Source organism: Allobosea sp. GW822-FHT03F07, assembly GCF_058801345.1.
On the sequence record NZ_JBXAND010000005.1, the window covers coordinates 1 to 115,343 of the forward strand.

Genomic DNA, 115,343 nt, shown 5'->3' on the forward strand with positions numbered 1-115,343 from the left:
ATAGCCTTAAACCAAGATGAGCCAGAGCCTCCGTTCCTGAGAAACGAAAACGGTCTCAAATCATCTGACGACGGACAGCCCGCCGACGTCTACTTCGGCCGCGGGCAGGCCATCCTCACCGAACGCGAAAGGATCAAACGCCAGACTATCCAACAGAGACGCTTGCAGCATCAGCTGCAGGCCGCATAGCCTTAAACCAAGATGAGCCAGAGCCTCCGTTCCTGAGAAACGAAAACGGTCTCAAATCATCTGACGACGGACATATGGCTCCGCTCGGCGGTCTCTACCAAGCTGCACCCGCCCAGCTATTGATAATTATCTCCAATCATCAGATCGCGAACAATATATTGGACCAGCATTCTGACAGCGACTAGCCCTGTCCCTGCCTAAGGACTGGATGGGTTCAATACCAATGAGATTCAGAACACCCAAAGTTGCCAACAAGCCCGTGGAAAGTGTGGCGACAGATGCCAGGACTGGCGCAGGCGTGATCGACATTCTGAATACTGGAATGCTCACATGCGATTCGGGTGTCACGGAGTCGCCGCGGACAAATGCTGTAAGCAATAAGGCCACCCTACTCTCTCAAGGCTTCCCGATCATCTCGCAGCACGGCGGCCTTCTCACGAAGAGCGACGCTCCTTTCCGGACCCTGTTCAATATGGTCCCAACCATAATCTGGACTGCGGCTCCCGACGGAACAATCACCTTCGTTAACGAACAGTGGTACCGCTTCTGCGGCATCGCGACTGAACAGAATACCAGCAGTTGGCCCGAACGGACTGTTCATGCCGACGACCGGGGCCCCTGCATGGAAGCGTGGATCTCGGCGACGCGAAGCGGCGGCGATTACGAAACCGAGATTCGCATCCGTCGCCATGACGGTGAATATCGCTGGTTCCTTACCCGGGCCATTGCGGTTCGGAATGACGAAGGCACCATAACGGCTTGGTTTGGGACGACTACCGATATCCATGACCGCAAGCTCGCCGAAGAAGCCCTGCGTGCCAGCGAGGCGCGCTTCCGCACCATAGTCGAAACGGCTAACGAGGGCATCTGGCTGATTGGCGCGGATGCGCGGACGCAGTTCGTGAATGCACGGATGGCGGCCATGCTGGGGTGCACCCCGGCCGAGATGATCGGGCGTCCGGCGCTGGAGTTCACCTTCCCCGAAGACGAGCCGAACCACCGCGAGCGGGTCGGCCGCAATCTGGCCGGCGGGTTTGAGCAGTTCGAGATCCGCTTTCGGCATAGGGACGGCGCGGCTATTCCCGTCCTGGCCGCCACGAGCGCCCTGCGTGACGAGTTGGGACAGGTCTCGGGTGCGTTGGGCATGTTCTCCGACATGACAGAAAAGAAGCGGCTGGAGGAGCAGCAGGCCCTGCTCATGCGCGAACTCCAGCACCGGGTGAAGAACACCCTGAGCACGGTGCAAGCCTTGGTGAACTCCACAGCCCGCAACGCGACATCGCTTCAGAACTTCAGGAGTTCCTTGACCCATAGGATCATATCCCTTGCAAAGACCCACACACTCTTGTTGGACAACGAAATGGCGGGCGTGCAACTGCGGGATATTCTGCGCAGTGAACTCGAGCCTTACGACGATCAGACCGGCACACGCGTCATCCTGACGGGGCCGAACCTGGACGTGCCTTCCCACCTTACTCTGGCTGTCGGGATGGCAGTACATGAACTGACGACGAACGCGGCGAAATATGGTGCGCTATCCAGTCCGCGAGGATGCGTTCATGTCAAATGGAGCTTGCCTGCCGCGAACGTCGAGGAAAGTCGAATCCGGTTCGAATGGTTGGAACAAGGTGGCCCTCCCGTGACCGTGCCGGACCGCAAGGGCTTTGGAACAACGCTGCTGGAGCGCGTGCTGAGTCGGCAGCTTGGTGGTGACGTTGAGATGGTATTTGCGCCGAAGGGGCTCCGGGTGCGGGTTGAGACGGCCTTGGCGGGTGCGGCACGGTCGTGATCGCCTGCACTCCGGGGCAATCCTCCCGAAGTAGGCCCAGCTCGAGCACTTGCTCGGCGTGGCCTCAGCGTTCTCGGACATACAGGCCGGATGAAGCTCTTTGCTCCATCCAGCATCATGACGCAGGCATCACGGCTGAATCGATCGGCACTCTTCAGAAAGGTGATCTCGGCTTAGTCGTCGATACCTCGGCTAGCTTAGACCTAGATTCCAAGCATCTTTTTGCTTCCGGAAGTCTGTGGGCCCGCCCCGTGCGCGACGCAATCCCTCGGTCGGGCGTGCCGAAATCTCTGAGCAGAAACCCATTGATATGTTTCTGATATTATAGGTCTTCTAACAATATATTGGACCCTGGACAACGCGGCACCTATCTCTCCCCAAGATGATGCCCATGACCATCAGCCCACACTGGCCCGAAACAGGCCGTTGAACTGGCGGCGCAAGAAAGTCCGATTGGCCAGAGCCATCATCGACGCCTCCAAGCTTTACACGCAAGCCGGGATATTCACCTGCGACTTCGACTTCACTTCGACCTCCGCCCAAAAGGCTGATCCGATTATTGCGCCACGCGCCCGGCCAGCTTGCCGGGGCGCGATGATCTGACACTTGTCCGATGGGGTTGAGGCAATGCCAGCAGAAGGACCAAGCCATGCGTCAAGTGCAAAACATTTCCCCAGTCGGCCGGTACGCTGCGCTCGGCTGCGTCATCGGGACGGGCGCGCTCGCCTTCCTTCCCGCTCCGCAACTCGCCAGCTTGACCCCGATCCTGACCTTGGCCGCGGCCTTCGGTTTGGTGTCCGTGCTGGGCCTCTCCCAGTTGCTCCAGGCCAAGCGCGCCCTCCAGCCCTGCCGCTTTTCCTACAGGCGAGCGAGGTTGAACTGCGCAGAGACGTCCCCGCCTCGAACTCTTCAAGATGCGAGATTTCAAGCCCACTCGCAGCGGGAGATCGCCTGAGAAAGGCAAATGGCACTGGTGCCAAAGCGCCATCCAGATAAGGAAAATAGGAAGTACGCAATGATGCGAAGAATTCTACCAAGCTTGCTCATGAGCGCGCTCGGCGTTCTCGCGGGATCGGCCACGGTGCAAACCGCGCACGCCCAGCAACCGCCTCCATCGATCAGGCCGGCGCTCAGTCAGGACGTCGGGACCGCCCTCTCGGCCTTGAACAAGACGCTCTCGGCACCGGAGCTATCGTTTATGGCCCGAACCGCCCGAGTTTACTTGGACGAATCCGGACAACCGCTTCACATCTTCCATACCATGAACGTCGTCGTGCGCCGTCCGGACAAGCTCAAAATCCAGGTGACCGGCGATGACGGCTCCAATGATCTGTTCTACGACGGCAAGTCGGTTACCCTCTTCTCGCCTGATCGCAAGGTGTACTCGATGATGTACGCCCCGGGGGGCATCCCGGCAGCTCTGACCGAGGTGCTCGACAAGCTCAACATCGATTTTCCGCTGGTCAACTTCTTTGGCGTGTCGCCGGACCAATCGCTCCTGCGCAACCCTGTCGCTGGCTGGCAAGTCGGGACGGCCACAATCGACGGCATCGAGTGCCGGCATCTGTTCCTTCATCTGGGGGCAGGCACCGAACTGGAATTGTGGGTCGAGAATAATAAAGCGGCCATTCCGCGTCGTTTGATCGTCACCTACCGATTGCTCCCCGGTCAGCCGAGGTTCGTCGCCGAATTCACGAACTGGGACCGGCAGGTTCATTCCCCGGACGCCGTGTTCGACTTCCAGCCGCCCGCCGATGCGAAACCGATCGAGTTGACGCCGGCCTCTGCCCCGGGACAGCAAAGGAAGCAGTGATGAGGCATTTGATACGGATTTTCGCGGGCCTTCTCGCCGTCACCGCAGCAGCCTCGGATGGGGCCGTTGCCCAACCCGCTCTGCCCCACTTGCCGGGTCCGCCATCGGGTGCCTTCCCGCGCCCGCCATCGGGTGGTCCACCGATGATGGGTCGCCACCTTGGCCCACCGAGCGGCGGCGCAATCCACGGCCGTGTCGGATCGCGAAACGTGGTGGCGCCCGTTCGTGGCGGAAACGTCGCCGCGCACGGCCGTGTGGGCTCGGGGAACGTGGTCGGCTCCGGCAACGTCACGGTCAACCGCGGCGGCAATGCCTATGCCGGCGCGTTTTATGGCGGCCGATCCGGATCCTATGCTGGTCGGTACGGATCCTATGGGAGCGGATACTACAATCGTCACTGGGCCTATGCGGCGGGTGCCGCTACCGGCACCGCTGTCGGAGCGGCCGCAGCCTCCAGCGGGAACGGATATTACAGTAACGGAAGCGGATACTACAGCAGTGGAAACAGCTACTACAGCAACGATGGCGGGTATTCGAGTAGTGGCGGCCGATCCTCTGGTGGAAGCACCAGATCGGCCAACGCTCGTCAGCGCTCGTCGTCCGCGAGTGATAACTGTCGCTGAAGTATGGCAGGCGGCAGTACCCCGACCTGGTCGAGACCATCTGCTGCGTCCCGGCTTGTTGGCGATTTTGCTGCGCTGAGCGCGAACTCCTGTCAGCTTTGACTGGGACGGCGCTGTTAACCCCGAGGTTCGTGCCCTGCGTCCGCCAAGGCACGAACCGGTCTCCTCGACCGCCCCTCTCCCGAGACGTTGAATCAGGGCCGAGTAATTATGAACGATACGACCAAATCCCAGCCGCCGCTGTATCGGACCGATGCCCGGACGCGCAAGAATATCCCGCCGCTCCCCCATTCGGTCCAAGAGCATCTCGGCTGCGAACTTCGGGCGGAATACTTCCAGCGAGGAGACAGGCCCAAATACCTCGGCGACACGGCTCTGCCGCTCGAGTTCGATTTCCACCTCTACCGTCTGGAGGAGTCGGAGCGGGCCTCCAGGCTGGCTCGGATTCAAGAACAGGGCGTGCTCGCTGTGGCGAATGCCCTCTCAGACCTGATCCAACAGGGAATGTAGGTTGAGCGCCTGGAGCTGGCCTTGATCGGGAAGACGGCCTAGTGCGCGCTCAGAACCAAGAAAACCGGTTCGGGTTCGCCTTGCTCTCCCGCGCGAACCAGGCAGCCGCCTTTGACGGGATATCGCGCTCCTGGAGCAGGCGCTGGTTTTCACGGCGAAGGCGGATCAGCTCTTCGCGCTCGGCCGTCGCTGCGCCTGCCGGTATCGCGATCAGCCTGACGGACCCAGTTCGCGATGGATTGCGCGGTCGGCTCGACTTCCCGCGACAGCTCTTCAGGCGCTCGCCCCGATCGAACCAGCTCGACCATTTGCCGCCGGAACTCCGGCGGATAAGTGAGTGATGATGGGCAGGCGCAAGCTCCAGTCGGACGAATCGGCCGAAGTCGCAGATATGCGGAGGGCACAGCGTATTGGTCCCGCTCGCGGCTGCGGTTCGGCAAATGGCCTTGCCCCCCGCCGGCTAGGAGCGCCCGCTGGAAGAAGTCAGAGTCGCTGCCGACGTGATCGCAGGTGCCACATTGTGATTGAGCACCGAAGCGCGACCCCGTCTCCAATGTTGTCTAAACCATTCAAGCTACGAGGTTATCTTCCTCGCCAGAAGGGTCACAACCGGCGCCGATCGCGACCGCTGTGAGCACAAAAATTATTCATTCGAATCAATTAGTTAAAGGCATGGCTCGCGGGGTCAACGTTGGGCGCCTACTCACATTCTGGCTGCATTTCATCCGACCAGGCTGGGTCGTCGATAGCTTCGAGTTCGGCAGAGCCGGCTATCGCGATGACAAGTGCTATCGGTTATGCAGTTGGTGCAATCTTCGCAGTCATCTGGGCCAGCCTGCATCGCTAATCTCATTGACACGCTGCGTATCAAGCTGACCCCGCCTGAGCCGCCTTCACGCTGAAAGCCATCTGGTTGATCATCGGCTGGCTGAGAGCAGCCTTGCTGGGCTGCAAGTACGGCTTCATTTTAACGGCGAGCGTTGGTCGGCGCGGCATCCGCAGGAATTCCGAAGCCCAAGCCATGGAGTCAGGCTGAAGCTCGTCGCCGCGAGATCGCCGGTTGTCGAAGCACTCGATTGCGGCCACCTTGACCTTATCTCATGGCCGGGATCGCCACCGCGACACCGATGGAGTTCATGCGATGAGCTGACAGGCGCTTCTACGGACCTTGATCGCGACGAAGATGAGGATCGACGGACGGCTCGTCGCCGGCTCGGTTATGTTCGGAGTCGGTTGGGGCCTGGCAGGGTTCTGCCCCGGCCCGGCCGTCTCGGCACTGTCGCTGGGATCGGTGCCAGTCTTCCTTTTCGTCGTGGCGATGGCAACCGGGATGATCCTGCACGACCGTATCATCGCTCCGCGGCCGCCGGCCGGGCATTGAGGTCGGGATAAAAAGTGTCCTCAATTGCGCTTCTCGAAGAGGGTTCATGCCTGAGATCGCTATCCATCTGACCCTGCTCGCAGTCGCGTTCACTGGCACCATCGCGGGGCTCGTCGTCAGCTATCTCGATTGGACGGTGTCAGGAAATCTCATCTGGAGCGCGGCCACCATTCCCGTCGCCGCGGCGCTCACCATTTCGATCCTCCGTGACCTGTTGATCGGACGCGTCGGGGTGGACGCCATTGCGCTCGTGGCCATGGTCGCGTCCATCGCCATGGGGGAGCCCCTGGCGGGAACCGTGGTCGCCATGATGTATTCTGGCGGGAACCTGTTGGAGGATTACGCGCGGGGCAAGGCGGAGCGGGAACTCCGTTCGCTACGGGATCGCAGCCCGCGGATCGCCCATCGTCGGGAAGCGAATGGGCTTGTCGATATCGCCGCGGAGGAGGTCCGTCCCGGAGACGAGCTCCTGGTTCGCGCCGGCGAATTGCTGCCTGTCGATGGCGTACTGCTCGATGCACGGGCCAAGCTAGACGAGTCCGCCGTGACCGGCGAACCTCTGCCTGAAACCAGATCGAAGGGCGACCTGCTGCGCAGCGGCACCGTGAATGCGGGCGAAGCCGTTCGCTACCGCGCCGCCGCGGCCGCGAACGAGAGCACTTACGCCGGCATCGTCCGGATGGTTGAAGCGGCGCAAACCGCGAAAGCCCCCTTCATCCGCATGGCCGACCGCTTTGCCCTGCTCCTGCTGCCGGCAACCCTGCTCGTCGCCGGGCTGGCCTGGTGGCTGTCCGGGGATCCGATCCGAGCCCTCGCCGTCCTGGTAGTCGCCACCCCCTGCCCGCTCATCCTGGCAGCTCCGGTCGCCTTCATCGGTGGGGTCTCGCGAGCGGCGCGTTCAGGCATTCTGATCAAGGGCAGCTCCGCCATCGAAGCGCTCGGGCGCACCCGCACGGCGATCTTCGACAAGACGGGAACCTTGACCGAGGGCGGCGCGCGGCTGGTCGCGCTGCACACCGCTCCCGATGTCGAGGCGGACGAGATCCTGCGGCTCGTGGCTTCGCTTGAGCAAGCCTCCCATCATGTGCTGGCCGAGACGCTCGTCGGGCTTGCACACCGAAAGGGGCTTCCTCTCTCGCACCCTTCCGATGTCCGCGAATATCGGGGCTCGGGCCTTGATGGGACCGTGGACGGCCGTCGGCTCCGGGCTGGCTCTCGAAGCCTCGTGCTTGGAGAGGCTCCGCTTCCGGGCTGGATTCCATCACAGGAAGAATGGCACGAATCCCCCGGTGCTCTCAGAATTTTCGTGACCGTCGAGGGAAAGGCTGTCGCTCTGCTGACCATGGCGGATGCCATCCGTCCCGACGCTTCCCAGACACTGAGGCGTCTGCGCGATATCGGCGTCGACCGCGTTCTCATGGTAACGGGCGACGATGCCGAGACGGCCGCCGCGGTCGCGGCTCAGCTTTCCATCGACGAGGTTCGGGCGAATTGCAGCCCTGCCGAGAAGGTCACTGCCATCATGGCTGAAAGGGATCGGCAAGCCACGATGATGGTGGGCGACGGCCTCAATGACGCCCCTGCCCTCGCGGCGGCCGATATCGGCATGGCGATGGGCGCAAGAGGCGCGACGGCTTCGTCGGAGGCGGCAGATGTCGTGATCCTCGTCGACAAGGTCGAACGGGTGGCGGAAGCTGTCGCGATCGCGCAAAGGACCCACGAGATCGCCCGGCAGAGCATCGTCGTGGGCCTTGGCTTGTCCGGCATCGCCATGGTTTTCGCCGCCTTCGGTTTGATCCCTCCCGTGGCCGGGGCCCTTCTTCAGGAGGGCATCGATATCGCGGTCATTCTCAACGCGTTGCGAACGCTTGCAGGGCCGAAAGAATGGCGCTTCCGGCTCGCTTGGAAGCGGCGCCAGTTCGCCCATGATCGCAGGCCCTGAGCAGCTCGCTCTCCCATCATTTCGTTTTTGATTTCTCTCAAAGTAACCGACCGAGATCCGTGCTTGGTTCACGCCATCGGTCCGGTAGGCCGTGCGTCAGGTCCCGGGCTTCGATCGAGCGGCACGATCTTCGCGGCTCTACCGCACCGCTCGCCATCGTCTCACAGGAGGCCATCATGGCAGAAGCAGCAACCAAGCTTCCGATCAAGAGTGAAACCCGTGCGCCTTCGCCCCGCCGAACCGAGCCGGCGGGCCTGGAAGGTTTCTGGAGCGAGATGGAGAGGCTGTTCGACACTTTCGGCTTTCGCTCCGGCCGACGTCCGTTCGCGAGCACGCCTTCCTTCGACCTATCCCTGCCGCGCTTCGAGCGTTGGGGGAGCGTCCCTGCGGTCGACGTGTCCAAGACGGACAAGCTCTACGAGATCACGGCCGAGCTTCCGGGCATGGCCCTGGCTGACGTCCAGGTCAAACTATCCGAAGGCGTTCTGACGATCAGCGGCGAGAAGAAGAGCGAGAAGGAGCGCAAGGACGAGGACGCCTATGTCTCCGAGCGCCGCTACGGTTCCTTCGTCCGCTCGTTTCGCCTGCCTGACGACATCGCCGCCGACAAGATCGAAGCGAACTTCGCCAACGGCATCCTGACCATCAACGTGCCGAGACAGGCAAAGGCTCAGCCGGAGGAAGAGGTCATCCCCGTCAAGGCGGCCTGACGCCGTCGGCAGTGCGCGGCAAGCGATCGCATTCCCCACGTTGGGTCCCGGCGCTTGCCGCAATGAGGGGCAATCGGGGGAGCGGCTGCCTGATCAATCTAGAATGCCAATGATGTATGTCGTAACGCTCCATCTTGCGCGAACGCCCGTGGATCCGGACGGACACCCAGGCTGCGGATACGAGATTCACGCACCGCTGGACACGAAACTTCATCTTGATCCCAAAGCTTGGCTGCGAAACCGCGACAAGTGCCGTGTTCGACGCTTCTGGGTTGGTGAAGCCGATCGAAACGGCTTGCTGGTGCATCGGGCCGGCTGATCGGACGGTGCAACTTGGTGCATCGACTACGACGATGCCAGCACTGCCGACGACGAACCCGGGTTCCGGTTCGACGGCCGTCGCTTCGGAGCGGGCGACTATATTTCGATCAGAAATGCCGAGGATGGGGTTCTGTTGCCCTTCCGAGTTGCATCGATGAAGCTGAAATCAACCCGCCTGCGGGTGAAGCAGCGGAACTTTCGTTCCTCCTCCGCGCTGAACCGCCGTTCGGCGTGATCCTCGCACTCGAAGGCTCCGCGATGAGTTCGAACATTCGCAACTTCGCCAGCATCATGGTTTGCGTGGGACTGTCGAGCGGCGCCGAAAACCGTGTGGAGCTGGCTACCTCGCTCGCATCCCGTTTCGGCAGCCGCCTGATCGGCGTTGCCGCCGAGGAGGCAGCGATCCCCTATCTCGAAGACGGTTTGGGTACCGCGCGTCCGATCCTAGTCGAGAATGCCCGAAACGCCGCCATGGAAGACCTCGCGCAAGCAGAGACGAACTTCCGACGTGGTGCCGGCTCGCTGCCGGACATCGAGTGGCGCTGGAGTATTGAAGAGCCCAACTCGTTCATCGCCAGCCAGGCACGCGCCGCGGATCTCGTGGTCGTAGCAAGGTCGTCTTTGGGAACTTCCCAACGGCTCATGACGATCGATCCCGGCGACGCAGTCTTGCGATTGGGCCGCCCCGTGCTTGTCGTCCCGCACGACGGCCGGGAGATACTAGCCCGGAGTGTCACAGTAGCCTGGAAGGATACAAGGGAAGCGCGGCGCGCGGTGCTCGATGCGCTGCCATTTCTCCAACGCGCCGAAACCGTGACGGTGCTTTCCGTTGACGGGGAAGCAAGTACGGCGGGCACGGAGGATGTCTGCGCGCACCTGGAGCGCCACGGCATTGCCAGTCGGCCCCTGGCACGCGCATCGCTGTCGGGTTCCCGCGCCGATGCCATCGTGGATGCTGCGCTTGAGGAAGGTAGCGATCTGATCGTGTCGGGCGCCTACGGGCACAACCGGATGCGAGAATGGGTTTTCGGAGGCGTTACTGGCGATCTTCTCGCCCGTTCACCAATAGCCTGCTTAATGTCGCACTGAAACCTAAACAAATTCTAAGTTAATAAAACAATAATGGCTTTTCAAGCACCTAAAGATTGATAATCGCTAATTTGAAATTGCCTCTAAACGCTAGAATACAAACGTACCCAAACACAGGAGGTTGCCATGGGTGATTTGTCTCTTCGCGAAAACGTCCTGAACGAGCTTGAATTCGAGCCCAGCGTCAATGCGGCCCATATCCGGCGTCGCCGCCGAGAACGGTGTCGTGACCCTATCCGGCCATGTCGGCAGCTACGCCGAGAAGCTGATGGCCGAGCGCGTCGTCCAGCGCGTGAAAGGCGTCCGCGCGATCGCGCAGGAAATCGAGGTCCGCTGGCCTTCCGATCAGAAGACGAACGATGACGAGATCGCGCAGCGGGCGCTCAAGATCATCGAATGGGACACCACCATTCCCAAAGGCAAAGTCCAACTCAAGGTGCAGAAGGGCTGGGTCACCCTGACCGGCGAGGTCCCCTGGTACTTCCAGAGCAGCGCCGCAGAAACCGCCATTCGGAAGCTGTCGGGCGTAACCGGCATCACCAATAACATTACCATCAAGCCCGCCGTCCAGGCCGGCGACATCAAGCACCGGATCGAGGACGCTTTGAAGCGCAATGCGGAACTCGAGGCGAACCAGATCCGCGTGCTCGTATCGGGCGGCCGGGTGACCCTCGAGGGCAAGGTGAGCGCCTGGCACGAACGTGTGCTCGCCGAACGAGCGGCCTGGGCCGCTCCCGGGGTCGCGATTGTCGAGGACCGTCTAGCAGTGGCCTGAGAACTTCCCGAGAGAATCAGACCGGCCGCGATCCGCGTCTCGGTCGGTCCCTCCAGACAATCTCGAAGGCTGACTCATGTCGAGGATCGATTATGCTTGCGACACGACTGGCGAAGCCGGAAGAGCAGAGCATTCGAAGAACCCATTCCGCTCTGATCCCGGCATACCTCATGCGCGACGATGGAAGCGTGATCAGGATTTGGCCTAGCGGGCAGATCGAGCGGATCGGCGCGCAGCCCGGCAACTGTGATTGCCGCTTTCCCGAAAACGAGAAATCGGGCCTTGGCGATAAGAGATTGCCCGACTGAGTTGGAGTTCGGCGGCATCCACGGACGCAACTTCATCCCGCGTTCAAGGTCTTGATTCCGGCGCCGCGCTTCCATGTAGCGCTCCCCTGCCGATTTGAAACAGAGAAATCGTGTGGCGTGCGAGGTCAACAATGTCGAATATGGTCGACCCTCAATCCGATTGTGACCAATGCAACACCCTGCTTCTCAGCGCTTATTTCTGCGCCACGGGCAAATCAATGCTCGATAATCACTTACGAAAATCAATAGAACACGCGTTGACGACGCTGCTTAAGGCAAAGGATAAAAAAACCGCATCAAATATTATCCTTTTTTGTCGCAGATCTGCAAATAGGCAGATCACCGATCGATAGGACGAAGCGTTTCATCGAGTAGCCGTTTCTCGAGACGCTCGATGAGTTCTGCTTGCGTCGCCAGGATGCGCAACCGCGCCTCGGGAAGCGAGAACCAGGCCGCTCGGTCGATCTCGGGAAATCGGTGAATCCGTCCGCTGCCGCGCGGCCATTCCAGCTCAACCTCGCTGCCGCAACGAATCCGCTCCGTGTCCAGGTCGCCCTCGATGGCAAAGGCTTCGACGATCTTTCCGGACCTTTGTCGAATACATCCCAGCGGAGCGAGAGACCCCTCGAGCACGGTTCCCAGCTCTTCGGCGAACTCCCGCCGCGCCGCATCTTCGGCGGACTCCTCCGGACATGGCTCGCCCTTCGGGATGGACCAGGCGCCGAAATCCTTGCGCCGCCAGAACGGGCCACCCGGATGGACGAGGAGAACCTGGGTTCCTTCCTCCGCAACGCGATACATGAGAATCCCGGCACTGGACGCAGCCATCGAAAAGATTCCCGTCGCCTCCGGAATTTGCGTTGCATCAAAGACCGGAAGACGATCCCGGAGGAATCTTTCCATTGCCACCATTCAGGCGACCGAGACAATTCAGGAGGTTCACATGCCTACGACGAAGCCTGTCTCCAACTCTCTCGCTCCGGACCAGATCGGCCCCACCGCCATGGTCGACGAAGGCATGCAGATTGTCAAAGCGCAGCTCGCCACGGCAACCGTGCTGCCGCAGAAAATCTGGGAGACCCAGTTCGCGATCACCTCGGAAATCCTGGCCTTCATGGGCCGCCGCATGCAAGCCCAAGCGGAGTTCTGCGCCAAGCTCGGCCGCTGCAAGGAGATCGGCCAGGCGGTCGACGCCCAGCAGGATTTCGCCAAGGGCGTCGGCGGCGCCTATGCCGACGAGGCCGAGAAATTGTCGACGCTCGCGCGGAAGAATATGGATGCCTGGACCGGCGTCGGCGCACAATACGTGTCGGGCTGGACTGGCAACCACAAGGCTGCAGCTTAAGTCTCAATTCGGAAGCCTGTCTGAGTCGAGATTCAACCATTCGGCTCAGGCAGCTATCCTGTTGATCTTGCCACCGCCAATGCATCTTCGGCGATGCCAGCTTCCTCGTCGGTCGGGATCACTAAAGCCGCGACACGTGAATTGACCCGTTGATCCGGGTTGCGTTGGCCCCATTCGCGGCCTCGCCGAGCTCGAGATCCAACCATTTCAATCGCCTCGCCACGGCGGCGCGGATTGGCGGCTGATGCTCGCCGATTCCGGCCGTGAAGACGATCGCGTCGAGACCACCAAGCGTCGCCGCAAGCCGACCGACCTCCCCCGCCATGCGAAAGCAGAAAAGGTCGAGAGCCTCGTGTGCCTCGGGCCTTTCGAGGAGATTGCGGCTTCGGGGCTGATTCCGGAAACGCCGAGCAAGCCACTGCGGCGGTAGAGCAGATCTTCCAACCGACCGACATCGTAACCCTCGGCGAGCAGATGCAGCAGGACGCCGGGGTCGATCGCTCCGCACCGGGTTGCCATCGGAATGCCGTCGAGCGCCGAGAAGCCCATCGACGTATCGCGACTGATGCCGCCTTCCAGTCCGCAGAGGCTGGCGCCGCTGCCGAGATGCGCGACCACCACGCGGCCCTTCGCGATCACCGGCTCACTGCGCGCCAGCTCGCCGGCGATGAAGCGATAGGAGAGGCCGTGGAAGCCGTAGCGCTTGATGCCCTGATCGTGCATCGCGCGGGGAATGGCGAAGCGGCGCGCGACATCGGCATTGGTTCGGTGAAATGCCGTATCGAAGGATGCCGTCTGCGGCAGTTCCAACCGTAGCTTGCGGATCGCACGGATCAGCCCGAGCCTCTGCGGCTGATGGAGCGGCGCCAGAGGAACAAGCGCCTCAAGTGCCCTCATGACAGCGTCGTCGACGCGGACGGGACCGTCGAAGCTCTCGCCGCCATGGACGATGCGATGGCCCATCGCGACGACGTTGCCGAGGTCGAAATGCCAGGAAAGCCGCCGGAAGGCCTCGCTCAGAACGATGTCGAGCGCAGCGCCAGGGTTCGCTTCGAGAGCGATATCGAAGGTGTCGGGCCCTTCGATCAGCCGGAAGCGCAAGGGCGGTTCGCGGAAATCGATCACCCCCTTGCCGATCCGCTTCGGTCCAGCCTAGGTCAGCGCGAACAGCCCGATCTTCACCGTCGAGGAGCCGGCATTGAAGGTGACGAGAAGCCGCTCGCTCATGCCGGCACCGTAAGGGATTGGCGATGGGCGGCGACGAGCTTTGCCAGCGCCGCCGAGGCGATGCGGGTCTTCAGGGAATCAGCCCGACTCGTCAGGATGATCGGCACGCGCGCGCCAAGCACAAGTCCTGCCGCATCGGCATTGGCGAAATAGATCAGTTGCTTGGCCAGCATGTTGCCTGCCTCCAGATCCGGTACGAGAAGGATGTCGGCTTGGCCTGCGACCGGAGAGGCGATCCCCTTGGTCCGGGCCGCCTCCGGGCTGATCGCGTTGTCGAAGGCGAGCGGACCGTCGACCTTGGCTCCGGTGATCTGGCCGCGCGCCGCCATCACGGTGAGCGCGGCGGCATCGAGCGTCGAGGGCATCCGGTCGCTGACGGTCTCGACGGCGGCGAGCACCGCTACCAGCGGCTCTTCCAGGCCGAGCACATGCAGCATGTCGATCGCGTTCTGGCAGATGTCGCGCTTCTGCATCAGCGTCGGCTGGATGTTGACCGCGGCGTCCGTCACGATCAGCGGCTTGGGATAGGCCGGCAGGCTCATCGCATAGACATGGCTGATGCGCCGTTCGGTCGTGAGACCCGAGCCCGGGGCGACGACGGCGCCGAGCAGTTCGTCCGTGTGGAGACTGCCCTTCACGAGGGTCGCGACCCGGCCCGCCACGGCGAGCTCGACGGCACGTGCGGCGGCGGCATGGCTATGCGGAGCGGGCTCGATTGCGATCCCGTCGAGCGCGACACCTGCCTTCTCCGCGGCAACCTGGATCTTCGCCTCCGGGCCAACGAGAACCGGCTGCAACAGCCCCTCGTCACGGACTTCGATCGCGGCCAGGATGGCTTCCGGCGAGCAGGGATGGACGATCGCGGCGCTCAACGGCGGCAGGGCACGGGCTTGCGCCATGATGCTGTCGTAGCGATCGGAATGCTTCAGCGTGACCTCGGGAAGGCGCAGGCGCGGCCGGGTCACGCGTTGGCCGGGTGCCATCACCGTCGCCGTGCCGGACAAAACCGGTTCGCCGCGCTGGTTGGAGCAAGCCGTATCCAGCACGACGGCTCGCTTCGACGCCTCCTTGCTTCGGACCGTGACGGTCGCCGTAATGGTATCGCCGGGCGTGACCGGCTTCAGGAAGCGCAGATCCTGCCCGAGATAGATCGTACCCGGTCCGGGCAGCTTCGTGCCGAGCACCGCCGAGACCAGCGCCGCGGTCCACATGCCGTACGCCACGACATGCCCGATCGGATCACCCGCAGCGAAGGCTGCATCCAGATGGGCGGGGTTGGCATCCCCCGAGACGGCAGCGAACAGCTCGATGTCGTCAGGCCGGACGATGCGGACGGCGGACGCGCTTTCGCCGATCGCGATCTCGTCGAAGGTCCGGTTGGCGAGGAGCTCCTGATCCACGGCTCACCTTTGCAGCACATAGGTTCCCGGTGCATCGCAGAGCGGTTCTCGTCCGCTTCCAGCGTCACCGAACTCGGGTGGCACGACCTGCTCGGGTGACGATAAGCCCTCGAGCCATTCCGTCCAGGCCTCCCACCACGAGCCTTCGCGGGGTCGGGCAGCGGCGGACCATTCGTCGGGACCGAGACAGATGTCGCCATGCTTCTTCGCGAGCATCCGATACCGGCGCCCGGGATGACCGGGCTTGCTGACGATCCCCGCATTGTGCCCGCCGCTCGTCAGCACGAAGGTCAAGTCGGCATCGATCAGCAGGTGCAGCTTGTGGACTGAACGCCACGGCGCGACATGGTCGCGCTCGGTCGCGACCGCGAAGGTCGGCGTGCGGATATTCTGGAGCGCTGCCGGTCGGCCCTCCACCATGAAACGGCCGCTCGCCAGGTCGTTGTCGAGATAGAGGCCGCGCAGGTATTCCGCCTGCATGCGATAGGGCATGCGCGTGGAATCCGCATTCCAGGCCATCAGATCGAACATCGGGGAGCGTTCGCCCATCAGATAGTCGTGCACCAGTCGCGACCAGACCAGATCGTTCGAGCGCAGGAGCTGAAAGGCCGCGGCCATCTGGTCGGCCGACAGGTAGCCGCGGTTCCACATCATGCTGTCGAGGAAACGCAGCTCGCTCGTATCGATGAACAGCGCGAGCTCGCCCGGCTCGCTGAAATCGGTCTGGGCCGCGAGGAAGGTCAGCGAGGCCAGCCGCCCATCGTCGTCGCGCACCATCGCCGCGGCTGCGATCGCCAGCAGCGTCCCGCCTAGACAGTATCCGGCAGCGTGAACTTTCCGGCCGGGCATGATGGTCGTGATCGCGTCGAGCGCAGCCATCACGCCACTGCGGCGGTAATCATCGAGGGCGAGCTCCCGGTCGTCGGCATCGGGGTTTCGCCAGGAGATGCAGAAGACCGTGTAGCCTGCGCCAACGAGGTAGCGCACCAGCGAATTCTCCGGCGACAGGTCGAGGATGTAGTACTTCATGATCCAGGCGGGCACGATCAGGATCGGCTCGGCATGGACGGTCGTTGTCGACGGCGCGTATTGGATCAGCTCGATCAGGTGGTTGCGGAAGACGACCTTACCCGGCGTCGCCGCCACGTCCCGACCGACGACGAAGCGCTCCGCGCCAACGGGAGGCCGCCCGGCAAGCTGCCTTTGGATATCCTCGGCCCAGTTCTTCCAGCCCTCGATGAGATTCGCGCCTCCGGTCTGGCGGGTGCGTTCGATCACCTCCGGATTGGTCAGCGGGTTGTTGGACGGAGAGAAGACGTCGAGAACCTGCCGGGTGATGAAGGAAACCACCTCTTCATGGTGGCGCTCGAGGCCCGGCACCTCATGCGTGACATTGTGCCACCATTGCTGATTGAGCAGGAAGGCCTGCGCCATGAAGCTGAAGGGCCGCCTTCCCCATTCGGGGGCGGTGAAGCGATGATCGCCGGGCAACGGCCGAATGCAGGGATCGACATCGGTCTGGAAAAGACCCGATAGGGCGTGTCCTGCCAGACGAGCTCCCTTGCGCATCGCCTTGCTCGCGAGTTCGTATTGCTTGCCGGGCGCGGCTGTCAGGTGGATAGCCCAGTCGAGATAGGCCAGCGTCAAGGCCATCGGTGAGAAGCCGCCGGTGAATTTCGCCGTTGCAGCTTCGCGCATCCGATCGATCGCCGAGAACGCCTCTTCGCCGAGCGTCTCCTCCCTGCAAGGTTGCTGCCGCTTGGACTTCCGGGCCAAGCCGGTTCGGGACGAGGAATGCATGGCGTTCTTCCTTCGAAGCTCCCACCAAGATGCGCTGCGAATGCCGGGCGTTCCTTGAGCTTGGTCAAAGCCGATGCGCCCTCATCTCCGGTAGGTTCCTCAGCGCGCAGAGCGGGAGAATCCCATGAAGGCGATGGTTCTGAACGCCGCGGGCAGCCCGCTCATCGAGGAGACACGCCCCGATCCCGCACCTGCCCCGGGAGAGCTGCGGATCAGGGTCGAGGCCTGTGCGATCTGCCGCACGGATCTGCACGTCATCGATGGCGAACTACCTGATCTGCAATACCCGCGCGTTCCCGGCCACGAGGTCGTCGGTCGGGTCGACCTTATCGGAACGGATGTTGCGCCCGAACTGCTCGCCCGGCGCGTCGGCCTCGGCTGGCTGGGGCATACATGTGGGCATTGCCCCTACTGCCGCAGCCTGCGCGAGAACCTGTGCGATACTCCTGAATTCACCGGATATACGCGCGACGGCGGCTTCGCCACTCACGTGATTGCCGAAGCGGCCTATGTCTTCCCTCTCGACGAATTCCCCGATCCCGTCGCCGCCGCACCCTTGATGTGCGCAGGGTTGATCGGATGGCGCAGCCTGCGCAGCGCCTGCGCAGCGCGGCGGGTCGGCCTCTACGGCTTCGGCGCCGCCGCTCACATCCTCGCCCAGATCTGTCGCTGGCAGGGGCGCGAGGTCTATGCCTTTACCCGCCCGGGCGATGAGGCGGCCCAGGCCCATGCCCTATCGCTCGGTGCTTGCTGGGCGGGTAGTTCCGAGGAAAAGCCACCGGTGCCACTCGACGCCGCGCTGATCTTCGCCCCCTTCGGTACATTGATCCCGCTGGCCCTGAGCGCAGTCGCGAAGGGCGGGCGCGTCGTCTGCGGCGGCATCCATATGAGCGACATTCCCAGCTTCGGCTACGACCTGCTCTGGCACGAACGCGAATTGGTCTCGATCGCCAACCTCACGCGAGCCGACGGCCATGAATTCCTGTCCGTCGCCCGACAGGCGGGCATCGCGACGAAAACCACGGTCTATCGGCTGGAACAGGCAAACGAGGCACTGTCCGACCTGCGCGCCGGTCGGTTGCAGGGAGCGGCGGTCCTGGTCCCATGAAGCTTTCGCAACTCATAGCATCGATAGCGGAGCCCCCGCGCCAAGACACCGAGGGATTGATCCTCCCCTCCTCGTTCCTGCGCTTCATCCTCTGGTCGGGAGGCTGGCATCAAGCGGCCGTCTGCGTCCTGTCGGTTGCGGTCTTCCTACTCAATGCGTCTCCGATTGAAACGCAAAGGCGGATTATCGACACGGCCGTCCACGCCGGCTCGCTCACCACGATTCTGACGCTCGTCGCCGTTCAATTCGCCATCCTATTGGCATTCGGACTGGCGAAGCTGGTCATGAACGTCTATCGCGCCTGGCTGGGCGAATGCGCCACCCGGGATCTGCGTCTCGTGGTCACGAGGCGGCTCGAAGGATTGAGTGCCGAGGATAGCGCTCTCGGCAGCGGAACCGGACTGGCGATGATCCTCGCCGAGGCGGACGATATCGGCGCCTTCGTAGGTTCAAGCCTGAGCCTGCCGATCGTCGAAGTCGGCTTTCTGGTAAGCGTCTTCGTCTACCTCGCCGTACTCGACATCAAGATGATGTTCGTCAGCATTCTCATTTTGACACCGCAGTTCGTGTTCGTGCCGCACGGTATCGAGGCGACGGCAACCGTGCTCAATACGGAGACGTCGCCGACAGATGCCCTCCTCTCCGAGGCTAGGCGGATTTCGGCGGACCTGATCGTCATCGGAGCCTATGGCCATTCACGCTTCAGGGAATGGGTGCTCGGCGGCGTGACCGCGGATCTGATCGACAGCTCCCCCGTACCGCTTTTTCTCGCTCATTAGCGTCGCGAGGCGGTTGCCTCGGGCGAGTTCCCCAACGGGCCAACCGCCTTGCTCAACTACTGCCTTGCAGTCGGAGAGCCGTTCATGGTTGCGACCGAGCAAGAACAGGGTCCGGGAAAAAGTGAACTAGCCGTTCGCGTCCGAGATCTCGAAGTCGTCTTCGGCACCAAGGCGGTGTTGGATCACCTCGATCTAGACATCATGCGCGGCGAAATTCTCGGCGTCATCGGAGCTTCCGGCTCCGGCAAGTCCGTCCTGGCGCGAACGATCCTCGGCCTTCTCCCCAAGCGAAGCGGCGTCATCGAGATCTTCGGCAGAGATCTCGATGACCTTCGGCAAAATGAGCGCAGAGCCCTCGAACAGCGCTGCGGCGTGATGTTCCAGCAGGGCGCCCTGTTCTCGTCCTTGACGATCGCGGAGAACATCCAACTCCCGATGCGCGAGCTTCTGCATCTGTCGCCGAGCCTGCTGACCGAAATGACGCTGCTGAAGATCGAGATGGTCGGACTGCCGCTCGATGCGGCACAAAAATACCCGGCCGAACTGTCGGGCGGCATGACCAAGCGAGCCGCCTTGGCCCGGGCGTTAGCCCTCGATCCGGACATTCTGTTTCTCGACGAGCCGACATCGGGGCTCGATCCAATCGCTGCCGACGCCTTCGACCAGCTTCTGCTGACCCTCAAGGCTAGTCTGGGCTTGACGGTGATGATGATCACCCATGATCTGAGCAGCCTGCACGCGACCTGCGACAGGATCGCGGCCATCGCGCGAGGCAAGGTTGTCGCCGTCGGAACGCTGGCGGACCTGTTGGACCACCAAGACCCCTGGCTCAAGGAATACTTCGCAGGTGAGCGTGGTCGTACTATTTTTGCGGATCAGTTGATGGCTTAAATGCCCGATTGACGTCAGTGGCGGTCCGCTTCGACAGCTCGTCCGCTTCCGAGGCCCGTTTAAGTCTCTTCCTCGTCCACGACATGGCGAAGCAGTTTGTTGTGCTGAAACTTGCCGGAGGCAAGGCTTGCTCGGGCTCCCCTTAAGCTACCGCATTCGTCCAAGGGCCAGACTTGCCTCCACGCCGCAGCGCAAACGGATTCACGCGAAGATCACCTTTCGGAAGCGGGCAAGCGCGACAGCGAAATAGGCCGCGCCGATCGCGCCGATCTTGGCGATCTCGGGCCAGACCACGTCGATCCCGGCGCCACGATAGAGTACGCCTTGTGAAAAGGCGACGAAATGCGGCGTCGGCGAGAAGGTCCGCATGAGCCATTGCAGCCACATCGGCATGCTTTCCATCGGGGTCGTCGCGCCGGACAGCAATTGAGTGACTACGAAGACCGGGATGGCGAGCAGGCCGAACTGGCCCATCGTCGTTGCCAGCGTGCCGAGCAGGACGCCGAGCGCCGCCACCGCGAAGGCATAGACCGCCGTGCCCAGCACGAAGAGCAGGAGCGAGCCGGCGATCGGCACGCCGAGCGCCCATTCGACGACGAAGACGAGCGAGGCCACCGCCGCGGCCAGGATGACCAGCGCATTCGCCGTCATTTTGGCGAGCATGATCTCGACCGGCGTGACCGGCATCACCAGCAGGTGCTCGACAGTGCCCTGCTCGCGCTCGCGGATCAACGCCGCGCCGGTCAGGATGATGGTCAGCAGGGTGACGTTGTTCAGCACCTGCATCACCGAGCTGAACCAGCCGGAATCGAGATTGGGGTTGAAGCGCGCCCGCACCACCAGACTGATCGGCAAGGGCGTCGTGGTCTCGCGCCCGGCCTGCCGGTTGGCGATCTCCTGGGCGATGATCTGCTGGATATAGACCGCGCCGTTGCCGGCCTGGGTCATCGCCGTCGCATCGATATTGAGCTGCAAGGCCGTCTGCCGCCCGGCCAGCAGGTCCGCTTGGAACCGGGGCGGGACTTCCAGCACAAAGACGAGGCGGCCGGAATTCATCTCGGCGTCGATCTCGCCGGCCGCCATGCGCTTCGACAGCTTGAACAGGGGCGGGCCGAAGGCGCCGAGCAGGCTGCGCGAGAACTCCGACTGGTCCTCGTCGACGATGCCGATGGTGAGGTCGCGCGCCTCCAGCTTTACGCCGTTGGCGACCGTGTAAACCGCGACGGTGAAGGTGTAGGCGACCAGCACCAGCATGATCGGATCGGCCCGCAGGCTGCGCAGCTCCTTAACGACGAGGCGCAGGATGTTCTGGAGATGGATCAGGAGCGGGGCCATCTCAGGCTTCCTGCTTGCGCAGCGCCAGTTGCGCGACGACGAGGAAGAGCAGGAAGAACCCGGCCAGTGCCAGCAGATTGGGCCAGAGCTCGGCCGCGCCCAGCCCCTTGGTGAAGACGCCGACGCTAACGGGTTGGTACCAGGCGGGCGGCAGGCTCATGCCGATGATCCGGCCGCCCCCCGAGAGCGAGGCAACCGGCACCATCAAGCCGGAGAAATTCACCGCCGGGATGATCGACAGGATCGCCGTGGCGAAGACCGCGGCGACCTGCGTGCGCGTGAAGCTGGAGATAAGCTGGCCGAAGCCGGTCGTCGCCGAGACATAGAGCAGGGTCGCGAGCCCCAGCACCCAAGCCGAGCCCTTTATCGGCACCGCGAAGACGATCAGCGCGATCACGACCAGCATGACGAAGCTGCCCATGGCGATGGCGATATAGGGCAGTTGCTTGCCGAACAGGAATTCGAAGCGGCTGATCGGCGTCGAGCGGAAATTGGCGATCGAGCCGGTTTCCTTCTCGCGGACCACGCCGATCGCCGACATGATCGCCGGGATCAGGATCAGCATCAGCATGATCACGCTCGGCACCATCGCATTGGCGCTCTTGAAGTCCTGATTATAGCGGAAGCGGGTCTCGATCGTGACCAGAACCGGCGCATGGCTCGATGCTGCATGGGCAGCGGTGAAGTCCCGCGTATATTGCGCGGCCAAACCCGTGACGTAGCCGCGCGTCGTCTCCGCCCGGAATGGCATGGCGCCGTCGAGCCAGACGGAGAGTTCGGGTGTCCGCGCTGCCATCAGGTCGCGGCCGAAAGAGGGCGGGATCTCGATCGCGAGCTGGAGTTCGCCGCTGCGCAGACGCCGGTCGAGCTCCTCGGCCGATCGGATCGGGGCCCGCTCGGAGAAATAGCGCGAACTGGAGAAGGCCTCGACCAGTTGCCGGCTCTCCATCGAGTTGTCCTGGTCGAAGGCCGCGAATTTCAGGTTCTCGACGTCGAAGGAGATCCCGAAGCCGAAGGCCAGCATCAGCAGCACCGGCCCGAGAAAGGCGAAGCTCAGCCGGATCGGGTCGCGCAGCAGCTCCATCGTCTCCCGCCGGGCACAGGCCCAGAGTCGGCGCGGATCGAAAAGGAGCGCCGCCGGCGCGGGCCGGAGAGCGGCGGGGGGCACGGCGCCCTGCTCCACCGGTGCATCCTCGATACCGGCGGCCTCCTTGAGATAGGCGACGAAGGCCTCTTCCAGCGTGTCGGCGCCGCGTTGCTCCACCAGCTCCTGCGGCGTGCCGACCGCGAGCACCTTGCCGGCATGCATGAAGGAGATGCGGTCGCAGCGCTCCGCCTCGTTCATGAAATGGGTCGAGAGGAAGATCGTAACGCCGTCGTCGCGCGACAGGTCGATCAGCGTGCGCCAGAAGGCGTCCCGTGCGATCGGGTCGACGCCCGAGGTTGGCTCGTCCAGGATCAGCGTCGTCGGGCGGTGCAGCACCGCGACGGCGAGTTGCAGGCGTTGGCGGATGCCCAGTGGCAGGCCGTCGGGCCGCTCGTCGGCGACAGCCGCAAGATCGAAGCGGGTCAGCAGCTCGGCGATCCGGCCGGGAATCTCGGCCGGCTGCAGGTGGTAGAGCTCGGCATGCAGCACGAGGTTCTGGCGCACCGTCAGCTCGCTATAGAGCGAGAAGGCCTGCGACATATAGCCGACATGACGCCGCGTCTCCATGTCGTCGGCTGCGAGCGGCTGGCCGAAGAGTTTGGCCGTGCCTTCGCTCGCCGGCAGCAGGCCGGTCAGCATCTTCATCGTCGTCGACTTGCCGCAGCCATTGGAGCCGAGGAAGCCGAAGATCTCGCCACGGCCGATGCGGAAGCTGACATGGTCGACCGCGACGAAATTGCCGAAGCGCCGCGTCAGCCCCTGGGCCTCGATCGCAGGCGCGGCGTCGTCGCTGATCGTCCGCGGCCGCAGCACCACCTCCTGATGCTGCGCGCGCTTGGCTTCCGGCAGCAGCGCGACGAAGGCGGCTTCAAGCGTCGGTTGCCCGGCCTTGTGGCGCAGCTCGGCCGGCGTGCCGGTCGCGATCGCCTTGCCGTCGTCCATGGCGACGAGCCAGTCGAAACGCTCGGCCTCCTCCATATAGGCGGTGGCGACGATGACGCTCATGCCGGGGCGGCGGGTGCGGATCGTGTCGATCAGGTCCCAGAACTGGCCGCGCGAGAGCGGGTCGACGCCTGTGGTCGGCTCGTCGAGGATCAGTAAATCAGGATCGTGGATCAGCGCGCAGCAGAGCGAGAGTTTCTGCTTCATGCCACCGGAGAGCTTGGCGGCCGGCCGGCCCTCGAAGGGGTCGAGCCCCGTCGCCTTGAGAAGCTCGTCGATGCGGCTGCGGCGCTCGGCGGCATCCTGCCCGAACAGTCTCGCGTGGAAATCGATGTTCTCGAAGACCGAGAGCGTCGGATAGAGGTTCCGTCCCAGCCCCTGCGGCATATAGGCGATACGCCCGCGCCGGGCCGCGCGCTCGGTTGTATCGCTCAGATCGCCGCCGAGTGCATGGACGCTGCCCCGCTGGATCTTGCGCACGCCGGCGACGAGCGCGAGCAGGGTCGATTTGCCGACGCCGTCCGGCCCGATCACGCCGATCATCCGGCCGGAGGGGATGTCGAGCGTCAGCGCGTCGAGAGCGGTCACCCTGCCGTAGCGATGCGTCACGCCGGAGAGGCTGGCGGCCGGGCCGTTCTCCGTCATGGCAGCTTCACGGCGAGCGAGTCGGGCCATTTTGCGCTGGGCGAGGTCCGCACGAAGCCGAGCCCGCGCACGCCGGTCTTCACCTGCCGATGGTACTTCGCGAGCAGTTTCGGATCGACCTGAAGCTTGGCGCGGAAGACCAGCTTCTCGCGCTCTTCGGCGGTCTCGACGGCCTTGGGCGTGAACTGCGCGTCGGAGGCAACAAAGCTCACCGTTGCCGGAACCACATATTGCGGCACGGGATCGAGGATGATGCGCGCCTCGTCGCCGAGCGCGAGCTGCCCGGCCTGCGCCGCCGGCAGGTAGATCGTCATGTAGACATCCGACAGGTCGAGGATTGTGACGACGCGGGTGCCGGCCGCGACCACCTCGCCGGTTCGGGCAAGCTGGTATTGCACGCGCCCGCTGCGCGGCGCGAGCAGAACGAGATCGACCAAGATGGCCTTGATCTGCTCGGCGTCGGCCTCGGAGGCGTGGATCGCGAACTGGGCCTGGTCGCGCTGCGCCTCGGCGGCGCGCAGTGCAGCGTCGGCCGCGGCGGACTTGGCCGAGCGCTGGTCGTCTACCTGCTTGCTGAGGTAGCCCTTCGCGACCAACTCCTTGCCGCGCTCGGCATCGGTCCGGGCGAGAATCTGGTCACTCCTGCGCTGGGCGATCAGGGCCTCGGCTTCGGCCAGCGCCTGACGGGCTCGCAGCACCTGCGCCTGAGCGGCGCGTAGCTGCGCCTCGTATTCCGGCGAGGAGATCCGGGCGATGACCTGGCCGGCGGTGACCTCGTCGCCTTCCTTGACCGTCAGATCGGCCAGCCGGCCTGCATATTTCGACGAGACGTCGACCTGCGTCGCCTCGAGGCGGCCATTGGTCTTGACGATGCCCTCAGGCATCGTGTCGCCCCGCAGCCGCTCGATGAGTGCCCTGATGCGGGATTGGGCCTGCGCCACGGGCGTCGACAGGAGAAGTGCAGCGAAAAGAGCCGTTGTAGCAAAAACACAAGGACGCATCTCAACTCTCCGCTGCAGGCAGGCGATACAAGCTCACGGACCATCTCCTTAGCATGCGGCAACCGGCCACCCCGGCCTCGCCGGCCTCGCCGAAGGAAGCTGGTTTAAGAAACCATATACTGCGCAGGAGCTGGCCCCACACCTGCGCGTGCTGCTCGACTGAAGTTTCGACAAGGTACGACAGCCCCCTCATGTCTTCACGGCGCGCGTCCCTGACCGCGCGCATGCCGGACTGAGCCAACCGCCGCAGCGCCAGCCTGTAAGCTGATCGCCGCAAGAGCGGCCGCGGCGACAATGTCGATATTCTCCTGTGCCGAGATCCTCGTCCATTCGGTCGCAGCCCCATGCCGGGCAATCTGGGCCATCACGACACTGGGGGTGGCGTCGGAAGGATCACCGCGACGCTCCATTACCCGTCGCACGAGCGCATCTTTCGGCGCTTCAAGCCAAAGGCCGCAGAATGGCACGCCGGTGCGCCGAGCCACCTCCCCGATCCGCTCGCGTTCGATCCGGCGGTCGAACACGGCGTCGGCGACGGCGGCATGGCTCTGCGACAACGTCACTTCGGCAGCCTGCATCATGGCGGCATAGGTTCGGGTTGAGACATCCGCGCCATAAGCATCGAGCGGTAATCGGGTCTCCGCAGGAACACCATAAAGCTTCTTCCTGATCCGATCGGTCGCGGCTATGCGGGCGCCCGGGGGCGGGCCCAGCAGTGGTGCAAGCTTCGCCGCAAGCGTCGATTTCCCCGAACCCGAATAGCCGCCGATAGCGACCAGGACAGGAGGTTTGCACCTTAGGAGGCGGCGGCAAAGGTCGAGATAGCTTCTCGCCTCGGTCAAGCGGTCGGACACGGACCTCCCACTATCGACCGCAACGACATGAGCCCGAACTGCGGCTCTCACCGCCATGAAGAACGGAAGCAACCGGACTCCCCGCTCGTCGTCGACCGCGTCGAGGTAGCGGTTGAAGAGGAGGTTGGCGAGTACTTCAAGATTCCGGTGCCAGAGGTCCATGAGCACGAAGGCGAGATCATAGAGAACATCCACGGTCGCCAGGTCCTCATCGAACTCGAGGCAATCGAAGAGCAACGGATTGCCTTTGAACAGGCAGATGTTGCGCAGGTGCAGGTCGCCATGCCCGCGGCGGACCTTTCCCTCGCGGGCTCTCTGGTCGAGCAAGACCGTATGACGCCCGAGCGCTTCCCGACAGCCGGTGATGATGGGTTCGATTTCGCTGCGCGAGAGAATATCCGCATCCGCGAATGCTCGCTCATTGATCGCGAGCACGCGTGCCATCCGCTCGGCCCCCTCGCGATCCGACGAGACGGGGGCGGCGCGATGGAATCGAGCAATCGCACCGGCGAGCTCAGCGATGTCGGGCGCGGTCAAACGCTCCCGCTGCGCCATTCGATCGAACAGGAAGGTGTCGTCGAAGCGTTCCATTTCCAGGACGGCATCAACCAGTTCGCCCTGGCCGTTCAGAGCGAGCTCGCCATTTCGTTCCCGCGTAATTCGATGGACCGCGTGGTAGAGACCTGGAGCCGTCCGACGGTTCAGCATCAGCTCCCGCTCGCACATCGCCAACCGCCGTTCCGGCGTCGACAGATCGACATAGGCCAACTTGACGGCGCGTTTCAGCTTGAGGGCACGGGATCCGATCAGCAGCACGATCGAGATGTGGGTGGAGACCAATTCGACCCACTCGGCGCCACCGCCAAAAGCGTCGCATGAGCCGAGGAAGCAGATCGTTTCATTCTGGCTGTCCGTCGGCATGACGTGTCTCCGGTCGAAGAACCACTGTCGCCCCTCCCGGCGAAATCACCTTGATGCTCATCAAGCTCGGCGGCCAGGGTTCTCGAAATTGGAGCAGTACCGACGCTTCGCGAGGACTCGTCTCGGGAGCTGGGCGTCATCCTTGACGATAATCAAGGACAGCCGCTGGCGTTGCGATCAAGGAGCACGGCGTCTATTGAGTCAGGGTCGAAGGGAAATGCCCGGTAGTTCAATTCCTTTTCCGATTTTGACCCTTGGAACATGCCGCAATCGATGAGGATGTGAGCCTCGTCCGTCCGAAGCGAGAAGCAGGAACCGGTGACCGCGTGAGCCGCTCCGTGAAAACAGAGACGGATTCCGGTTTCCTGCCGACTTTCGACCTCCGTCATTGTCGATCTCCGAAAAGAGCAGCAGCCCTTGGGCCGAATGACGCCTTCGCAGCACAGTCCATCGAAGCACGCCTTGAGAACGATCAAATTCGCTGCTGATGCGTTCCTTTTGCGCTGGATCAAGGCGGGGTCGAGAACCGTCGCGATCCTCGTCAAAGACCAGACCCGACTTAGGGAGCGCAGCCATGGACCTCCGGATTCCGCACGATGCCTGGGTGATCGTATGCGATGCCCGCAAGGCGATGTTTCTGAGAAACGAGGGCAGCCCGACGCAGCCCAAGTTCGAAGTCGACGAGGTGATGGAAGCCTCCGCGAACCCGCCGAGCGGTCGACAAGGAACGGACCGGCCAGGCCGCATTCAAAACGCGGTCGGCCCCACGAGCGCGACCGAGGAAACGGATTGGCACGAACTGGCCGAGACGAAATTTGCGCGCGACACGGCTGCCGCCCTCAAGCGTCCCAATCAATCCGGACTGCCCCGGGACATCGTGCTGGTGGCGCCGCCACGTATCCTCGCAGGGCTTCGCCAACATCTCGATGGGGAAGCGCGTGCTCGCATCCTAGCGGAAGTCGACAAGGACCTGACCAAGCACCCCGTCCACGAAATTGAGCGGCTGCTGTCGAGCGCATAGGGATCGGCCTGATCTCGAGAGTCATCCGAGGCAAATGCAGGGTGCGCGCCCAAACCGCGCTCAAGGCAGCCTCGCTGGAGGAGTTCCATCATGCCCTATGCGAGCAATACGGATCTGCCGCCACCGGTGCGCGGTCATCTGCCGGAGCATGCGCAGGACATCTATCGCGCGGCTTTCAATCACGCCTTTTCTTCGCACGCCGCCGATGTCGATCAGGAGGAAATCGCTCACCGCATCGCCTGGGCGGCGGTCAAGCACTCTTATGTCAAGGATGGCGACCAATGGGTTCCCCGGAGAGACCATCGCGTTTCGGAGCAGCGGCCCTAACGACGGATTTTCATGCTGGGCGAATGGGCGGTTGAAGACGGAACGCTCGCTGCCGAGAACCTCATGCTGGCCGCTCATTCACTCGGACTCGGCTCATGCTGGATCGGTCTCGCGCAACGCTGGCTTGAAACGGAGGATGGCAGGCGCACCATCGAGCTCCCGGCTGGGTTCATGCCGATCGCACCGATCATCATAGGCTATCCGTCGGAAACAGCCGTTGCCGTTCCGAGAACACCCGCCCGCGCTCGTTGGATTGGAAGCAAGATCGAGCTTTGAAAGCTCCCAATGGAATTGGAACCAATCCGCCCGCTATGGCTTCATTCTTGTATGCTTTTAAGATAATCGACGATTGCTTTGATCCTCGCGGATTCCGGTGCTTCCGGATTGCCATTGGACAGTTCGCGCCCCCAAACCGGCATCTCGTAATTGCCGTGAGCCCGAAGCGACTTCCTGCCGTCGATCACGTTCACAAGAAAACGTTCGGGAAACACACCGCCGTTATTCCGCATCAGCCTGCGCAGGTCGGAAGGCTTGGTTCTCAAGGCGGGAGCGACCACGCCATCGCCGGCGCCGCCTCGCCCATGGCAGCTCGCGCATTTGCTGTCGAACTCAGCCTTGCCGCGATCCGCTTCGACCGCCCTGGCTTCGAACGACGGGAGAAGTCCCAGAATGAAGGGAATGCAGAACGTGGCTGCCGCTATTCCGAACCTGAGCTGTGTCATGATCGGTCCAACCTTGCGTGGGATGCCGCTCCCGGGGCGTGCAGCCGCCGAATGTCGGCCGCTCCGAGTTCATGTAACGCATGGATTGGTCGAATCCGTTTTGACGCTCGTCAATGAACTCGAAATTTCGACGTTGGCTAGCCCGCGGCGTCTCTCGGCGCGCTGGACATCACCCTATCTCCTTCGTGATGATAATCGGGACGAGGCAGGCTCGCGGCCGGTGCGCGTTTGACTGTGATTGAGCACCGAAGCGCGACCCCGTTTCCAATGTTGTCTAAACCATTCAAGCTACGAGGTTATCTTCCTCGCCAGAAGGGTCACAACCGGCGCCGATTGCGACCGCCGTGAAACGAAAATTATTCATTTGAATCAATTAGTTAAAGACATGGCTCGCGGGGTCAACGTTGGGCGCCTACTCGCACGCTTCGAGGGTGTTAGAATTGTCGCGGGGTACGGTCCGGATCGTGTATGAACGCCGACTGGATGAGCAGCGTATCGTTTCCCGCGGCGCGGTCGGCTCGTGGGCAGGCTGGTCGCCAAGATTAGGGTTACGCTGAAACCCATCTATGGCTTCCGCAATAGAATCATCTTCTCCTGCGTCATGTCGCGCATGGTGAAAGGGATACCTCCGGTGCCGTAACCCGACTCGCGCCGGCCGGCGAAGGGCATCCAGTCCGTCCGAAAAGTCGTGGGATCGTTGATCATCACGGCAGAAGCATCGAGTCGGTTGGCGGCGCGCAGGGCGATGTCGATGTCCTGTGCGAAGATACTGGCCTGAAAGGCGACAGGCAGCGCGTTAGCCTGTGAAATGGCGTCGTCCAGCTGGGCATAAGGGAAAATGCAAACCACCGGCCCGAAAATCTCCAACTGCGAGACCTTGGCGTTGGCCGGCGGTGACAGGAGAACCGTCGGCTCCAGCGTCGTCTCCGACAGGCGCCCGCCGCCGGTCGCCAAACCCGCCCCCGTTTTCACGGCCTCATCAACCCAGGATTCGATCCTGTCGGCTTCTTTCGGCAGGATCAGCGGACCGACCTCGGTGGCCTTCGAAACGGGATCGCCGACCCGCAGCGCCTGCACTCGCGTGACAAGCCGCTCCGTGAACTCATCAGCGATATCCTGGTGGACGAAGATGCGCTGCGTCGACACGCAGACCTGGCCGGCATGGTAGTAGCCGCCCTTGACGATCGGCTCGATAATCTTGTCGAGATCGGCGCTGCGATCGACGATCGCCGGGGCCGCTCCGCCATGTTCCAGCGCCGACCGCGCACCATGTGCGAGCTTGGAGTGCAGGTACCAGCCGACCTTGGCCGAACCAATGAAGCTGAGAAAGGCGATGCGCGGGTCGGTCGCAAGCTTTTCAGCAAGCTCGGTGGTCTGCGGGATGAAGCTCTGGCACCAGGCCTCCGGCAGGCCGGCCTCGTGCGCCAGGGCGACGAAGTCGAGGCAGGAGAGCGGCGTCGTGCCGGCCGGCTTGATGATGACGGGGCAGCCGACCGCGATCGCGGGCGCGACCTGATGGACGATCAGGTTTAGCGGATGGTTGAAGGCCGAAATCGCGCCGACGATGCCGATCGGTTCCCGGGTGGTAAAGCTCCAGCGGTCCACGGCGGCCGGGGACAGCCCCATCGGGATCTCGCGGCCGGCGAGGTTGCGTAATTCGTCCGCGGCGTTGTGAATGCCGTCGATGGCGCGAGTCACCTCGATGATGGCGTCGGGCAGCGGCTTGCCACCCTCACGCGCGATCTGCATGGCGAGATGATCGCGCTTGCCCTCCACCAATCCGGCGAGCCGGCGCAGGATCGCCATCCGCTGATGCGGTTTGAGCCAGCGGTCGCGGTCGCGGAAAGCCCGCTGCGCGGCCGTGAGCTTCGCTTCCAGCGCGGCTGCATCATCGGTCGCGATCTCGGCGATAATGGCGCGGTCAAAAGCTTGGACGACCTGCAGCATCGTAGATCTCCTCAGGCGAGCTGGATGTCGGGGCTGCGGTTGCGCAGCTCCTCGACGAGCACGCGGGTATTCTCCGAATAGTCGATGGGAATCTCGACGAGATTGACGCCGCCTCCCGCGAAGGCCGCCTCCAGTGTGGAGACAAGGTCGTCGGCAGCCGTGACGCGCGAGCCTTTGGCGCCATAGGCTTGTGCGTAGCGGACGAAGTCGGGATTGCCGAAGGTCATGCCGAAATCGGGGAAGTTGTCGACCGACTGCTTCCAGCGGATCATGCCATAGGCGTTGTCGTTCAGGATGACGACGACGAGGTTGAGGCCGAGCCGGACGGCGGTTTCCATCTCCTGCGAGTTCATCATGAACCCGCCATCGCCGCACACCGCCATGACGCGGCGCTCGGGGTAGAGCATCGCCGCCATCATCGCCGAGGGTAGCCCAGCGCCCATCGTCGCCAGCGCATTGTCGAGCAGGAGCGTGTTGGCGACATGGGTGCGGTAGTTCCGGGCGAACCAGATTTTATACATGCCGTTGTCGAGACAGACGATGCCGTCCTCCGGCATGACGGCACGTACATCGTGGACGATGCGCTGCGGCGTGATTGGGAAACGGTCCTCCTCCGAGCGATCGTTGATCTTGGCCAGGATCTTCTGGCGTAGCTCCAGCATCGAAGGCTCCGCCACTAGCTTGCCTTCTAGCCTGTCGGCGAGCCCGGTTACGGTCGCGCCGATATCGCCGATCACCTCCGCGTCGGGATGGTACACCTGTTCGACATTGGCCGATTGGTAGCCGATGTGGATGACCTTCGAACCGCCCGCGCTCTTCATCAGGAACGGCGGCTTCTCGATCGTGTCGTGGCCGATCGCGACGATCAGGTCGGCATGGTCGACGGCCTGGTGAACATAATCGCGCTCGGAAAGCGCAGCGGTACCCATATAGAGGTTCGAACCGCCGGTCACGGCGCCCTTGCCCATTTGCGTGTTGAAGAACGGCAATCGAGTGCGCCGAACGAAGGACGAGAGCTCGTCGACGAGACGGGGCCGGTTGCCGGCGGCGCCAATCATGACGAGCGGGCGCTTCGCAGCCAGGATCATCTCGGCAGCGCGGTCCAGCGCTACGCCTTGCGCGATCGGCCGCTCCAGCGGATGGATCGGAATCAGTGCGGCATCGTCAATTTCCTCGGCAGCGACGTCTTCGGGCAGTTCCAGATGGACCGGCCCCGGCCGCTCCTCCGTCGCTACGCGGAAGGCGTCGCGCACCACCGAAGCGATGCTGGCCGCACTGACGATCTGGCGCGTCATCTTGGTCAACGGTTTCATCGAGGCGACGACGTCGACGATTTGAAAGCGCGCCTGCTTGGCCGTCAGGATTGCCTTCTGGCCCGTGATCAGGATCATCGGCATCGCGCCCAGATGCGCATAGGCGGCACCGGTCGAAAAGTTGAGCGCGCCCGGCCCCAGCGTCGCTATGCAGACGCCGGGTTTGCCCGTGAGCCTTCCATGCGTAGCCGCCATGAAGGCCGCCGCCTGCTCGTGCCGCGTCAGGATCAGTCTAATGCTAGACGTGCGCAGGGATTCCAGGACGTCGAGGTTTTCCTCGCCGGGAACGCCGAAAATGCGATCCACCCCCTCGTTCTCCAGAGCGGCGACCAACATATCCGAACCCTTCAGCATGGCGGAATGTCCTTTCGTTCCAATGAGAGGTAACGACGGCGAGGAGAATTTGAGAGGGTACGCTGACGCAGTACCCCCACCTGGGGCAGGCCGGCTTGCGTCATCTGGCCCGAGAAACCTCCATAGCTTCATGCAACGCCGCTCGATGATCACATAGGACTTGCGCAATCTGTTCCGCTGGAGCCGCTGAAGAGTTTTAACGCGCAAGGCCTCGAGAAGACACCACAATGGTCAACTCTGGTGGGAATCTAGTGCCTCGATTTCACGCATGGATGCGTCCGAACTTTCGAGGAGACGCGCCCTCAGACGCGGTACCGTGAAGTCGAGGAAGGCGCGTAATTTCGCCGGCATGAAGCGGTTCGGCGCATACACGAAGCTGATGGGTTGTGGCGGGGGCTGGAACTCCTGCAGAAGCGGAACGAGTTCGCCGGATCTGACCGCATCGGCGACGTGATAGGTGAACGCCACGGTGACCCCGATACCGGCGCGCGCGGCGTCACAGGCCGATTCAAGATTGCTCGCGACGAAGCGCGACTTCACAGGCACCACATACTCGGTCTGATCCTTCTTGAATCGCCAGACATCTGGAGACTGTATCGGCGGATAGCTGATGCAGTCATGCGCGGAGAGATCGTGGGGCGATCTCGGAACTCCACGAGATTTCAGATAGCCCGGGCTCGCGAAGGCCGCGCGGCGGATCTCGCCGACACGGACGGCGATCAGACTGCTGTCGGCGAGATCCCCGATGCGAAGCGCGACATCGATGTGCTCCTCGAGAAGATTGATCGTCCGATCCTGCAAGCTGAGCCGCACGTCGACCTCCGGATAGGTCGCCAGGAATTCGACCAGGACCGGCTGCAGATAGACGCGGCCAAGTGCGACGACGGTCGACACGCTGAGCTCGCCCCGCGGCGTCGCGTACTCGCCAGCGGCCACACGCTCGGTCTCGGCGATATCGGCGAGGATCCGCCTCGCGGCTGCAATGTAGGAGCGCCCGACATCCGTCGGCACGAGCGCGCGGCTCGAGCGGTTGAACAGCTTGGTCTGCAGATGCGCCTCAAGCTCGGCCACTTTTCGGCTCACCGTCGCGAGGGGCGCCTTCTGCCGGCGCGCCGCAGCCGAGAGACTGCCGGCCTCCGCAACCGCGACCACCATCGACATGGCCTCGAGCCGATCCATCGACATTTCCAATCTGCGGAAGGATACATCTCGAATCTAGCAGATACACCGGATTTCCAGAAGGGCTTATCCACCCGGCAACGGACACAGACCACCCGGAGGATACCGAGATGCCCAAGCTTGAAACCAAGGGAACCGCTGCCATAACCGGAGCCTCCAGCGGCATCGGCGCGATCTATGCCGACCGGCTCGCCAGGCGCGGCCATGACCTCCTTCTCGTCGCCCGTAACGGCGAGCGGCTCGCCGCGCTGGCGCAGCGGATCACAAGCGAAACCGGCCGCTCCGTCGAGACGGTCAAGGCCGATCTCACCTCCCCGGCCGATCTGCGGCGCGTCGACGAGATCCTGCGGGGCAACGCCGACATCTCCATGCTGGTCAACAATGCCGGCGTCGGCGCAACGGCGCCGCTCGTCGCCTCCAACGTCGATGAGATGGAGGAGATGATCCGCCTGAACGTCACGGCGTTGACGCGCCTGACCTATGCGGCGGCGCCGGCGTTCCTCGCTCGCGGCAACGGCACGATCGTCAACGTGGCCTCGGCGGTCGCGGTCGCCCCGGAAATCCTGAACGGCGTCTACGGGGCGACGAAGGCCTTCGTGCTCGCGCTGACGCAGTCGCTCCTTCATGAACTCGCCGGCAAGGGCCTCCGCATCCAGGCGGTTTTGCCTGGCGCCACGGCGACCGAATTCTGGGATATCGCAGGCACGCCCGTTCACCAGCTTCCGGCGCAGATCGTGATGTCCGCCGACGATCTCGTCGACGCCGCGCTGGCGGGCCTCGACCTCGGAGAGACCATCACCATCCCGTCCCTGCCCAACCGGACGGACTGGGACCGCTACGAGGCGGCGCGCCGAGCGCTGGCCGAAGCGATCCCGAATGCCATCGCTGCTCCCCGCTACGGCCTGCACCAGGGCCGGCAGGCCAACGCCTGATCCGGACAAGCAAGGAGATCGTCATGAAAATCCTCAGCACGACCGCTGCCGTCGATCACGACCGGCGCCGGCTCCTGGGGCTGGCCGCTGCCGGACTGGCGGCCGGTGCCGTCAACCTCATCCCGTCGTCCCCTGCAGCAGCCCCTGCCGGCGACGCCATCCGCCCCTTCCGCGTCGATGTTCCGGACGCGCAGCTCCTCGATCTCCGCCGGCGCATCGCCGCCACACGCTGGCCGGACCGGGAAACGGTGAACGATCGTTCGCAGGGCAACCAACTCGACACCCTCGAGGCGATCCTTCGCCATTGGGGCACGGGTTACGACTGGCGGAAGGTCGAGGCGCGCCTCAACACGCTGCCCATGTTCATCACTGAAATCGACGGCGTCGACATCCACTTCATCCATGTCCGTTCGCGACATGAGGATGCCCTGCCGCTGATCGTGACGCATGGCTGGCCGGGCTCCGTCATCGAGCAACTCAAGATCATCGATCCGCTGACCGACCCCACGGCCCATGGAGGCACAGCCTCGGACGCCTTCCATCTCGTGATCCCGTCGATGCCGGGCAATGGCTTCTCCGGCAAGCCGAGGGACAAGGGCTGGAACCCCGATCGCATCGCCCGCGCCTGGGCGGAGCTGATGCGCCGTCTCGGCTATGCCCGCTATGTCGCCCAGGGCGGTGACTGGGGCTCGCCGGTTTCCAGCGCGATGGCGCGCCAGAATGTGCCTGGGCTGTTCGGCATTCACATCAACTTGCCGGCGACGGTGCCGACCGAGATCGCCGCAGCGCTCGCTGGCGGCGGGCCAGCGCCTGCGGGCCTCTCCGGCAAGGAGCGCGCGGCCTATGACGCGCTCGACCTGTTCTACAAGAAATATCGGGCCTATGGCGCAATCATGGGCACGCGTCCGCAGACCATCGGCTACGGCCTGTCGGACTCGCCGGCCGGGCTCGCGGCGTGGATCTTCGACTACAACAACGGCGAGCCTGAACGACGGCTCGATCGCGACGACGTCCTGGACAATATCACGCTGTATTGGCTGACGAATTCGGCGACCTCGGCCGCGCGCCTCTACTGGGAGACCGCCGGTCAGAGCGTCGTCCTGTCGGCCGCCCAGAAGACCGCCGAGATTTCGCTTCCCGTCGCGATCTCGGTGTTTCCGGAAGAGGTCTATCGTGCTCCAGACAGTTGGGCACGGCGCGCCTACCGCAACCTCGTCTACTTCAACGAGGTCGACAAGGGCGGCCACTTTGCCGCCTGGGAGCAGCCGCAGCTATTCGCGACGGAGATTCGCGCCGCCTTCAGATCGCTTCGGCCCGCACGCTGACGAGGCGCTCGGCCGGCTCGGCATGCGGCGTACTGACCGCGTGCCAAGTGTCAGGCAACCAGGTGGTTGCGTCCGGCCATGCCGCGAACACACACATCAAGGAGACCGACCATGAACACGCGGTTTCGAACGATCAACCTTCATCGCCGGCATCTCCTGGGCGCCGCCGTCGCCACGGTCGCCGGCGTCCAGATCGGGATACCCGCCGGTGCGGCGCCAGGGCAGGCTCAGAGCGTTTCCGATCAGGCGCGGAAAGCCGAGATCGGCTTCGTCGCGATCGATCCGGACATCACGCTCAGGAGGATGGTGCTGAGGCACCCGAGCCCGAAAGGCACGGTGCTGTTCCTGCACGGGTTTCCGGAAACCCTATATGCCTGGAAGGACATCGGCGAGAGCCTCGCCGACGACTACGAGATCCACGCCTTCGATTGGCCGGGCTATGGCCTCTCCTCGCGCCCGACGGTCGACAGGTTTTCGTTTTCGCCGAAAGACTATGCGCGCGTCCTGGACGGTTACATCGCGAAAGCCCGCATCGACAGCGCGAAGCTCACGATCTACGCGACCGATATCGGTGCTCTCCCGGTGCTCCTCCTGGCGCTGGAGAAGGCCGATATCGCAAGGACGATCATCGTCGGCGACTTCGCGCCGTTCGACAGGCCCGGCTACATGTATGAGAGCCTGCAGAGCCTGAAGGCCGACCCTACAAAGGAACAGGCTCGTGTCCAGCTGAATAGGAACCGCGAGGACATCCTCGAGAACGCCTTCAGGAGAGGCTTGCCGAAAGAGGCCCAGTTCGAGATCTCGCGAGCGCTCAAGGACGACATGGCGCATGGCTGGAGCCACGGCGCGATGACGACAGCTGACGCCTTCGCCCACTACTACGCTCATTTCACGCGCGACCAGAATGACTTCGAGTCGCGGCTGGGCGGGCTCAGGACCACGGTCAAGGTGATTTGGGGCGAGAAGGACCTCTACATCAGGAAGGAAATGGGGATCGAGTTCGCCGAACGAATCCGGGCCGAGCTCACGGTTCTTCCCGGCATAGGGCACTATCCTCACCTCCAGAGCCCAAGGCGGACCTCCGAGGAAGTGCGCGCCTCGTTCCGATGAACCGTCGCCACCTTTTGCAGAATTGATGACGAAGAGGCGCCGAGCTTCGGCGCGCATATCACACCGATCAGGAACCTCTGGAGAACAACCATGACCGCACGTCTCGATTACAATCAGGTCGCTCCTGGCGCCGTGAAGGCCCTTGGCGGCGTCTATGGCTATGTCATGCAGAGTGGCCTTGCCGCCGAACTCGTCGAACTCGTCTATCTGCGGATCTCGCAGATCAACAACTGTGCTTATTGCCTCGATATGCATAGCCGCGAGCTAATCAGAAGGGGCATGAAGGTCGAGAAGCTCGCCCTGGTCCAGGCTTGGGCGGAATCCGGCAACCTCTTCAGCGAGCGCGAGCGGGCGGCGCTCGCCTGGGCAGAAACCGTGACGCGCGTATCCGAGACCGGCGTGCCGAACGACGCTTTCACGGCCGCGCGCCGAACCTTCGAGGAGAAGGAACTGGTCGACCTCACAGTCGCGATCAGCCTGATGAACGCCTACAACCGCATGGCCATCAGCTTCCGGAACACGCCGAAAGCCGTGCTTGAGCATCCGACGCCGATAGCCGCCTGAGGACGCAGGTTGCTCCGGCGGCAGAGGGAGCAATGACCAGGAATGAGCCGGGAGGCGGACATCGCCCTTTGCCCGCCGGCCTGGCTCACTCCCGCGCGTGCTTGATCAGGTTGTCGCGGAGCTTGACGATCGACTTCTGAGTATTTGCGAACTCGTCAGGCTCCATGCCAGTCGCCTTGACCAGCGTCCTTTGCGCCCCCCGTTCGCGCAGGCTTCGCCCCTTCTCGGTCAAGCTGACGATGACCTGCCGCTCGTCGCTCGCGTCGCGGCGGCGGCGGAGATAGCCGAGTTCCTCGAGCTTCTTGAGGATCGGCGTCAGCGTATTCGATTCAAGGAAAAGCTTCTCGCCGAGAGCCTTGACCGTCTGATGATCCTGCTCCCACAGCGCGACGATCGCGATCCACTGCGTATAGGTCACGCCCAGCTCTTCCAGGATCGGCTTGTAGGCCCGGCCATAGGCTAGGTTGGCCGAATAGACGGCAAAGCACATGAAATCGGCGAGGTTCGCCGTCGCGAGGCGATCTGGCTTCGATGTGGTCATGGGCGCCGTCCTTTTCGCAGCGGGTCGAGGTGATCCATATAAATCGGATACGATTAAATCGGAAGGCCTTGACAACCGAGGCCGCGCCACCATATGACTCGTATCCGAATTAATCGGATACGATTGATCAAGAAAGGACGCACCGTGACGACCAAGATCATCTACACCGGCAAGACCCACACGACCGGCGGCCGCGACGGCGCCGCGCGCAGTTCGGACGGCCGCCTCGACGTCGCCCTCTCCTCACCGGGCTCGGCGGGTGCAGGCACCAATCCCGAGCAGCTCTTCGCCGCCGGCTGGTCCGCCTGTTTCATCGGCGCGCTCGGCTTCGCAGCCGGTGCCCGCAAGATCCGTCTCCCCGCCGACACTGCCGTCGACGCCGAGGTCGACCTCGCCAACACCGATGGCGGCTACCACCTGCGCGCGCGGCTCAATGTGAGCCTTCCGGGTCTGGAGCGCGAGGTCGCCGAGGCGCTTGTCGAGGCCGCGCATCAGACCTGCCCCTACTCCAAGGCCACACGGGGCAACATCGACGTGGTGACCAGCGTCGTCTGACGCCCCGCCGGACCGGCGGCCGCGCCCTGCCTCTGTGGCGCGGCCGCCTGATCGATCCCCAAGGCCTCCAATCGCTTTCAGCCAACCGGCTCAGAAGGATGGGCAGATGACCCTTTTCACCTTGGCCTATCTCGCAGGCGTGCTGACGATCATCTCGCCCTGCATCCTGCCGATCGTGCCCTTCCTCCTGGCGCGGGCGGACCGGCCCTTCGCGCGAAGCGGCCTTCCCATGTTGCTGGGATTGGCGGGCGCCTTCGCGGCGGTTGCGAGCCTGGCGGCATTCGCTGGCGGCTGGGCCGTCGATGCGCACCGCTTCGGCCGCGCGGCCGCGCTGGTCGTCATGGCCGTATTCGGCCTCGGACTGGCCGTTCCGTCGATCGCCGCCGGCCTTTCCGCTCCCCTGGTGGCTGCCGGATCTCGGATGAGCGCTTGGGCGCAGAACGGCCGCTCCCCGGTCGCCTCGTCGATCGCGCTCGGCGCGGCGACCGGGCTTCTCTGGACGCCTTGCGCCGGGCCAGTGCTCGGCCTGATCCTGTCCGGCGCGGCGCTGGGCGGCCCGAGCGCGCAGACCAGCGCGCTGCTGCTGGCCTACGGCCTGGGAGCCGCCACCTCGCTGGCGGCCGCCCTTCTGGTCGGGCGTCAGCTGACCGCGCGGCTGCGACCTTCTCTCAGCTGGATCGAACGCGCCCGCCGGGTCGCCGGGATCGCCGTCATTGCCAGCGTTGCGGCGGTCGGGCTCGGTTTCGACACGCGCCTGCTGCAGCCCTTGTCGGCAGATCTCACTGCCAATCTGGAGAACGAACTGGTGAAGCGGGTCAACGCTCCGGTGGGGTGGTTGAACACTCCCGCGGAAGCAGCGGCTCCTGTCACGCTATCCGGCCCGCTCACCTCCTTGCTCAACCAGCCGAGCTGGATCAACACGCCGCCTCTTCGCGCTGACGATCTTCGCGGCAAGGTCGTCGTCGTCAACTTCTGGACCTACTCCTGCATCAACTGCCTGCGCGCGCTGCCGCATGTGAAATCATGGGCGCAGACCTACAAGGATCAGGGTCTTGTCGTCATCGGCGTTCACACTCCGGAATTCGCCTTCGAGAAGCATCCGGCCAATGTGGCGCGCGGCAGCGCGGCGCTTGGCGTGGACTACCCGGTGGTGCTCGACAACGATTTCCGTATCTGGCGAGCCTTCGGCAACGCTGGCTGGCCCGGCATCCATATCCTCGGCGCTGATGGCCGGATCCGTCATCAGGCGACCGGCGAAGGCCGCTACGAGCAGTCGGAGCGGATGATTCAGCAGTTGTTGAGGGAAGCGAACGCCCGCGACGTCGGTGAAGCCGTTCGCCGGGTCGATGGCCAGGGAACCCAGAAAGAAGCCGACTGGGGCAATCTGGGCTCGCCCGAAACCTATCTGGGCCATGAAAAGGCCGAGCGCTTCGCCTCTCCCAGCGGCCTCACCCGGGACGCGCCGCGCGCGTACCGGCATCCCGCCGCGGTGCCGCTCAATTTCTGGAGCCTGTCCGGCACTTGGACCGTCGGCTCCGAATTCGCCACGCTGAACGAAGCTGGTGGCGGGCTACGCTACCGTGTCCAGGCCCGCGACCTGCACCTCGTACTGGTACCCGGCGTCCCCGATCGGCCGGTCCGGTTTCGCGTCACGATCGACGGCGCCGCGCCGGGCGCCAGCCACGGCTCCGACATCGACGAGCAGGGTTACGGCACCGTTCGCGACGGCAGGCTCTACCAACTCGTGCGCCAGGCCGGGCCGGTCGCGGCGCGGACCGTCGAAATCGAGTTCCTCGACCCGGGCGTGCGCGCCTACGCCTTCACCTTCGGTTGAAGCCGCCGATCCCGCCGCGCTTTCAGCCCTCAAGCCAAACCATGGAGAACGACCATGCCAGCTCCCAGCGCTCCCGAGCCCATCGACCGGAACCGCCGACGCCTGCTGACGACCGCGGCAGCGGCGCTCGCCGCCACGCATCTCGGCCCCGTCGACCAGGCGGCAGCCCAGCCAGCTGCGGCATCCGCCTCCGGCAGCTTCCCCACTCTCAAGCAGATTGACGCCGGGGTCCTCAATATCGGCTATGTCGATGCCGGCCCGGCCGATGGGCCGGTCGTGGTCCTGCTCCATGGCTGGCCGTACGACATCCACAGCTATGTCGATGTCGTACCGCTGCTGACCGCACGGGGCTATCGGGTGATCGTGCCGCATCTGCGCGGCTACGGCAGCACGCGTTTCCTGTCGGACGCGGCGCCACGCAATGGGCAGCAATCGGCGCTCGCGGTCGATGTGATCGCGCTCATGGATGAGCTCAAGGTCGAGAAGGCTGTGCTCGGCGGCTACGACTGGGGCGCACGCACGGCCAACATCGTCGCGGCGCTCTGGCCGCAGCGCGTCAAGGCCATGGTTTCGGTCAGCGGCTATCTGATCGGCAGCCAGAACCTGAACCGGATGCCGTTGCCGCCGAAGGCCGAGCAGGATTGGTGGTACCAATACTATTTCGCGACCGAGCGCGGCCGCGCCGGCTACGAGCAGCACACGCATGCTTTCGCGCGGCTGATCTGGCAGACCGCATCGCCGCGCTGGGCGTTCGACGACGCCACCTTCGCGCGCAGCGCCGCCTCTCTCGACAATCCAGATCACGTCGCCATCACGATCCACAACTACCGCTGGCGGCTTGGTCTGGCGGAGGGCGAGGCACGCTATGACGATCTGGAGCAGCGGCTTGCCCAGGCGCCGTCGATCGCCATGCCGACGATCACCATCGAGGGAGACGCCAACGGCGCACCACATCCTGATCCGGCAGCCTACGCCAAGAGGTTCACGGGCTGGTATCAGCACAGGACCCTGACCGGCGGCATCGGGCACAACCCGCCGCAAGAGGCGCCCGCCGCCTTCGCCGATGCGATTGTCGCGGTCGATCGCGCTTGAACGACGTCGGTGAATGACGGAATTTGGGCGCCTCGCGGGGCAAAGGGCGTGCATGGATCGCATCGATGCGATGAGGGGGTTCATCGCCACCCTCGATGAAGGCAGTCTCGCCGGGGCCGGCCGTCATCTCGGCCGCTCGCCGGCGGCGGTAAGCCGGGCGGTCGCATTCCTCGAGCAACAGGTCGGCGCCACCCTGCTGCACCGGACCACCCGCGCGATCAGACTGAGCGAAATCGGCGAGCGCTATGCCGCGGCCTGCCGCCGGGTCCTCGCCGAGTTGCAGGAGGCCGAGGCCGTCGGCGCTGGCGAGCGCGTCGCGCCCCGCGGCACCCTGACCATCACGGCGCCGCCGATCAGCGGCGAGGAGATCCTGCGCCCGATCGTTGACGCCTATATCGAGGCCTTCCCTGCGGTCTCGGTCAATCTCGTTCTGCTCGTGCGCGGCGCGAACCTGATCGAGGAAGGGATCGACATCGCCCTGCGCATCCTGGACTTGCCGGATTCCTCGATGACGGCCATCCGTATCGGAGGCGACGTGAAGCCGGTGATCGTCGCCGCGCCGCGGTATCTGAGCCAGCATCCCCGCATCGACGAGCCGGCAGACCTGACACGGCACAGTATCATCGCCTGTACGGATTTCGGACGTGACAGCTGGGTCTTTCCGCCTGCGAAAGGCGGTACCATCCCGCGCTCTGTACCGATCAAGCCACGGCTGACGGTCAATAGCGTTAGGGCGGCGTTGGGCGCGGCCGTCGGCGGGCTCGGCGTCACGCGCCTGCTCACCTACCATGTTGCCGAGCGGGTGCAGGATGGCACGCTGCAGCTCCTGCTGCGCGATGCAGAACCGCCGGCCCGCCCGGTCAATCTGCTGCTGCCGCAGGGGCGCTCCTCGGTCCCCAAAGTCCGTGCATTCCTGGACTTTGCTGTCCCGCGCCTGCGCGCCGACTTTGCCCGGCTCTCGGCGGTGTCGATTGCGATGACCAACTGACACGGCGAGGCAATTCTTCCATCTGAAGGAAGAATGCCTGCCGAACGACGGGCATTCAGTCGATCCGTGAAATCCTCAAAATGATCCTCACCAGGCCAGACGGGCCGGACAGCGGCCATTCCGCTCGCTGTCGAATAGACGAGGATCATCATGAGCAACGAACGGAAGGTGGCCATCATCACCGGAGCCTCTCAGGGCATCGGCGCGGCGCTGGTGAAGGGATTTCGTGACCGCAACTATCGCGTCGTGGCGACGTCGCGTTCGATCAAGCAGGGCAGCGACGCGGACATTCTCGCCGTTCCCGGCGACATCGCCGATCCGGCAACCGCCGAGGCGGTCGTCCGCGAGGCGCTCGCCCGTTTCGGGCGGATCGATACGCTGGTCAACAATGCCGGCGTCTTCATCGCCAAGCCCTTCATCGACTACACGATGCAGGATTTCGAGAACAAGATCGCGACCAACCTCTCCGGCTTCTTCCACATCACGCAGCAGGCCGCGGCCGCGATGCTGAAGCAGGGCTCCGGCCACATCGTCAGCATCACCACGAGCCTGACCGACCATGCGATCAGCGGCGTCCCGTCCGTTCTCGCCAACCTCACCAAGGGCGGCACCAACTCGGCGACAAAGGCGCTCGCCATCGAATATGCGGGCCAGGGCATCCGCGTGAACGCAGTCTCGCCCGGCGTGATCAAGACGCCGATGCATGCGCCGCAGACGCACGAGTTCTTGGCCAGCCTGCATCCGGTGAAGCGGCTGGGCGAGATCCGCGACATCGTCGACGCCGTGCTGTTCCTGGAGAGCGCCGGGTTCGTCACCGGCGAGATCCTGCATGTCGATGGCGGCCAGAGCGCCGGGCACTGAGGGAGGACACCATGCCGATCGTCACCATCCAGGTCACACGGGAGGGCTCCGGCCCCGGACGCACTTCGGTTACGCCCCGTGAAAAGGCGCAACTCATCGCCGGTGTCAGCCAGCTTCTGCTCGACGTGCTCAACAAGCCGCTCGACGCGACCTTCGTCGTGATCGAGGAGGTCGAGCTCGAAAACTGGGGCTGGGGCGGCCTCCCCGTCCCCGAATATCGCAGGCGGCGCGCGGCGAGCTAGTCTCGCCGACGCCCCGCCCCATGTCTCCGACACACAGCTGAAAGGAACCGCCATGACCACGGCAAGCCAGACGCGACTGCTCGACCTTCTCGGCGTCGAGCTTCCGATCATCCAGGCGCCGATGGCAGGCTCCTCGACGCCGGAGATGGCCGTCGCGGTCAGCGAGGCCGGCGGGCTCGGCTCCCTGCCGAGTGCTCAATATGAGGAAAGCGGACTACGGGCGGCGCTGGACCGGGTGCGGGCCGGCACGCGCCGCCCGATCAACCTCAACTTCTTCAGCCACAGTAGCCCGGCCGACGATCCGGAGCGCCAGTCCGCCTGGCTCAAGCGCCTCGCCGGCTACTATGTCGAGGCCGGGCTCGACCCCGACATGCCGAAGCCGGCCACGGGGCGCACACCCTTCGACGCGATGGCAGCAGGCGTGGTGGAGGACTATCGGCCGGAGGTCGTCAGCTTCCATTTCGGGCTGCCGGCGGCCGATCTGCTCGACCGCGTGAAGCGCACCGGAGCGAAGATTCTCTCCTCCGCGACCACGGTGGCCGAGGCGCGCTGGCTCGCCGAGCGCGGCGTCGACGCGGTCATCGCCATGGGCGCCGAGGCCGGCGGACATCGCGGCAGCTTCCTGACGGACAAGATGTCCGAGCAGATCGGCACCTTCGCGCTCATTCCGCAGGTTGTCGATGCCGTCTCCGTGCCGGTGATCGCGGCCGGGGGCATCTCAGACCGGCGCGGCGTTACCGCCGCCTTCGCACTGGGCGCCGCCGCCGTGCAGGTGGGTACGGCCTATCTGTTCACGCCCGAGGCAAACCTCTCGCCGATTTACCGCAAGGTGCTCGGCATGGGCGAGCGGCCGACGGCGCTCACCAACCTGTTTACGGGCCGGCCAGCACGCGGCATCGTCAACCGCGCCATGGACGAGCTCGGGCCGCTAAGCGAAATAGCGCCGCACTTCCCGACCGCCGGCACCGCGCTGGGGCCGCTGCGCAGCGCCGCGGAGGCCGAGGGCCGCGACGACTTCAGCCCGCTCTGGGCCGGGCAATCCTTCCCGCTTGCCCGGCAGATGCAGGCGGGAACATTGACCAGAATGCTGGCAGGCGCGGTGGTCTGAAAGCGCAGGGGCAGCAATCGTCTCCGTACCCCTCCCTCCTCGCGCGAGCCGCTCGCGCACGGATGATATTCGAGTTCACATTGAGCCTGAAAGGAGCGCCAGCGCCGCCCCTTTTCCATGAACGAGCGATAATCGTTCCCCGGCAAGATCCGGACGCAGCGGCCATCGACGAAGCACGCGAAGAACACGCGTTGCGGACGCGTCTCGCTCCAGAATGTGAAGCGGCACGCCGTTTGACCCTCGATAGACGCCCAAGACTCACCCCGGCAAATCGGGGTTAGGCGCTCGCAATCACTGCGAAAAAATCGAGGATGGTGGGGTCATGCACGATGCCGACCCTGAGGTCAAAGCGGAAGCCGATTCACAGATTGGCGAAATAGAGCGCCTAGTCAGCTGCTTCCACTGAGGCCCACGCCAAGCTGCTCACAGCCTTTGGCATGCGTTTCGCTGGCCGCCGCTGCACCGGAAAATGTGACGGAACCCTGAAGAAATCGCTTGAAGCTATAGCCACTATAGGAATTAGCCTCCTTTACGTCGATAGAGGAGAGGTTCGATGACGCTGCCAGCCGGAACGCTCAAGGGACCGGAATCGCAATCGAAATCTGTCTCCTGGAAGGTCGACGGTATGGATTGCGGCAGTTGCGCTGCGACCATCCGGACCGCGCTCGAAAAGCTGCCTGGCGTCTCCGACATCAGGATTTCGGTGACCAGGGAGACGTTGAGCCTGGCTCTCGCGGACGGGACGACGACTCTCGACGCGATCGAGATGCGCGTGAAGCGGCTGGGCTTCGCACCGACGCGGCAGGCAGCCGAAGCGACGCCGTCAGAGCGCCGCGGCCACGATCATGCCCATGCCGCCGTATCGACGAAAACCGCTACGGATGAGTGCGGCTGTGGCCATGACCATGCCGCGCCGGTTCAGAAGATGGCCCGTGCGCACGATCATTCAGCGTGCGGGCACGACCATGACCATGAGCACAGCCATCACCACGGCGATCATCGTCATGGCGATGCCCCTGCCCCGGCGAACCGGGCGAGCGAGCCTCTGCCCCCCGACGCGCTGAGCTGGAAGGTCGCAGGGATGGATTGCGGAAGCTGCGCGGCGACCATTCGCACGGCGCTCGAAAAGATACCGGGCGTCAGCGATCTGAAGATTTCGATCACCAACGAGACGCTGTCGCTGCGCCTCGCCTCGGGCCATGCGGGAACAGCGGCGATCGACACCCAACTCAGCCGCCTCGGCTACAAGCCGAGTCTGCTTTCCAAACCCGCCACGATAGGGGTAGCCGCGCCGGTTGCGGTAACTGAACCGCCGTTCCGCTGGTGGCAAACCGCGAAAGGCAAGGTCGCGATCGCGGCCGGCGCCCTGCTCGCCGCGGCTTATGCGGTTGGGCTCATCCTTCCGGCCGCTGCCTTCGCCGTCTTCACATTGGCGACTGTGATCGCGGTCGCTCCGATTGCGAAGCGGGCCGTGATGGCGGCGCTTGCGGGCGCGCCCTTTACCATCGAGATGCTGATGACGATCGCCGCCGCCGGCGCCCTCTTCATCGGGGCGATCGAGGAGGCGGCCGTCGTCGTCTTCCTCTTCGCGATCGGCGAGGTTCTGGAAGGCGTCGCCGCGAACAAGGCCCGCTCCGGCATTCGCGCGCTGGCTGCGCTCGTGCCAAAGACCGCATTGCTGGAGGAAGGCGGCAGCGTGCGCGAGATCGCGGCCGCCTCGCTGCGGATCGGGCAGATCGTGCTGGTGCGGCCGGGCGATCGTGTTCCCGCCGACGGCAGCGTCGTCGCGGGCTTTTCCAGCGTTGATGAATCGCCGATCACAGGCGAATCCGTTCCCAAGGGCAAGGAGCCGGGGGCGACGATTTTCGCGGGTTCGATCAACCAGGAGGCGGCGCTGCGCATCAGCGTCGAGCGCGCGCCGGAGGACAACACGATCGCGCGCATCGTCGCGCTGGTCGAGGAGGCGCAGGACGCCAAGGCGCCGACCGAGCGCTTCATCGATCGCTTCTCGCGCATCTACATGCCCGTGATCGTCGGGTTGTCGGTGCTCGTCGCAGTGCTGCCGCCTCTGATCGTCGGCGCGGAATGGTCAGTCTGGATCTATCGCGGCCTGACGCTGCTGCTGATCGGCTGCCCCTGCGCACTGGTCATCTCGGTACCGGCCGCGATTGCCTCGAGCCTGTCGATGGCGGCAAGGCGCGGCCTTCTCGTCAAGGGTGGCGCGGTGGTCGAGGCGCTCGCCCGCACCCAGATCATCGCCTTCGACAAGACCGGCACGCTGACCTGGGGCCGCCCGGTCGTGACCGATGTCGTACCCGGCGCGTCCGATCTCGGCCACCTGCTGGCGTTGGCTGGCGCGGTCGAGCGGGAATCGAGCCATCCCCTGGCTGAGGCCATCGTGGCACGGGCGCAGGACGATCGTGCCGCCAGGATCGCGGTCACCGCGACGCGCGCTATTCCCGGCAAGGGCATGGAAGCGCGCCTGGGCGAGATGATGATCTTCATCGGCGCGCCGCGCTTCGCGACTGAACGGACGACGATGCCGGCGGACATCGGCGAACGTATCGCGGCGCTGGAGGCGCAGGGCAAGACCGTCGTGGTCGTGCTCGAAGGCGAGAGCGTCGCCGGCCTGATCGCGCTGCGTGACGAGCCGCGCCCCGATGCCCGTTCCGCTATCGCAGAACTCAAGTCGCTTGGCGTGCGCGCGGTCATGTTGACCGGCGACAACCGCCGCACGGGTGAGGCCATTGGCGGTCAGCTCGGCATCGAGGTTCAGGCCGAGATGATGCCCGAGGCCAAGGTCGAGGCGGTGCGCGCCCTGAGGCAGGAAGGCCATGTCGTAATGGTTGGCGACGGCATCAATGACGCGCCGGCGCTGGCAGCGGCCGAGGCCGGCATCGCCATGGGCTCAGGCACCGATGTCGCCTTCGAGGCCGCGGACGCTGCCCTGCTCAAGAGCCGGGTCGGGGACGTCGTGCGGCTGATCCGGCTGTCGCGTGCGACGATGACAAATATCCGCCAGAACATCGTCATCGCGCTCGGACTGAAGCTGCTGTTCCTCGTCACGACGATCATCGGCGCGACCGGGCTTTGGATCGCCGTTCTCGCGGATACGGGTGCGACCGTCCTGGTCACTCTCAACGCCCTGAGATTGCTAGGCTTCTTCAGGGGCGAGGACGGCCCGGCTCCCAGTCCGAGTTTTTCGTCAAAACACGCTTGACCTTCCCATCAGGGAAAGCTGCAGCCTGATTCTACCATCAGCAGAAGCAGGAAGGAATCATCCGATGTGTTCATGCAGTCAACATGCGGCTCCGACGCAGATCGAAGCAGACAACATATCTGACAAGGCAGTCATCCTGCTGGTCGATGACATGACCTGTAGTCATTGCGCCGATACGATCAGGAGCGCGATCGAGCAGGCGCTGCCGGGCTCGTCCGTTACTGCGGATCCACGCTCGAAGCGTGTCACGATCATCGGCGAGGGCGATCGCGCCGCGATCCAAGCGATCGTGACCAAAGCCGGCTATACGCCGAGTCTCGCGGAAGTCGCTGCCTGAAATCTGTCTTCGGGCGCCTGAATCTCGTGATCCGGCAAGTAATTCCATATAATACGGGCCCCTATTGCGGGGGCCTCGAATGACCAGGGGCGGACCGTTTCGTGAGAAGCCGTCCGCCGTGGGCGAACAGGTAGCCCTAAGACTTGGGAGGTAGCCCTAAGACTTGGGAGATAGTGTCTACGACATAACCTCTAACATATCAGATCGGCTGCAGCAGCGATCCGGAGGCGCCGTCTTCACGGACGTTTCCTTACCGCGGGACAAGCCGGCGAGACGGGAACAGCGAACAACAACGGAGTCGCCACCATGATCATGCGAGCAGGGCTTGTTGTATCTTTTCTCTATACGCTAGCCATTCAAGACGCCGCTTTCGCGCAGGGCGGCGGCAAGCTCATCATCGCCGAGAACTTCCCGCCGCGCGTCGGCTTCGCGCTTGAGACCGACGACGCCAATGTGCTGTCCAAGGCCGGGTGCCTCGAGATGCTGGCGCGCATCGATTTCGACGGAAAACTGCAGCCATCGCTCGCGACATCCTGGAAGCAAGTCGCCCCTGATGCCTGGGAATTCACCCTTCGCAAGGGCGTCACTTTTCAGGACGGCCAGCCGATGACAGCCGCAAACGTCACCGCCTCCCTCAACGCGGTGCTCAAAGCTTCCACGCCGGCCCGCTCCTTCTCGCCCAAGCTGATCAAGGCGGTGGAAGCCGTCGGTGACGACGTGGTGCGTGTCACGACCCCGCTCGCCTCCATACTGACGCCGTTGCGGCTTGCCGGCGCCAACACCGGCATCTTGTCGCCGGCGGCCTACAAGGACGGCAAGATCGATCCTGTCGGCACCTGCACGGGTCCCTTCACCATCACGCGCGTCAACGGTCAGCAGGGCATGTCGCTGAAGCGCAACGACAAATATTGGGGCGGTACCGTCAAGCTGGCCGAGGTCGAGATCAAATACATCCCCGATGCCAATGTTCGTGCCACGCAGGTACGCACCGGCGAGGCGCATGTCGGGGCAGCGGTCCCGGCCTCGACGCTCGCGACGTTGAAATCGACCACCGGACTCAAGATCGAGAGCATCGCGACGCCACGCACCAGCACCCTGCTGATCAACACCAAGAAGGTGCCACTGGACAATCCCAAGGTTCGGCAGGCCCTACAGATGGCGCTCGACCTCAAGGGCATCGCGGCGAGCCTCTATGAGGGCTCGGTGCAGCCGGCTGTCGGCCCGTTTGCACCAAGCGAGCCCTGGGCTCCCAAGGACGCGAAGTCCGCGGCTTATGATCCCAAGAAGGCGCAGGCCCTATTGGCCGAAGCCGGTATCAAGCCCGGTTCGCTCACGCTCGATCTCTTCGCTTATGTCGAGAAGGTCGAATTCAAGGATCTCGCGGCGATCCTCCAGGACCAGTTCAGCGCGATCGGCGTCAAGGCCAATATCCGCGTCGCCGAATACAAGGCGCTGGAGCCGGACATCATGGCGGGTAAATACGACCTGGCGCTGCTCTCGCGCAGCCACCTGGTCGATGTCGCCGATCCGGCCGGATATCTGCAATCGGACTATGGCTGCGGTGGCGGCTTCAACCTGTCGCATTACTGCAATGCCAAGTTCGACGAGAAACTGGCGAAGGCTGCCAGCGAGGCCGACCCCGCCAAGCGCTACGCCGTCTACTCGGAACTGGCTCAGGATTTGCAAAACGAAGCCGTGAACATCTTCGTCATCCACGAAGCCGGCAACGACGCCTATAGCGCCAAGGTCCGCAATTATCGAATCCATCCGCTGTATCAGTACACGCTGACGCCCGATCTCGCCATCGAATGAGCGGGCCTAAGCCGCGCGTGATGCGCGGCTGCCTTTAACCGGAACGGAGGCGCCCGCGATCCGCCGGTGCCTCCGCTGCAGATTGCATCGCTGCGGAGAGGAACCTGTCATGTGGCTCTTCGTCACCCGCCGACTGGCCGTCCTGTTGCTGACGCTGCTAGCGGTCTCGATCTTCGCCTTCCTGATCCCCTATTTCAGCGACGGGGATCCAGCCCTGCTGGTCCTGCGCTCGCGCGTGGCGGATTTCCAGGTCGATCAGGCCGCAGTCGAGGCACTGCGCCAGCAACTCGGTCTCGACCGTCCGTTGCTCGCGCAATATCTCGGCTGGCTCAATGCGGCGCTGCATGGTGATTTCGGCTATTCCTACACCAGCCGAGCGCCGGTGATAGACAAGATCGGCAGCGCCCTCGTGGTCTCGATCACGCTAGCCATGTCCGCGCTCGGCCTTGCGATCGTCATCGCGGTGCCGCTCGGTACGCTGGCTGCGACCAAGCCGGGCGGCTCTGTCGACACCGCTGCGACCTTCCTGACACAGACGCTGGTCGCGATCCCGGAATACTGGATGGCGCCGATGGGCATCCTGGTGTTCGCGCTTCATCTGGGCTGGCTGCCGTCGGCCGGATGGGACGGCGCGTCCTCGCTGGTGCTCCCGGCGCTGGTCCTGTCGCTGCGGCCCCTGGCCTATTTTACGCGCGTGACGCGGGCGGCGATGATCGACGTGCTGCAAGCCCCCTACATCACCGCCGCGCTGAGCCGCGGGCTCGGCATGCGGCAGACGGTGATGCACCATGGCGTGCGTAACGGCGCCATTCCCGTCGTCACCCTGTTTGCGCTGTGGCTGGCCGGCCTGCTCGGTGGCTCCGTCGTGGTCGAGGTCATCTTCGCCATCCCAGGCATGGGGCGCCTGATCTACGAAGCGGTGGTCAACAAGGACATCCCGATCCTGCAGGCGAGCTTCGTCGCTATCGTCGCCATGTCGGTACTGATCAACACGCTCGCCGACATTCTCTACGCGGTTCTCAATCCGATGGTGAGGACCGCCCATGCACATGCCTGACGCTGCCGTGGCTGCTTCGCTCTTCGAGCCTGCGAAGCTGGTTGCATCACGTCCCGGGGCGCTGCGCCGCTTCGTCGCCTTCGCGCGCCAGAGGCACTGGGCCTTCTCTGCCGGCGTCGCGATCTTCGCGCTCGTGCTGATCCTGCTGTGCTCGGCGCATTGGCTCGCGCCTTACGACCCTGCAGCGCAGAGCCTGATGCGACGCTTGCAAGGCCCGAGCGACCGGCACTGGCTTGGCACCGATCATCTCGGCCGTGACCAGCTCAGCCGCCTGCTCGTCGGCGGCCATTTCGCCATCATCATCGCGGCGGTGACGTTGTCGCTTTCGGCGATCGTCGGCACCCTGATCGGAGTGGTCAGCGCCCGCCAGGGCGGCCTTTTCGACGAGGCCACGATGCGGCTCGTGGATCTGCTGATCTCCTTTCCTGACGTCGTCGTGGCGATCTTCCTGATCGCGCTGATGGGACCAGGCTACGGCACGCTGATCGTCGCGCTGACCGTCGTGGGCTGGACGCCGTTCGCGCGCCTGGCGCGCGGTCTTGCCATCGAGATCAACGCCAAACCCTATATCAGGGCGGCCGAGATACTCGGCTGCTCGCGCCGCTTCATTATCCTGCGTCACATCATCCCCAATGCGATCCGGCCGCTGGCCGCGATGGCGTTTCTGCGCTTCGGTCACAAGCTCATCACGGTCGGCGGCCTTTCCTTCATCGGGCTCGGCGTTCAGCCGCCCCATGCCGACTGGGCGGCGATGATGGCAAGCTCCCAGCCCTATCTGGAGCGTGCGCCGCTGCTCGTCATCTGCCCGGGCCTCGCGATCTTCCTGACCGCGCTGAGTGTCACGTGGATCGGCCAAGGCCTCGAGACGAAGCGCAAGGCTGGAGGCGGAACATGAACGCGCCGGCCATCATTCCACCGGATCGGGCGCGCACCACCAGCGTGGCGGCTCTCGACGCTGAGCCCTTGCTGTCGATCGAGAACCTGCAAGTCCGGATCGGGACAAGCAGCCGCCCGGTCATTGACGGTCTCGATCTCGAGGTCAGGCGTGGCGAGGTCGTTGCACTGGTCGGAGAATCCGGCTCGGGCAAGAGCCTGACCGCACTGTCTGCGATGCGGCTGCTGCCGCCCTCGGCCGCCATAACGGATGGCACCGTCCGCTTCGGCGGTGACGATGTCGCCGCGATGCGCCCGGTCGCTCTCAACGCGATGCGCGGCGGTCGCATCGGCATGATCTTCCAGCAGCCGCTGGCGATGCTCGACCCGACCTGCCGCGTCGGAGATCAGGTCGCAGAAGGCCTGCGCGTCCATCGCGGCCTCGGCCGCGAGGCCGCGATGGAGCGCGTCATCGCCTTGTTCAAGGAAGTCGGCATTCCCGCGCCGGAAACCCGGATCCGCTGCTATGCTCACGAGCTTTCGGGCGGAATGGCGCAGCGCGTGATGATCGCGGCTGCGCTCAGCGCCGATCCCGACCTGCTCATCGCCGACGAGCCGACAACGGCGCTCGACGTGACCGTGCAGGCCCAGATCCTGCGGCTGCTCGACGAGCAGCGCCGCAAGCGCGGCATGGCCGTGCTCCTCATAACGCACGATCTTTCCGTCGTGGCCGCGCTGTCGGAGCGCGTCGCGGTGATGTATGCTGGTCGGCTCGTCGAGGAGGGACCGACGCGGGAAGTCCTGAATTCGCCCCGCCATCCCTACACCAAGGCGCTGATCCGCTGCTCTCTGCTGCAGCGTGACGAGACCGGCTCGCTGATCTCGATTCCTGGCGCGTCGACATCGGCGCGCGACATCGCCGCCGGCTGTCGTTTCCAGCCGCGCTGCCCGGTCGCAGCGGGATCCGGACACGCTCACGCCTGCTGTAGCAACGAGCCGCGCCTGGAATGCTGCAGCGGCCGGCACAAGGCGCGCTGCTGGAGTGTCAATGTGGGTGCGCCGGCTCCGGCCATGGAGCGCGAGGCATGATCGGGGCATCCGTCGACCGTCTGGCACCGGAAGCCTTGGAGGCGCCCGCTGTGGGGCGGCAGCCCTTCGTCGTCATCAATGACCTCGTCAAGACCTATCCAGTTGCCGGTTGGGGGCCTGGCGGGCGCCGCGTCGTGAACTCGGTCGACCATGTCTCGCTGTCCATTGGCGAAGGCGAGGTGCTCGGACTCGTTGGTGAATCGGGCTGTGGCAAGAGCACGATCGCACGTCTGCTGGTCCGGATGACCGGTGCCGACAGCGGTGCGATCAGGATTGCCGGCAAGGATGTATCCCGCCTGCGGGGTCATGAGCTTCTAGACTTCAGGAAGCAGGCGCAGCTGGTCTTCCAGGATCCGTTCGGCGCGCTCGACCCGCGCATGCGGCTCGGCCACAGCCTCGACGCGCCGCTGAGCGCCCATGGCATGGGTGACCGGGGACAGCGCCGCGCGATCGTGCTGGAGATGTTGCGCGAGGTCGGGCTCGACGAGAGCTTTTATGACCGGATTCCCGGCGAATGTTCCGGTGGGCAGCTCCAGCGTGTCGTGATTGCGCGTGCGCTGATATTGAAGCCCCGCTTCCTGATCTGCGATGAACCCACCTCTGCGCTCGACGCCTCGATGCGCACGCAGATCCTGAACCTGCTGCTTGATCTGAGGAAGCGCTTCTCGCTGACACTGCTGATGATCTCGCACGACCTGCGCGTGGTGCGGCATCTCTGCGACCGGATCGCGGTGATGTATCTCGGCCAGATCGTCGAGCTGGCGACGCGTGAGGCGCTGTTCGAGCGGCCTCGGCACCCCTACACCAAAGCTCTGATTGCCGCCTCCCTCCTCGAGCAGAACGGGCTCTATGGCGCGGCAGCCCTGGCCGGCGAGCCGCCGAGCCCGCTGAACCCGCCCCCCGGCTGCCGCTTCCATGGCCGCTGCACCCAGGTGCAAGCGATCTGCCGGACGCAGCCGCCGGCGCCGACCCAGATGGGCGGCGGCTGGGTTCGCTGCCATTTCCCGCAGCGATAGATCCCGGCGCCGCCGCAGGTGCCGCTAGCCGGCCTTGGGTATTGCCATCGGAATGGCCTGCGCGGCGGGTACCTTATGGTGCTGCGCCTGCAGCCCCGCCCAACCGTGATAGCCGGTGTAAAGCCCGACGAGGACGATCAATGCGCTGGAGAAATAGGGCGCTCGGCCGGCGACGGTGGAGAGCCAGCTGACGCGCTTCGTCGCCTGCCGGACGCTGATCGCCGCCACCGCGCCGACCGCGACCAGCGTGATCGCAAGCCCGATCGAGAAGCAGAGCACCAGCACTGCGCCCAGCGTGAACTGCTTGATCTGCACGCAGAGCAGCAGGACTGTGATTGCGGCCGGACAGGGGATCAGGCCACCGGTGAGGCCGAACATGACGATCTGCCACGTCGTCACATCGCGGTTGGTGAAACGCTTGCGGATGTCGTTGGCGTGCGAGAGCGCGTGGGCGTCCATATAGCCGTCATTGGCGATGGCGAGCCCTCTCTCCTGGCGATGCAGCGGGTCGGCGCCGCCGGTGTCCTGAACGAAGGAGACGTCGTAGTCATGCTCGTGATCGCCGTGGTCGAGACTGAGACGGGCCATGAAATCGTAGGGTTCGGCAATCGCCTCGGCCGACTCCATGTAGCCGTCGCGGTCTAGAAAGCTGAAGGCCTGCTTGCTGCCGTCCGGCCGTTCGATGGTCAGCGCCACGTATTCGCCGCGCCACTGGTCGCCGCTGATCACGGTAAGGCGGAAATGGGTCGGCCTCTCCGGCGGGATCTCGAGCGCCATGAAGCCGTGGCCGGTGTCGACGCGATGCGAGAGCGAGCTCTTCGCCCTGTCCCGCTCATAGGCCTCGACCTCGCGGGCATGTTGCTTGGCGCGCTGCTGGTCTTGCCAGGTGCGCCAGAACATCCACGCGGCGATACCGATGATGATCACCGCCGAGGCGAGCTGGAAATAGGGCTCGGTCGTTTCCGGATCGAGGTTCTTGAACACGTACATGCCGCCGAGCGCCACGCCCCAGACGACCAGCGTGTGCGAGAAGGTGGCGGCGAGACCGAGCAGCACCGCCTGGAACACGGTTCCGCGCACCGCGACGATGAAGGCGGCCATCATCGTCTTGGAGTGGCCGGGTTCGAGACCGTGGAGCGCACCGAGCAGGATCGCGCTCGGGATGAACAGCCAGGCATTGCCGGCGCCTTGGGCCAGCAGTTCGGTGAATGACGGCACAGGAGTGCTCCTCAGATCCGGACAGGATGCCACGCCGCCGCACCGGCCGGTCTGTCCGGCTCTGGCCGAGGGTGCCTGCGTCCTGTCCTCGTCTTCCTGATCCCGGGGAGGCGCCTGGACTCATGCCGGCGCTTGCCCGATCAAGCTGGTGTGCTCGACAAACTTTTGTCGAAATGGGTGGAGGCGTCGACAGTGGCAATTTCGGCATAGCCGCGCGCCCGCCAGAAGCCGATCGTCGCCGGCGCATCGGCGCTGGCGTGCAGATAAAGGGTGGCAAAGCCGAGGCGTCTGGCCTCGGCCTCGGCAAACCCGTTGAGCCAGCGCCCGATCTGGCGGCCACGCTGGTCCTTGCGGATATAGACGCGAACGATTTGGGCAACCTGATCCGGCTGCGGGTAGCGCGCGGCAAAAGCCGCCACCAGCTTTGGCTTCCACGCCAGGCGATAGAGGCCGGCCGTCCCCACCAGAGAACCGTCGGGCGCACTCAGGGTCCAGAAGGCGCCGCGGTTCGGCGCGCTGTACCAGGATTCCGCCGGACCTTGCGTCAGCGCGTCGAGATCCGCGTGCCAGTCGGGGCGATAGTCGAAACCGTAGAACTCCTTGATGACGTCGAGGCAGAATCGGCGTGCGTCCTCATGCTGCTCGTCCGCCTCGTCGGAGAGCAGCGCGAGGGTCAGACCATGCGGAGCTTCGATCATCGAAATCGATCCATCTCAAGGCATACGGACCAAGAGTCCGCGTGTCGAACGGCTCGCGAGGGCTTGGATGCAGCTTTTCCTTGCCAGCTGTCGCATTTGGCTATAACCCCTCCAGGAGGATAGGATCAACATGAAAAACGAACCGCATGAGAAAATCCACCATCACCGCCATCCGGAGATCATCACCCGGCTGAAGAGGGCTGAGGGGCATCTGCGCTCGACGATCGAGATGGTGGTGAATGTGCGCTCTTGCCTGGAGATCGCGCAGCAACTGCAGGCGGTCGAGAACGCGATCGCCAACGCCCGCAAGATCCTGATCCAGGAGCATATCGATCACTGCCTGGAAGAAGCGGCGGGACATATCCCGGCCGAATCCCGCGAACTCCTGAAGGAGTTCAAGGCGGTCACGAAGTTCCTCTGACGCCCGGCGTCATGGCATCGCCGATGACGAACAGAAATTCCCGGGTGCGGAGCGACGGTGAAGCCGGTGGGGCGGGCCTGCCGGCGCAAATGAAACGGAGACACCGATCATGTCGCAGCCAGCATCGATCCATATGGGCCATGGCCAGATGGTAGACATCGTCGCGCGCGACGCCGGCCAATGGGAGATCGTCTTCAGCGAAGCCGGTGTGTCCGAATACAAGGCGCCGCCGCTGAACGAGGTCGAGGTCGATGCGATCGACATGCAGGGCCGGATCCATCCTCTTGCCATCTCGGCGAGCGGCAGCGCTTCTTCCATGCTGGCCAGCGGCCATGTCGAAGGCGCCTATCGCGTTCGCATGCGCGTTGTCCACGGCACTCATTTCCACACCCGCGAGTCGCTGCTGCCGGGCGCATCGCTGCTGCGGCCGAAGCTCAGCGCGCAAGGGGGCGCGCTGGTGGCGTTCGATGGCGGGCTCGAGGCCGAGATCAAGTGGCTGGACGAAACGCGCTGGGAGATCAGCTTCCGGAAGGATGGCGCCATCGTCGCGCCGCCCCCTGTCGAGAGCGTGATCGTGCAGGCGATCGGCCCGCGTGCCGAAGACTACCAGATCCGCAACCTGACGACGCAGGTGGGCGAAGCGCCCTCGACCCTGATCGCCAGCGGCAAGATCAAGGACGCGACCCATGCCCGCCTGACGCTCAAGAGCGAGGCTGGCGAGCAGGTACGTGGCTTCCCGATCGTGAGCGCCGCCTAAGGCGACCGCGCAGACGGTCTCGCTTCGAGGTAAAGTTCAAGATGCCCTCTTGACCTTACCATTATGGGAAACCCCATTCTCTCCGGTGACACGAGCTGGAGAGACGTCATGACGACCGGAGCAATCTCGAAACAGTCTGATGCGCAGCTTATGCAGCTCGACATTTCCGTCGGCGGCATGAGCTGCGCATCCTGTGTTGGGCGTGTCGAGCGTGCCGTCGCCGCCGTCGAGGGCGTCGAGGCTGTCGCGGTCAATCTCGCGACCGAACGGGCCCATATCAAGCTGTCCTCAGCGAAGGCCGATCCAGCGGCGATCGTCACGGCCATTCGCAAGGCCGGATACAAGCCTGCGGAGAGCACGATAGAGTTGAGCGTGTCCGGCATGACCTGTGCCTCCTGCGTCGGGCGTGTCGAGAAAGCGCTGAAGGCTGTGTCGGGCGTTCTCGATGCGACCGTCAATCTCGCGACAGAACGGGCGTCCGTCCGGGTTTTGGGCGGCGCGGATATCGCGTCCCGGCTTGTCGCAGCGGCGAGTGCGGCCGGTTATGCCGCCGAACTTGTCCCGCCCGGCACCGATGCCGCTGATCGCGAGCAGCAGGCGCGCGAGGTCGAACAGGCCAATTTGCGTCGCGCGGTCATTGTTGCGGCAATCGCGACGGTGCCGCTGCTCGTATTCGAGATGGGCATGCACCTCTCCGAAACGCTGCATCATTTTCTGGCAGGCAAGATCGGCGAGTTCAACATCAAGGTCGCGTCGTTCCTGCTGGCGAGCTTCGTTCAGTTTGGCCCAGGCCTGCGCTTCCAGCAGAAGGGCTGGCCCGCCCTACTGCGCGGCGCACCCGACATGAACTCACTGGTGATGCTCGGCACGAGCTCCGCCTACCTGTATTCGGTGGTCGCGACCTTCACGCCTAGCTTGCTGCCGGACGGCACGGACTACACCTATTTCGAGGCCGGGGCAGTGATCGTCGCACTGATCCTGACCGGCCGCTGGTTCGAGGCCCGCGCCAAGGGCCGGACCAGCGAGGCCATCCGGCGGCTGATGTCGCTGCAGGCGAAGTCGGCGCGAATCCTGCGCGATGGCAAAGAGATCGATGTCGCAATCGATGCCGTCATGCCGGGCGACACCGTGATCATGCGGCCCGGCGAGCGCATCCCCGTCGACGGTGAGGTCGTCGAGGGCGTCTCCTATGTCGACGAAGCAATGATCACCGGCGAGCCAGTCCCTGTGCGCAAGGAATTGGGCTCAGGCGTCACGGGCGGCACCGTCAACGGCGCAGGCGCATTCCGCTTCACGGCCCAAAAGGTCGGCGCCGACACGCTGCTTGCTCAGATCGTCCGAACCGTCGAGGCGGCGCAGGGGTCCAAATTGCCGATCCAAGCCTTGGTCGACAAGGTGACGATGTGGTTCGTACCCGTCGTGATCGCGTTGGCACTGCTGACCTTCGCAGCCTGGCTCGCCTTCGGCCCGAGCCCGTCTCTCTCCTATGCGCTCGTCAACGCCGTCGCTGTCCTTATCATCGCCTGCCCCTGCGCCATGGGCCTTGCGACGCCAACCTCCATCATGGTCGGCACAGGAAAGGGAGCGGAACTCGGCGTTCTTTTCCGTCAGGGCGAAGCGCTTCAGTCGCTGAAGGATGCGAAGGTCGTGGCATTGGACAAGACCGGCACCCTGACGAAGGGCAGGCCCGAATTGACTGACGTCACGGTCGCACCGGGCTTTGCCGAGGACGAAGTGTTGCGCCTGATTGCCTCTGTGGAGACACGGTCCGAGCATCCGATTGCCGAAGCTATCGTGGCCGCGGCGCGTCAGCGCGCCCTCGCCCTTGTCGAACCAGCCGATTTCGCCAGTGAGCCGGGCTTCGGTGTAGGTGCTACGGTCGAGGGCCGGAAGATCGAGATCGGCGCGGATCGGCTGATGCGCCGTCTGAGCCTTGATCTCGCACCCCTCAAGGATGTCGCCGCCCGTCTTGGCGATGCCGGCAAGACGCCGTTTTATGCCGCGATCGACGGCAAGCTCGCCGCCATCGTCGCCGTGACTGATCCGATCAAGGAAACGACGCCCGAGGCGATTGCCGCTTTGCACGGCCTCGGCCTGCGGATCGTGATGATCACCGGAGACAACCAGCGCACGGCGGGCGCCATCGCCAGGCGGCTCGGCATCGACGAAATCGTGGCCGAAGTGCTACCGACGGGGAAGGCCGCGGTGATCAAATCACTGCAGGCGGGCGGCGTGAAGGTCGCTTTCGTCGGCGACGGCATCAACGATGCGCCGGCATTGGCCCAGGCCGATATCGGCATCGCCATTGGCACCGGCACCGACATTGCCATCGAGAGCGCCGATGTCGTGTTGATGTCGGGAGACCTCAACGGTGTCGCCAAGGCCATCGCGCTTTCGCAGGCGACGATCGCGAACGTCCGTCAGAACCTCATCTGGGCCTTCGGCTACAATGTCGTTCTGATCCCGGTTGCCGCCGGCGCGCTCTACCCCGCATTCGGTATCCTGATGTCGCCGATGTTTGCGGGCCTGGCGATGGCGCTCTCCAGCGTCAGCGTGCTGGCCAATGCGTTGCGCTTAAAGCGCTTCGGCGGGGCGGCCGCCATGACGGTCATGCCACTCGCACGAGCGCGCCTCGCCGCGGCCGAATGAACCGAAGCTCCCACTACAAGGAGAAATCCCATGAACATCGGACAGGCCGCTAACGCCTCAGGCGTCACCGCCAAGATGATCCGCTACTACGAGAGCATCGGGTTGATCGGGGCGCCCATTCGTACCGAAGCCGGCTACCGCGTTTATTCAGGCGGCGAGATACACACGCTGCGGTTCATCAAACGGGCGCGAACACTGGGATTTTCGATCGAGGAAGCCCGTGAGCTGTTGGCTCTATGGCATGATAAGAGCCGCGCCAGTGCCGCCGTGAAGAGTTTGGCCATGAAACACGTCGGCAATCTCGAAACCAAGATCGCCGAGCTTCAGGCGATGTCAGGAACTCTGAGACACCTGGCCCAAACGTGCCATGGCGATGATCGTCCGGACTGCCCGATCCTCGCTGACCTGGCTGATCCTGTCGCGACGCTCGCCCCGACAGGCAGCAAATCGTCACACAAAAAGAAGCAGCAGCATGAGGATTGCGCCTGCCATGACGGGCCTGTCCCAGCAGATGCGCGGCGCCGAGCCAGGTCGACGCCGGCCACTCATCTCGCTCCGTCGAACGATCACTGACGGAGCAACTTTACACGGCGCGGACGACGTCGATCGCCTTATGCGACGAACCGAGGCAATTGGCCTGATAGACCACGAGCTTGCCGGCACTCAGCACGGTCTTGATAGGTGGGTTGATACAACCTCCGTCGAGCAACGCATGTTGCAAGTCGCCGTCAGCGGCACCCGCTGTCTGGAAACCCGACAGGATCACCAAGCCGACCACCAATGCCGCGCGACGACGGGCGGGCACCATGCACCCGTCCGCGAGTGATCCAATCACTTGGTCTTCTGCAGCTTCGTGACGGTGATCTGACCGTTGACGCGGTCGGCGTCGAACTTGATCTTGTCGCCCGATTTCAGGCCCTTGAGCATGGCGGGATCGCCCGCCTTGAACACCATCGACATCGCTTCCATGTCGAGGTTCTTGATCGGGCCGTGGTTGATGGTGAGCTTGCCCTGGGCTTCGTCGACCTTCGCGACGGTGCCGTTGACCGACTGGGCGGCGGCTGGCAGCGCGACGGCGATAAGCGCGATCGTGAAGAGTGATTTCAGCATCGGATGCTCCTGTAGCTGAGTGAGGCGCCTACTTGACGATGACCTTGCCGGTCATGCCGGCCTCGCGGTGACCGGGGATGAGGCAGGAAAAGTCGAACTCTCCGGCCTTGGTGAACTGCCAGACGATCTCGCCGGTCTTCTTCGGGGCGAGGCGCTTGGCGTTCGGATCGTCGTGCTCCATATCGGGGTTCTTCTGCATCTCGATCGCGTGCTTCAGGTTCTCCTCAAGCGTGGCGAGGACGAGCTCGTGATCGAGTTCGCCGTTGTTGCGCAGGGCAAATTTCACCTGCTCGCCGCGGCGGATCTCGATCCGATCCGGGATGAAGGCCATCTTGCCGTCCTTCTCAGCCATTACGATGGAGACGATCCGCGCGGGCTTCTTCGGGTCGCCGGGCTTGCCGTATGCGGTGTCTGCGCCATGGCTGTGACCAGCGCCGCCAGGCCCGGCAACGCCTGCGCCTGCCGAAAGCAGGAGGGCGAGAGCCGCAAGTTTGGGTTTCGACATTTTCATCGTCATCGATGCTCCTGAGGTCCGTGGATCAATGATTTGAGTGAGGATTTTTGGCGGCAGGCCGCGGCTTTCCGTCCGGGCCGAGCCTGGGCTTGCGTGGGTCCCTGGCGCGCCAATCGACCGACTCGACGCCGCTGTCGGGCCCCTTCGTGCGCGGCGCCTCGCTGAGCTTTTCGCCCTTGTATTCGAAGGCGACCGTCCCTTCGGGATTCTTGTAGGGGCCGGGATCCTTGTATTCGCCCTTGGCCAGCCCCTCGCGCACCTTCACCACCGAGAACATGCCGCCCATCTCGACCGGACCGAATTGGGCGAAGCCAGTCATCATCGGCAGTGTGTTGTCGGGCAGCGGCATCTCCATCGAGCCCATCTCGCCCATGCCGTTCGAGCCCATCGGCATGTAGCCTGGCGCGATCTTGGCGATCCGCTTGGCGATGTCCTTCTTGCCGACGCCGATATAGGTTTTCACCGAATGGCCCATGGCGTTCATGGTGTGATGCGACTTATGGCAATGGATCGCCCAGTCGCCCGGCTCATCGGCGACGAAATCGAAGGCGCGCATCTGACCGACGGCGCAGTCGATCGAAACCTCGTCCCATGCTGCCGCCGGATCGACCCAGCCGCCATCGGTGCAGGAGACCTTGAACTCGTAGCCATGCATGTGGATCGGGTGGTTGGTCATCGTCAGATTGCCGAAGCGGATCCTGACCTTGTCGTTCTTAGCCACCACGAACGGGTCGATGCCCGGGAAGACCCGGCTGTTCCAGCACCACAGGTTGAAATCGAGCATGGTGTTGACCTTCGGCACGTAGGAGCCGGGCTCGATGTCGAAGGCGTTGAGCAGGAAAACGAAGTCGCGGTCGACGCGACGGAAGGCCGGGTCCCTGGGGTGGACGACGAAGAAGCCCATCATGCCCATCGCCATCTGCACCATCTCGTCGGAATGGGGATGGTACATGTAGGTGCCGGAGCGCCGGAGCTGGAACTCGTAGACGAAGGTCTTGCCCGGGGGGATGTGCGGCTGCGTCAGGCCGCCGACACCGTCCATGCCGTTGGGCAGGCGCTGGCCATGCCAATGGATCGTGGTGTTCTCCGGCAGCTTGTTGGTGACATAGATGCGGACCTTGTCGCCCTCGACCGTCTCGATCGTCGGCCCCGGCGATTGGCCGTTATATCCCCAGAGATAGGCCTTCATTCCCGGTGCGAGCTCGCGCACGACAGGTTCCGCGACGAGATGGAACTCTTTCCAGTCACCGTTCATGCGCCAGGGCAGCGTCCAGCCGTTCAGCGTCGCGACCGGCTGGTAGTCGGGGCCGGTTGTCGGGACGAGCGGCGACTGGGTCGAGGCCTCTGTCATCGTCGGCGCCTCCGGCACGGAGGCGAAAGCAGTTCGGCCGGAGACGGCGGTGGCGCCCGCGAGCACCAGCCCCGACGATCCGATGAAGCCTCTGCGCGACAGCGTCGTCATCTCAGGGTCCTTCCGGTACTGGGTCAATGGGCTGCCCCTCCGCCGCCGCTCGCCGTCGCAACGACAGAGCTGCTGCTGCCTCCACCGGCGCCACCACCAATGAGGGCATGCTTGAAGTCGGCGTGGGCGATCCAGAAATCGCGTCTGGCGTTGATCGCCGCGACATTCGACAGGATGCGGCCGCGCGCATCGACGATGAGCTCCGTCACGTCGGTCAGCATGCCGTTGTACTGCAGCAGCGACTCGTCCTGGATGATCTTGCGCAGCGGCAGGACGTTGTTCTGGTACTGCTGGGCGATGTCGTAGCTGGCGCGGTAGCCGGTATAGGCCTCGCGCGCCTCGGAGCGGACATTCACCGCCTTTTCGGCCAGCCGATTGGCCGCCTGCATATAGGTCTGCTCGGCCAGAACGACCTTTGATTGACCGAAATCGTAGATCGGGATTTCGATCTCGAGTTCGAGCGTCCGGCTGCGGCTCGTCTCGCGCTCGACATGACCATCCTCCGACACGCTGCGTGCGCGATCGTAGGTGCGCCGACCGAGCAGATCGACGTCGTTCACGAAACGGGTCGCCTGGGTCAGACCAAGCGACTTGGCGAGCGCGTCAAGATCCCCTCGCGCGATCTGGACATCGATCCGCTTGCGCAGCGCCTCACCCTCGATAGATTTGACGGTCTGAATGCGCGGCAGCGGCGGCAGGGTGCCCGGCAGCTTGAACTTCAGGTCGTCGCCCCAGAGCCCGAGCTGCCTCACGAGCCGCTCGCGCTCCTGGCGCTGTTGCAAACGTGCCTGCGCCAACTGCGTGCCCAGTTCCGCGTCGAAAGCGAATTCGCGCGCCTGGTTCAGCTTGTTGATGCCGCCGGATTCGCCGAGCCGCTTGAACAACTCGGTTGCCGCGTCGGACGATGCTTTTGCTTGCTGGAAGAAGTCGACCTGCGCGTTGGCGGCGACCGCGCGATAGTACTGTCGGCGCGTGTCGGCGGCGAGCTTGAGCACGGCCTCGGCCGCTCGCAATTGCGCCGTACGAAAGCGATCGCCCGCGATTTCGGCACGGGCCGGCAATGTCGCAAGCGCAAAGAGGCTGCCCGCGATCTGTCGCTCGATCTCGATTTCGAACCGGCCCGAGAGCTTGGAGATGCCAAAGGTCGGGTTGGGCGGGAGGCTCGCCGCCACCATTTGCGCCTCGGCGATGCCGAGCTCGTTGAAGGCAGCCTGGAGACCGCGATTGTTCAGCAGAGCGATCTGGACGGCGGTATCCGCAGTCAGCGGCTTCCGGAGCAGCTGGCCGACACGGTTCTTGGCGCTGCCGGCCGTTGCATCGTCGCCGATCTTGACCACTTCCTTGTTGAGCTCGCTGTAGCTGATCGCCTGCACCGAACCGAGGCCGCCATCCGGCGAGAAACCGGCGCAGCCGCCGAGCAAGGCTGCCGCACCTGCAAGAAGGCTCAATCGGAAAGCGCGACGGGAGGTGGAGATCGCAGGAGCGGTCAAGACGTGCCTTTCTCGTGGGGCAGCGGATCGGTGCTCGGAATCGGTCGAACGGGTCATGGCGTCGGCCCGACCCGGCGATTGAGTTCACGCCAATCCCTGGGCTCGGCCGGACGCAGTGCTGCCGCGCCAGCGGTCACGCTGCGATAAGCAGTGACCGGAACCTTGATTGTGGGGTCGGCGGGCCTCGCGAGGTAGTCCGGAACGGGGGCAAGCGAGCAGGCGCCAAGCGCAACCCCAAGCGCAGCGATGATCGGCACCTTCACGAACGTCACGGTTCGACTCCCCCGATTTCCGTAAACCAGGGGTAGCAACCGGCCCGACGTGGCGTCCGTTACAAATTGTTTCAAAGCAGCGCGGGCGGGCGCGTCACCTGAGCGCTATTATCCTGGATATCCGCAGCGACGGGGGCCGCTATATTCGGCGGAAGCCCCCCCTGGAATGGATCAGACGCGCTTGAACCAAGCCTCCACTCCGATGTCCAACGACGATCACGGACACATCCTGGTCGTGGATGACGATCCGCAGCTCCGGCTGCTGGTGGCGCGCTTTTTCCAGCGCTACGGCTATCAGGTTACCGGAGCGCCTGACGGTCGCGTGATGATGGATGTGCTCGCGCATACGCCGATCGACCTGATCGTTCTGGATCTCATGCTGCCGGGTCGATCCGGAGCGGAACTCTGCCGTGACGTCCGGGTGACGTCGCATGTCCCCATCGTGATGCTGACGGCCAGGAACGAGGAGAACGTCCGCGTCATGGGCCTCGAGGGCGGAGCCGACGACTATGTCACCAAGCCGTTCAGCCCGCGCGAACTGCTCGCTCGAGTCCGCGCCGTTCTACGCCGCTCACGCGCAGCGCACGGTTCCGCGGAAGCGCGGGGAACCGAGCTCGTCACCTTCGACGGCTGGACGATGGATCTGCGTCGCCGCGAGCTTCAGTCGCCGTCGGGCACGCTGATCGACCTGTCGACGGGGGAATTCGACCTCCTTGTCGCCTTCGTCGAACACGCCAACCGGGTGCTGTCGCGCGAGGCCCTGCTGCAGTTCGCCAAGGCTCGTGCGAGCAACGATCCCTTCGACCGAACCATCGACGTCCAGATCAGCAGGCTGCGACGCAAGCTCGAGGCCGGGCAAAATGGCGGGCAACTGATCAAGACGATCCGGGGAGCGGGATATATGCTGGCCTCCAATGTCCGATCACGGGAGGGACAGTCCGCTTGAAGAAAGCTCTGAGCCGTCTCTTTCCCGATACCGTCGCGAGTCGGGCAATCTTGATCCTGGTCGCGGCGCTGCTCGCCTTCCATTTCCTCGGCTATTGGGCCTATCGTGTCGGCGTCGAAAGCCTGGCCACAGCGACGCGCGATCGCGGGCTGGCGGAGCGCGTCGTCTCAATCAAGCGCGCCATCGCCAGCCTTCCCGAAGCACCCGACCGCGACCGCGTCGCGCATGATCTCTCCAGCGCCAGCCTCGAGGTGCATTGGAGCAAGGTCAGCTTGGTGCTCGGCGCCGCGCCGACGACGGAACGGACGCAGGCGATGGAGGCGCGGCTCAAGGAACTCGTGCCGGATCTGGCCGCGGAATCCTTCAGGGTTGGCTTCGCGGACGATGGCGCACTCGGCGCCGGCGACGCCGATGCCTATCGGCACATGATGCTCGTCTCGGTGCGGCTGGACGACGGCTCCTGGGTCAACTTCTCTTCATCCGCCCTCGGAGCGACGCAGCATACCGACTGGAGCGTGCTGGCCACCGCGATCTGCTTCGCCGTCGCAATCGTCGTCGTCGCACTCCTGCTGCTTCGCTGGGCGACGCGGCCGCTGCGGGACCTGGCCGTCGCGGCCGAACGCTTCAGCCTCGACCAGACACCCCAGCCCCTCGCGGAAAGCGGGCCTTCCGAGGTCCGCCGCGCCGCGTGCGCCTTCAACACGATGCGCGAGCGCATCCAACGGTTGGTCACGGAGCGCATGCAGGCCCTTGCGGCCGTCTCGCATGACCTGCGGACCCCGATCACGCGACTGAGGCTCCGATCCGAGCTTCTCGATGACGATTCCGTTCGCGAACTGATGGATGCCGACCTGTGCGAGATGGAAGGCATGATCGACTCGACCCTGGAGTATCTCCGCGGTGGTGTTTCGAACGAACCCATTCGGCCGATCGACATCGTCTCAGTGATCGAGACCATCGTTGACGAGCAGATCGATCAGGGAAAGCGGATCTCGCTGAGCGGGATCGAGCGCGGGCGGGTGCTCGGCAGGGTTCTCGCCCTGAAGAGGGCCTTCTGGAATGTCATCGGCAATGCCGTGAAGTTCGGCGACGAGGTAACCGTCGAGATCAGCGAAACCCAGACCGAGCTGATCGTCGTCATCGAAGACGATGGCCCTGGCATTCCCGAGACCGACATGGAGCGAGTCTTCCAGCCTTTCACCCGGCTGGAGGAATCGCGCGGCCGTGAAACGGGCGGCTCAGGTCTGGGCCTGACGATCGCGCGCGCCGTCGTCCGCTTCCATGGTGGCGAAATCCTGCTGTCGAACCGCCCGGGAGGCGGGTTGACGGTACGAATATCGCTCTCGAAGCCGGATCCGAGTTCTCAGCGACCGCCGGGCTTGCCAGACGAGTGCGAACAGAAGGCCAAGGATGCAGTTGCGACGCTATCCACCTCGGCGAAGGCCGACCCATCCTTCGATCGCCGAACCGAAGGATCGCTCGGGGGGATCACCGAGGCAAGCTGCCGGACGGCAAACTCCTCAGAGAGCCCCCCGGACTCACCTGCTGCCGCTCTCCATTGACGTGAGTCCGGAATCCGAACCTGATGGTCAGGTGGCATCGGCCACATCGAAGGCAGAATAACAGGGCCCCTGCTGGTGCATGATCATCTTTTGGCACTGGGAAGCCGCCACCGAGCGGATATCGTGGAAGTCGGAGCAGGACGGCTGCCATAGGGCGGCCTCGCCGAACGCTCGAGCCCTCCTCGCCGGCGATCCCCTCGTCTCGACTGAGGCTGAACAGGCTCGGCTCAGCCAGGCGCTGGCATCGCTGAAACCGGGCAGCGGCGTCCTGACTGCGACGATCGTTGCGTGGCCGGAATGCCCCGAGTTAGAGGGCGCTCGTCTTGCCGGGTTCCGGAGCGGCGCCGTCGCGAGCGGCGTCGTGGACTGGAAGGACAGCTCCCCCACAGCGAGCCCGACCAAGCTGACCGCCGCTCTGATCGAGGGCATCGAAGCTCTGCCCGAAGCATTTGTCCTGTATGACGACCAGGACAGGATGATCATCTGCAACGAGCAGTACCGCCGCCTCTACCCGTTGGTCGCCGACATGATGAAGCCCGGCATGCGCTTCAGCGACGTCGTCCATGAGAGCATCGCGCGCGGCGTCTTCCAGATCGACGAGAACAGCAAGACCTGGGCGGAACGGCGCATCTCCTTCCACCAGGCCGGCATCGGCTTTTTCGAGCAGCATCTCTCGGACGGGCGCTGGATCCAGGTGAGCGAGCGGCGGACTGCCTCCGGCGGCACGACCAGCATCCGCGCGGACATCACCGTGCTGAAGGAGCGCGAGCGGGATCTGCGAGCGGCGCGCGCCAAGGCGGAATCCGAGGCCACGGCTCGAACCGCCTTCATCGCCAAGGTCGGGCATGAGCTGCGCAACCCACTCAACGTCATCCTTGGGATTGCCCAGATCCTTGCCGGCGAGGCCCTGCCGAGGCGGCAGCGCGCGATGATCGACAGCCTCGTCGGTGCCTCGCGGGCGATGCGCGACGTCCTCAACGACGTGCTGGACATCGCCAAGGTGCAGTCGGGGCAAGTCGATATCCGCTTGGAGACCGTCGAGACCAAGCCCTTCGTCCAGGAGATGGTCAACATCGCCCGGACCATGACGGCGCAGAAGGGCCTATGCATGCGCTCCCGTATGGAAACAAACCTCCCCGACCGCATCGTGACGGACCCACGGCGCCTGCGGCAAATCCTGTTCAACCTGCTCGGCAACGCCGTCAAATACACGCCCTCCGGCTCGATCACGCTGGGGTGCTCGCTGCGCTCGCCATCGGGCGAACGGGAGGTGCTCGAAATCTCGGTCACCGACTCAGGCCCCGGTATCTCGCCACGGCTGACGGGCCGGATGCTCCAGCCCTATGCCCGGCAGCGGGAGCATGTGACGGCCGGCGTCGAGGGACTGGGCCTCGGGCTGTCGATCAGCGAAGAGTTGGCCGCCGCGATCGGCGCCCGTCTCGGCATCGGACCGGGTCCGCGCGGTGGAACGCGCGCCAGCATCACTGTTCCGCTCGGGCCAGTGGACGAGCCGGGCCAGCCGCACGTCAAGCCGGCCGCGCGGCAGGAGCGCCAGCCGGGGCCGTCGCTCAACATCCTCGTCATCGACGACGAGCAGACCAATCTCATCGTGGCGGACGCCCTGCTGCAGCGGCTCGGGCACAGCGTGACGACGGCGAACGACGGACAGGAGGGCATGAGGGCGCTACGTGCAGGCAGCTACGACGCCGTGCTTCTCGACATCTCGATGCCAGAGATATCGGGCATAGAGATCGCGCGACGGATCGCGGCGGAAAAGCTGGGCGGGCCCGGCTTCGCGATCATCGCCATGACCGGCAATGTTATGCCCGAGGACATCAAGGCCTATCTCGCCGCGGGCTTCACCGGCTTCATCGAGAAGCCGGTCGAGTTCGACGATCTCGGCGAACTTCTCGCCTCGGTGCGGCGGGATCAGGCGGGGCATGGCGTGCTCGGGCCCGGGGAGCGTGTCCGATTTCCGCGCGCCGAAAGCACCCGTTCCTTCGACAGAACGCCGCTCGACCGCATGGTGGCCGACATCGGCCACGACAGCGTCGCCTCGATCGTGGCGACCGGCATTGCGACCTTCGGCCAGACCATCGACAAACTCGCTTCGGAAGATGGCGAGGCGCTGGGGCGGCTGCTGCACAAGGTCCGCGCCGTCGCCGGCCTCCTCGGGCTGGAGGAGCTGGCGAGCAACGCGCAGCGCGACGAACGGAACGTCTCTACGCTGACGCCAGAGCAACGCGGCGATCTAAAGGACATGCTCGCCAGGGCGATCGCGCAGATGGAACTCTACGCGCTGGACCTCGAGGTCACCGCCCCGCCGGAGTGAGCGGCCTGCGCGGCAGCGTCAGCTTGTAGCCGGCCCCGTGAACCGTCTTCAGCAGAGCAGCGTCGAGACCGATCGATTTCAGGCGGCGGCGCAGCCGCGACATCCTGATATCGACCGCGCGCTCGGATTCAGGCGGCTCACCTTCCGCAATGGCGTCGATGATCTGGGCGCGGGTGAGCACGCGATCCGGATTGCGGGCCAGAAACCTCAACAGCGCGAACTCGGTCGCGCCGAGATCGAGACATTGTCCCGAGGGCGCGACGAGCGCGTGCCCCGCCAGATCGAGCTCGCCGCCCGCGCAGGGCAGACGAGACCCCGACGGGCGCGCGCGCCTTTCGCCGCGACGCAGGATGTTGTTGAGCCGCAGCACCAGCTCGCGCGGCTCGAATGGCTTCGTGACGAAATCATCCGCGCCGAGTTCCAGCGCGGCCAGCCGATCCTCGCGGCCACTGCGGCCGGTCGAGACGATGATCGGGATCGACGAGCGGGCGCGCAGCATCCGCGTCAGCACGATGCCGTCCTCGTCCGGAAGCGTCAGGTCGACGATTGCGGCGTCCCAAACGCCGGAATCGAGCTTGCGCAGCCCCTCTTTCGCCGAGGCAGCGCGATCCGTCGCGTAGCCTGCCGTCCTGAAATAGGCCGCGAGCAACAGCGCGAAGGTGTCGTCGTCCTCGATCAGCAGAACCTTCTTGATCGCTCGCCTCCCGCGCGGAATGCCGGCCAATGCGTTCAAGCATGAAACTTTGATGAAACATTTTCAACACATCGCCGAAATGCCGATCGCCTAGTCTGCCGGCCGGGCCAAAGCAGCCCGCGCGACCGGCGCCCATCGCCGGCCAGCAAGCAGGGGAACAACCGTGACAGACCTGACAGCTTCTCCCCGCCGGCTCGACCGGCGTCGGTTCCTGGCGGCCAGCACGGCGCTGGGCGCGGCGGCGATATTGCCGCGCGGCGCGCAGGCCCAGGCCAGCGAGCTCGTCGTCTCCAACTGGGGCGGCGACTGGAACGACCGCATCGTCAAGGGCTTCGAGACGCCGGCCTTTGGCGGCTCGCCGCTTCGCATCGTCCACGATCTCGCCCCGGTCCCGGAGCGCAAGACCAAGCTTCTGGCCGAGCGGCGCCTGCCGCGCGGCAGCATCGACATCACCTGGCTCAGCGATGCCGACGCCTATGAGATGAACGCGCAGGGCGTGCTCGAAACGCTCGACATGTCTCGCCTTCCCAGCGGCAAGAACATCGTCGAGAAGCTGCGCCTGCCCTATCTGGTGCCGGCGATCTATGGCGGCGTCGTCGTGCTCTACAATCCGGCCAAGATCCCCGAGCCGCCGACGAGCTTCGCCGACCTCTGGAACCCGAAATATGCCGGCCGAGTCGGCGTCATGGACCAGCTCCACTTCAACTACATCTATGCGGCTTCGCTGAGCCATGGCGGCACGATGGGCGACGTCTCCAAGGCGTTCCCGGCGCTGCTGGACATGAAGAAGGCGGTCCAGCCGCGGCTCTACCCCTCGCATCAGGCGCTCGCGGCGGCTTTCCAATCCGAGGAAATCTGGATCTCGGCGAACTACAGCGCGCGTGCCGTGCAATGGGAGAAGGAAGGGCTGCCGATCCGCTGGGCCTATCCGAAGGAAGGGGCGATCTTCATCTCCTTCGGCGCCGGCATCCCGAAGAAGGCACGCAATGTCGAGGCGGCCTACAGCTATCTCGAGGCGATGCTGCAGCCCAAGCCGATGGGCGCGATCTCGCAGGCGACCTCCTATTCGGTTGTCACCGACAATGCCGAGCTTCCACCCGAGGAGCGCAAGCGCCTCGAGTTCACGCAGGACCAGATCGCGAGGCTCAACTTCGTCGACTACCCCTACGCGGCCAAAAGCGACCCGAAATGGGTCGAGTGGTGGAACAAGGAATTCAAGGCTTGACCGCCGTTCCCATGGTCGACGAGGGCGGGGCGGCCCGGGCGCCGCGTCGCCCCGTCCGACGCACGCCGCGAACTGATGCCGGCTGGCTGCTGGCGCCGAGCCTGGTGCTGGTGCTGGCGGGGCTGATCCTGCCGCTCGTGCTGATGGCGCGCTACAGCCTCGCGCATTTCGACCCGACGGCGACCGAGGTATCGGGCTTCGGGCTGGAAAACTATGCCCGCTTCTTCGGCGACCCCTTCTATCTCTGGATCCTGGCGCGAACGCTGACGGTGGCCCTTTCCTGCACGGCGATCTGCCTGCTGCTCGGCGTGCCGGCCGCCTATGTCATCAGCCGGGTGCCGAGCCGGAGGCTCAAGACCGCGCTGATCCTGGCGACCGTCATTCCACTGCTGATGGGCAATGCCGTTCGCGCCGCCGGCTGGATGGTCCTGCTGGCGGATAAGGGGCTGATCAACTCCGCGCTGCTGGTCACCGGCGTCATCTCCGAGCCCGTGCGCATTCTCTATACGGGGTCGGCCGTCGTCATCGGCCTGATCGCCGTGCTGCTGCCCTTCATGATCATCTCGCTGCAGAGCGTCTTCGAAGGGATCGGCGAAACCTATGAGGAGGCGGCCGCGACCATGGGTGCGCGCCCGTGGACGACCTTCTTCCGCGTGACGCTGCCGCTCGCCATGCCCGGCATCTTCTCTGGTTGCCTGCTCTGCTTCGTGCTGGCGGTGAACGCCTATGCCACGCCGGTGCTGATCGGCGGCCCATCCTTCCAGATGATGGCGCCGAAGGTCTACGAGCAGGCGATCAAGGTCTACAACTGGCCCTTCGCCGCGACGCTCGCCTTCATCCTCATGGGCGTGACGCTGACCCTGACCGTGCTGTCCAGCATCACCCTGCAGAAGCGCTACGGGGCGCTGTGACCATGCAACACTCGAGCATGTCCGCGACGCGTTCGTTCAGGCCGGCGATGATCGGCGGCTGCATCCTGGCCTTCGTCATGGTGCTCGCCCCGCTGGTCGCGATCATCTGGGTGAGCTTCTTCGAGAACAAGATCATCAGCTTCCCGCCGACCGGCTACACGCTGAACTGGTATGCCACCGCCTGGGAGATGCCGCGCTTCCGCGACGGCTTCGCGACCAGCCTCAAGCTCGGCGTGCTCGCGACGGCGATCAGCCTCGCGGTCGGCATCCCGGCATCGGTGGTCCTGGCGCGCGGGCGCTTTCCGGGGCGCGAGGCGATCCAGTCGCTGCTGCTGGCGCCGCTGATCGTGCCAGGTATCGTGGCGGGCGCAGCCTTCTACATGTTCCTGATCGAGGCCGAGATCGTGACCGGTGTCCAGGTCGCGACGACCTTCACGGGGCTGGCGATCGCGCACAGCCTGATCGCCCTGCCCTGGACGGTCAGGCTGGTGACCGCCTCGCTGCTCGGCGTCGATCCGCAATTGCGCGAAGCGGCGCTGACGATGGGCGCGCGTCCGTTCACGGCCTTCCGGCGGGTGACCTGGCCGGTGATCAGGCCCGGCGTCGTCGCGGGCGCGCTCTTCTCCTTCGTCGTCTCCTTCGTCGACCTCGAGAAGTCGCTCTTTCTGGTCGGTCCCGGCACGACCACGCTGCCGATCGTCATCGTCAACTATCTGGAATGGAGCGTCGATCCGACCATCGCCGCGGTCGCCACCGTCCAGATCACCCTGATCGCGACCGGCCTCATCATCACCGATCGCTATTTCAAACTGGCGCGAGCCTTCTGAGAGGCCCCCGATGTCGCAAATTTCTCTTCAAGACGTGACCAAGCGCTACGGCAACCTCACGACGGTCGAGCGTGTCTCGCTAGAGATCGGCCAGGGCGAGTTCGTCGCCTTCCTCGGCCCGTCGGGCTGCGGCAAGACCACGACCTTGCGCATGATCGCGGGGCTGACGCTGGCGAGCGAGGGGAGCATCCGCTTCGGCACGCGGGACGTGACCGACCTGCCGCCCTATCTGCGCAATGCCGGCCTCGTCTTCCAGGGCTATGCGCTCTTCCCGCATATGAGCGTCGCGGAGAACGTCGGGTTTGGGCTGGAGATGCGCGGGGTCGACCGCACGCAAGTACAGAGCCGGGTGCAGGAGGCGCTCGCCCTCGTCAAGCTCGACCATCTCGCCGACCGGCTGCCGAAGCAGCTTTCGGGTGGGCAGCAACAGCGCGTGGCGCTCGCCCGCGCCATCGTCTACGAACCGGATGTCCTGCTCCTCGACGAGCCGCTCTCGGCACTCGACGCCAAGCTGCGGCACGAGGTCCGGACCGACCTGCGGCGCCTGCAGTCGCGGCTCGGCCTGACGACGATCTTCGTCACGCATGATCAGGACGAGGCGCTCGCGGTCGCCGACCGGATCGTCGTGATGTCCGCCGGCAAGGTCGAACAGGTCGGCACGCCGCGCGAGATCTATCAGCGCCCTGCCAGCCGCTTCGTTGCGGAATTCATCGGTCTCACCAACATCTTCGCGGGCAACATCGACGCGACGGGCAGCTTCCTGACAGAGGGAGGCGAGCGCTTCGCGGTTTCTCCCGAGCGGGAGGCGGGCGCGGTCACCGCTTTCGCCGTCCGGCCGGAGCAGATCTCGCTGCACGACGACCTCAGCGAGAGCCAAGGCCTCGGCATCCTGCCCGCGACTGTCGAGGACGTCGTCTATCGCGGCTCGCTGACGGAGGTGATCGTCAGGACCAGCTCCGGGATGCCGATCGTCGTGCATTGCCAGAATGCGGATCTTCCGAGCCATAACGAGCTGCAGCCGGGCCAGCCCGTCGTCGCGTCCTGGCCGGCCGGCGCAGCGATGCTGTTCTGACCGAAGCGCCCGGCGCTCGGCGGACGGCGACAGATCACAAGGAACACAACGAGCCGCCGACAAGGCGGCTGGACTGCGCCTGCGCGGTCGACGGAGGCGCGCATCATGGTCGAGAGGCATCCGGGATATTGCACGCTGTGCCGCTCGCGCTGCGGCTCGATCACGCTCGTCGATGGCGATCGGATGGTCGGCGTCGAGCCACGCCCGGATCATCCCACCGGCGGGGCGCTCTGCGCCAAGGGTCGCGCTGCGCCCGAGATGGTCCACAGCCCGAAGCGCCTGCGCCGCCCCCTGCGCCGGCTGAGCGCGAAGGGCGAGACTCCGGTTCGCTGGGCGGAGATCGGCTGGGACGAGGCTCTCGACGAGATCGCGCGGCGCCTGCTCGCGATCCGTGCTGAGAGCGGTGCGGAGTCCGTTGCCTTTGCCATGACGACGCCGAGCGGGACGCCGATCATCGACAGCCACGAATGGGTGGAGCGCTTTATCCGGTGCTTCGGCAGCCCCAACCTGATCTACGCGATCGAGGTCTGCGGCTGGCACAAGGACTATGCCCATGCCCTGACATTCGGCCGTGGCCTGGGCGTGCCGGATTACGACAACGCCGAGCTCATCCTGCTCTGGGGCCATAATCCGGCGCGGACATGGCTTGCCCAGGCGAGCCGCGTCGCCGAAGCGCGCCGGCGCGGAGCCAAGGTCGTCGTCATCGACCCCAAGCCCGACGGATCGGGACAGCAGGCCGATCTCTGGCTGCGGATGCGCCCGGGCGCGGATGCCGCTCTCGCAATGGGGGCCATCAGGCATCTGATCGAGGCGCGCCGGTACGACGACGCCTTCGTACGCAACTGGACCAACGCGCCTCTCCTCATCGACGAGCAAACCGGCGCCTTCCTCAAGGCCGACGAAGTCGTCGCAGGCGCCGGCAGCGACGCCTTTCTCGTCCTCCGCGCCAATGGCCGCGTCGAGCCCTACGACACGCGCAGCAGCCTGTCCGATGCCGCATCTATGACGCTGGAAGCGCGCATTCCGCTGAGGACGCTGAACGGCCGGCGGATCGCCGCCGCCACGGCTTTCACGCTCCTGTCCGAGCGGGCGCAGCACTATTCGCCCGAGCGCGTCGCCGAACTCACCTGGCTCGAGCTGCCTGACATCGCCGCCTTCTACTCCTTGCTGGAGGGCGCCCCTCGCCTCGCCTACTACACCTGGACGGGCGTCGGGCAGCACACAAACGCCACCATGACCGAGCGGGCGATCGCTGCGCTCGCTGCCCTGGTCGGCTCCTGCGATCGCAAAGGCGGCAATATCTGGACGGTGCCGCCACCGGCAAACGCCGTCAACGACCTCTCGCTGCTGCCGCCCGGGCACCTCAAAAAGGCGCTGGGGCTGGCCGATCTGCCGCTCGGCCCGCCCGCCCATGGCTGGGTCACCGCGCGCGACTTCGCCTCGGCGGTGATCGAGAAGCGCCCCTATCCGGTCCGGGCGCTGATGAGCTTCGGGACCAATTTCGCCGTCTCGCAGATCGACACCAGCCGCAACCTCGCGGCACTGCATGCGCTCGAATTCCATGTCCATGCCGACATGTTCATGAACCCGACCGCCGAATGCGCCGATCTGGTCCTGCCCGTCAGCATGCCCTGGGAGCGTGACGCCCTGCGCATCGGCTTCGAGATCACGCAGGAAGCCGCGGAGACCATCCAGTTCCGCAAGAGCATGCTGCCGCGCTTCGCCGAGAGCCGCGCCGACTACGAGATCGTCATGTCCCTGGCGGCGCGCATGGGTTTCGGCGACCGCTTCTTCGGCGGGGATATCGTCGCCGGCTGGAACCATCAGCTCGCGCCGCTCGGCATCACCGTGGAGGATCTGCGCGATCGGCCGGATGGCATGCGGATCCCGCAGCCCTTCTCGCATCGGAAATTCGCCGACGCGGACGAGAACGGACGCGTGCGCGGCTTCAACACGCCAACGAGGCGCGTCGAACTCTACGCGCAGCGCCTGCACGAGCACGGCCATGATCCCTTGCCGGATTTCGTCGAGCCGGCGGACGGGCCAGCTTCCGGCGATGGCCTGCCTCTCGTGCTGACGACCGCCAAGAGCGGCTTCTTCGTCCATACCTCCCACCGCGCCATCGCGTCGCTGCGCCGCAAGGCTCCCGATCCATCGGTAGAGATCCATCCGGACCTCGCGGCGGCGCGGGGCGTCGCCGCCGGCGATTGGATCCGGCTGCGCACGCGGCACGGCGCGGCCCGGCTGCGCGTTCGCCTGAATGCGGCGCTCGACGCGCGCACGGTCGTTGCCGAGTTCGGTTGGTGGGAGGAATGCGAGCCGCTGGGGCAGGACGGAGGCGCCGTCCAGGGCGAAGACACCGTCAACGTCAACGCGATTCTCAGCGACCTCCAGCGAGACCCGATCAGCGGCTCCGTGCCGTTGCGCGCGATCACTTGCGACATCGAGGCCCTCCCCGAAGCAAATCGCGGCCGCTGGTCGGGCACGCGCCGGTTCCGCGTCACCCACATCCGACAGGAGGGGCCGTCCACCGCTGCCCTGTCGCTCGCTCCCTGCGACGGCGAAGGCCTGCCCGATTTCGTGCCCGGCCAGCATGTCCTCCTGCGGCTTCCGGGCCAACCGTTGGCGAGAGCCTACTCGCTGACGGGAAGCGCCCACTCTCCGGATGAATTGTCGCTTGCAGTGCGGTGGGACACCGCCGGCTCGAAGCAATCGGTCTCGCTGTCGCGCGAGGTCCAGTCGCTTCGTCCCGGCGACGAAGTGCTGCTCGAAGCGCCGGCCGGCGTCTTCACCATCCCTGTCCGCAGCGCGCGCCCGCTGATCCTGCTCGCCAACGGCATCGGCATCACGCCCTTCGCCGGGTACCTGGAAACGATCGCACGGCTCCGCCCGCAGCCGGCCCCCGCAATCCATCTGCTGCATGGCTGCCGGAGCGGTGCGGAACATCCGCTCGCCGCTCGCCTCGACGAACTCGCCAGCGCGATCCCCACGCTGAAGCGCGTCACCGCCTATTCCAGGCCAAACGATGGGGATCGTGATGCCGGGCGTTTCCAGCAGGAAGGCCGGCTGGATCTCGGCGCGATCGCAGAAGTGCTGGCGCAAAATCCGCTCGCCTATCTCTGCGGTTCGCCGGATTTCAACGATACGATGATCGCCGAACTCGTCAGACGCGGGATGCCGCGCTTCGACATCTTCGCGGAAGCCTTCTCCGCACCGAGGGAGATTCCGACGTCCCTGGCGCCACGACGCATCGCGATCGCCGGTACGGGAGAAGCTTTCGAATGGTCCCCCGATGCCGGCCCTGTTCTCGACGCGGCGCTGGCTGCCGGGCTGCCGTTTCCGAGCGGCTGCCGCGTCGGGCAATGCGAGAGCTGCGTGGTGAAGGTGCTGGAGGGCAGCTTCACCCATCTCGTCGCGTTCGACGGCGAGCCCAACCAATGCCTGACCTGCCAGGCCGTGCCGCTGTCGGATCTGGTTATTTCGCTCTACGGCCACTGACCGCGTCGATCCTGGAAAGCCAACAGACGCGACGCTGAGGTCAAACGCCGCCAGCGCGTTCGCCCGTCCAGCGTCGGAACAGCGCGCTGGCATTGACGCCACCGAAGCCAAAGCCGTTGGCGATCGCGTAATCCGTCGCCAGCGGCCGGGGTCCGTGTCTGACAAAGTCGATGCCCTCGCCGACGGGATCGGGCGTGTTGAGATTGAGCGTCGGCGGCGCAACCTGGTGCTTCAACGCCAGGATCGCGAAGATGGCGCCTAGCCCGCCAGCGGCCCCGAGCAGGTGTCCGGTCGCCGATTTTGTTGCACTGACAGCGATCCCGCCGTCGGAGCCGAACAGCGTCTTGATCGCGGCGATCTCGCCGAGGTCTCCAACCGGCGTCGAGGTGGCATGGGCATTGAGATGACCGATCTCGCGTTGGGAAATCCCCGCTTGCGCGATCGCGATCTCCATGGCCCGGCGGGCGCCGTTTCCGTCCTCGGGACCGGAAGTGACGTGGTGGGCATCTGCGGTCGTCCCGTAGCCGACGAACTCTGCGAGTGGTGTGGCGCCGCGCGCCAGCGCATGGTCCAGTGCCTCGATCACCAGCATGCCCGCGCCCTCGCCCATGACGAATCCATCGCGGGCCGTATCGAACGGACGCGAGGCCTCGGCCGGCCTGTCGTTGAACCCGGTGGACAGAGAGCGTGCGGCGGCAAAGCCGCCGAGACTGACGATGTTCATGCAGGCTTCAGCGCCGCCGCACACCGCGATGTCGGCTTCATCGGCGCGGATCAGGCGAGCCGCATCGCCGATCGCCTGGATGCCGGCTGCGCAGGCCGTCACCGGAGCGCCGAGCGGGCCTTTGAAGCCATGGCGGATCGAGACATGGCCTGCCGCCAGGTTCACCAGGAAGGACGGGATCGTGAACGGTGAGAGACGGCGAACGCCGCGCGTGTCGACCGTGCGCACCGCGTCAGTGATGGCCGGGAAGCCGCCGATGCCCGAAGCGATGATCGTGGCCGTGCGCGAGCGCTGAGCCTCGGAGCCAGGCTGCCATCGTGCCTGCAAGAGGGCTTCGTCCGCCGCCGCCAAGGCGAAGATAATAAAACGATCGACCTTGCGTTGGTCCTTCGGCGCCAGCACGGCATCGGGATCGAAGCCCGCTTCCGGGTCCTCGGCGATGGAGGGAACGACGCCGCCGACCTTGGCCGGCAGATCGCCCACGACATCCTCCGGTAGTGCGCGCAGGCCCGAACGGCCTGCCAGAAGGCGCGACCAGGAGGCGCCCACACCTGCTGCGAGTGGCGTGACCGCCCCGAGACCCGTGACAACAATCCGTCTCATCTATGCACCTGTCGATTTCGGCACGCCAACGGCGCTAGGTTCGCTGCTGCGGAGGCTGGCTGAGCGAGGCCAGATGAAGCCGCGATGCACGGCCCAAACACATACTGCCGCAGCGCCGACCTGGCTTGCCGCGACGATCATCGAGAGTTCCGTCAGATCGGCACGCCCGTGCGCGACCGCGAGCCAACCGATACCCGCAGCGATCACCAGCCGGACCGTTCCGGCGAATGTGGTCCATCCGGGCCGGCCCGACCCCTGAGATACGAAGCTCAAGACGAACGCCGCCGCCGTCGCGGGGTAGGAAAGGCCTGCCACCCGGAGATAGCTCGCACCCGCCTCGAGCACAGCGGCATCATGGCTGAAAATGCCGAGCCACAGCGTCGGACGCAGGATAACGATCAGGCCGACACATCCCGTGAAGAATGCGCCGATCATCGTGCCGATCCAGGCTACCCGCTTCGCGCGCGCGACGTCGCCTGCCCCGATACACGTTCCGATCATGGTCAGGACCGCGCTCCCCAGGCCGAACAAGATCGGGACGAACAGGTAGTCGAGCCGCGCGCTGATGCCGTAGCCACCAAGCGCTGCCTCGCCGAACCGGCCGACGATCGCCGTTACAAGGATCACAGCAAGGTTGATCTGGATCACCGCTACGGAGGAGATGACCCCGACGCTGAGAACATCCCGAAACAGGGGCCAGCGAAGCCGACGCAGGGTCAGCGTCAGCCCGGCGCGGGTTGTCCGTAGATAGCCGGCTATGATGAGGCTGGCGGCGCTGTAATAGAGCGTGACCGCCAGCCCGGCTCCGGCAATGCCCAATCCTGCGAAAGAACCCAAGCCGAAGATCAGGAGTGGAGACAGGGGAATGAGGGTGACGACGCCGGTAAGCGATAGGAGCGCGGGAGCCTTGACGTTTCCGGCGCCGCGCAGGGCCGCCGAACACAGGTTCACCACCCAGATCGGAACTGCGCTGAGCGACAGCCAGCGTGAATAGGAAATCGCCTGTATCAGTGCGCCGTCCCGCGCGCCGAGGCTTTCGAAGAGAGTGGGCCCCAGCAGCCAGATGCCCGCCATGAAGAGCAGGCCCATGAAGGCGCCGAGCGTGATCGCGTGCAGCACGAGGTCGTCAGCGTCGTCGATCCGGCCCGCACCGATCGCGCGCGCAACCGCAGAAGCGACGCCGCCGCCCAATCCGCCCGCCGACATCATCGTCATCAGCATCCAGACGGGGAAGACGACGGATGCGCCGACCAGCGCTTCCGTTCCTAGCAGTGAGACATAGTAGGTCTCCGCGATTCCGACCAGCGTCTGGGCGACGAGCACCGCTATCGTAGGGACAGCGAGCCTGAGAAGGATCGGCAGCACGGGGCCGCGCAGGATAGCGAGGCGAACGGCTGCCTTGCGATCGTCCCGGTCAGGCGCTTCACCGGTCAGCGGTCTTGGATGCGTCGCATGGTTCATTTGGCCACCGTCCCGTCCGAATTGCGTCGTCAGGACTTGAGACCGAAGGTAGACCTGATCCCCTTGTCGACCTGGCTGGCGGGGGCGAAGCGCCTGAGTATGCTCAACAGCTTCGCGCTTGCGTCCGCCGGTTGCCGCATCCGGTACTTGCCTCTGATGGCGGACAAGATCCGTGTCGCGACCGTCGCTGGCGCCGCTCCAGCGGCAACCTGCTTCTGCAACGTTGCGATCGTTTGCGAGAGCGCGTCCGCATAAGCGGCGATCTTGGCCTCTGTCTGGGCCGCATTGGTGTCGAGCTTGGTATTGGTGAAATTGGGCTCGACCAGAACGACGCGTACGCCAAACCCGCGAACCTCATGGTCGAGCGACTCCGACAGGCCTTCGAGCGCATGCTTGCTGCTGGCATACAGGCCCATGAACGGTGCCGGCAGGAAGCCGAGCACCGAACTGATGTTGATGATGAGCCCCGACTTCTGGGCGCGCATGGCGGGAAGCACGGCGCGGCTTATGCGCAAAGCGCCGAACAGGTTGGTGTCGAACAGCGACTGCGCCTCCGCGTCGCTAGTCGCCTCCACCGGCCCGATCAGCGACACGCCTGCGTTGTTGATGACGATGTCGATCCGGCCGACTTCCTCGAGGATGTGTTCGACGGCCTGGCGGACCTGTTGATCGTTGCGGACGTCGAGTTTGACCAGTTTGACACCCGCTATCGGATGTACGTTTGCGGGCGCGCGCGCGCCGCCAAAGACGCGGTATCCTGCTTGCGCCAGCGCGAGGGCGGTCGCCGCGCCGATGCCGGAGGAAACGCCCGTGATCAGGACGGTCTTTTGAATGGCCATCTCTGCCATCTCCAATTTGTGGTCTGTGAGTGAGGGTGAATATTGGGGTGGAGCGGTTCGCTGCGCCTTACGACTTCGCGGCTTGCGCACGGAGCTCTGAGACTTGCGCTTCGAGATTTCTGACCCGCCTCTCAAGGAAATCGAGTTCAGTGAACTCCATCGCTTCCTTGAATTGCCGCAGCCTCTCTAGCCAACGGCCCAGGGTCTCTTTCGAAAACAACCTCTTCATTTTCGAATGACTCATCTGAACTCCTCCGCTGGCGCATGCGCGTCTGGGCCGACAGCATCGTCATTGGCGGGGGCCTACCTGTGCGTTGTTCGCGGAGGCCTCAGCCACGACACTGTCGGTGGCGGCTTGCAGGAACCGTTTCGACATTTGCTCGTCGTTGACAGCGCGCGAAAGGAGTACCGCACCGACCATCGTCGAGAGGACGGCCATCGCCTTGCTTTTCGCGGCGGCGGCGTCCGCTACGCCGACCCAACCGCCCAACATTTCCAGGTGATCGTTGATCCCGGCCTCGAACGCAGCCTTCACGTCCGGGCCTTGCCTGGCGGCATCCGAACCCAGCGCGACGATCGGACAGCCATCCCCCTTCTCGCCGCAGTGACCCATGCTGAGATAAAAATCGACCACAGCCGCCAGCGGGGCGTCCGGATTGGACTGGGCGGCAGCCGACCACCGGTTCGAGGCACTCTCCAGCGCGCGCTTCGAGGCCTGCACCGCCAGGTCGTCCTTGGATTCGAACTGCTTGTAGAAGGCGCCCTGCGTCAGCCCGGCGCCGGCCATGAGATCTTTCAGGCCGATGCCGTCGAAGCCATGCTCCCGGAACAGTCGGCTGGCCACGTCGATGACCGTCTGGCGATTTTCCTCTGCCTGCTGGCGACTGACGCGCATCATGATCTCCAAATTTAGATTGCGTTCGTAATCCATATCACTTATAGATGTCGAATGCAATCTAATTGGTTTACAGCGATGAACAAGAACAGGAAGTCGGCGTTTGCCGCTGGGGGTGCCGTGCTCGCAGCGGCCGCGGTGGCAGCATTCGTCACCTTGTCGGCGAGGTCGCAGAACGCGTCTGCGGTCAGCGATCCCAGGCAGAATGCTCCGATCGTCCGGCTGGTGACGCCAACGCCGGTCGTGGATGCAGAGCGCCGTTTCACAGGCACCATCGCAGCCCGCGTTCAAAGCAATCTGGGCTTCCGCGTTGCCGGAAAAATCGTCGAGCGGCTAGTGAATGTCGGGCAGCCTGTGACGGCCGGCCAGGCGCTCATGCGGATCGATGAGACCGACTTGCGGCTTGCGCTCGCGGCGAAACGCAACGCCACCGCTGCCGCTCGCGCCGTCCTGGTTCAGGCCCGAGCGGACGAGAAGCGCTACGCCGTTCTGGTCAAGGATGGATTTGCGGCAAGCCCGCAGCGCTACGAGCAAGCGAAGGCGGCACTCGACACCGCGGCGGCCCAGCTGGCGGCCGCTGAAGCGGACGAGAAGGTTGCCGAAAACGGGTCGAGCTATTCCGTTCTTGTCGCCGATGCCGATGGAATCGTCGTCGAGACCCTCGGCGAGCCGGGCCAGGTTGTCACGGCCGGGCAGACCGTCGTCAGGCTCGCCCAGGCCGGACCGCGCGAGGCGGTCGTCGCGCTCCCCGAGACGATCAGGCCGGCCATCGGCTCTCCGGCCGTGGCCAATCTCTATGGGGCGGAAGCCCGCCGCTATTCAGCCACCCTCCGCCAGCTCTCGGATTCCGCGGATCCGCAGACCCGCACCTACGAGGCTCGCTACGTCCTCGACGGCGAGGCCGCCGCTGCACCGCTTGGGGCGACCGTCACCATCCGACTGACCAATCAGGCGAGCCAGCCCGAGATGGAAGTGCCCCTCGGTGCGCTGCTGGACGATGGCCGGAAGACCGGGGTCTGGTTGCTGGATGACGCCACCTCGACGGTAAAGTTCCGCCCGATAACATTGATCCGCGTGACCAGCGAGACTGCGATCGTCTCCGGGTTGAGCGGGCCCGAGCCGGTGGTGTCGCTTGGGGCTCACCTGCTGCAAGAGGGGGCTCATGTCCGGCCGCTGTCCCAGAACAGGAGCAGCAAATGAGCCTCAATCTTTCAGCAATCGCTGTTCGCGAACGAGCCGTCACCCTTTTCTCGATCATCCTGCTGGTTGCTGCCGGCATCTATGCCTTCTTCATGCTCGGCCGAGCGGAAGATCCGAGCTTCACCATCAAGACGCTGACCGTCACCACCGTGTGGCCGGGTGCGACCGCGCGCGAGATGCAGGATCTGGTCGCGGAACCGCTGGAGAAGCGGATTCAGGAACTCACCTGGTACGACCGCGTCGAGACGACCACCCGCCCAGGCTACGCCTATATGACGGTCACGTTGAAGGACAGCACCCCGCCATCGGCCGTCGAGGAAGAGTTCTATCAGGCCCGCAAGAAGCTTGGAGACGAGGCCCGCAACCTGCCACCCGGCGTGCTCGGCCCCTTCGTCAACGACGAGTACTCGGATGTGAGTTTCGCCCTTTATGCCTTGAAGGCCAAGGGCATGCCGATGCGCGAGCTGGCGCGGCAGGCCGAGACCATCCGCCAGGACCTCCTGCACGTCCCCGGGGTCAAGAAGATCAACATTCTCGGCGAACGGCCCGAACAGATCTTCGTCGAGTTCTCCTACGCGAAGCTCGCCACGCTTAGCGTGTCGGCGCAGGACATCATCACTGCCCTGCAACGGCAAAACACGGTTACTCCGGCCGGCTCGATCGACACGAGTGGCCCGCAGATGTTCATTCGGGTCGATGGCGCCTATCAAGGCCTGAAGGCGATCGCCGACACCCCGATCGTCGCGGCAGGTCGCACCCTTAAGCTGTCCGACATCGCCGATGTGCGCCGCGGCTACCAGGATCCCCCGACCTACCTGATCCGGCGTCAGGGCGAGGCCACGATCCTGATTGCCGCCGTCATGCAATCGGGCTGGGACGGGCTCGCTCTCGGCAAGGCGCTGGAAAACAAGACTGCGGCGATCGCGCAGACGCTGCCGCTCGGCATGACGCTCGACAAGGTGACCGACCAGGCCGTCAACATCACCTCAGCGGTCGACGAGTTCATGATGAAGTTCGCGATGGCACTCGGCGTCGTGCTGCTCGTGAGCCTGCTCAGCCTCGGCTGGCGCGTGGGGATCGTCGTGGCCGCGGCCGTGCCGCTGACGCTCGCTGTCGTCTTCCTGATCATGCTGGAGACCGGACGGTTCTTCGACCGCATCACGCTCGGCGCCCTCATCCTGGCGCTCGGCCTCCTGGTCGACGACGCCATCATCGCCATCGAGGTCATGGTGGTGAAGATGGAAGAAGGCATGGACCGCATCAAAGCGGCTGCCTATGCCTGGAGCCACACGGCGGCACCCATGCTGTCGGGCACGCTGGTGACCATCGCGGGCTTTCTGCCTGTCGGCTTCGCACGTTCGACAGCAGGCGAATATGCCGGCAACATCTTCTGGGTCGTGGGCTTCGCCCTGATCGTCTCCTGGATCGTGGCGGTGGTCTTCACGCCCTATCTCGGCGTCAAGATGCTGCCCGACATCAAACCGATCCCGGGCGGCACGCATGCGGTCTACGACACGCCGAACTATCGGCGCCTGAGGCGGCTCATCACCTTCGCCGTGCGCCACAAGTTCATGACCTGCGGTGTGGTCGTCGTGGCCTTCGCTCTGGCAGGCATCGGAATGGGGGGCGTCAAACAGCAATTCTTCCCGACGTCGGATCGCCCGGAAGTGCTGGTCGAAGTCCGGTTGCCGGAAGGGACCAGCATCGAAACCACGACGGCAGCGGTCGAGAAGCTCGAACGCTGGCTGGGCGCCCAGCCCGAGGCCACCATCGTCACCAGCTATGTCGGCCAGGGCGCGCCGCGCTTCTTCTTCGCGATGGCGCCCGAACTGCCGGATCCCGCCTTCGCCAAGATCGTCGTCCTGACACCGGATTCAGGTGCGCGCGAGACATTGAAGCACAGGCTTCGCGATGCCGTGTCGGAAGGCCTCGTCCCGGAAGCCTTCGTGCGTGTCACCCAGCTCGTCTTTGGCCCTTATACGCCGTTCCCGGTCGAGTTCCGCGTGATGGGCCCCGATCCGGCGCAGCTCTATGCGATATCCGCACAGGTGCTCGAGGTGATGCGCAGCGTCGCGGACGTTCGCCAGGCCAATCGCGATTGGGGTAATCGCACGCCCGTGCTCCGCTTCGTACCCGACCAGGACCGTCTGAACCTCATCGGCCTGTCGCCAGCGGCGGTTGGTCAGCAACTTCAGTTCCTGCTGACCGGCGTCACCGTCACCCAGGTCCGCGAGGACATCCGCAACGTGCCGGTGGTGGCACGAAGCGCCGGCAGCGAGCGGCTCGACCCGGCGCGCCTCGCGGATTTCTCGCTGATGAGCCGCGACGGACGCCAGATCCCGCTCGATCAGATCGGCCATGCCGAAATGCGTCTGGAGGAGCCGATCCTGAAACGCCGCGACCGCACGCCCGTCATCACCATCCGCGCGGACATCAACGAGGCCACTCAGCCGCCAGAGGTTTCCAAGCAGATCCAGAAGGCTCTGCAGCCGCTGATCGCCTCGCTTCCGGCGGGCTATCGCATCGAGACCGGCGGTTCTATCGAAGAAGCGACCAAAGCCAACGCAGCCTTGGGGAAGGTCTTCCCTGTGATGATCGCCGCCACGCTGATCTTCGTCATGCTTCAGGTGCGGTCGTTTTCGATGATGGCGATGGTGCTGCTCACAGCGCCGCTTGGCGTGATCGGCGTCGTGCCGACATTGCTCCTCTTCAACCAGCCCTTCGGATTCAACGCGATCCTCGGCCTGATCGGACTCGCCGGCATCCTGATGCGCAACACCTTGATCCTGACCGAGCAGATCGAGGAAAACCGCGCGGCCGGGCTCGACGACTATCACGCAGTCATCGAAGCGACGGTGCAGCGGACGAGACCTGTGATCCTCACGGCGCTCGCGGCAGTGCTGGCATTCATTCCGCTCACACACTCCGTCTTCTGGGGATCGATGGCCTACACGCTGATCGGTGGCACGGCTGTCGGCACCGTGTTGATCTTACTGTTCCTGCCTGCGCTATACACCACATGGTTCCGCATCAAACCGACTGCTGATCAAATCCATGAGATTGCGACGTCGTCAGAGCTGCGATCAGCAAGGGCTGCCGCGTAGTTGCTGCCTTCTTCCCATGGCGGGGGATACCAAAGCACTGGGATTCGTGTCCGGGCGGCCGTTTGGCTGCCCGGAAGGCCTGAGGGGAACGAACCAAATCCGCAGGTTAGAATGCGGATGAAACAGGCCACAGCGCCAGGTCGGCGCGCCCTCAGCCGCTCGCGCGTAACCGTCCTTCGGCAAGATCGCGCGCTTGCGCCTCGCAATCGCGCTCCGCGACCGGACCGTAACCGCCGGCGCCTGGCGTGACGATCTCGACGATCTGGCCGGGTTCGAGCGCGCCGTCGCCGCGCACGAACGGCACGACTCCTTCGCTGAACGAGTAAGAGCCCCCCTGCCCTGGCTCGCCGCCAGCGATGCCCCAGGGTCGCGACTTCAGGCGCGAATTGTCGACGTTGAGCCGACAGGGCGCTTCGGCCCTGTAGACACGACGCAAACCCATGCCACCGCGCTGGCGCCCACGTCCGCCTGAGCCGTCGACCAGTTCGTAGCGCAACAGCGTGAGTGGATACTCGACCTCCAGCGCCTCGACCGGCAGATTCGAGGTGTTGGTCATGTGGACATGGACGCCGTCGAGCCCGTCCTTGGTCGCGCGCGCGCCCGATCCGCCACCGATCGTCTCAAGATAGACCCAGAGATCGCCGCTGCCGGGCATCGCCCCCATGAAGGTGGCGGCGGCGACCGCGCCCGAGCAGGCGGCGATGACGCGCTCCGGCACGGCCTGCGCGAGCGCGCCATGGATCAGGTCGACGACGCGCTGGCAGGGCGCGATCCGCCCGTTCACCGCTGCCGGATGCAGGCAATTCAGCACCGTCCCCTCCTTCGCCGTCACGGTCAGCGGACGGGCTAAGCCTGCATTGGGCGGGATCGTCGGGTCGGCCACGGTCTTGACCGCGTAATAGACCGTCGACAGCAGCGCGGTGTAGACCATGTTGAAGCCGGCGCGCGCCTGGGGCGGGGACTCGAACGCGAGCGTCATCTCCTCGCCCGCGACCGTGATCGCGACCGAGAACTTCATCGGCTCGTCGATCTCGGGATTGTCGAAATAATCCTCGAAGCGATAGACGCCGTCGGGGATCGACTTGATCCCGGCGCGCATCTTGCGCTCGGCATAGTCCTGCAGGGACTTACCTGCCGCGAGCACGGTGGCACGGCCATATTTGTCGCAGAGGGCGCGCACGCGCTCGCCGCCGAGCCGGTTCGCCGCCATCTGGGCGCGCAAGTCCGACAAGCGCTCACGAGGAACCTGGCAGTTCAGCAGGATCAGATCCTGCACGTCCTTCATCAGCACGCCGCCGTCATAGAGGCGGATCGGCGGGATTCGCAGGCCTTCCTGATAGATATGGGCGTGGCCGCGATCGGCGAAATCGGAATGGTGGGCCGTGTTGACGGCCCAGGCGACCATTTTTCCGTCATGAAAGATCGGCTCGGCCAGGACAATGTCGGGCAGATGCGTGCCGCCGCCCTCATAGGCATCGTTGCCGATGAAGACGTCGCGGGGCTTCATCTCGGAAATCGCGTGGCGCTTGAGGATATGCGGGATGATGCCGATGAAGGAGCCGAGATGCATCGGGATGTGCTCGGCCTGGCAGAGCGTGTTGCCCTCGATGTCGAAAAGCGCGGTCGAGCAGTCGCGGCGCTCCTTGATGTTGGTCGAGTAGCTGGCCTTGACCAGCGCCTCGCCCATTTCCTCGGTGATCGAGGCGAAAGCGCTGCCGATGACCTCGACGGTGATCGGATCGACGGTGACCGGTGCGGGCGCGTTCATCACAGCGTCTCCAGGATCAGGTTGAGATAGGGCTCGACGCGGGCGGTCATGCCGGGCAGCAGTACCGTGGTCGCGTCCATCTGCTCGATGATCGCCGGCCCGTCGATGAGGTTGCCGGATCTGAGCGTGTCGCGGTCATAGATCGGGCAATCGACGAAGCCGCCGGTTTCCGGGAACCAGACGTCGCGCCGGCCGATGATCGCAGGTGAGGCGTCCGGTCCGGCATCGGGCTCGGGCCGGAACTCGGCCTTGGGCACGAAGCCGATCGCCTCGACCCGATAGGTCACGAGCTGGACCGGTTCGCCCTCGGCCACGAAGCCGTAAAGGCGCCTGTGCGCCTCGGCGAACCCTTCCGCCAACGCCTTGGCGGTCTCAGCCGAGATCGGCCCGTCCGGCACCTCGATGGCGAGCTCGTAATTCTGGCCGTGATAGCGCAGGTCCGCCGTGCGCTTGAGCTCGCGGTCGGCGGGCGCGACCTTCTCTTCAGCGAACCAGTGCTCAGCCTGGGCTTCGAGACCAACAAAGATCTTGGCCATGTCGGGAGCCAGCCCTTCGCTGAGCGTCGCCAGACGCGTCGTAGCGAAATTGGCGCGCAGGTCGGTGAGCAGCAGACCGAGCGCGCAGCCGATGCCGGGATTGCGGGGGACGATGATGCGCTTCATCTCCAGCTCGCGCGCCAGCCGGGCGGCATGAAGCGGACCCGCACCGCCGAAAGCGACGAGAGCGTAGTCGCGCGGATCATGGCCGCGCTGGACGCTGATGACCCGGATGGCCTTGGCCATGTTGGCCGTGACGACCGAAATGATGCCCTGAGCCGTCGCCATCGGGTCGAGGCCGAGCTCATCGGCGATGCGGCCGATCGCCTGCTTCGACAGCGCTTGGTCGATCGGCATGCGCCCGCCGAGCAGATGCGTCGGGTTCAGGGTCTGCAACACGACATTGGCGTCGGTGACGGCAGGTTCGGTCGAGCCGCGGCCATAGCAGACCGGGCCGGGATCGGCGCCGGCGCTGCGCGGGCCGACCTTGAGCAGGCCGCCTGAATCGATCGCCGCGATCGAGCCGCCGCCGGCGCCCACTGTGTGGATGTCGAGCATCGGCGCCTTGATCGGATAGCCATGGACGGTCGCCTCGCTGGCGAGCTTGGCCTCGCCGCTACGCAGCAGCGCAACGTCCGAGGAGGTGCCGCCCATGTCGAAGGTGATCAGGTTCTCGATACCGGTCATGCGACCTATGGCCTGCGCCGCGACGACCCCCGTCGACGGGCCGGAGAGCACGGTGCGCACGGGCAGGCGCGCCGCCATGTCGAAGCCGATGACGCCGCCATTCGACTGCGTCAAATGCGGCGTCGTGACGACACCGAGCTCCTTCAGTCGCTCGGCGAGACGCTGGATGTAACCCTGCATCACCGGACCGAGATAGGCGTTCACCACCGCCGTCGAGATGCGTTCATACTCGCGGAACTCGGGCGCAACCTCGGACGAAGCGCAAATGAAGGCGTCGGGAAACTCCTCAGCCACGATGCGTCTTGCCGTCTCCTCATGCTCGGGCCGGACGAAGCCATAGAGGAATCCGATGGCAACGGCCCTGACGCCTGCCTTCCTCAGCGCACGCGCTGCCTGACGCACCCCCTCCTCGTCGAGCGGCATCTCGACCGAGCCGTCATGGCGCAGGCGCTCCGTGACACCGAAACGCAGATCGCGGGTGACGAGAGGCGGCGCCTTGTCGACCTGAAGGTCGTAGAGATCGGGACGCTTCTGGCGGCCGATCTCGATCAGGTCGCGGAAGCCGTCGGTGGTGATCAGTCCGGTCTTTACGCCCCGATGCTGGATCAGGGCGTTGGTGCCGACCGTCGTGCCATGGCCGAAATACACGACCTCGCCCGGCTTGGCACCGACGCGCTCGGTGCCTTCCTGTGTGCCGCGCGCGATGGCGCGGGAGGGATCGTCCGGCGTCGACGGCACCTTCCAGACCGCCACCTGACCGCTCGCATCGTCGAAGAGACAGATATCCGTGAAAGTCCCGCCGGAATCGATCCCGATACGCCAGGCCATGACTTCAAATCCTCCGGTTCAACCGAGCGCCGTCTCCACGGCCTCGGACCATGGCGCGCCATGGCCGAAGCCGCCCTGATACCCGCAAACCGCCGCGGCATTGGCTGCACCGGCGGCCAGCGCCTCCGGAATGCCCTTCTTCTCCAGCACGGCCAGAAGAAACGCGGCGATGAGGCCGTCACCGGCGCCGAGCGTATCGACGATGTGCGCCCGGGTGATCCCGTGGCGGTGGAATACCCCATCTGCCAGAGCCAATGAGCCGCGCTCGCCGCGCGTCACCACCACGAGCTCCGGCCCGGCCTCAGTGCAGCGGCGGGCCAAATCGCGGCACTCCGCATCGGAACCGGCGGGGAAGGACAGGAAGGCGATGTCGAGGAAGGGCAGCGTCGCCGCCAGATTCGCGTCGGTCCAGCGCTCGGAGAAGTCGTAGGAGAAGCGACGTACGGCATGGCGGAGTGTCGCGAGTTCGGCGTCGAGTTCGCTGTAGATGCTCGAATGCACCAGATCGAAGCCGGCGACATAGGCGAGATCCTCAGGCGAGAACCGGCCCCATTGGCCGCGTACACCGCGCTGCGAGCGCAGGAAGCGGCGGTCATGGCCGTCATGGCCGATGAAGGCGCGGGCATTGTCGCCGGCGAGCATGCGGCAGCGGCTCGTATCCACGCCCTCCCGGAGCAGGGCATCGACAATCAGCCTGCCAGCCTCGTCCGAACCGAGGCAGCCGAGATAGCCCGCCTCGGCGCCGAGCTTGCGGGCCAGGACCGCGACATTGACCGCGTTGCCGCCGGGGAATTGCAGACCCCGATCGACATAGGTGTCGACCGTGTTGTCGCCGAGTCCAAGCAGCCTGAGGGTCATGCGGCCTCTCCGCGCGAGGAATTCAGTACGCGACCTTCCACATATAGCGGCGGGTCGAGAGCGGCTGATTGTGGAGCACGGAGAGATGCGCCGCCATGCGCTTCAGCGCCGACTGGAGGATGTAGGGCGCGACGATCGGGCGAATCTCCGGCGCGATGCCCTTCATCGCGAAATCCCGGGAATCATATTTCATGACCCGCCCGGCATAGGTGTCGCAGAACGTCGAAACGCGCTCCATCAGCGGGCGGCTCGGGTCTTCGCCCGTGATCAGGATCAGCGGTGTGCTGCGGTCGATGATCTCGAAGGGGCCATGAAAGAACTCTGCCGCCTCGATCGGATAGCTGTGCAGCCAGAGCATCTCCATCAGGATGCAGACCCCGAAGACATAGGCTGTGGTGAAGCCCGGCCCCGAGGCGACGTGATAGAAATTGCGGTCCTTGGCATAAAGGCGCGCGTCGGCTGCAGCGCGCTCCTCGTTCTGCTCCGCCGCGTCGCAGACCGCGCCGGGCAGCGCATCGAGCGAGGCGACGAGCTTGTCGCCGAGCGACCAGCCGTCCTTCGCGCTCATGATGCCGCCGACCAGCGCCTGCATCAGCATGAACATGGCCAAGAAGGATTCGCTGGTGTCGCCCACCACGAAATGTTCGGGCACGGCCAGCGCAAGCGGCTTGTCGGCATATTGGCTGAAGGCGACGAGCTTGCAGGGCTTGTCCTTCAGGAACGCAGCAGCGGCGACCGTCTCCGGTGTCGTGCCGGATTTGGAGGCGAGCAGCACGAGCGTCCGGCCGTCGAGCCGCGGAGGATCGATCGCCATGAGTTCCGCCGGGAAATAGCGGCGGACTTCGATGCCGGGCGAATAGTGCTCGAGCCAGTATTTGATACCGAGCATGGCACGGTTCGCCGAGCCGCAGGCGACGAGATAGATCCGATCGATCTCCGGGGCGAGACGGCGGCCGAGCGCGTAGGCCCGGGGCACGGCGGCGCGGGTCTGCGCGAGCCCCTCATGCACGCGAGCGCGATCGAAGGCGATGGACATGGGAGGGCGTCACTTCCTGGCGGCGAAGAATTGGTATACACCAATCACCTATACCAATACCTGTCAACCATAGTCCAATTGGCCGATGGATCAGCTCGATTGCGCCGCGCTTCCACGTATATGCTCCCCGGGATGTGGAGCCGACGCAATCCCGCTATATGCGGAAACGGGAAGCATCCGAGAGACGCCAGCCATGCGCGAACCCGTGAAACGGGCCAAGCCGATCTATGTCGAGGTGCAGGACTACCTGCTCGACCTCATCAGCGGGCCGGATTACGGGCCCGGCGATCGCGTGCCGTCTGAACGCGCGCTTGCCGACACGCTCGGCATCAACCGCATGACCGTGCGCAAGGCGATCGACAAGCTCGTCGACCGCAACGTTCTGGAGCGCAACGGCACCAGCGGCACGCGCGTCCCGCTGGTCCAGGTGACACGTCCGATCGAGGTGCATTCGACCCTCGGCATCACCCGCCTCATCCGCAATGCCGGCGGCGAGCCCGGCAACAAGCTGCTGCATTTCGGCGAGGAGAAGGCGACTGAGAGCATCGCACGCCGGCTCGAGATCGCAGCTGGCGTCGATCTGATCATGTTCCGCCGGCTGCGCACGGTGAATGACGAGCCGTTCTGCATCGAGACGAGCTATCTGCCGGCAGCGCGTTTTGCCGGGCTCGTAGCGGAAGACCTCGTCGGCGGGCAGTCGCTCTATGAATTGCTGAGAGCCCGCTACCATGTCGAAGCCAGCGCGCGCGACCGCGAGATAGGCGTCGGTATCGCGACGGATATGGAGGCCCGCCTGCTCCTGCTCCAGCCCGCCGCGCCCACTCTGGTCCTGCGGCTGGTAGCGCGCGACGGCGACGGCACACCGATCGAATACATGAAATCGGTCAACCACCCGCATCACGTCGTCTTTCGCAACTCCACGCCGACCCCACAGGACTGATCATGTCGCGGCCTACCTTTCGCTTCCGGCCCGAGGCCGGGCTCTCGTCTCCGGCCCGGGAGCGCGTGTGATGGGCATCACCATCGAGACGATCGACCCCGACGCAAGCCTCCCGAAGCGGAGCGACGTCGTCGTCATCGGCGGCGGCATCATCGGCATCATGACCGCGCTCTTCCTGGCGAAGGACGGAATTTCGGTCACGGTGTGCGAGAAGGGCGAGGTTGGCCACGAGCAGTCGGGCCGGAACTGGGGCTGGGTCCGGATCATGGGGCGCGATCCAAGCGAAATTCCGCTCGGGCTGGAAAGCATGCGGCTCTGGTCCGAGATGGACAAGCTGGTCGGGGGCGATACCGGCTTCACCCGCTCCGGCATCGTCTATGTCGCGGACACACCCGCCGCACTCGCCCAGCACGAAGCCTGGCTCGACCATGCCAGCCAATACCAACTCGACTCCCGGCTGCTGAGCTCGCGCGAGATCGAGAGCGTGCTGCCCGGCTGCAAGCGCGCCTTCGCGGGTGCCCTGTTCACGCCGAGCGATGCGCGGGCAGAGCCGCAAAAGGCTGTGCCGGCGATGGCGCGCGCGCTGCGCCGGCACGGCGGCACGGTGCTGACGCGCTGCGCGGTGCGCGGCATCGAGACCAAGGCCGGCCGGGTCAGTGCCGTGGTAACGGAGCGCGGCACGATCGCCTGCTCACAGGTCGTGCTGGCAGGCGGCGCGTGGTCGCGGCTGTTCCTCGGCAATCTCGGCATCGACTTTCCGCAGCTCAAGGTGCTCGGCTCGGTCCTGCGCACCGAACCGCTCGACGGCCCGCCGCCCTATGCCGTCGGTGGCTCGGACTTCGCTTTCCGCAAGCGTCAGGACGGCGGCTACACCATCGCCCATCGCGGCGCGAGCACAGCCGAGATCGTGCCGGACTCGTTCCGCCTGTTCGGTGATTTCCTGCCATCGCTGGTGAAGCAACGGCACGAGCTCAGGTTGCGTCTCGGGGCGCGCTTCCTTGAGGAGGCGCGGACGCCGCGGCGCTGGGCACTCGACGAGGTGACGCCTTTCGAGCGCATGCGCGTGCTCGATCCGGCGCCAGTCAGTAAGATCCTGAACGAAGGGCAAGCCAATCTGATCAGGGCCTTTCCGGCTTTCGCCGGCCTGAAGATCGCGCAGGCCTGGGGCGGCTTCGTCGATGCGATGCCCGACGCGGTGCCCGTGATCGGCGAGGTGCCGCGCCTGCCGGGCTTCTTCATCGCCAGCGGCTTCTCGGGCCACGGCTTCGGCATCGGCCCCGGCGCCGGCAGGCTGATTGCCGACCTCGTAAGGGGAGCAACGCCGATGATCGACGCCAGGCCCTTCCGGCTCGAGCGCTTCGCCCGGCTGGAGCGCACGACGCGCGCGGAATGACCGCCCTCCCCCGACAGGTCAACCCAGCGAGGTTTCTTCCAGCGAATAGGCCGAGAAGAAATTCGTGCCGCCCGGTAGAGCCTTGAAGCCCGTCACGCCCTTGACCATGCCATAGCCCTGGGAGCGCCAGGCGAGGCCGACGAGCGTCGCCTGCTCCAGAGCAAGCTTCTCGAGCTCGGCATAGATGGCCTTGCGCTTGGCGATGTCGAATTCGGCGCGCCCCTTGGCGAAGAGCGTGTGGAGTTCCGGCGTCGGCAGACCAAAACTGCGCGAGATGTTCGGCGGCAACTCGCCGTCGAGCAGCGGTGCGAGCCCGTCCGGATCGTTGTTGTCGGCCGTCGTGCCCTGGACACAGAATTCGTAGCGCCCCTTGCCGCCGAGATCGACGCGCGAGGCCCAGTCCGGCAGGTTGAGCTTCACGTCGATGCCGATCTCGCCGAGATGGGCCTGCACCACCTCGGCGGTCGATTTGTGCATGCCGTATTGCGCGGTCGAGAGCAGCGTGCAGGAAAAGCCCTTCGCCACGCCGGCTTCCGCCATCAGCTTCCTGGCCCTGTCGGGATCAAAGCTCCAGAATTTGGCGCGCCCGGCATCGTAATAGGGGCTGGTATCGGGGATCGGGATGCCCTGGAGCGGCGTGCCGCGCCCGAAGAAGGCAGCCTGGACGATGTCCTCGCGCCGAATGGCGAAACCAACCGCCTGGCGCAGGCGCGGATCCTTGAACGGCCCGCTGGTGCCGTTGAAGTTCAGCCCCATGAATGGGCCGTTGGCGGCGTCGAGCTTGAGGCGCGGATCCCTCTCGATCGCAGCCATATGCTGCCAGGGCACGTATTCGATCAGATCGATATCGCCGGCCTGGAGCGCGGCGACACGCAGGTTCTCATCGGCATAGGCCGTGAGCTTGATGCCGGCGAGCCTGGGCAGGCCGGGCTTGTAGTATTTGTCGAAGGCCGCGACCTCGATCGAGACGCCCCGCTCCTGGTCCTTGACGGTGAAGGGGCCGGCGCCGATGCCGAGGCCGCGCCCCTCGATCGAGTCCTTGGCGATGATCGGCGCGTGCGGGCTGGCGAGCCAGATCGGCAGGGTCACGGTCGGCTGCTTCATGACGATACGGATCGTGCGGGCGTCAGGCGTCTCGATTTTTTCGATGCCGCCGAATTCGGCTTTCAGGAAGGCGGTGGAGTTCGGCGCGGCGATCTGCTCCAGCGTCCATTTCACGTCGTCGGCCGTCACCGGCTTGCCGTTGTGGAAGCTCGCCTGCCGCAGCTTGAAGACCCAGGCCGTCTCGCCGTCCTGCGCCCAGGATTCCGCAAGCTCGGGCCGAACCTCGCCCTTTTCGTCGAAGCCGGTCAGGCCACGGAAGATCAGGAGCTTCACGGTGAGTGCGGCGGTGCCGGTATGGACCCATGGCTGCAGACTCGGCGGAAAACTCGACAGGCCGAAGCGTAGGACCTTTCTCCCGGGTGTCTGGGAGAAGGCGGAGGCCGTAACCAGGGGAAAGCTGGCTCCGGCAGCGACAAGGGCACGGCGCGAAATCATCGTCATCGGAGATCCCCTTTTATCGGCCTGAGGCAGCATGGATTGGTGTATACCAAACGTCAATCGCGTCTTCATCTGAGAGGGGCCGCGTCTTCTTGGTCTCGAGGGGCGTGATGGGTCTTCTGCGATTTCTACACGTCCTTCCGCCGGCATCCTTGACAGCATTGATCGGCTTGAATGGTATATACCAATCTTGCTGACGCGAGTGTGCAAGCCGATCGCCGACGCGCAGCGAAAAACTGCCGTGCTCCGCCGACCATGCCTGAAGGAGATGCCCCGTGAGCGAGATCGTCAAAGTCAAATCCGGGAGCAAGTTCGAGGATCTGAACAGCTACTCGCGGCTGGTGGTCGCCGGAGACATGATCTTCGTCTCCAACACAGCCGGGCGAAACTACAAGACCCGCGCCATCGCCAGCGACGCCAGGGGCCAGGCCGAGCAGGCTTTCCGCAACATCGAGGGCTCGCTCGCCGCCGTCGACGCCTCGCTGAAGGACGTCGTCGCGATCAGGGTCTTCGTGCCGGACATCGCCGATATGGCGGCGGTCGGCGAGGTCGTCGGACGCAAGTTCCGGGGCATCGACCCCGCCAACACCACGACCTGCACGCCGCTCGGCCAGCCCGAGCTCAAGGTCGAGTTCGAGGTGACGGCCTATCGCCGGCGCAGGCCGGACGAGGCCGAAAAGCGTATCAGCGTCGACCTGTCCTGAGCCTGTCGACATGCCGGACGTCGTCATCGTCGGAGGCGGGATCAGCGGCGCGGCCGCAGCCTACGAGATCGCGCGCGCCGGGCATTCGGTGACATTGTTCGAGGCCCGCAGCCTGGCGGCGATGGCGTCCGGCTGGACCTTGGGCGGCGTCAGGCAATCCGGGCGCGACCCGGCGGAACTGCCACTGGCGAAGGCCGCGGTTGAACGCTGGGGCGGGCTCGACGATGAACTCGGTGCGGCGACCGGCTATCGCCGGCGCGGCAATCTGCGCCTCGCCCGGACGGAAATCGAGGTTGAGATCATCCGCCAGCTGGTTGTCCGGCAGCGAGAGCTCGGCCTCCCTATCGACTATCTGCCGGACAATGCGGCGATCAGGGCGATCGCGCCGGCCATCGGCCCGTCGATCCTCGCCGCCTCGTTCTGCCCGGGCGACGGCCATGCCGACCCTATCCCGACGGTGCGGGCCTTCGCCGCTGCTGCCACGCGCTATGGCGCGACCATTCGCAACGGCACGGGTGTGCGGGCGCTGACGCGAACCGGCGACACGGTCACCGGCATCGAGACATCAGACGGCGAGATCGTTTCCGCCGGGCGGGTCATCCTGGCGACAGGCATCCATGCGCCGGAACTGCTGCGGCCGCTGGGGCTCGATCTGCCGCTGCGGGTCAAGCTCGTCTGCGTCATGCAGAGCGTGCCGCTGCCGCCGCTGTTCGAGCAGGTCTTCGGCGTCGCCAATGCCGACGCCGCGGGCCGGCAGGAGGTCGATGGCCGCCTGCGCGTCACCACCGGCATCGGCGACTGGCCCCATGAAGCTGCTTCCTGGACACTGGACGCGCTGGCTCCGCGCGCGTCGGACATCGCCGCCTTGATCGAGCGGGTGACGCTGGTGCTGCCGGCTGCCGCCGATGCCGGGATCGCGCGCCTGTGGGGCGGGCTGATCGACCTCACGCCGGATGCGCTGCCGGCGATCGATGCCCATACCGGCCTCGAGGGCCTGATCGTCGCGGCCGGCTTCTCGGGCCATGGCTTCGGCATCGGTCCGGTTACCGGTGAAATCCTCGCCGATCTTGCGCTGTCAAAGCAGCCGCGCTTCGATCTCACCCCGTTCAGGCTGGACCGTTTCGCAGGCGAGCCCGCGACGGACGTCGCACTGACGCTGCACGGCTAGAGGATATCGCAGATGCCTGCCCCAATGGGATGCGTGATCCTGATCTCGGGCGCCAATCGCGGCATCGGCCGCGCGGTTGCCACGCTCCTCGCGCTGCCCAACAATGCCCCGGTCGCGGAATTGCTGGTCAATTGCAGGTTGGAGGATACGCTTTAGGCACAGATCCAGAGAAAACGGACGGGGTGGAATTCGCGATCCGGACAGGTCGCCGCCCTGCCCAAACGTCACCGGCGCAAAGCCGGGATCGTCGGCACCCAAGAAAAACGCAGGGGAACAGCAATGAAACGAACCGGATCAATCCTCGCAGCCATGCTGGCCGGCGCGCTGCTGGCGACGCCCGCGCTCGCGCAAAAGACAGTGCTGACCGTCGGCATGCAAAGTTCGGATGCGGGCGTGCTCGATCCGCATCTGAATTCCGGCACGCCTGGCAAGGCGCTGCTGAACTGGATGTTCAACGGACTCGTGCGGATCAAGCCGGGCGAGCTCTCGCCTGAATTCATCGAGCCCGATCTCGCCGAGAGCTGGGCCTCCTCGCCCGACGGCAAGGAATGGACCTTCAAGCTGCGCCAGGGCGCGCAGTGCCATCACGGCTATGGCGAGTTCACCTCGGAGGACGCCGTCTATTCGCTCAACCGCGCCGCGACCAAGGAGAGCTCGGCCTTTTCCTCGGACTACACCGCCTTCGACAAGGTCGAGGCGCCGGACAAGTACACCGTCAAGATCACGCTGAAACAGGCGATCCCTAGCCTGCTCGGCATCGTGATGAACTATCACGGCGGCAACATGGTCTGTAAGAAGGCCGCCGAGGAGCTGGGCAAGGATGGCTTCGCCAAGAAGCCTGTCGGCACCGGCCCGTTCATGTTCTCCGAATACGTGCCGCAGCAATATGCCAGGCTCGTCGCGAACCCGAACTACTTCCGCGGCAAGCCGAAGCTGACGGAGATCCTCTACCGCTTCATCCCGTCCGATTCCTCGCGCGACCTCGCCTTCCAGTCGGGCGAGCTCGACATGATGCTCGGTCGGCAGGAGCAGGCCTGGGTCGACCGCATGAACGCCTTGCCCGGTGTCAAGGTCGTGGCCATGGGGCCGGCCGAGATGTCGGTGCTGCATCTCAACATGAGCCAGCCGCCGCTCGACAATCTCAAGGTCCGACAGGCGATCGCGCATGCGATCGACCGCAACGCGATCTGGCAGTTCCGCGGCAAGAACATCTCGCGCCCGGCCGTCTCAGTGGTGCCGTCGGGCTATCTCGGCACGGACGAGAAGGCGCCTCTCCTGCCCTTCGATCTCGCCAAGGCCAAGGCGCTCTTGGCGGAAGCCGGCTTTCCCAACGGCGTGACGATCAAGACAATCAACACGACCCTGCCCTCGATGCTGAGCTTCACCGAAGCGACGCAGGCGCTGCTGAAGCGGGCGGGCATCACGCTGGAGATCCAGCCGGTGGAGCATGCGACGTTCCACCAGCAGATCCGGCAGGACCTGTCGCAGGTGGTGCATTTCCAGGCGGCGCGCTTCCCCGTCGCGGATGTCTATCTGACGCAGTTCTTCCACTCGCGCTCGATCGTGAAGACTCCGACCGCGGTCACCAACTTCTCGCATTGCAACGCCGCCGATGCCGAAATCGACCAGGCCCGCTCGGAAACCGACAAGGCCAAACAGATCGAGCTCTGGAAGACGGCGCAGCAGAAGATCATTGCGCAGGTCTGCGCGATTCCCGTGAACGAGATGATGCAGCTCTGGGCCTACAAGGACAGCCTCGACCTCGGCTACGAGCTGAAGGCCTCGCTGAATCTCGGCCCCCCGGTGCTGGAGACGACGCGCTTCACGAAGTGAGCGCGCCGTCCCGCTGACATACGCCGGCCCTCTCCGCGCGGAGGGCCGGGAGCTCCCTTCTCAAACTCAAGGGCACCATGGGCGCCTTCCTCGTCAAACGGCTCGGCTTTGCGGTCGTCACGCTGCTGGCTGTGCTCTCCCTCGTCTTCGTCGTCGTGCGGATCGTGCCGGGCGACCCCGCGCAGGTCATCCTCGGCGACCAAGCCGACGCCGCCGCGATCGCGGCGATGCGGACGCGGCTGGGGCTCGACGCACCGGTGGCCGAACAGTACTGGACCTTCCTCTCGGGTGCGATCCGGGGCGACTGGGGCGTCTCGCTGGTCACCGGCCGACCAGTGATTCAGGAAATCCTCGCGGTGCTGCCCTGGACGATCGAGCTCACGATCGTGTCGATGCTGATCGGCATCGTCATCGGCGTGCCGCTCGGCGTCTGGGCCGCGGTCAACCGCAACCGCATGCCGGACTACGTGACGCGCATCGCCTCGCTGCTGGGCCTGTCCTTCCCGCCTTTCGTCTCGGCGATCATCCTGCTGATCATCTTCGCGATCATGCTGCGCTGGTTCCCTGTGATCAGCGCCGGCAGCGGCTCACTCTCGGCCTGGTTCCAGGCGATGGCGCTGCCCGCTCTCAACCTCGGGCTGATCATGGCGGCCTACATCACCCGCGTCGCCCGCTCGGCCATGCTGGAGGTGATGCAGGAGGACTATGTCCGCAGCGCCCGCGCCAAGGGTGTGCCCTGGCGCGTCGTCGTCTGGCGGCATGCGATGCGCAACGCGCTGATCCCGGTCATCACCATCGTCGGGCTCTACCTCGGCATCCTGATCGGCAATTCGGTCCTGACCGAGATCGTCTTCAACCGGCCGGGTCTCGGCAAGCTCATCGTCGGCGCGCTGAACCAGCGCGACTACACCATGCTTCAGGGCATGATGGTGATCTACACGCTGATCGTCGTGCTGGTGAACATCGCAACCGACCTCACCTATGCCCTCGCCGACCCAAGAGTGAAGCTGTCATGAGAGTGAAGCTGTCATGAGCACCTCGGTCCATGATGCCGGCCAGGCTCCGCCCCCGCGGTTGCGCTGGCTGAAGGCGACGATCAGCGCCTTCAACGCCAACAAGACCTCCTGGGTCGGGCTTGTCATCGTCGTGCTCGTCATTTTGGCAGCTGTCCTGGCGCCGGTCATAGCGCCGCACGACCCGCTCGAGCAGAACATCCTGTCGCGGCTGCAGCCACCGCATGAGAATTACTATCTCGGCACCGATTATTTCGGCCGCGACATCCTCTCGCGCCTGCTCTACGGCGCGCGGATCTCGCTCGTCATCGGTGTCGCCTCGACCATCATCGCCATGGTGCTCGGCTCGCTGATCGGCATCCTCGCCGGCTGGTATGGCGGGCGCTTCGACGTGGTGGTCATGCAGGCGATGGACATCCTGCTCGCCTTCCCCTCGCTCATCCTCGGGCTGATCCTGGTCGCGATGCTCGGTCCCTCGATGGAGAACATCACCATCGCGATCGCGCTGACCTCCATCCCCTCCTTCGCCCGCATCGCCCGTGCGCCGACCATCTCCGTCAAGGAACGGGACTTTATCGAGGCCGGTCGGGCGCTCGCCTTCTCGGACGCCAGGATCATGGCCGGGCACATCCTGCCCAATATCTTCCCCGAAATCCTGGTCATGGCTTCGCTCTGGCTCGCCGCCGCGATCCGCACCGAGGCTTCGCTCGCCTTCATCGGGCTCGGCGTGAAACCACCGATCGCGACCTGGGGCGGCATGATCCGCGAGGGCTTCGAGAACATTCTCGACAGCTACTGGCTGGTCCTGACGCCGAGCCTCGCCATCCTGATCATCGTCTTCGCGCTCAACATCCTCGGCGACGGCCTGCGCGACGCCATCGACCCCAAGCTGAAGGGCGAGCGATGAGCGCCCCCGTCCTCTCCGTCCAGAACCTGCAGACGGCTTTCCGCGTCGGTGGCCAATGGCGCTGGGCCGTGGAAAACCTCAGCTTCGACGTCGCGCCGGGAGAGACGGTCGCGATCGTCGGCGAATCCGGCTCGGGCAAGAGCGTCACCGCGCTCTCGATCATGCGGCTGGTCTCGGCCACCAATGGCCGGATCGACGGCCGCATCGCACTCGAAGGCCGCGACCTGCTGGCCCTCTCCGAGGAGGAGATGCGCAAGGTCCGCGGCAACGATGTCGCGATGATCTTCCAGGAACCGATGACGAGCCTCAATCCTGTGCTCACCGTCGGCTACCAGATCTGCGAGGCGCTACGCTATCATCAGGGGCTCGACAAGGCCGCAGCCGAGGCCGAGGCCCTGCGCATGCTGGAGAAGGTCCGCATTCCCTCGGCGAGGGCGCGTTTCGGCAATTATCCGCACCAGCTCTCCGGCGGCATGCGCCAGCGCGTGATGATCGCGACCGCACTCGCCTGCAAGCCGAAGCTCCTGATCGCCGACGAGCCGACGACCGCGCTCGACGTGACGATCCAGGCCCAGATCCTCGAGCTGATCAAGACGCTGCAGGACGAGGAAGGCATGTCCGTCCTCTTCATCACCCATGACATGGGCGTCGTCGCCGAGATCGCCGACCGCGTCGTGGTGATGTGGAAGGGCCGCAAGCTCGAGGACGCGCCCTCGGAGCAGGTCTTCAACCGTCCGGTCTATGGCTACACCAAGGCATTGCTCGCCGCTGTGCCAAAACTCGGCGACATGGAGGGCCACGGCCGGCCGCTGCGCTTCCCGGCGATCGACGCCGCCAATGGCCAGGTGCAGGGCGTGCCGACCGAGGCCGCCGATACGGTCAAGGCGGATGAAGCGCCGCTGCTGGAGGTCTCAGGGCTGACGACGCGTTTCGGCATTCGCGGCGGCATCCTTGGACGGCTGCGCGGCCGGGTGCATGCGGTCGAGAACGTCTCCTTCACGCTCCAGCGCGGCGAGACGCTGGCGCTGGTCGGCGAGTCCGGCTGCGGCAAGTCGACGACCGGGCGTTCGATCCTGCGGCTGGTCGAGCCCTCGTCCGGCACGGTGCGGTTCGAGGGCCGCGAAGTCACCAGTCTCGGCAAGGGCGACCTGCTCGATGTCCGTCGCAGCATGCAGATGATCTTCCAGGACCCCTTCGCCAGCCTGAACCCGCGCAAGAGCGTCGGTGCCGCCATTGCCGAGCCGATCCTCGTCCATGGCATCGCCAAGGGAGCGGAAGCCAAGGAGCGCGTCGCCGAGCTGCTGCGCAAGGTCGGTCTCTCCCCCGAGATGGGCGTGCGCTTCCCGCACGAGTTCTCCGGCGGCCAGCGTCAGCGGCTCGCGATCGCCCGCGCTCTGGCGCTTTCGCCAAAACTCGTGGTCGCCGACGAGGCGGTCTCGGCGCTCGACGTCTCGGTCAAGGCGCAGGTGTTGAACCTGATGCTGGACCTGCAGGCCGAACTCGGGCTGGCCTATCTCTTCATCTCCCACGATATGGCCGTGGTCGAGCGTGTCAGCCATCGCGTCGCGGTGATGTATCTCGGCGAGATCGTCGAACTCGGCCCGCGCGAAGCCGTCTTCGCCAATCCCAAGCATCCCTACACGCGCAAGCTGCTCTCGGCCGTACCGGTGCCCGACCCGGCGCGGCGCGGCCTGCGCCGCGAACTGGCGGTTGACGAGATTCCGAGCCCGATTCGCGCGCTCGACTGGCAGGCCCCAGCGCAGGCGCTGATCGAGGTCGCACCCGGCCATTTCGTCAGACAGGCCAGGTAAAGCGCGCCGCAACGGCAATTGTTGTGCGATGGATCGAAGATGATGGACCCAGAACGCACGATGAGACGGCCTTGTTGCCACCATCAGGTCGAATGACCGGCATCGAGGTTGGTGTTTAGGTGTTCAGTCTCGGCATATGAAGGATCGGATGGAGCTTGAGCTTTTCGGGATGCTGCTCGAGTTGGTAGAATCTGGCCCATAGCGCACCCCTCGATTCCTGCGCCGAGATTGCACCGTCATACATATGCCAGGATCGAACAGCTGGATCTGGAAATCAGAGGGCCTCACCAGCGACGGCGGGCCTGACAGACTTCGAGGCCGAGCTGGCCTGGCTCGTCTCGCCATAGCCGCGTCCGTAGTGGGCCTCCAGCCTGACCTGCACGAGGTTCCACAGCGTCGTCAGCGCGAGATAATAGACTGCGGCGACCAGATAGAGTTCCAACACCTCGAACTTCTGCTGCATCAGCATCTGGCTGCGCCGCATCAGTTCCTCCATCGAGATGATCGAGGCCAGCGACGTCGCCTTGAGCAGCCCGTTCAGCGAGTTGCCCAGCGGCGGAATGATCAGGCGCAGCACCTGCGGCAGCAGGACGAGGCGCAATATGTGCCAACGCGACAGGCCGAGCGCCTTGGCCGCCTCCCTTTGCCCCTTGGCGATCCCGTTGAAGCCGCCGCGGATCGTTTCCGACAGATAAGCCGCCTCATTGAGGCTGAGCGAGAGCAGGGCCGACATCAGGACACCGAAACGGATGCCGACCTGCGGCAGCGCCGTGTAGATGATGACGAGTTGCACCAGCAGTGGCGTGCCCCGGAAGACCCAGACATAGAATGCCGCCGGCGCCGAGAAGATGCGGCGCGGCGACATGCGCGCCAGCGCGATCACGAGGCCGAGGATCAGCCCGACGATCATGGTAGTGACGGTCAGGCCGATCGTCACCAGAACGCCTTCGAGCAGATAGGCGTTGGTGAGGTAGGACAGGAAAGCGTGGACGTCGAACATCTTCCCGCCCCTCCCCGGTTCAGTTGGTGGGGCCGTCGCCGCGGATGGCGAAGCTCGTGGCGGCAAGCTTGGTCATGCCGAACTTCTCGAACAGCTTGTCGTAGGCGCCCTCCGTGCGGATCGCAGTGAGCGCCTCAGCCACCGCCTGCGCCACCTTCTTGTCGCGGAAGGCAAAGGTGATGTCGGTGCCGGCGACGTCCTTCAGCCAGATCTTGGCGATGCCACGTTGCACGAGGGCGTTGGCGGTCTCGTTGATGTTGATCGCAGCCTCGAGCTGGCCGGCGCGGAGCGCGGCCGAGGTCTCGGTGACGGTCGAGAAGGTCCGGAAATCGATCGGCTTCAGGCCCTTGGCCACCATCTCGGCATTGAACTCGCGCGACTTGCGCTCCTGATAGGTCGCCGTCTCGACGCCGACGACGCGCCCGGCGAGATCCTCGAATTTCTCGAGCTTCAGGCTTGATTTGGGGTCGGTGTAGATGCTGAGCGCCTGCTGGGCGTAAGGCACCAGGAACAGGATCTTCGAGCGCTCCTCGGTCCAGAACAGGCCGGTGTTGATCGTATCGAAGCGGCTGGCGCGCAGGCCCGGGATCATCGGCGGGAAGTCCATCCGGATGAAGACCGGCTCCAGGCAGATGCGCTTGGCGATCTCCTTGGCGAGTTCGACGTTCAGGCCCTGCAGTTCGCCCTTCTCGTCGACGAATTGCTGCGGCGGCAAGGTCGGGTTGATCGACATCTGCCATTTGCCGGCCTCGATCAGGCTGGAGGCCGGAACTTTCGACGTGCAGGTCTGGGCGTGAGCCGCCCCCGTGAGGCCGATCAGCACGGCCAGGGCGTAGAAGGTCTTGAAAAGGCGCATCGCGTGGTCTCCCGTGCAGAAGGATGAATGGCGGGGCAGGCGTTTCCTCGGTCGCTTCTTCGTTCCGTTATCGTTGGCCTGCGTCGGCGGATCAGCCATCCGCTTGCCGCGTCAGGATCAGCGAGACGTGACGGGCTTCCGTCACGACCTCGTCGCGCTGGTTGATCAGGTCGAGCTCCTCGACGACGATGCCGCGATCGGGATTACGCGTCGGGCGCTTCTCGACGAAGCGGAAGCGCACGCGCAGGCTGTCGCCGGCGACGACCGGCGCTTTGAAGCGGACCGCGTCCCAGCCGAGCGAGGCGACAGAGGTTGCCTCGTAGAGCTTCAGCTCCGACTTCAGACCCTCCATCAGCGACAGGCCGTAGAGCCCATGCGCGATCACGGCCGGGAAGCCGCGCGAGAGGGCATAGCCCTCGTCCAGATGCAACGGATGATGGTCGCGCGTAACGTCGGCGAAGGCGGCGATGTCGGCGGCCGTGACGCTATGCCCCTCACTCTCGAACTGGGCGCCGAGCTCGATGTCCTCGTAGCGGAGATTGATCGCTGCGGTGCCGCTCATCGCATCCTCCCTCAGGCGACCTTGCGCGTGCGAGCAGGCAGTTCGACGAAGCTGCGGCCAATCCCCATCGGGCCGGGCCGGAAAATGCGAGCGTCCATTTCGCGAAGATCCGGGCTGATGCGGGGCCGGAAGCCCATATGCGCCAGCACGTCCTCCTCGAGCCGGACGCCGGGGGCGATCTCGGTCAGCGTCACCGCGCCCTGTTCGAGCTGGAACACTGCCCGCTCGGTGACGTAGGAGACCTGCTGCCCGCGCTCGGCGGCGAGCGCCGCGCTGAAGCTGATCTGCCCGACCTGCGGCACGAATTTGCGGAAGGCGCCGTCGCGGCGGATCGAAAGGCGGCCGTTCTCGACGCCGATGTCGAGCTTTCCGCCGGTCATGGTGCCGTTGAAGATCAGCCGCTTGGCGTTCTGGGTGATGTCGATGAAGCCGCCGGAGCCGTCGCGGCGCTCGCCGAAGCGGGTGACGTTGACGTTGCCGGCCTCGTCCACCTCCGCGAAGGAGAGGAAGGCGCAAGTCAGCCCGCCGCCGTCGTAGAAGTCGAACTGATAGGCCTGATCGAGGATCGCGCGCGGATTGATGGCCGTGCCGAACTCGCGCGCATGGCCCGGCACGCCGCCGACGACGCCCGATTCCACCGTCAGCGTGATCAGGTCCTCGATGCCTTCTTCGGCCGCGACGTTCGGGATCATCGCCGAGATGCCGACGCCGAGATTGACCACGTCGCGCGGGTGCAGCTCGAAGGCGGCGCGGCGGGCGATGACGCGCCGCTCGGTCAGTGGATCGGGTGCGATCATGGCGACCGGCACACGCGTCTCGCCGCAGCGGGCGGGATCGTGAACCGTGCCGTAGGTTTGCATCTGCTCGGGTTCGATCACGACGTGATCGACGAGGAAGCCTGGAATCTTGACCATCTGCGGATGCAGCGTGCCGCGCTTCACGATGCGCTTGACCTGGCAGATCACCGTGCCGCCGGCATTGTGCACGGCCTGCGCGATCGACAGGTCCTCGCGCGTGGTGCCCTCGTGCTCCATGCTGATGTAGCCGTCTTCATCCGCCGAGGTGCCGCGGATGAAGGCGATGTCCGGCGGGCCGGGCGGCCGGTAGAGCAGCCACTCCTGCCCGTGCAGTTCGATCAGGTCGACGAGCGGCAGGGTCGTGCGCGCATTCATGCGCCCGCCGTCCTGGCGCGGGTCCATGTACGTCTTGAGGCCGACATGAGTCAGGACGCCGGGGTGCTTCGCCGCCATGGCGCGGCAGAGCTGGCTCATCACCCCCTGAGGGAAGTTGTAGGCGTCGATCAGTTCGTCGCGCACCAAGCGCATGAACGGCACCTGCAGCCCGAAATTGCCGCCGATGACGCGCGCGATCATGCCCTCATGCGCGAGATGGCAGAGCCCCTTCTCCGTCACCGCGCCGACGCCGGTGATGTTGATCAGCGTCAGCCGATGCGGCCCGGCGCCCCCGAGGAAGCGCGCCTCGAGTGCTGCGAGGATCGCCTCCGCCGCCCCGGTGCCGCCATTGCCGCCGACGATCAGCGTGTCGGCGTCGCGCACCAGCCCCGCCGCCTGTTCGGCCGTGATGATGCTCAGCGTCATGCGGCCTCCTTCTCGACCTGGCGGGCGATGATGAGGCGCTGGATCTGGTTGGTGCCCTCGTAGATCTGGGCGAGACGGACGTCGCGGAACAGCCGCTCGATGCGGTATTCGCGAGAGTAGCCGTTGCCGCCGTGAATCTGGAGCGCGTTCGAGACGTGCTTCATCGCCATGTCGGTGGTGAAGAGCTTGGCCTGCGCCGCCTCCTTGGCGATCGGTTGACCGGCATCGTGCAGCCGGGCGGCGTGGTGGATCAGCAGGCGTGCCGCAGCAATGTCGGTCGCCATATCGGCGAGCATGAACTGCACCGCCTGGAAGCCGATGATCGCCTGGCCGAACTGTCGGCGAGCCTTGGCATAGGCCGTGGCGTCCTCGAAGGCGGCCTGCGCCATGCCGAGCGCCATCGAGGCCATCATCAGCCGGCTGAAGTTGAAGTTGCTCATCGCCATCTTGAAGGCCTGGTTCTCCGGCCCCATCAGGCTGTCGGCCGGCAGGCGCACATCGGAGAAGGCGATCTGGCAGTCTTCCAGGCCGTGCATGCCCAGAAGCTCCTCGTTCTTGCCGCGCGCGATGCCCGGCAGCATGCCGTCGACGAGCAGGCAGGAGATCGCCTTGTGCCCAGCCTCGGAGCCAGTGCGGGCGAAGACCATGATGCGGTCGGCGATCCCGCCCAGCGTCACCCAGGCCTTGGTGCCGTTGAGCAGCCAGCCATTGCCGTCGCGGGTGGCGGTCGTCTTGATGCCAGCGACATCGGAGCCGTGGTCGGGCTCGGTGACGGCGGTGGCCGGGATGATCTCGCCGCTGAGGATCTGCGGGATCAGCGCCTTGTGCGCGTCCGTGCCATGTTGGTCGAAGAACAGCACCGCCTCGACCGGGATCGCGAAGGCGTTCGCGACCGCGCCGGAACAGCGCGCCAGCTCCTCCATGGCGATGCAGGCCGCGACGGAGTCCAGACCCGCCCCGCCCGCACCCTCGCGCAGGCAGATGCCGAACAGACCGAGATCGGCCATGCCCTTGTAGAGCGTGCGATCGAAGCTGTCGTCGCGGTCGATCGTGGCTGCCCGCGGCAGAATCTCGGCTTCCGCGAAGCGACGCGCCGTCTCGCGCAGGGCCTTCTGGTCGTCCGTGTAGAAGCGGTCCATCGCTAGGCGTCCTTCAGTCGCTGGCGAGCCTGGAATCGTGGGCGACCTCGTCCTTCTCGCGGTCGAGGAAGTAGACGGCGACATCGGCGCCCGGCACGCCATAGGCGGCGCAGACACCCTGCGTCAGCGCCTCGGCCGCCGTGCGGCGTTGCGCTTCACTGCGTCGGAAGGCGTGGACCTTGAGCAGGATGCGCTGGCTGGTCTGCGCCGAACCCATCTCGCCGGCATGGGCATAGTCACCGGGGGCGACCGGCAGGAAGAAGAGCGTGATCGTCTCAGGCCCGACGCCGAAGGCCGAGATCAGGCCGTCGGTGACCGATTTCGCCAGCGCGGCCTTGCCGGCGGGCGATACGGGCGGGGCGAGGACTTCGACATAGGGCATCGGTCAGGCCTCGCTGGCGTGAGGGTCGAACGGGCGGCAGGAATCGCGCTTCACCAGCCGGGCGCCGACGCGGTATTCGCGCCCGCCCTCCCCGCCATGGCCATTCCGGGTCTCGATGCGATGCAGCAGCCGGTCGACCGCGAGGTTGGCGAGGTCGCGCGCGCCATTGTCGACGACGCTGATCGCGGGACGGTGCCATTCGAACCAGGGCGCATCCTCGTAGCACAGCAGCGACAGGTCGTCGGGAATCGAGAGGCGGCGCTCGGCCGTCACACGCAGCACGCCCAGCGCCGATTCATGGTTTGCGACGAACAAGGCGGTCGGCGGCGCGGCGAGATCGAGCAACTTGCGACAGGCGATCGCCCCGGTCTCCGGCTCATAGCGCCCGGCATGAATCAGGGCTTCGTCCACGGCGATATCGGCTTCGCGCAGCGCTCTGATGTAGCCTGACAGGCGCTCGCGGCCCGAGGTCGTGTCCTGCCGGCCGACGACGAGGCCGATGCGCCGGTGCCCGAGCCCGATCAGATAGCGCGTGCCGGCATAGGCCCCTTGCGGATCATCCGCCAGCACGGTTTCCAGTTCCGCCTCATCGTCGCGGCGCACCACGCAGACGATCGGGATATCGCCTCGTTCCAGCGCGGCGAGTCGGGCACCATTGCAGCCGGTCGGCACCACGATCAGCCCGTCGACGCGATGGTCGGCGAGCGTTCCCAGCATATCGCTCTCCTGCTGCGGATCGTCACCGGCGATGCAGAGCAGCATCTGGTAGCCGAGCGCCTTCAGCCGCGCCTGCACCACCTCCGCCATCACCTGGAACGAGGCGTTGGCGAGATTGTGGATCAGCAGCCCGACGAGACGCGACTGCCCGGTTTTCAGGCCGCGCGCGATCGTGTTCGGCCGGTAGCCGAGCTCCCCCGCAATGCGCAGCAGGCGCTGCTGTGTGCGCTCGCTCGCAAGCCCGCCACCGCCCAGGGCCCGCGATGCGGTACTGACCGAAACGCGTGCCGCTTCTGCCACATCTTTGAGCGTGACGCTCATGAACCCTGCCGCTAAATTGGAAACGATTGCAAAACGCTATTTCTACAATATGCGCTTCGCAAGCTCAAATAATGGATTGATGGTGCCTATTGCGGCATCATGGTCCGCAAACGTTTCCAATTTCCCTGCGAGAGGAGCGCACCGCATGGACCTCAAAGGCATCGGGGGCATCTGGCCCGCTTCCTTGACGCCATTCGACAGGGCCGGCGCGATCGATGACGCCGCCCTGCATGCCCATGTCGCCGAACTGGCCGGCACGAATGGCGTCCGCGCCGTCGTGGTCAACGGCCATGCCGGCGAAACCGCCTCGCTGACGCGCGCCGAACGGTATCATGTCATCGGCGCAGCGAAGGCGGCGGCCGGCGGCAAGGCCGGAATCGTCGCCGGCATCGTCGCCGATGATACGCGAGGCGCCGTTGCGCTGGCCCGCGACGCGGCACAAGCGGGCGCCGACGCGCTGCTGCTGTTTCCGCCTGCCCTGTTCGCCCAAGGCGCCAATGCCCGCCCGGAGATGGCCTCGTACTTCGTGGCGGAGGTCGCTCAAGCGTCTGGGCTGCCGATCGTGCTGTTCCAGCTTTCGCTGGCGTCGGGCCTCGGATTCTCGCATGAGGTGCTGCTGCGCCTCTGCCGCGAGAACCAAAGCATCATCGCGATCAAGGAAGGCAGCGACACGCCCCAGGCCTATGAGGACAATCTGGCGGCGCTGCGCGGGCTCGACCGCCCGGTCACGGTGCTGACGACCAACAACAGTTGGCTGATGGCCTCGCTGGCCTATGGCGGCGACGGCATCCTCTCGGGCATCGGCAGCGTCGCCTCGCCGATCCTCGCCGAGATCCTCGAGGCGATGACACGCGGCGATCTCGATGCGGCGCGTATCGCCAATGCCCGCCTGCGGCCGCTCTGCCGCGTCTTTTACCGCGCACCCCATCTCGACGCCCACAACCGGATGAAGACTGCGCTGCACCTGCTCCGCAAGCTGCCTAACCCCGATCCGCGCGCCCCGCTCCTGCCGATTGAGGCGGAGGAGCGCACTGTGATCGCCCAGGCGCTCGCCAGCGCCGGCCTCATGCCCGGCCGCGCAGCCGCCGCCTGAACCAGACTCGTCAAATCGAAGGCCTCTCCATGAAAACCTTTCGCGGCACCTACACCGTCATGATCACGCCCTTCACGCCCGCCGGCGAAGTCGATGTCGAGGCCTTGCGTGCCTTCGTCGACTGGCAGATCGAGCAGGGCATCCACGGGTTGATCCCGCTCGGCTCGACGGGAGAATTCCTCTCGCTCGACGACGACGAGAAGGTGCTGGTGGCGCAGACGGTAATCGCACAGGCGGCCGGGCGGGTTCCGGTCCTGATCGGGACCGGCGCCGAGGACACCCGTGAGGTCGTGCGGCTCAGCCGCCGTGCTGAGAAAATGGGCGCTGACGGCGTGATGATCATCCCGCCCTTCTATTCGACGCCGACCGACGACGAACTCGTCCATCACTACAAGACCGTGGGAGACGCGATCGCGCTGCCGATCATGGTCTACAACAACCCCGCCACGGCCAATGTCGATCTCAAGCCCGCGCTTGTCGCCCGCATCGCCGAGGTCGATAACTGCCTCTACATCAAGGAATCGACCCTGGAGGTGACGCGCGTGCGCGACATCGTCCGGCTCTGTGGCGAGCGGATGACCGTGTTCGGCGGAATCCTCGGCTTCGAATCCTTCGTCGAGGGCGCGCAGGGGTGGGTCGCCGTGGCTTCGAATGTCGCGCCCGCGGCGATGGCACGGCTCTTCGAACTGGTGGCCGACGAGGACGACGTCAGGGCGGCCCGCGCGCTCTATCTCGAGCAGTTGCCGCTGATCGAGTTCGTCGGCGGCCAAGCCTATGTCGCGGGCACCAAGGCGCTGCTCAGCCATATGGGCTTTGCGGCCGGCGCGCCACGCCCGCCGCGCCTGCCCTTGCCGGCGGCTCAGGATGCGGCCGCGCGCGACCTCGTCGCGCGCTTCGGCCTCGCCTTTCGCCGTGAGGCACAGCGACGGGCGGGCTGACAGGGCCCTTGGCGACCCGCCGGCGTATTGTGCGTCGATCAGGTGACGGTCGCTCCGGGCCGTTCCGTCAGCCTGATCGCCGACGGTATCGAGTACGGTCGCGAGCGCGCGCAACTCGTCCGTCGTCGCCGGTGGCTGCAGCGGGCGCGACACATCGCCCGGGAGGCGTCCGGGCAGCTTCAGGCAGGCCTTGAAGCGCTTGGTCGCGCCTCCGCTCAGCGCATCTCGATCGTTCGGAAGTACGCGGAATACCTTGGAAACGCTGGCATCACGTTCTGAACTGATGGGGTGGGTGCCCCTCCGGCCGGCGGGCCGCATGGCCGGCCATCTCTCGCGCAGCGACCTCGTCCTTCTCGGCGAACTCGGCCATCCCCCCTTCGCCCCGTCCGGGGGACAGTTGCTCGTCCACCTGGTCGGCCGGCTCTACAAGCAGAGTTCCGTCATCGACACCACGAATCCCGCCTCCGGCGAGTGGCCCTCCATCTTCAGCGACGACAAGATAACCACCGCGCGCCTCGATCAACTCACCCATCACAGCGACATCGTCGAAAAGCCGGAGTTCTTCGTTCGTCAGCGAAGCCATGACATCCCGGGACTAAACACCTAGCCAAACAGGCGCAATGACAATCCGGCGCAACAACACAGAATTCTGGCATCAGGGCACTTCACAACGGATAGATACTGACGGCCGTTTCCGCGAGCGGCTTGCTCGTCGATGCAGACAACTCGCGAGAATTGTTGTTTGCCGGCCGCAGCAACAACGCGTTATTCATCCCCCAGATTGCGGCCTGCGTGCGATTCTGAACGCGTATCTTGCGCAAGATCGCTTTGACGTGAGCCTTTACCGTCGCTTCGGCGATTCCGATCTTTCGTGCGATACTTTTGTTGGAATCCCCATCGACCAGGCAGCACAGGATTCCGGTTTCCCGCGGCGAAAGCAGCGATGTGGCTGCGCTCTGCGGGGCAGCCGGAAGCGCCTTTTCGTCCTCGCTCGGGATGGGTATGGCTTTGGAGCGGCGTGACCTTTTGGCAACCGGCGCCAAAGACTGGAACGCTGGCGGGAAAAACGTTTCGCCCAGCATCACCAATTCAATCGACTTGACGAAGGCATCACAGGAATTGGCGTTGACGAGATAACCGGTCGCGCCAGCCTTGAACGCGGAGGCCGGCTCGCTCGGCCCGTAGTGATCAGCGACGACTGCGATATGTGCATCGGGATATTGATCCCTCACATGCCCAATTTCGCCGACGACGACATCAAACTCGTCGTTGGTGTAGACAATGAGAAATAAGTTCTTCTGGGATCGAAGCCTGCCTCCCAGTTGGTCAACGCCTGAAACGGACGCCAGGACTCGAAAATTCTGCTCTTGCAGTACTCGATAAATTCCTTCTCTCATCAATGAGTATTTACCGATAATAACGACCCCGAAAGCCCTATTCTCCTTCATTGGAATCTCCCGTCTAGCAGGAACGTGGAAATCGATTTTCAAATATTGACGTGTAATAAATTCAGTTTAGAAATTTTTCTAAATAATCGTGAGCCCGAGAAATTTCTCGAGCGAAATACTTGCTAATTTTTATTGATACATTTCTTTGCCATGCGTTCTAAATGAACATAAAATACAATCAAAATCGGATAGAAAAATAAAAATTATCTCAAGATATGCATTATATAGGCATAATGAATAAAATACAAAACCAATCTACATAATTGGATATTTAGTAAGGCGTCAAAATGCAACACTAATAATGCAAGACAATTAATTCATGCATATTTCAGTCAAAAACTTCAATCAATCATTGCTGCCGACCGAGACAGCTCAATGCTCGGATCGGCGTCAAATCGAGCTGCCGGCACCTACCTGAGCCAGCATAAGCCAAAATTCGTCCCCTCGGCAAGTCAATTAGCAACTCATTAACCAAAACGCCGGCATTTCGCACTTGCAACATCTTGTGCCATAACACGATCGCCAAGCAGTCGGTCGACTTATCGAACAAACGGAGCTTCAAATGCGTTCCGGCCGAAGGGCGCGTCAGCGATATCAGCCCTTCGATGGCGAACGCGCGCCTCTGAACATGTAATGCAAGCGAATTCGCTTACTTAGAATCCGGGCCGATTCCTTCGGATTCAACAGAAGATCGATCGTCTTTTTTGCAATTCCCATAGAAAATTTTCGCCCGTCGAACCGATATCCGAGTTCGCGCAGTCGCCCGGAATGATAATCCCAGAACTTGCCGTCCTTGAATTTGAATGCACAGGCGGATAGGTAGGCATAATACTGATCCAGCAGTTGATCGATGCGCGCTTCGCGCTCCTGCTTGGTCAGATACCAATCGCCGTATTCCTGACAATCGCTGATTTCCGCCGACACATACGCATTGTTTTCAAGCGAAGCGGTGGTCGCTCTCTCGTAGTGAATGCGTTCATGCGCCAGGATTTGGTGCACGAAACCAAAATCTGCATAGCGCAAATGCTTCAGGCATGCGCTGATATCGGCTTCCTGAGTTGAATTCGGAAAGAACCCGTCCGTATTCCGTATCAGATCCGACCGATAAAGAACCGAGGTCGGATTTCCCAGAACCCTCAACCCACCAAGCAGGTGAGCCCGGCAAATATCGTGCCCTGAAACAACGGTTTGCGAATATGGCAGCCCGACATTCCGCACATACCAGATATCGCCGCCGCCGCTCAGTTGATAAGAACCGACGATACCGACAGAAGGATTCTCCTCGGCAAGATCAACGAGCTTTTCAACGCACTCCGGGTAAATCCAGTCATCGGCCGAAACGACTTTGCAGTATTTGCTGTCTTCCGAAAGAAGGCGGAAGGCTCGATTATGGCTCGCGATGATCGGAAGCAGCGTCTCGTTGCTGAACACGCGGATTCGGCGGTCACGCCGGCGATACTCTTCAGCAATGTCCAATGTCCCATCCGTACTGGCATTATTGACGATAATGTATTCCC

The 115,343-nt window shown here is 64.7% G+C and carries 98 protein-coding genes and 5 pseudogenes (1 of these 103 running past the window's edge); 61 read left to right on the top strand and 42 right to left on the bottom strand.

The features are described from left to right. From AC1RMY_RS15710 to AC1RMY_RS15725, 4 genes are all read left to right on the top strand, one after another. On the top strand, positions 1-189 hold a 189-nt coding region (locus AC1RMY_RS15710; protein WP_492866006.1), incomplete at its 5' end, for a hypothetical protein. Between the two features lie 298 nt (positions 190-487). Beyond that, positions 488-1,978 carry a PAS domain S-box protein gene (locus tag AC1RMY_RS15715; protein WP_492866008.1) on the top strand — a complete coding sequence of 497 codons (1,491 nt, stop codon included), beginning with the start codon at positions 488-490 and terminating at the stop codon, positions 1,976-1,978. Between the two features lie 1,045 nt (positions 1,979-3,023). Beyond that, positions 3,024-3,791: a DUF2092 domain-containing protein gene (locus AC1RMY_RS15720; RefSeq protein ID WP_492866010.1), complete on the top strand. Its 768-nt coding sequence runs from the start codon at positions 3,024-3,026 to the stop codon at positions 3,789-3,791. Between the two features lie 833 nt (positions 3,792-4,624). After that, entirely contained in the window at positions 4,625-4,924 is a 300-nt protein-coding gene (locus tag AC1RMY_RS15725; RefSeq protein ID WP_492866012.1) for a hypothetical protein, read from the top strand. Positions 4,925-5,791: 867 nt separating this feature from the next. Here AC1RMY_RS15725 and AC1RMY_RS15730 read toward each other — a convergent pair. Next, positions 5,792-6,010: a hypothetical protein gene (locus tag AC1RMY_RS15730; protein WP_492866014.1), complete on the bottom strand. Its 219-nt coding sequence runs from the start codon at positions 6,008-6,010 to the stop codon at positions 5,792-5,794. 85 nt (positions 6,011-6,095) lie between these two features. On the opposite strand from AC1RMY_RS15730, the pseudogene AC1RMY_RS15735 reads away from it, so the two are divergent. The 5 genes and pseudogenes from AC1RMY_RS15735 to AC1RMY_RS15755 all read left to right on the top strand — a co-directional run. Beyond that, positions 6,096-6,305, top strand: a pseudogene (locus AC1RMY_RS15735) (DUF6691 family protein); the annotation flags it as partial. 46 nt (positions 6,306-6,351) lie between these two features. Beyond that, positions 6,352-8,247 carry a heavy metal translocating P-type ATPase gene (locus AC1RMY_RS15740; RefSeq protein ID WP_492866016.1) on the top strand — a complete coding sequence of 632 codons (1,896 nt, stop codon included), beginning with the start codon at positions 6,352-6,354 and terminating at the stop codon, positions 8,245-8,247. A gap of 176 nt (positions 8,248-8,423) precedes the next feature. Further along, entirely contained in the window at positions 8,424-8,957 is a 534-nt protein-coding gene (locus AC1RMY_RS15745) for an Hsp20/alpha crystallin family protein (RefSeq protein WP_492866018.1), read from the top strand. A gap of 552 nt (positions 8,958-9,509) precedes the next feature. Further along, positions 9,510-10,367 carry a universal stress protein gene (locus AC1RMY_RS15750; RefSeq protein WP_492866020.1) on the top strand — a complete coding sequence of 286 codons (858 nt, stop codon included), beginning with the start codon at positions 9,510-9,512 and terminating at the stop codon, positions 10,365-10,367. Between the two features lie 126 nt (positions 10,368-10,493). Further along, a pseudogene (locus tag AC1RMY_RS15755) lies at positions 10,494-11,142 on the top strand (BON domain-containing protein). Between the two features lie 647 nt (positions 11,143-11,789). On the opposite strand, the gene AC1RMY_RS15760 reads toward AC1RMY_RS15755, so the two are convergent. After that, on the bottom strand, positions 11,790-12,278 hold the full coding sequence (locus tag AC1RMY_RS15760; protein ID WP_492866022.1) for an NUDIX hydrolase: 489 nt from the start codon (positions 12,276-12,278) through the stop codon (positions 11,790-11,792). Positions 12,279-12,393: 115 nt separating this feature from the next. On the opposite strand from AC1RMY_RS15760, the gene AC1RMY_RS15765 reads away from it, so the two are divergent. After that, positions 12,394-12,795, top strand: coding sequence for a phasin family protein (locus AC1RMY_RS15765; RefSeq protein WP_492866024.1), 402 nt, complete (start codon positions 12,394-12,396; stop codon positions 12,793-12,795). Between the two features lie 53 nt (positions 12,796-12,848). Here the strand turns inward: AC1RMY_RS15765 and AC1RMY_RS15770 are convergent. From AC1RMY_RS15770 to AC1RMY_RS15780, 3 genes and pseudogenes are all read right to left on the bottom strand, one after another. Further along, positions 12,849-14,022, bottom strand: a pseudogene (locus AC1RMY_RS15770) (acetate/propionate family kinase). Beyond that, positions 14,019-15,422: a bifunctional enoyl-CoA hydratase/phosphate acetyltransferase gene (locus tag AC1RMY_RS15775; protein WP_492866026.1), complete on the bottom strand. Its 1,404-nt coding sequence runs from the start codon at positions 15,420-15,422 to the stop codon at positions 14,019-14,021. Before AC1RMY_RS15775 ends, AC1RMY_RS15770 begins: the two are co-directional and overlap by 4 nt. A gap of 3 nt (positions 15,423-15,425) precedes the next feature. Beyond that, a complete protein-coding gene (locus tag AC1RMY_RS15780) occupies positions 15,426-17,222 on the bottom strand; it encodes a PHA/PHB synthase family protein (protein ID WP_492866028.1) in 1,797 nt (598 codons plus the stop codon). Between the two features lie 124 nt (positions 17,223-17,346). On the opposite strand from AC1RMY_RS15780, the gene AC1RMY_RS15785 reads away from it, so the two are divergent. From AC1RMY_RS15785 to AC1RMY_RS15795, 3 genes are all read left to right on the top strand, one after another. Next, complete coding sequence (locus tag AC1RMY_RS15785; protein ID WP_492866030.1) at positions 17,347-18,330, top strand: zinc-dependent alcohol dehydrogenase family protein; 984 nt, start codon at positions 17,347-17,349, stop codon at positions 18,328-18,330. Between the two features lie 56 nt (positions 18,331-18,386). Further along, the gene (locus AC1RMY_RS15790) at positions 18,387-19,109 is read left to right on the top strand and encodes a universal stress protein (RefSeq protein WP_492866032.1); all 723 of its coding nucleotides are present in this window, start codon (positions 18,387-18,389) and stop codon (positions 19,107-19,109) included. Between the two features lie 84 nt (positions 19,110-19,193). Continuing rightward, positions 19,194-20,000, top strand: a complete 807-nt coding sequence (locus AC1RMY_RS15795) for an ABC transporter ATP-binding protein (protein ID WP_492866034.1) — start codon at positions 19,194-19,196, stop codon at positions 19,998-20,000. Positions 20,001-20,201: 201 nt separating this feature from the next. Here AC1RMY_RS15795 and AC1RMY_RS15800 read toward each other — a convergent pair whose 3' ends face one another. The 5 genes and pseudogenes from AC1RMY_RS15800 to AC1RMY_RS15820 all read right to left on the bottom strand — a co-directional run. Then, a complete protein-coding gene (locus tag AC1RMY_RS15800; protein WP_492866036.1) occupies positions 20,202-21,335 on the bottom strand; it encodes an ABC transporter permease in 1,134 nt (377 codons plus the stop codon). A 1-nt stretch (position 21,336) separates the two neighbouring features. Continuing rightward, entirely contained in the window at positions 21,337-24,069 is a 2,733-nt protein-coding gene (gene rbbA, locus AC1RMY_RS15805) for a ribosome-associated ATPase/putative transporter RbbA (RefSeq protein WP_492866038.1), read from the bottom strand. Then, positions 24,066-25,070 carry an HlyD family secretion protein gene (locus AC1RMY_RS15810; RefSeq protein WP_492866040.1) on the bottom strand — a complete coding sequence of 335 codons (1,005 nt, stop codon included), beginning with the start codon at positions 25,068-25,070 and terminating at the stop codon, positions 24,066-24,068. The genes rbbA and AC1RMY_RS15810 overlap by 4 nt, the downstream gene beginning before the upstream one ends. Before the next feature lie 197 nt (positions 25,071-25,267). After that, positions 25,268-26,845 carry a bifunctional aminoglycoside phosphotransferase/ATP-binding protein gene (locus AC1RMY_RS15815; protein ID WP_492866042.1) on the bottom strand — a complete coding sequence of 526 codons (1,578 nt, stop codon included), beginning with the start codon at positions 26,843-26,845 and terminating at the stop codon, positions 25,268-25,270. Between the two features lie 179 nt (positions 26,846-27,024). After that, positions 27,025-27,234 (bottom strand): annotated as a pseudogene (locus AC1RMY_RS15820) (MBL fold metallo-hydrolase); the annotation flags it as partial. A 185-nt stretch (positions 27,235-27,419) separates the two neighbouring features. Here AC1RMY_RS15820 and AC1RMY_RS15825 point away from each other — a divergent pair. The 3 genes from AC1RMY_RS15825 to AC1RMY_RS15835 all read left to right on the top strand — a co-directional run bounded on the left by AC1RMY_RS15825 (position 27,420) and on the right by AC1RMY_RS15835 (position 28,469). Next, positions 27,420-27,866 carry a host attachment protein gene (locus tag AC1RMY_RS15825; RefSeq protein WP_492866044.1) on the top strand — a complete coding sequence of 149 codons (447 nt, stop codon included), beginning with the start codon at positions 27,420-27,422 and terminating at the stop codon, positions 27,864-27,866. 90 nt (positions 27,867-27,956) lie between these two features. Next, positions 27,957-28,193 (top strand): ChaB family protein, encoded by a 237-nt coding sequence (locus tag AC1RMY_RS15830; protein WP_492866046.1) that lies wholly within the window; start codon positions 27,957-27,959, stop codon positions 28,191-28,193. A gap of 12 nt (positions 28,194-28,205) precedes the next feature. Beyond that, on the top strand, positions 28,206-28,469 hold the full coding sequence (locus AC1RMY_RS15835; RefSeq protein WP_492866048.1) for a nitroreductase family protein: 264 nt from the start codon (positions 28,206-28,208) through the stop codon (positions 28,467-28,469). A gap of 41 nt (positions 28,470-28,510) precedes the next feature. Here AC1RMY_RS15835 and AC1RMY_RS15840 read toward each other — a convergent pair whose 3' ends face one another. The 4 genes from AC1RMY_RS15840 to AC1RMY_RS15855 form a co-directional block, all read right to left on the bottom strand. Then, positions 28,511-28,915 (bottom strand): c-type cytochrome, encoded by a 405-nt coding sequence (locus AC1RMY_RS15840; RefSeq protein WP_492866050.1) that lies wholly within the window; start codon positions 28,913-28,915, stop codon positions 28,511-28,513. Between the two features lie 564 nt (positions 28,916-29,479). Further along, complete coding sequence (locus AC1RMY_RS15845; protein WP_492866052.1) at positions 29,480-30,862, bottom strand: aldehyde dehydrogenase family protein; 1,383 nt, start codon at positions 30,860-30,862, stop codon at positions 29,480-29,482. A gap of 11 nt (positions 30,863-30,873) precedes the next feature. Then, on the bottom strand, positions 30,874-32,529 hold the full coding sequence (locus AC1RMY_RS15850) for an acetolactate synthase large subunit (protein WP_492866054.1): 1,656 nt from the start codon (positions 32,527-32,529) through the stop codon (positions 30,874-30,876). A 231-nt stretch (positions 32,530-32,760) separates the two neighbouring features. Then, complete coding sequence (locus tag AC1RMY_RS15855; protein ID WP_492866056.1) at positions 32,761-33,708, bottom strand: LysR family transcriptional regulator; 948 nt, start codon at positions 33,706-33,708, stop codon at positions 32,761-32,763. 110 nt (positions 33,709-33,818) lie between these two features. Between AC1RMY_RS15855 and AC1RMY_RS15860 the strand changes: the two genes are divergently transcribed. The 4 genes from AC1RMY_RS15860 to AC1RMY_RS15875 all read left to right on the top strand — a co-directional run bounded on the left by AC1RMY_RS15860 (position 33,819) and on the right by AC1RMY_RS15875 (position 37,639). Continuing rightward, entirely contained in the window at positions 33,819-34,640 is an 822-nt protein-coding gene (locus AC1RMY_RS15860; RefSeq protein WP_492866058.1) for an SDR family NAD(P)-dependent oxidoreductase, read from the top strand. Between the two features lie 23 nt (positions 34,641-34,663). Beyond that, positions 34,664-35,965, top strand: coding sequence for an epoxide hydrolase family protein (locus tag AC1RMY_RS15865; protein WP_492866060.1), 1,302 nt, complete (start codon positions 34,664-34,666; stop codon positions 35,963-35,965). 111 nt (positions 35,966-36,076) lie between these two features. Further along, a complete protein-coding gene (locus AC1RMY_RS15870; RefSeq protein WP_492866062.1) occupies positions 36,077-37,075 on the top strand; it encodes an alpha/beta fold hydrolase in 999 nt (332 codons plus the stop codon). A 90-nt stretch (positions 37,076-37,165) separates the two neighbouring features. Next, positions 37,166-37,639, top strand: a complete 474-nt coding sequence (locus AC1RMY_RS15875; protein WP_492866064.1) for a carboxymuconolactone decarboxylase family protein — start codon at positions 37,166-37,168, stop codon at positions 37,637-37,639. Positions 37,640-37,724: 85 nt separating this feature from the next. On the opposite strand, the gene AC1RMY_RS15880 is transcribed toward AC1RMY_RS15875, so the two are convergent. After that, positions 37,725-38,180 carry a MarR family winged helix-turn-helix transcriptional regulator gene (locus tag AC1RMY_RS15880; protein ID WP_492866066.1) on the bottom strand — a complete coding sequence of 152 codons (456 nt, stop codon included), beginning with the start codon at positions 38,178-38,180 and terminating at the stop codon, positions 37,725-37,727. Positions 38,181-38,273: 93 nt separating this feature from the next. Here AC1RMY_RS15880 and AC1RMY_RS15885 point away from each other — a divergent pair, with 93 nt between their 5' ends. The 14 genes from AC1RMY_RS15885 (at position 38,274) to AC1RMY_RS15950 (ending at position 54,264) form a co-directional block, all read left to right on the top strand. Next, the gene (locus AC1RMY_RS15885; protein ID WP_492866068.1) at positions 38,274-38,735 is read left to right on the top strand and encodes an organic hydroperoxide resistance protein; all 462 of its coding nucleotides are present in this window, start codon (positions 38,274-38,276) and stop codon (positions 38,733-38,735) included. A gap of 106 nt (positions 38,736-38,841) precedes the next feature. Then, the gene (locus AC1RMY_RS15890; protein WP_492866070.1) at positions 38,842-40,569 is read left to right on the top strand and encodes a redoxin domain-containing protein; all 1,728 of its coding nucleotides are present in this window, start codon (positions 38,842-38,844) and stop codon (positions 40,567-40,569) included. A 54-nt stretch (positions 40,570-40,623) separates the two neighbouring features. After that, positions 40,624-41,661, top strand: coding sequence for an alpha/beta fold hydrolase (locus AC1RMY_RS15895; RefSeq protein ID WP_492866072.1), 1,038 nt, complete (start codon positions 40,624-40,626; stop codon positions 41,659-41,661). Between the two features lie 52 nt (positions 41,662-41,713). Next, positions 41,714-42,649: a LysR family transcriptional regulator gene (locus AC1RMY_RS15900; RefSeq protein WP_492866074.1), complete on the top strand. Its 936-nt coding sequence runs from the start codon at positions 41,714-41,716 to the stop codon at positions 42,647-42,649. A gap of 150 nt (positions 42,650-42,799) precedes the next feature. After that, a complete protein-coding gene (locus AC1RMY_RS15905) occupies positions 42,800-43,510 on the top strand; it encodes an SDR family NAD(P)-dependent oxidoreductase (protein ID WP_492866075.1) in 711 nt (236 codons plus the stop codon). 11 nt (positions 43,511-43,521) lie between these two features. Next, positions 43,522-43,752 (top strand): tautomerase family protein, encoded by a 231-nt coding sequence (locus AC1RMY_RS15910; RefSeq protein ID WP_492866077.1) that lies wholly within the window; start codon positions 43,522-43,524, stop codon positions 43,750-43,752. A gap of 52 nt (positions 43,753-43,804) precedes the next feature. Beyond that, entirely contained in the window at positions 43,805-44,860 is a 1,056-nt protein-coding gene (locus AC1RMY_RS15915) for an NAD(P)H-dependent flavin oxidoreductase (RefSeq protein WP_492866079.1), read from the top strand. 553 nt (positions 44,861-45,413) lie between these two features. Further along, positions 45,414-48,080, top strand: a complete 2,667-nt coding sequence (locus tag AC1RMY_RS15920; protein ID WP_492866080.1) for a heavy metal translocating P-type ATPase — start codon at positions 45,414-45,416, stop codon at positions 48,078-48,080. 64 nt (positions 48,081-48,144) lie between these two features. Then, positions 48,145-48,417 carry a heavy-metal-associated domain-containing protein gene (locus AC1RMY_RS15925; RefSeq protein WP_492866082.1) on the top strand — a complete coding sequence of 91 codons (273 nt, stop codon included), beginning with the start codon at positions 48,145-48,147 and terminating at the stop codon, positions 48,415-48,417. A gap of 306 nt (positions 48,418-48,723) precedes the next feature. Continuing rightward, the gene (locus AC1RMY_RS15930) at positions 48,724-50,229 is read left to right on the top strand and encodes an ABC transporter substrate-binding protein (protein ID WP_492866084.1); all 1,506 of its coding nucleotides are present in this window, start codon (positions 48,724-48,726) and stop codon (positions 50,227-50,229) included. Between the two features lie 109 nt (positions 50,230-50,338). Further along, entirely contained in the window at positions 50,339-51,286 is a 948-nt protein-coding gene (locus AC1RMY_RS15935) for an ABC transporter permease (protein WP_492866086.1), read from the top strand. Then, positions 51,279-52,181, top strand: coding sequence for an ABC transporter permease (locus tag AC1RMY_RS15940; RefSeq protein WP_492866088.1), 903 nt, complete (start codon positions 51,279-51,281; stop codon positions 52,179-52,181). Before AC1RMY_RS15935 ends, AC1RMY_RS15940 begins: the two co-directional genes overlap by 8 nt. After that, a complete protein-coding gene (locus AC1RMY_RS15945; protein WP_492866089.1) occupies positions 52,178-53,248 on the top strand; it encodes an ABC transporter ATP-binding protein in 1,071 nt (356 codons plus the stop codon). The genes AC1RMY_RS15940 and AC1RMY_RS15945 overlap by 4 nt, the downstream gene beginning before the upstream one ends. Continuing rightward, a complete protein-coding gene (locus tag AC1RMY_RS15950) occupies positions 53,245-54,264 on the top strand; it encodes an ABC transporter ATP-binding protein (protein ID WP_492866091.1) in 1,020 nt (339 codons plus the stop codon). Before AC1RMY_RS15945 ends, AC1RMY_RS15950 begins: the two co-directional genes overlap by 4 nt. A gap of 24 nt (positions 54,265-54,288) precedes the next feature. On the opposite strand, the gene AC1RMY_RS15955 is transcribed toward AC1RMY_RS15950, so the two are convergent. Together AC1RMY_RS15955 and AC1RMY_RS15960 are read right to left on the bottom strand one after the other, a co-directional pair. Beyond that, positions 54,289-55,482 (bottom strand): nickel/cobalt efflux transporter, encoded by a 1,194-nt coding sequence (locus AC1RMY_RS15955; protein WP_492866093.1) that lies wholly within the window; start codon positions 55,480-55,482, stop codon positions 54,289-54,291. A 140-nt stretch (positions 55,483-55,622) separates the two neighbouring features. Further along, positions 55,623-56,180 (bottom strand): GNAT family N-acetyltransferase, encoded by a 558-nt coding sequence (locus AC1RMY_RS15960; protein ID WP_492866094.1) that lies wholly within the window; start codon positions 56,178-56,180, stop codon positions 55,623-55,625. 130 nt (positions 56,181-56,310) lie between these two features. On the opposite strand from AC1RMY_RS15960, the gene AC1RMY_RS15965 reads away from it, so the two are divergent. The 4 genes and pseudogenes from AC1RMY_RS15965 to cueR form a co-directional block, all read left to right on the top strand. Beyond that, positions 56,311-56,601, top strand: coding sequence for a metal-sensing transcriptional repressor (locus AC1RMY_RS15965; RefSeq protein ID WP_492866096.1), 291 nt, complete (start codon positions 56,311-56,313; stop codon positions 56,599-56,601). A gap of 109 nt (positions 56,602-56,710) precedes the next feature. Beyond that, positions 56,711-57,358, top strand: a complete 648-nt coding sequence (locus tag AC1RMY_RS15970; RefSeq protein ID WP_492866098.1) for a hypothetical protein — start codon at positions 56,711-56,713, stop codon at positions 57,356-57,358. 108 nt (positions 57,359-57,466) lie between these two features. Further along, positions 57,467-60,007 (top strand): heavy metal translocating P-type ATPase, encoded by a 2,541-nt coding sequence (locus AC1RMY_RS15975; protein WP_492866100.1) that lies wholly within the window; start codon positions 57,467-57,469, stop codon positions 60,005-60,007. Between the two features lie 30 nt (positions 60,008-60,037). Beyond that, a pseudogene (gene cueR / locus AC1RMY_RS15980) lies at positions 60,038-60,430 on the top strand (Cu(I)-responsive transcriptional regulator); the annotation flags it as partial. Between the two features lie 160 nt (positions 60,431-60,590). On the opposite strand, the gene AC1RMY_RS15985 reads toward cueR, so the two are convergent. From AC1RMY_RS15985 to AC1RMY_RS16010, 6 genes are all read right to left on the bottom strand, one after another. Further along, entirely contained in the window at positions 60,591-60,815 is a 225-nt protein-coding gene (locus tag AC1RMY_RS15985) for a hypothetical protein (RefSeq protein WP_492866102.1), read from the bottom strand. A gap of 23 nt (positions 60,816-60,838) precedes the next feature. Then, a complete protein-coding gene (locus AC1RMY_RS15990) occupies positions 60,839-61,117 on the bottom strand; it encodes a copper-binding protein (protein ID WP_492866104.1) in 279 nt (92 codons plus the stop codon). 28 nt (positions 61,118-61,145) lie between these two features. Next, positions 61,146-61,628: a cupredoxin domain-containing protein gene (locus tag AC1RMY_RS15995; RefSeq protein WP_492866620.1), complete on the bottom strand. Its 483-nt coding sequence runs from the start codon at positions 61,626-61,628 to the stop codon at positions 61,146-61,148. A gap of 28 nt (positions 61,629-61,656) precedes the next feature. Next, entirely contained in the window at positions 61,657-63,093 is a 1,437-nt protein-coding gene (locus AC1RMY_RS16000) for a multicopper oxidase family protein (protein WP_492866106.1), read from the bottom strand. A 23-nt stretch (positions 63,094-63,116) separates the two neighbouring features. Continuing rightward, positions 63,117-64,541, bottom strand: a complete 1,425-nt coding sequence (locus AC1RMY_RS16005; protein ID WP_492866108.1) for a TolC family protein — start codon at positions 64,539-64,541, stop codon at positions 63,117-63,119. Positions 64,542-64,636: 95 nt separating this feature from the next. Then, entirely contained in the window at positions 64,637-64,855 is a 219-nt protein-coding gene (locus AC1RMY_RS16010) for a hypothetical protein (protein WP_492866109.1), read from the bottom strand. A 49-nt stretch (positions 64,856-64,904) separates the two neighbouring features. Between AC1RMY_RS16010 and AC1RMY_RS16015 the strand changes: the two genes are divergently transcribed. The 3 genes from AC1RMY_RS16015 to AC1RMY_RS16025 all read left to right on the top strand — a co-directional run bounded on the left by AC1RMY_RS16015 (position 64,905) and on the right by AC1RMY_RS16025 (position 69,695). Next, complete coding sequence (locus tag AC1RMY_RS16015; RefSeq protein WP_492866111.1) at positions 64,905-65,801, top strand: response regulator transcription factor; 897 nt, start codon at positions 64,905-64,907, stop codon at positions 65,799-65,801. Further along, positions 65,798-67,363 carry an ATP-binding protein gene (locus tag AC1RMY_RS16020; RefSeq protein WP_492866113.1) on the top strand — a complete coding sequence of 522 codons (1,566 nt, stop codon included), beginning with the start codon at positions 65,798-65,800 and terminating at the stop codon, positions 67,361-67,363. The genes AC1RMY_RS16015 and AC1RMY_RS16020 overlap by 4 nt, the downstream gene beginning before the upstream one ends. A gap of 79 nt (positions 67,364-67,442) precedes the next feature. Then, a complete protein-coding gene (locus AC1RMY_RS16025) occupies positions 67,443-69,695 on the top strand; it encodes a response regulator (protein WP_492866115.1) in 2,253 nt (750 codons plus the stop codon). Here the strand turns inward: AC1RMY_RS16025 and AC1RMY_RS16030 are convergent. After that, entirely contained in the window at positions 69,676-70,428 is a 753-nt protein-coding gene (locus AC1RMY_RS16030; protein WP_492866117.1) for a response regulator transcription factor, read from the bottom strand. The two genes, AC1RMY_RS16025 and AC1RMY_RS16030, sit on opposite strands and share 20 nt — an antisense overlap. A 124-nt stretch (positions 70,429-70,552) precedes the next feature. Here AC1RMY_RS16030 and AC1RMY_RS16035 point away from each other — a divergent pair, with 124 nt between their 5' ends. The 5 genes from AC1RMY_RS16035 to AC1RMY_RS16055 all read left to right on the top strand — a co-directional run bounded on the left by AC1RMY_RS16035 (position 70,553) and on the right by AC1RMY_RS16055 (position 77,922). Beyond that, entirely contained in the window at positions 70,553-71,614 is a 1,062-nt protein-coding gene (locus AC1RMY_RS16035; protein ID WP_492866119.1) for an ABC transporter substrate-binding protein, read from the top strand. Beyond that, positions 71,611-72,525 carry an ABC transporter permease gene (locus AC1RMY_RS16040; protein WP_492866121.1) on the top strand — a complete coding sequence of 305 codons (915 nt, stop codon included), beginning with the start codon at positions 71,611-71,613 and terminating at the stop codon, positions 72,523-72,525. The genes AC1RMY_RS16035 and AC1RMY_RS16040 overlap by 4 nt, the downstream gene beginning before the upstream one ends. A 17-nt stretch (positions 72,526-72,542) precedes the next feature. Next, positions 72,543-73,352 carry an ABC transporter permease gene (locus tag AC1RMY_RS16045; RefSeq protein ID WP_492866123.1) on the top strand — a complete coding sequence of 270 codons (810 nt, stop codon included), beginning with the start codon at positions 72,543-72,545 and terminating at the stop codon, positions 73,350-73,352. A 10-nt stretch (positions 73,353-73,362) separates the two neighbouring features. Then, positions 73,363-74,424 (top strand): ABC transporter ATP-binding protein, encoded by a 1,062-nt coding sequence (locus AC1RMY_RS16050; protein ID WP_492866125.1) that lies wholly within the window; start codon positions 73,363-73,365, stop codon positions 74,422-74,424. A gap of 105 nt (positions 74,425-74,529) precedes the next feature. Continuing rightward, positions 74,530-77,922 carry a molybdopterin-dependent oxidoreductase gene (locus tag AC1RMY_RS16055; protein WP_492866127.1) on the top strand — a complete coding sequence of 1,131 codons (3,393 nt, stop codon included), beginning with the start codon at positions 74,530-74,532 and terminating at the stop codon, positions 77,920-77,922. A 40-nt stretch (positions 77,923-77,962) separates the two neighbouring features. Here AC1RMY_RS16055 and fabF read toward each other — a convergent pair whose 3' ends face one another. From fabF to AC1RMY_RS16075, 4 genes are all read right to left on the bottom strand, one after another. Then, on the bottom strand, positions 77,963-79,249 hold the full coding sequence (gene fabF, locus AC1RMY_RS16060) for a beta-ketoacyl-ACP synthase II (RefSeq protein WP_492866129.1): 1,287 nt from the start codon (positions 79,247-79,249) through the stop codon (positions 77,963-77,965). Next, positions 79,250-80,572, bottom strand: a complete 1,323-nt coding sequence (locus AC1RMY_RS16065; protein ID WP_492866131.1) for an MATE family efflux transporter — start codon at positions 80,570-80,572, stop codon at positions 79,250-79,252. Between the two features lie 167 nt (positions 80,573-80,739). Next, on the bottom strand, positions 80,740-81,549 hold the full coding sequence (locus tag AC1RMY_RS16070) for an oxidoreductase (RefSeq protein WP_492866133.1): 810 nt from the start codon (positions 81,547-81,549) through the stop codon (positions 80,740-80,742). A 289-nt stretch (positions 81,550-81,838) separates the two neighbouring features. Beyond that, positions 81,839-82,444 (bottom strand): TetR/AcrR family transcriptional regulator, encoded by a 606-nt coding sequence (locus tag AC1RMY_RS16075; RefSeq protein WP_492866622.1) that lies wholly within the window; start codon positions 82,442-82,444, stop codon positions 81,839-81,841. A gap of 78 nt (positions 82,445-82,522) precedes the next feature. Here AC1RMY_RS16075 and AC1RMY_RS16080 point away from each other — a divergent pair, with 78 nt between their 5' ends. Both AC1RMY_RS16080 and AC1RMY_RS16085 read left to right on the top strand, forming a co-directional pair. Next, the gene (locus AC1RMY_RS16080; protein WP_492866135.1) at positions 82,523-83,644 is read left to right on the top strand and encodes an efflux RND transporter periplasmic adaptor subunit; all 1,122 of its coding nucleotides are present in this window, start codon (positions 82,523-82,525) and stop codon (positions 83,642-83,644) included. After that, a complete protein-coding gene (locus tag AC1RMY_RS16085) occupies positions 83,641-86,748 on the top strand; it encodes an efflux RND transporter permease subunit (RefSeq protein WP_492866137.1) in 3,108 nt (1,035 codons plus the stop codon). Before AC1RMY_RS16080 ends, AC1RMY_RS16085 begins: the two co-directional genes overlap by 4 nt. Before the next feature lie 151 nt (positions 86,749-86,899). Here the strand turns inward: AC1RMY_RS16085 and AC1RMY_RS16090 are convergent, their stop codons facing one another. Genes AC1RMY_RS16090 through AC1RMY_RS16105 form a run of 4 tightly spaced genes read right to left on the bottom strand, consistent with a single transcriptional unit; the run spans position 86,900 to position 92,461 of the window. After that, a complete protein-coding gene (locus tag AC1RMY_RS16090) occupies positions 86,900-88,516 on the bottom strand; it encodes a hydantoinase B/oxoprolinase family protein (protein WP_492866139.1) in 1,617 nt (538 codons plus the stop codon). Next, positions 88,516-90,567 (bottom strand): hydantoinase/oxoprolinase family protein, encoded by a 2,052-nt coding sequence (locus tag AC1RMY_RS16095; RefSeq protein ID WP_492866141.1) that lies wholly within the window; start codon positions 90,565-90,567, stop codon positions 88,516-88,518. Before AC1RMY_RS16095 ends, AC1RMY_RS16090 begins: the two co-directional genes overlap by 1 nt. Before the next feature lie 18 nt (positions 90,568-90,585). Then, complete coding sequence (locus AC1RMY_RS16100) at positions 90,586-91,425, bottom strand: PfkB family carbohydrate kinase (RefSeq protein ID WP_492866143.1); 840 nt, start codon at positions 91,423-91,425, stop codon at positions 90,586-90,588. Positions 91,426-91,447: 22 nt separating this feature from the next. Then, on the bottom strand, positions 91,448-92,461 hold the full coding sequence (locus tag AC1RMY_RS16105; RefSeq protein WP_492866145.1) for an SIS domain-containing protein: 1,014 nt from the start codon (positions 92,459-92,461) through the stop codon (positions 91,448-91,450). A gap of 193 nt (positions 92,462-92,654) precedes the next feature. Here AC1RMY_RS16105 and AC1RMY_RS16110 point away from each other — a divergent pair, with 193 nt between their 5' ends. Both AC1RMY_RS16110 and AC1RMY_RS16115 read left to right on the top strand, forming a co-directional pair. Further along, entirely contained in the window at positions 92,655-93,401 is a 747-nt protein-coding gene (locus AC1RMY_RS16110; RefSeq protein WP_492866146.1) for a GntR family transcriptional regulator, read from the top strand. Between the two features lie 67 nt (positions 93,402-93,468). Beyond that, positions 93,469-94,794 (top strand): NAD(P)/FAD-dependent oxidoreductase, encoded by a 1,326-nt coding sequence (locus tag AC1RMY_RS16115; protein ID WP_492866148.1) that lies wholly within the window; start codon positions 93,469-93,471, stop codon positions 94,792-94,794. A gap of 18 nt (positions 94,795-94,812) precedes the next feature. Here the strand turns inward: AC1RMY_RS16115 and AC1RMY_RS16120 are convergent, their stop codons facing one another. Continuing rightward, entirely contained in the window at positions 94,813-96,339 is a 1,527-nt protein-coding gene (locus tag AC1RMY_RS16120) for an ABC transporter substrate-binding protein (protein ID WP_492866150.1), read from the bottom strand. Positions 96,340-96,611: 272 nt separating this feature from the next. On the opposite strand from AC1RMY_RS16120, the gene AC1RMY_RS16125 reads away from it, so the two are divergent. The 7 genes from AC1RMY_RS16125 to AC1RMY_RS16155 all read left to right on the top strand — a co-directional run bounded on the left by AC1RMY_RS16125 (position 96,612) and on the right by AC1RMY_RS16155 (position 103,772). After that, positions 96,612-97,040 (top strand): RidA family protein, encoded by a 429-nt coding sequence (locus AC1RMY_RS16125; RefSeq protein WP_492866152.1) that lies wholly within the window; start codon positions 96,612-96,614, stop codon positions 97,038-97,040. A gap of 10 nt (positions 97,041-97,050) precedes the next feature. Further along, complete coding sequence (locus AC1RMY_RS16130; protein ID WP_492866154.1) at positions 97,051-98,208, top strand: NAD(P)/FAD-dependent oxidoreductase; 1,158 nt, start codon at positions 97,051-97,053, stop codon at positions 98,206-98,208. Between the two features lie 12 nt (positions 98,209-98,220). Next, positions 98,221-98,364 carry a hypothetical protein gene (locus AC1RMY_RS16135; protein WP_492866156.1) on the top strand — a complete coding sequence of 48 codons (144 nt, stop codon included), beginning with the start codon at positions 98,221-98,223 and terminating at the stop codon, positions 98,362-98,364. Positions 98,365-98,487: 123 nt separating this feature from the next. Next, positions 98,488-100,041 (top strand): ABC transporter substrate-binding protein, encoded by a 1,554-nt coding sequence (locus tag AC1RMY_RS16140; RefSeq protein WP_492866158.1) that lies wholly within the window; start codon positions 98,488-98,490, stop codon positions 100,039-100,041. 77 nt (positions 100,042-100,118) lie between these two features. Further along, positions 100,119-101,057 (top strand): ABC transporter permease, encoded by a 939-nt coding sequence (locus tag AC1RMY_RS16145; protein ID WP_492866160.1) that lies wholly within the window; start codon positions 100,119-100,121, stop codon positions 101,055-101,057. Positions 101,058-101,070: 13 nt separating this feature from the next. Continuing rightward, positions 101,071-101,961: an ABC transporter permease gene (locus tag AC1RMY_RS16150; protein WP_492866162.1), complete on the top strand. Its 891-nt coding sequence runs from the start codon at positions 101,071-101,073 to the stop codon at positions 101,959-101,961. Continuing rightward, positions 101,958-103,772: an ABC transporter ATP-binding protein gene (locus AC1RMY_RS16155; protein WP_492866164.1), complete on the top strand. Its 1,815-nt coding sequence runs from the start codon at positions 101,958-101,960 to the stop codon at positions 103,770-103,772. The genes AC1RMY_RS16150 and AC1RMY_RS16155 overlap by 4 nt, the downstream gene beginning before the upstream one ends. A gap of 274 nt (positions 103,773-104,046) precedes the next feature. Here AC1RMY_RS16155 and AC1RMY_RS16160 read toward each other — a convergent pair whose 3' ends face one another. From AC1RMY_RS16160 to AC1RMY_RS16190, 7 genes are all read right to left on the bottom strand, one after another. Then, complete coding sequence (locus AC1RMY_RS16160) at positions 104,047-104,772, bottom strand: amino acid ABC transporter permease (RefSeq protein ID WP_492866166.1); 726 nt, start codon at positions 104,770-104,772, stop codon at positions 104,047-104,049. Between the two features lie 19 nt (positions 104,773-104,791). Continuing rightward, positions 104,792-105,628, bottom strand: a complete 837-nt coding sequence (locus AC1RMY_RS16165) for an ABC transporter substrate-binding protein (protein WP_492866168.1) — start codon at positions 105,626-105,628, stop codon at positions 104,792-104,794. 91 nt (positions 105,629-105,719) lie between these two features. After that, positions 105,720-106,190 carry a MaoC family dehydratase gene (locus AC1RMY_RS16170; RefSeq protein ID WP_492866170.1) on the bottom strand — a complete coding sequence of 157 codons (471 nt, stop codon included), beginning with the start codon at positions 106,188-106,190 and terminating at the stop codon, positions 105,720-105,722. Between the two features lie 11 nt (positions 106,191-106,201). Further along, the gene (locus AC1RMY_RS16175; protein ID WP_492866172.1) at positions 106,202-107,788 is read right to left on the bottom strand and encodes an acyl CoA:acetate/3-ketoacid CoA transferase; all 1,587 of its coding nucleotides are present in this window, start codon (positions 107,786-107,788) and stop codon (positions 106,202-106,204) included. After that, complete coding sequence (locus AC1RMY_RS16180) at positions 107,785-108,927, bottom strand: acyl-CoA dehydrogenase family protein (protein ID WP_492866174.1); 1,143 nt, start codon at positions 108,925-108,927, stop codon at positions 107,785-107,787. Before AC1RMY_RS16180 ends, AC1RMY_RS16175 begins: the two co-directional genes overlap by 4 nt. Before the next feature lie 13 nt (positions 108,928-108,940). After that, a complete protein-coding gene (locus AC1RMY_RS16185) occupies positions 108,941-109,309 on the bottom strand; it encodes a tautomerase family protein (RefSeq protein ID WP_492866176.1) in 369 nt (122 codons plus the stop codon). A 3-nt stretch (positions 109,310-109,312) separates the two neighbouring features. Further along, positions 109,313-110,347: a LacI family DNA-binding transcriptional regulator gene (locus AC1RMY_RS16190; RefSeq protein ID WP_492866178.1), complete on the bottom strand. Its 1,035-nt coding sequence runs from the start codon at positions 110,345-110,347 to the stop codon at positions 109,313-109,315. 145 nt (positions 110,348-110,492) lie between these two features. On the opposite strand from AC1RMY_RS16190, the gene AC1RMY_RS16195 reads away from it, so the two are divergent. From AC1RMY_RS16195 to AC1RMY_RS16210, 4 genes are read left to right on the top strand one after another with little or no spacing between them, the layout of a single operon-like run. Beyond that, the gene (locus AC1RMY_RS16195; RefSeq protein WP_492866180.1) at positions 110,493-111,440 is read left to right on the top strand and encodes a dihydrodipicolinate synthase family protein; all 948 of its coding nucleotides are present in this window, start codon (positions 110,493-110,495) and stop codon (positions 111,438-111,440) included. Between the two features lie 29 nt (positions 111,441-111,469). Further along, positions 111,470-112,378, top strand: a complete 909-nt coding sequence (locus AC1RMY_RS16200; RefSeq protein ID WP_492866182.1) for a dihydrodipicolinate synthase family protein — start codon at positions 111,470-111,472, stop codon at positions 112,376-112,378. Positions 112,379-112,420: 42 nt separating this feature from the next. Continuing rightward, complete coding sequence (locus tag AC1RMY_RS16205; RefSeq protein ID WP_492866184.1) at positions 112,421-112,657, top strand: hypothetical protein; 237 nt, start codon at positions 112,421-112,423, stop codon at positions 112,655-112,657. 37 nt (positions 112,658-112,694) lie between these two features. Further along, positions 112,695-112,985: an ATP-binding protein gene (locus tag AC1RMY_RS16210; protein ID WP_492866186.1), complete on the top strand. Its 291-nt coding sequence runs from the start codon at positions 112,695-112,697 to the stop codon at positions 112,983-112,985. A gap of 58 nt (positions 112,986-113,043) precedes the next feature. Here AC1RMY_RS16210 and AC1RMY_RS16215 read toward each other — a convergent pair whose 3' ends face one another. Then, a complete protein-coding gene (locus AC1RMY_RS16215) occupies positions 113,044-113,826 on the bottom strand; it encodes a LuxR C-terminal-related transcriptional regulator (RefSeq protein WP_492866188.1) in 783 nt (260 codons plus the stop codon). 594 nt (positions 113,827-114,420) lie between these two features. After that, a protein-coding gene (locus AC1RMY_RS16220) for a glycosyltransferase family 2 protein (protein WP_492866190.1) crosses the window boundary here: on the bottom strand, positions 114,421-115,343 show its 3' portion. The gene runs 109 nt beyond the window's last position; only the last 923 of its 1,032 coding nucleotides appear in the window; its start codon lies off the right edge, out of view; it ends in the stop codon at positions 114,421-114,423.

What these genes read in the sequence shown, in the direction of transcription:
- AC1RMY_RS16130 (WP_492866154.1), top strand. Translation starts at nt 97,051, where the DNA reads ATGCCGGACGTCGTCATCGTCGGAGGCGGGATCAGCGGCGCGGCCGCA.
- AC1RMY_RS16170 (WP_492866170.1), bottom strand. Translation starts at nt 106,190, where the DNA reads ATGAGCGGCACCGCAGCGATCAATCTCCGCTACGAGGACATCGAGCTC.
- AC1RMY_RS15925 (WP_492866082.1), top strand. Translation starts at nt 48,145, where the DNA reads ATGTGTTCATGCAGTCAACATGCGGCTCCGACGCAGATCGAAGCAGAC.
- AC1RMY_RS15860 (WP_492866058.1), top strand. Translation starts at nt 33,819, where the DNA reads ATGCCCAAGCTTGAAACCAAGGGAACCGCTGCCATAACCGGAGCCTCC.
- AC1RMY_RS16190 (WP_492866178.1), bottom strand. Translation starts at nt 110,347, where the DNA reads ATGAGCGTCACGCTCAAAGATGTGGCAGAAGCGGCACGCGTTTCGGTC.
- AC1RMY_RS15835 (WP_492866048.1), top strand. Translation starts at nt 28,206, where the DNA reads ATGCTGGGCGAATGGGCGGTTGAAGACGGAACGCTCGCTGCCGAGAAC.
- AC1RMY_RS15930 (WP_492866084.1), top strand. Translation starts at nt 48,724, where the DNA reads ATGATCATGCGAGCAGGGCTTGTTGTATCTTTTCTCTATACGCTAGCC.
- AC1RMY_RS15815 (WP_492866042.1), bottom strand. Translation starts at nt 26,845, where the DNA reads ATGCCGACGGACAGCCAGAATGAAACGATCTGCTTCCTCGGCTCATGC.
- AC1RMY_RS15810 (WP_492866040.1), bottom strand. Translation starts at nt 25,070, where the DNA reads ATGCGTCCTTGTGTTTTTGCTACAACGGCTCTTTTCGCTGCACTTCTC.
- AC1RMY_RS15880 (WP_492866066.1), bottom strand. Translation starts at nt 38,180, where the DNA reads ATGACCACATCGAAGCCAGATCGCCTCGCGACGGCGAACCTCGCCGAT.
- AC1RMY_RS16135 (WP_492866156.1), top strand. Translation starts at nt 98,221, where the DNA reads ATGCCTGCCCCAATGGGATGCGTGATCCTGATCTCGGGCGCCAATCGC.
- AC1RMY_RS16085 (WP_492866137.1), top strand. Translation starts at nt 83,641, where the DNA reads ATGAGCCTCAATCTTTCAGCAATCGCTGTTCGCGAACGAGCCGTCACC.
- AC1RMY_RS15865 (WP_492866060.1), top strand. Translation starts at nt 34,664, where the DNA reads ATGAAAATCCTCAGCACGACCGCTGCCGTCGATCACGACCGGCGCCGG.
- AC1RMY_RS15890 (WP_492866070.1), top strand. Translation starts at nt 38,842, where the DNA reads ATGACCCTTTTCACCTTGGCCTATCTCGCAGGCGTGCTGACGATCATC.
- fabF (WP_492866129.1), bottom strand. Translation starts at nt 79,249, where the DNA reads ATGAGACGGATTGTTGTCACGGGTCTCGGGGCGGTCACGCCACTCGCA.
- AC1RMY_RS16070 (WP_492866133.1), bottom strand. Translation starts at nt 81,549, where the DNA reads ATGGCCATTCAAAAGACCGTCCTGATCACGGGCGTTTCCTCCGGCATC.
- AC1RMY_RS16160 (WP_492866166.1), bottom strand. Translation starts at nt 104,772, where the DNA reads ATGTTCGACGTCCACGCTTTCCTGTCCTACCTCACCAACGCCTATCTG.
- rbbA (WP_492866038.1), bottom strand. Translation starts at nt 24,069, where the DNA reads ATGACGGAGAACGGCCCGGCCGCCAGCCTCTCCGGCGTGACGCATCGC.
- AC1RMY_RS15970 (WP_492866098.1), top strand. Translation starts at nt 56,711, where the DNA reads ATGTCGCAGCCAGCATCGATCCATATGGGCCATGGCCAGATGGTAGAC.
- AC1RMY_RS15935 (WP_492866086.1), top strand. Translation starts at nt 50,339, where the DNA reads ATGTGGCTCTTCGTCACCCGCCGACTGGCCGTCCTGTTGCTGACGCTG.
- AC1RMY_RS15895 (WP_492866072.1), top strand. Translation starts at nt 40,624, where the DNA reads ATGCCAGCTCCCAGCGCTCCCGAGCCCATCGACCGGAACCGCCGACGC.
- AC1RMY_RS16025 (WP_492866115.1), top strand. Translation starts at nt 67,443, where the DNA reads ATGATCATCTTTTGGCACTGGGAAGCCGCCACCGAGCGGATATCGTGG.
- AC1RMY_RS15995 (WP_492866620.1), bottom strand. Translation starts at nt 61,628, where the DNA reads ATGAAAATGTCGAAACCCAAACTTGCGGCTCTCGCCCTCCTGCTTTCG.
- AC1RMY_RS15800 (WP_492866036.1), bottom strand. Translation starts at nt 21,335, where the DNA reads ATGGCCCCGCTCCTGATCCATCTCCAGAACATCCTGCGCCTCGTCGTT.
- AC1RMY_RS15945 (WP_492866089.1), top strand. Translation starts at nt 52,178, where the DNA reads ATGAACGCGCCGGCCATCATTCCACCGGATCGGGCGCGCACCACCAGC.
- AC1RMY_RS15920 (WP_492866080.1), top strand. Translation starts at nt 45,414, where the DNA reads ATGACGCTGCCAGCCGGAACGCTCAAGGGACCGGAATCGCAATCGAAA.
- AC1RMY_RS15910 (WP_492866077.1), top strand. Translation starts at nt 43,522, where the DNA reads ATGCCGATCGTCACCATCCAGGTCACACGGGAGGGCTCCGGCCCCGGA.
- AC1RMY_RS16095 (WP_492866141.1), bottom strand. Translation starts at nt 90,567, where the DNA reads ATGGCCTGGCGTATCGGGATCGATTCCGGCGGGACTTTCACGGATATC.
- AC1RMY_RS16200 (WP_492866182.1), top strand. Translation starts at nt 111,470, where the DNA reads ATGAAAACCTTTCGCGGCACCTACACCGTCATGATCACGCCCTTCACG.
- AC1RMY_RS15965 (WP_492866096.1), top strand. Translation starts at nt 56,311, where the DNA reads ATGAAAAACGAACCGCATGAGAAAATCCACCATCACCGCCATCCGGAG.
- AC1RMY_RS15785 (WP_492866030.1), top strand. Translation starts at nt 17,347, where the DNA reads ATGAAGGCGATGGTTCTGAACGCCGCGGGCAGCCCGCTCATCGAGGAG.
- AC1RMY_RS15875 (WP_492866064.1), top strand. Translation starts at nt 37,166, where the DNA reads ATGACCGCACGTCTCGATTACAATCAGGTCGCTCCTGGCGCCGTGAAG.
- AC1RMY_RS15780 (WP_492866028.1), bottom strand. Translation starts at nt 17,222, where the DNA reads ATGCATTCCTCGTCCCGAACCGGCTTGGCCCGGAAGTCCAAGCGGCAG.
- AC1RMY_RS16180 (WP_492866174.1), bottom strand. Translation starts at nt 108,927, where the DNA reads ATGGACCGCTTCTACACGGACGACCAGAAGGCCCTGCGCGAGACGGCG.
- AC1RMY_RS16100 (WP_492866143.1), bottom strand. Translation starts at nt 91,425, where the DNA reads ATGACCCTCAGGCTGCTTGGACTCGGCGACAACACGGTCGACACCTAT.
- AC1RMY_RS15840 (WP_492866050.1), bottom strand. Translation starts at nt 28,915, where the DNA reads ATGACACAGCTCAGGTTCGGAATAGCGGCAGCCACGTTCTGCATTCCC.
- AC1RMY_RS16195 (WP_492866180.1), top strand. Translation starts at nt 110,493, where the DNA reads ATGGACCTCAAAGGCATCGGGGGCATCTGGCCCGCTTCCTTGACGCCA.
- AC1RMY_RS15845 (WP_492866052.1), bottom strand. Translation starts at nt 30,862, where the DNA reads ATGCTGCAGGTCGTCCAAGCTTTTGACCGCGCCATTATCGCCGAGATC.
- AC1RMY_RS15760 (WP_492866022.1), bottom strand. Translation starts at nt 12,278, where the DNA reads ATGGCTGCGTCCAGTGCCGGGATTCTCATGTATCGCGTTGCGGAGGAA.
- AC1RMY_RS15975 (WP_492866100.1), top strand. Translation starts at nt 57,467, where the DNA reads ATGACGACCGGAGCAATCTCGAAACAGTCTGATGCGCAGCTTATGCAG.
- AC1RMY_RS15940 (WP_492866088.1), top strand. Translation starts at nt 51,279, where the DNA reads ATGCCTGACGCTGCCGTGGCTGCTTCGCTCTTCGAGCCTGCGAAGCTG.
- AC1RMY_RS16055 (WP_492866127.1), top strand. Translation starts at nt 74,530, where the DNA reads ATGGTCGAGAGGCATCCGGGATATTGCACGCTGTGCCGCTCGCGCTGC.
- AC1RMY_RS15830 (WP_492866046.1), top strand. Translation starts at nt 27,957, where the DNA reads ATGCCCTATGCGAGCAATACGGATCTGCCGCCACCGGTGCGCGGTCAT.
- AC1RMY_RS16110 (WP_492866146.1), top strand. Translation starts at nt 92,655, where the DNA reads ATGCGCGAACCCGTGAAACGGGCCAAGCCGATCTATGTCGAGGTGCAG.
- AC1RMY_RS16215 (WP_492866188.1), bottom strand. Translation starts at nt 113,826, where the DNA reads ATGAAGGAGAATAGGGCTTTCGGGGTCGTTATTATCGGTAAATACTCA.
- AC1RMY_RS15915 (WP_492866079.1), top strand. Translation starts at nt 43,805, where the DNA reads ATGACCACGGCAAGCCAGACGCGACTGCTCGACCTTCTCGGCGTCGAG.
- AC1RMY_RS15720 (WP_492866010.1), top strand. Translation starts at nt 3,024, where the DNA reads ATGAGCGCGCTCGGCGTTCTCGCGGGATCGGCCACGGTGCAAACCGCG.
- AC1RMY_RS16185 (WP_492866176.1), bottom strand. Translation starts at nt 109,309, where the DNA reads ATGCCCTATGTCGAAGTCCTCGCCCCGCCCGTATCGCCCGCCGGCAAG.
- AC1RMY_RS16175 (WP_492866172.1), bottom strand. Translation starts at nt 107,788, where the DNA reads ATGACGCTGAGCATCATCACGGCCGAACAGGCGGCGGGGCTGGTGCGC.
- AC1RMY_RS16210 (WP_492866186.1), top strand. Translation starts at nt 112,695, where the DNA reads ATGGCCGGCCATCTCTCGCGCAGCGACCTCGTCCTTCTCGGCGAACTC.
- AC1RMY_RS16045 (WP_492866123.1), top strand. Translation starts at nt 72,543, where the DNA reads ATGTCCGCGACGCGTTCGTTCAGGCCGGCGATGATCGGCGGCTGCATC.
- AC1RMY_RS16090 (WP_492866139.1), bottom strand. Translation starts at nt 88,516, where the DNA reads ATGAACGCGCCCGCACCGGTCACCGTCGATCCGATCACCGTCGAGGTC.
- AC1RMY_RS15960 (WP_492866094.1), bottom strand. Translation starts at nt 56,180, where the DNA reads ATGATCGAAGCTCCGCATGGTCTGACCCTCGCGCTGCTCTCCGACGAG.
- AC1RMY_RS15900 (WP_492866074.1), top strand. Translation starts at nt 41,714, where the DNA reads ATGGATCGCATCGATGCGATGAGGGGGTTCATCGCCACCCTCGATGAA.
- AC1RMY_RS15885 (WP_492866068.1), top strand. Translation starts at nt 38,274, where the DNA reads ATGACTCGTATCCGAATTAATCGGATACGATTGATCAAGAAAGGACGC.
- AC1RMY_RS15855 (WP_492866056.1), bottom strand. Translation starts at nt 33,708, where the DNA reads ATGGATCGGCTCGAGGCCATGTCGATGGTGGTCGCGGTTGCGGAGGCC.
- AC1RMY_RS15740 (WP_492866016.1), top strand. Translation starts at nt 6,352, where the DNA reads ATGCCTGAGATCGCTATCCATCTGACCCTGCTCGCAGTCGCGTTCACT.
- AC1RMY_RS15990 (WP_492866104.1), bottom strand. Translation starts at nt 61,117, where the DNA reads ATGCTGAAATCACTCTTCACGATCGCGCTTATCGCCGTCGCGCTGCCA.
- AC1RMY_RS16140 (WP_492866158.1), top strand. Translation starts at nt 98,488, where the DNA reads ATGAAACGAACCGGATCAATCCTCGCAGCCATGCTGGCCGGCGCGCTG.
- AC1RMY_RS15870 (WP_492866062.1), top strand. Translation starts at nt 36,077, where the DNA reads ATGAACACGCGGTTTCGAACGATCAACCTTCATCGCCGGCATCTCCTG.
- AC1RMY_RS15795 (WP_492866034.1), top strand. Translation starts at nt 19,194, where the DNA reads ATGGTTGCGACCGAGCAAGAACAGGGTCCGGGAAAAAGTGAACTAGCC.
- AC1RMY_RS15725 (WP_492866012.1), top strand. Translation starts at nt 4,625, where the DNA reads ATGAACGATACGACCAAATCCCAGCCGCCGCTGTATCGGACCGATGCC.
- AC1RMY_RS16080 (WP_492866135.1), top strand. Translation starts at nt 82,523, where the DNA reads ATGAACAAGAACAGGAAGTCGGCGTTTGCCGCTGGGGGTGCCGTGCTC.
- AC1RMY_RS15985 (WP_492866102.1), bottom strand. Translation starts at nt 60,815, where the DNA reads ATGGTGCCCGCCCGTCGTCGCGCGGCATTGGTGGTCGGCTTGGTGATC.
- AC1RMY_RS15850 (WP_492866054.1), bottom strand. Translation starts at nt 32,529, where the DNA reads ATGCTGAAGGGTTCGGATATGTTGGTCGCCGCTCTGGAGAACGAGGGG.
- AC1RMY_RS15905 (WP_492866075.1), top strand. Translation starts at nt 42,800, where the DNA reads ATGAGCAACGAACGGAAGGTGGCCATCATCACCGGAGCCTCTCAGGGC.
- AC1RMY_RS15825 (WP_492866044.1), top strand. Translation starts at nt 27,420, where the DNA reads ATGGACCTCCGGATTCCGCACGATGCCTGGGTGATCGTATGCGATGCC.
- AC1RMY_RS16145 (WP_492866160.1), top strand. Translation starts at nt 100,119, where the DNA reads ATGGGCGCCTTCCTCGTCAAACGGCTCGGCTTTGCGGTCGTCACGCTG.
- AC1RMY_RS16165 (WP_492866168.1), bottom strand. Translation starts at nt 105,628, where the DNA reads ATGCGCCTTTTCAAGACCTTCTACGCCCTGGCCGTGCTGATCGGCCTC.
- AC1RMY_RS16075 (WP_492866622.1), bottom strand. Translation starts at nt 82,444, where the DNA reads ATGCGCGTCAGTCGCCAGCAGGCAGAGGAAAATCGCCAGACGGTCATC.
- AC1RMY_RS16155 (WP_492866164.1), top strand. Translation starts at nt 101,958, where the DNA reads ATGAGCGCCCCCGTCCTCTCCGTCCAGAACCTGCAGACGGCTTTCCGC.
- AC1RMY_RS16050 (WP_492866125.1), top strand. Translation starts at nt 73,363, where the DNA reads ATGTCGCAAATTTCTCTTCAAGACGTGACCAAGCGCTACGGCAACCTC.
- AC1RMY_RS16150 (WP_492866162.1), top strand. Translation starts at nt 101,071, where the DNA reads ATGAGCACCTCGGTCCATGATGCCGGCCAGGCTCCGCCCCCGCGGTTG.
- AC1RMY_RS16000 (WP_492866106.1), bottom strand. Translation starts at nt 63,093, where the DNA reads ATGACGACGCTGTCGCGCAGAGGCTTCATCGGATCGTCGGGGCTGGTG.
- AC1RMY_RS15765 (WP_492866024.1), top strand. Translation starts at nt 12,394, where the DNA reads ATGCCTACGACGAAGCCTGTCTCCAACTCTCTCGCTCCGGACCAGATC.
- AC1RMY_RS15745 (WP_492866018.1), top strand. Translation starts at nt 8,424, where the DNA reads ATGGCAGAAGCAGCAACCAAGCTTCCGATCAAGAGTGAAACCCGTGCG.
- AC1RMY_RS16120 (WP_492866150.1), bottom strand. Translation starts at nt 96,339, where the DNA reads ATGACGATGATTTCGCGCCGTGCCCTTGTCGCTGCCGGAGCCAGCTTT.
- AC1RMY_RS16105 (WP_492866145.1), bottom strand. Translation starts at nt 92,461, where the DNA reads ATGTCCATCGCCTTCGATCGCGCTCGCGTGCATGAGGGGCTCGCGCAG.
- AC1RMY_RS15950 (WP_492866091.1), top strand. Translation starts at nt 53,245, where the DNA reads ATGATCGGGGCATCCGTCGACCGTCTGGCACCGGAAGCCTTGGAGGCG.